Genomic DNA, 113,285 nt, shown 5'->3' with positions numbered 1-113,285 from the left:
CCTCGCGGGTCCGGAAGTGGTGCTGGGCCGCGCCCCGGGAGACGCCGGCGCGTTCGGCGACGACCGAGACCGTGGAGCCCGCCCAGCCGTGTTCGGCGAGGCAGGCCACGGCGGCCTCCAGGAGCCGCTGCCGGGTGGCCCGGCTGCGGTCCTGCTTGGGGAGGCGGTCAACTGCGGTCACAGCACCCATGCGGGATCCCGTCGCTCAAGGAAGGCCGTCATCCCCTCGCGGGCCTGCGGGGAGGAGAACAGCCGGGCCGAGAGCGCGGTGAGGTCGGCCGCGTCCCGGTCGAATGCCTCCAGCACCCTAGTGGTGAGCAGCCTCTTCGTCTCCGCCAGGGCCTCGGGCGCGGACCTGCGCAGCCCGTCGAGGACGGGTGCGAGTACGGCGTCCACGTCGTCGCCCGCGGCCGTCAGCAGGCCGATACGGGCGGCCTCGGCGGCGTCGAGGCGCTCGCCGGTGAGGTAGTAGCGGGCGAGCGCGCGCGGGTCCGTGCGCGGCAGCAGGGGCAGCGAGATGACCGCGGGGGCCACGCCGATGCGTACCTCCGTGAACGCGAAGGTGGCCGCCGTCGACGCGGCCGCGATGTCGCAGGCGGCCAGCAGGCCCAGACCGCCCGCCCGCACATGGCCGGTGACCCGTGCGACGACGGGCCGGGGCAGCTCCACGATCTGCCGCAGCAGGCCGACCAGCGCGTCCGGCGCGGGCGGGTCGCGCAGGTCGGCGCCCGCGCAGAAGGTGTTGCCGGTGTGGGTGAGGACGACCGCACGGACCTCGTCGTCCTTGGCGCAGTCCGTGAGCGCGTCCGCGAGGTCGCCGACGAGCGCCGCCGACAGGGCGTTGCGGCTCTGCGGCGAGTCGAGGCTGAGTGTCTGAACGCCACGCGCGCGCGTGCGGCCGATCAACGTCATGTGCGCTCCCTGAGCTGCCGTCGGAGGATCTTCCCGGAGGCGGCCCGCGGCACCCCGTCGATGAAGGCGACCTGGCGGATCCGCTTGTAGGGGGCGACGCGTTCGGCGACGTACATCATCACCTCTCCTTCGGAGAGGTCGTCGGCTGCCGGCTGGCGGACGACGTACGCGCGCGGGACCTCGTTGCCGTTGTCGTCGTAGACGCCGATGACGGCGGCGTCGGCGATGCCGGGGTGGGTGAGCAGCAGGGCTTCGAGTTCGGCGGGGGCCACCTGGAAGCCCTTGTACTTGATGAGCTCCTTGACGCGGTCGACGACGAACAGCCAGCCGTCGGCGTCGACATGGCCGACGTCGCCGGTGTGCAGCCAGCCGTCGGTGTCGATCATCGAGGCGGTGGCGTCGGGGCGGCCGAGGTAGCCCTTCATGACCTGCGGTCCGCGGATGAGGATTTCGCCCGCCTCGCCGATGCCGAGGTCCTTGTCGGGGTCGTCGAGGGAGACGATCCGCATCTCGGTGCCGGCGACGAGCCTGCCGACCGTGCCGGGCGGCGCCTGGCGCATGGCCTCCAGGGGGACGACGTGGGTGCCCGGGGACAGTTCCGTCATGCCGTAGGCCTGGCCGACCGGCGGCAGGCCCAGCCGCCGGGAGCAGGCCTCGGCGAGCGCCGCGTCCAGCGGGGCGGCGGCGCTGATGATGTGCCGCAGGGACGACAGGTCGTACTGGGCGACCAGCGGGTGCTTGGCGAGGGCGAGGACGATCGGCGGGGCCACGAACAGGTCGGTGATGCGGTGGTTCTGGATGGCCGCGAGGAAGGTCTCCAGGTCGAAGCGGGGCAGGACGACGACCGTGGCGCCCTGGCGCAGAGGCCCGTTCATCAGGGCCGTCAGGCCGTAGATGTGGAAGAAGGGCAGTACGGCGAGGATGCGGTCGCCGGGTTTGGCGGGCATCGACGGTTCGAGCTGGGCGAGGTTGGTGGCTATCTGCCGGTGGGTGAGCATCACGCCCTTGGGGGTGCCGGTGGTGCCGGACGAGTACGGCAGGGCGGCGACGTCCTCCGCGGGGTCGATGTCGACCACCGGCTCCGGGGCCGCCGAGGCCAGCATGTCGATCAGGGAGCGGTGGCCGGGCGCGCTGTCGCAGACGAAGATCTCCTGGACGCCGCCCGCGAGTTCGGCGGCCCGGCGGGCGACCTGAAGCAGCGGTGAGACGGTGACGATCCAGCGGGCCGCGCAGTCGCCGAGCTGTTTGGCGAACTCCTCGGGCGTGGCGAGCGGGTGCACCGTGGTGACGGAGGCGCCCGCGCGCGTGGCGGCGTAGAAGGCGGTGGGGAAGGCGACGGTGTTGGGGCTGTGCAGGGCGAGTACGTCGCCCTTGCGCACGCCGGCCTCGGCGAGTGCGGCGGCGATCCGGCGGTGGAACCGGTCCACCTGCTCGTACGTGAGGGTGGTGCCGTCGGTGCCGTCGATCAGGGCGGGTGCGTCACCGAACTCGGCGGCGCGGCCCAGCACGGCCTCGTGGATGGGCAGGTCGACGGGCGGGACGTCTGCGTACTCGCTGCGGAACATCGGTTCCTCCTCGCACAGCGCTGTGCCGGACGGACGCGGTCAGTACGACTTGGGCAGGCCCAAGGTCTGGTGGGAGACGTAGTTCAGAATCATCTCCCGGCTCACCGGAGCAATACGAGCCACGCGCGCGGCAGTTATCAACCGGGCGAGCCCGAATTCGCGCGTGAGGCCGTTTCCGCCGAGGGTGTGCACGGCCTGGTCGACGGCCCGCACGCAGGCCTCTCCGGCGGCGTACTTGGCCATGTTGGCGGCCTCTCCGGCCCCGACGTCGTCGCCGGCGTCGTACAGATGGGCCGCCTTCTGCATCATCAGGCGGGCCAGTTCGAGGTCGATGTGGGCCTGGGCGAGGGGGTGTGCGATGGCCTGGTGGGCGCCGATGGGGGCCTTCCAGACGGTGCGTTCACGAGCGTACGTAATCGCTTGCGCGAGGGCGTACCGTCCCATGCCGATCGCGAACGCGGCGGTCATGATGCGCTCGGGGTTGAGTCCGGCGAAGAGCTGGAGGAGGCCCGCGTCCTCGTCGCCGACGAGTGCATCGGCGGGCAGCCGTACGTCGTCCAGGACCAGCTCGAACTGCTTCTCCGCCGCCTGGAGTTCCATGTCGATCTGCCGGCGTGTGAAGCCTTCGGCGTCGCGCGGGACGATGAACAGGCAGGGCTTGAGGGTGCCGGTGCGGGCGTCCTCGGTGCGGCCGACGATGAGCGTGGCGTCGGCGATGTCCACGCCGGAGATGAAGACCTTGCGGCCGGTGAGCAGCCAGTCGGTTCCGTCCCGGCGGGCGGTGGTGGTGATGCGGTGGCTGTTGGAGCCGGCGTCGGGTTCGGTGATGCCGAAGGCCATGGTGCGGGTGCCGTGCGCCAGCGCGGGGAGCCATTCGCTCTTCTGGGCGTCGGTTCCGAAGCGGGCGATCACTGTGCCGCAGATGGCGGGTGACACGACCATCATGAGGAGGGGGCAGCCCGCGGCGCCCAGTTCTTCGAGGACGATGGAGAGTTCGGCGATGCCGCCGCCTCCGCCTCCGTACTCCTCGGGGAGGTTGACGCCGAGGTAGCCGAGTTTGGCGGCCTCCGCCCAGAGGTCCTCGCGGACGTAGTCGGGGCCGTGGCGTTTGCCGAGGGCGGCTACTGCGGCTCGTAGGGCCTTGTGCTCATCGGTTTCCAAGGTGGCGGTCACTGGTCCTGGTCCTCCTCCACGACGGCGAGCAGAGCTCCGACGGCGACCTGAAGGCCGACGACGGCGTGCAGAGTGCTGAGCGTTCCTGTGACCGGTGCGGTGATCTTGTGTTCCATCTTCATCGCCTCCAGCCACAGGAGGGGCTGTCCGGCCTGTACGGGCGTCCCTGCGGTCAGTCCCTCGGCGACGCGGACGACCGTGCCCGGCATGGGGGCGAGCAGGGAGCCCGGGGCGTGCTGGGTGGTCGGGTCGGGGAAGCGGGGCAGGCTCGTCAGGGTGGTGTTGTTGACGTGGACCTGGTCGCCGTAGCGCGCGACCTCGAACCTGCGCTGTACGCCGTCCACTTCGAGTACGACGAGGTCCGCGCCGGCGTGCACGACGCGCACGCCGTCGGCCTCCAGGCCTGCGCGCCCGTGGCGGTAGCGGACCTCGTGCTCCTCGTCCGCCGTCGCGTAGCGCTTCACCTGCGGCTGCGAGGGAACATTGCGCCAGCCGCCGAAGCGGGAACGGGACGGGCCCTGGGCTTCGGCGAGGGCCGCGGCCAGGGGGGCGTGCGGATCGGGGGCGGGCTCGGTCAGGTCGGCGAGGTGGCGGTCGTAGAAGGCCGTGTCCATGCGGGCCGTGGTGAACTCCTGGTGCCGCAGGGAGCGGACGAGGAGATCGCGGTTGGTGAGCGGGCCGTGGAGCGTGGCCCGTTCCAGGGCGCCGGCGAGCTTGCGGACCGCCTCCGCGCGCGTGGGGGCGTGGGCGACGGCCTTGGCGAGCATGGGGTCGTAGTGGACGCCGATGTCGTCTCCGTCGCCGTAGCCGGTGTCCAGGCGGACGGTGTCGGGGACGCTCAGGCGGTGCAGGGTGCCCGTGCGGGGCGACCAGTCGTGCGCCGGGTCCTCGGCGTAGAGGCGGGCTTCTATCGCGTGGCCGCGCGCGTGTGGGGGGTCGGTTTCGAGGGGGTGGCCTTCGGCGACGCGGATCTGGAGGGCGACCAGGTCGATGCCGAAGATCTCCTCCGTGACGGGGTGTTCGACCTGGAGGCGGGTGTTCATCTCCAGGAAGTGCGCCCTGTCGTCGGCGACGAGGAACTCGACGGTGCCCGCGCCGACGTAGTCCACGGCGCGCGCGGCGCGTACGGCCAGCGCGTGCAACTCGTCCGCGAGCCCCTCGGAGAGGCCGGGCGCCGGCGCCTCCTCGATCACCTTCTGGTGGCGGCGCTGGAGGGAGCAGTCGCGCGTGCCGAGCGCCCACACCGTGCCGTGCGCGTCGGCGAGCACCTGCACCTCGATGTGACGGCCGCGCTCGATGTACGGCTCGACGAACACCTCTCCGTCCCCGAAGGCGCTCGCGGCCTCGGCGCGCGCGCCCTCCTGGGCGGCGCTGAGCTCCTCCAGGCGGCGCACGATCCGCATCCCGCGCCCCCCGCCGCCCGCGGACGCCTTCACGAGCACCGGCAGGTCGCTCTGCGCGACCTCACGCAGGGGCGCGAGCCCCATCAGCTCCTTCGCGCGCGTCTTGGACGCCATCGCCTCGATCGCCTCCGGGGGCGGCCCGATCCAGACGAGGCCCGCGTCGAGGACGGCGCGCGCGAAGTCGGCGTTCTCGGAGAGGAAGCCGTAGCCGGGGTGCACGGCGTCCGCGCCGGCGGCGACGGCCGCCTTCACGATCAGGTCGCCGCGCAGATACGTCTCGGCCGGCGTCGCTCGCGGCAGCCGTACCGCCGTGTCGGCCACGCGCGCGTGGAGGGCGTTCTCGTCGGCGTCCGAGTGCACGGCGACGGTCCGGATTCCCAACTCGCGGCAGGTGCGGAAGACCCGGCAGGCGATCTCGCCCCGGTTGGCGACGAGGACTGAAGTGATCACAGAAGGTCCCTCACATCCGGAAGACGCCGAAGCCGCCGCGCGCGCCCTCGTAGGGCGCCGTGTGGACGGCGGACAGGCACAGGCCGAGCACGGTGCGGGTGTCGCGCGGGTCGATGACGCCGTCGTCGTAGAGCCGCCCGGACAGGAACATCGGCAGCGACTCCGACTCGATCTGCTGCTCCACCATGGCGCGCAGCGCGGCGTCCGCCTCCTCGTCGTACGGCTGTCCCTTCGCGGCGGCCGACTGGCGGGCGACGATCGACAGCACGCCGGCGAGCTGCTGCGGGCCCATGACGGCGGACTTGGCGCTGGGCCAGGCGAAGAGGAAGCGGGGGTCGTAGGCGCGCCCGCACATGCCGTAGTGCCCGGCGCCGTACGAGGCGCCCATCAGGACGGACAGATGGGGCACCCGGCTGTTGCTGACCGCGTTGATCATCATTGCGCCGTGCTTGATGATCCCGCCCTGCTCGTACTCCTTGCCGACCATGTAGCCGGTGGTGTTGTGCAGGAACAGCAGGGGGATGTCGCGCTGGTTGGCGAGCTGGATGAACTGGGCGGCCTTCTGTGACTCCTCGCTGAACAGCACCCCCTGGGCGTTCGCCAGGATGCCGACCGGATAGCCGTGCAGGCTTGCCCAGCCGGTCGTCAGGCTCGTCCCGTACAGCGGCTTGAACTCGTCGAAGTCGGAGGCGTCGACGATCCGGGCGATGACCTCGCGCGGGTCGAAGGGCACCTTCAGATCGCCGGAGACGATCCCCAGGAGCTCCTCCGCGTCGTACTTGGGCGGCTCGGCGGGCCCCGGGTCCTCGTACGCCTTGCGGTGGTTGAGGCGGGCGACCACCCGCCGGGCCTGCCGCAGGGCGTCCGGTTCGTCGACGGCGAAGTAGTCGGCGAGGCCCGACACGCGCGCGTGCATCTCCGCGCCGCCCAGGGACTCGTCGTCGCTCTCCTCGCCGGTGGCCATCTTCACCAGGGGCGGCCCGCCGAGGAACACCTTGGCGCGCTCCTTGACCATGATCACGTGGTCGGACATGCCGGGGATGTACGCGCCCCCGGCGGTGGAGTTCCCGAAGACGACGGCAACAGTGGGGATTCCGGCCGCCGACAGCCGGGTGAGGTCCCGGAAGATGGCGCCCCCGGGGATGAAGATCTCCTTCTGGGACGGCAGATCTGCGCCGCCCGACTCCACCAGGCTGATGCAGGGCAGCCGGTTGGCGAGGGCGATGTCGTTGGCCCGCAGCGCCTTCTTCAGCGACCAGGGATTGCTGGCGCCGCCGCGCACGGTCGGGTCGTTGGCGGTGATCATGCATTCCACGCCCTCGACGACCCCGATGCCGGTGACGAGGGAGGCGCCCACGGTGTAGTCGCTGCCCCAGGCCGCCAGCGGGGACAGCTCCAGGAACGGCGTGTCCGGGTCGAGAAGCAGCTCGATGCGCTCGCGCGCGAGCAGCTTGCCGCGCCCGCGGTGCCGTTCGACGTACTTCTCGCCGCCGCCCGCGAGGGCCTTGGCGTGCTCGGCGTCGAGGTCGGCGAGCCTGGCGAGCATGGCCTCGCGGTTCGCCCGGTGGTCGGGGCTCGTCACGTCCAGCGCGGACGTCAGGACGGTCACAGCAGGGCCTCCGGTATGTCCAGGTGGCGGGAGCGCAGCCATTCGCCGAGGGCCTTGGCCTGCGGGTCGAAACGGTGCTGGGCGGCGACGCCGGCGCCGAGGATGCCCTCGACGACGAAGTTGAGGGCGCGCAGTCCGGGCAGGACGTGCCGGGTGACGGGCAGCGGGCGGCTCTCGGGGAGCAGCTCACGGAAGCGGTCGACGGTCAGCTCGTGGGCGAGCCACCGCCAGGCGTCGTCCGTGCGCACCCACACGCCTACGTTGGCGTTCCCGCCCTTGTCGCCGCTGCGGGCGCCGACGACCAGACCCAGGGGCGCGTGCGTGCGGGGCCCGGAGGGCAGCGGCTCGGGGAGCGTCGGCTCGGGTGCGTCGTCGAGTACGCGGGTGTCCTGGGGCGGCGCCACAGGGATCCGTCGGCCGTCGTGGAGGACGGCCACATGGTCGACGGCACCATGGGGCACGTACACATCCTCGAAGACCCCATAAGGCGCGCCCTTTCCAGGTGGCGCCAACACATGAAATCCGGGGTAGCTCGCGAGGGCCAGCTCGATCGCGGCCCCGCTGAGCGCCCGCCCGACGGCCGCTTGGTCGGGGTCCCGGACGACGAGCCGGAGCAGGGCGCTCGCGGTCTCCTCGGTGGGGGCGTCCGGCCGGTCGGTGCGTACGAGATCCCAACGGACCTCGGCGGGCGGTGTCTTGGCGAGCGCGTCGGTCATCTGGGCGCGCACCAGCTCGGCCTTGGCCTCGATGTCGAGGCCGGTGAGGACGAAGGTGACCTCGTTGCGGAAGCCGCCGAGCCGGTTGACGCCGACCTTGAGGGTCGGGGGCGGGGCCTCGCCGCGCACGCCCTCGACACGGACGCGGTCGGGCCCGTCCTCGGTGAGCCGGACCGTGTCCAGGCGGGCGGTGACGTCGGGTCCGGCGTACCGGGCGCCGCCGGTCTCGTAGAGCAGTTGGGCCGTGACGGTGCCGACGTCGACGAAGCCCCCCGTACCGGGGTGCTTGGTGATGACGGCGGTGCCGTCCGCGTGGAGTTCGGCGAGCGGGAAGCCGGGGCGGCGGGCGTCGCCGTCGCGGAAGAACGCGTAGTTGCCGCCGGTGGCCTGCGCCCCGCACTCCAGGACGTGCCCGGCCACGACGGCCCCCGCGAGCCGGTCGTGGTCCGTCGGCCGCCACCCGAAGTGCGCGGCGGCGGGCCCGGTGACCAGGGCCGCGTCCGTGACCCGCCCGGTGACGACGACATCCGCGCCCGCGCGCAGACAGGCGGCGATGCCGAAGCCGCCGAGGTAGGCGTGCGCGGCCAGGGCGCCGGGGTGCCGGCCGGTGAGATCGTCGCCCTCGACATGGGCGACGCGCACGGGGATGCCGAGCCGCTCGGCCAACTGCCGTACGGCGTCGGCGAGTCCGGCGGGATTGAGACCGCCTGCGTTGGCGACGATGCGGACGCCGCGCTCGTGGGCGAGGCCGAGGCATTCTTCGAGCTGGCTCAGGAAGGTGCGGGCGTATCCGGCGGCGGGGTCCTTCAGCCGGTCGCGGCCCAGGATCAGCATGGTCAGTTCGGCGAGGTAGTCGCCGGTGAGGACGTCGAGTTCACCGCCGGTCAGCATCTCGCGCATGGCGTCGAAGCGGTCGCCGTAGAAGCCGGAGGCGTTGCCGATACGGAGGATCGTCACCGGGTACCGCCCTTGGGCTCGCGCCCGGCGCCGGGCGGTCCGGCGAAGGCCTGGGCGATGTCGAGCCAGCGGTCGGCGTCGGGGCCGGTGGCCTGGAGGGCGAGGTCGGCACGGTTCGCGCGCTGGGTGACGAGGAGACAGAAGTCGAGGGCGGGTCCGGTCACGCGCTGGGCGGCGCTGTCGGGGCCGTACACCCACAAGTCGCCGTTCGGGCCGACGAGTTCGACGCGGAACTCCTCCGCGGGCGGGGTCAGTCCCCGTACCCCGTACGCGTAGTCGCGGGCCCGTACCCCGATGCGCGCCACATGCCGGAGCCGGTCGGTGGGTGGCCGCATCACACCCATCGCGTCCGCGACGTCCTGGCCGTGGGCCCAGGTCTCCATAAGACGGGCGCTGGCCATGGAGGCGGCCGACATGGGTGGGCCGTACCAGGGAAAGCGGGCGCCTGTGGGTGCGGCACACAGGGCATCGGCCAGAGCCTTACGTCCGGCCCGCCACCCCGCGAGGATCTCGGCGGGCGGCTTCCCGGCCCCCTCCTCCGCCCCCTCGTCGACGAAGCAGTCCGGTGCGGCGAGCGCCTTCTCGACCTCCCGCGCAAAGCCGTCGGCGTCAGTGACGGCGAGCAGGGCGGCGTGGTCGGTCCAGGCGAGGTGCGCGATCTGGTGCGCGACGGTCCAGCCGGGCGCGGGCGTCGGAAGCGACCAGCGCTCCGCTTCCAACTCGGCGACGAGACAGTCGAGTTCGTCGCTCTCCGCGCGCAGGTCGTCGATGACGGGCGTCGGGTCGGCCATGGGGAGGAGCATGGCAGTGGCCCCAGAATCAATCAAGCACGCTTGCATGATTTCTTTTTCCACAACCCCGATACCTGTTTGCGCACGTGACGCTACTCTCGGTGACGGGAGGTGGTTTGGCGTGCACAGTCGTGAACTGGACCCCAGCGCATCACCGTTGGACTACTACGGGTACGAGCTGCGCCGGGCGCGGGAGGCGGCGGGGCTGACGCAGGTGCAGCTCGGCTCGATCGTCTTCTGCACGGCGTCACTGGTGGGGCAGATCGAGACGGGGGCGAGAGTTCCACAGCGGGAGTTCTCCGAACGGGTGGATGCGGCGCTGGGGACGGGCGGGACGTTTTCGCGGTTGGTGGGGCTGGTTTTGCGGAGCCAGTTACCGGGGTGGTTTCAGCCTTATGCGGAGATGGAGGCGAAGGCCTCGTACATCTCGACGTACCAGGCACAGTTGGTGCACGGCCTCCTGCAGACGGAGGGGTACGCCCGCGCGGTGTTCGGCACGAGGGACGAGGGTGATCTCGACGGCAAGGTAGCCGCACGGCTGGACCGCCAACGCAGCCTGATGCGGGACCAACCACCTGTGACCTGGGTGGTGTTGAGCGAGGCAGTACTGCGCCAGGAGGTCGGCGGGCCGAAAGTCATGCGCGAGCAGCTGGCACGCCTGCTGCAACTACAGAAGCGCCGCTGGCTGGAGATCCAAGTACTGCCGTTCGAGGCCGGAGCACATACGGGGCTGATGGGCTCGTTCACGCTTCTCCGCTTCAACAAGGACCCAGACATCGTCTACACCGAGGACTTCATCCAGGGGCACATGACGGCCAATCCTGAAGCGGTCAAGGAGGGTTCGGTTCGATACGATCATCTGCAAGCGGCCGCGCTATCCGTGGACGACTCGGCGGCCCTCATCGCCCGCGTGATGGAGGAACGGTATGGGAACGAACCTGGACCTGACGCACGCGACTTGGCGTAAGTCGTCGTACAGCGGCGACACCGGCGGCGAGTGCATCGAATGCGCGCCTCTCGGCACTGCTGCCTGGCTTAAGTCGTCGTACAGCGGGAGCAGCGGCGGCGAATGCATCGAGTGCGCACCCCTCGGCACTGCCACCTGGCGCAAGTCTCCTTACAGCGGCGACACCGGCGGCGCCTGCGTCGAAATCGCCACCCTCACCCCCCACATAGCCATCCGCGACTCCAAAGCCCCCACCTTCGGCGCCCTCTCAGTCACCCCGGAAGCCTTCGCCGCCTTCGTCTCCGCCGCTGCCGGCGACGCCTTCCCTCCGGCATAGCGTTCATCTCACCCCATTGCAACGAACGAGCCGAGCCTCGTTGCATTGAACCCAGGACCATTGCAACAATTTCCTAGCCTTTACCTGCACTAACGCCAATCGCGCGCAACAACTTCATTGCCAGACTCCTGAACGCAACGTAGCTTTTCCCGCATCGGAAACAGCAACGAGTCCAGGAGAAACGCCATGCAGAAGTTCCACACCCCCGCCCCGATCTCCGCCGTCATCGACATCCCCGCCGGCCGCATCGAGGTCATCGCCGTCGAGCAGGCCGACACCACCGTCGAGGTCCGGCCCGCGGACGCCTCCAAGAGCCGGGACGTGAAGGCGGCGGAAGGCAGCCAGGTCTCGTACGCCGACGGCGTGCTGCGGGTCAACGGCCCGGCGGTGAAGCACCAGGCCCTCGGCCCCTCGGGAGCCGTCGCGGTGACCGTCCACCTGCCCGCCGACTCCGCGGTCAAGGTGATGGCGGCCAGCGCCGAGTTCCGTGGCGCCGGGCGGCTCGGTGACGTCGTCGTCGAGGGTGCGCACGGTGCGGTCCGGATCGACGAGGCCGCGAGCGCCCGCCTCACCGTCCTCGCCGGAGATGTCGCGGTCGGCCGGCTCGGCGGCCCCGCGGAGATCAGCACGCAGAAGGGCGACATCCGGATCGCCGAGGCCGTGCGCGGCACCGTCACGCTGCACACGCAGGCCGGTGAGATCACGGTCGGCGCCGCCCGCGGGGTCTCCGCCACCCTCGACGCCGGCACCTCCTACGGCCGGGTCCACAACGCGCTCAAGAACGCCGAAGGCGCCGCCGCGGGCCTGAACATCCACGCGACCACCGCCTACGGCGACATCACCGCCCGCAGCCTCTGACCCCCGGGAAGGAGCAACATGCCGGTCAGGAGGAGGGCGACTCCACGACCTTCGCCCTCCCCCGCCCGACCTGCGTCCGCACCGCCCCCATGCTCGCCGCGATGACGAGGGCGATCGCAAGGGCCTCCACGACGGACAGCGCCTGGTCGAGGATCAGGAAGCCGGCCGCCGCCGCGAGGGCCGGCTCCGTGCTCATCAGGATGGCGAAGGTGGAGGCGGGCAAGCGGCGCAGGGCCAGGAGCTCCAGGGTGTAGGGGAGCACCGAGGACAGGATCGCGACCGCCGCGCCCAGTCCGATGGTCACCGGGTCGAGGAGCTTCGTGCCCGACTCGGCGATGCCCAGCGGCAGGAACAGCACCGCGCCGACCGCCATGGCGAGGGCGAGGCCGTCGGCCTGCGGGAAGCGTCGGCCCGTACGGGCGCTGAAGATGATGTACGCCGCCCACATGGCGCCGGCGGCCAGGGCGAACGTCGCGCCCAGCGGGTCCAGGCTGCTGAAGCTTCCGCCGCCGAGGAGGAAGACGCCCGCGAGGGCGAGGGCGGCCCAGACGAAGTTGATGGCACGGCGGGAGGCCAGCACGGAGAGGGCGAGGGGGCCGAGCACCTCCAGGGTGACGGCGGGGCCGAGGGGGATGCGGGCCGCGGCCTGGTAGAAGAGGCCGTTCATCGCGGCCATGGTGATACCGAAGACGACGACCGTGCCCCAGTCGGTACGGGAGTGGCCGCGCAGCCGGGGCCGGCAGACCAGCAGCAGGACCACGGCCGCGACGATCAGGCGCAGCGACACCACACCGAGCGCGCCCGCCCGCGGCATCAGGCTCACCGCGAGGGCGCCGCCGAACTGCACGGAGACACCACCGGCGAAGACCAGTCCGACCGGCCCGAGGGAACCCCAGCGACCGCCGCCCGGCAGGGAACCGGCGCGGGTGGCGGTCGTAGGGGCGGATGCGGGTGCGGCGATGGCGTCGGGGAGGCTCACGGGGCGGTCCAAGGGCTAGGGTTCGTTCATCATGTTCGTTCACCATGATGCACTGTCGAGTCCAGGGTAGTGGACCGAGTCAGGCGTGTGAACCCAGTTTGCGCCTGTCCCGCATGCCGAGACATCCGGATCCCGCCCCTCTCCTCCCCTCCCCTCACCGCCGCGCCATGTACAGATCCAGCGCCTTGTGCAGCAGCCGGTTCAGCGGGAAGTCCCACTCCCCCAGGTACTCCACGGCCTCGCCGCCCGCGCCCGCCTTGAAGCGGAGCAGGCCCAGCAGGTGGTTGGACTCCTCCAGCGTGTCGGTGATGCCGCGGAAGTCGTAGACGGCGGCGCCGAGCTCGTGGGCGTCGCACATCATGCGCCACTGCATCGCGTTGTTCGGCTGAGCCTCGCGCTTGCGGCTGGTGGAGGCGCCGTAGGAGTACCAGACGTGCTCGCCGACGGTCAGCATGGTGGCCGCGGCGAGGACGTCGCCGTCCTGGTGGGCGAGGTAGAGCCGCATGCGGTCGGGGTCCTCGGCGTTGAGGGCGCTCCACATGCGCTGGAAGTAGGGCAGCGGGCGCGGGATGAAGCGGTCGCGCTCGGCGGTCTCGGCGTACAGCTCGTAGAACGCGGGCAGCTCCTCGTACCCGCCGCGCACCACCTTCACCCCGGCCTTCTCGGCCTTCTTGATGTTGCGCCGCCACTGCTGGTTGAGCCCGCGGTGGATGTCGTCCAGCGACCGCCCGGCGAACGGCACCTGGAAGACGTAACGCGGCTGCCCCGCCGCGAAGCCGTCCTCGCCGTCGGGTTCCGTCTGCTGCCAGCCCGCGCGCCGCAGCCGGTCGGCCACGTCGAAGGCGCGCGGTTCGTACGACGTCGCCTCCGCGTCCCGCAGCCGCCGGGCCGCCGGGTCGGCGATCGCCGCCTTCACCGCGTCCGCGCTCCACCGCCGTACGACGACCGGCGGGCCCATCTTCACCGAGAACGCGCCCTGTCCCTTCAGATACGCCAGCATCGGATCGAGCCAGCGCTCGCACAGATCCGGTGCGTCCCAGTCGATCAGCGGGCCCTCGGGCAGGTACGCGAGGTACTTCTTCAGCTTCGGCAGCGGCCGGAACAGCACAAGACCCGCCCCGACGAGCCGCCCCTCCTCGTCGAACCACCCAATGCTCTCCGCCCGCCAGTCCGGCTTCACATCACCCCAGGACGGGATCTGCATATGGCTGGCCGAGGACCGGCTCGCGACGAACGCCAGGTGCGCTTCGCGGGTGAGGGGCTGGAGACGGAGGGGCATGGGGGGCTCCTGGAGAGAGATCGTTCTCGTACAGGAGTCTCTACGTCGTCCTCAGTCCTCCGGTTCCCCGCCGTCCCGCGGCCCGAACGTGCCCAGCCCCTCCGCCTACCCCTCCCCCAGCGCCTCCGCCAGCACCTCCGCGAGATGCCGCCCCCGCACCCCCGCCAGCTGTTCCAGCTGTGTCCGGCAGGAGAAACCGTCCGCCAGGATCACCGCCTCCTCCCCGGCCTCCCGCACCGAGGGCAGCAGCCGTTCCTCCGCGCAGCGCTTCGACACCTCGAAGTGGCCCTTCTCGAAGCCGAAGTTGCCCGCGAGGCCGCAGCAGCCGCCGGTCAGTTCGCCGGAGAGGCCGGCTGCCGCGCGCAGCGCGCGGTCGGCCGTGTCGCCGAGTACCGCGTGCTGGTGGCAGTGGGTCTGGCCGACCGCCGGACGGTCCACGCGGGGCGGTGTCCAGTCGGGGGCCAGGCGTTCCAGCGCCTCCGCGAACGTCAGGACCCGGGCCGCCAGGCGCCCCGCGCGCGGGTCGTCATGGAGCAGTTCCGGCAGGTCCGCGCGGAGGGCGGCCGCGCAGCTCGGTTCCAGGACGACCACGGGGGCGCCCGCGTCCAGCACCGGTTCCATCAGGTCCAGCGTGCGGCGCAGCACCGCGCGGGCACGGTCGAGCTGGCCCGTGGAGATGTACGTCAGCCCGCAGCACACCCGGCCCCGGCCGGCCCCCGGCAGCAGCGCGGTCGCCGCCCTCGTCCTGCCGTCCCCCACCGGACGCCCCCGCATCCGCAGCGTCGGCGGCAGCGCCACCCGCAGCCCCGCCGCCTCCAGGACCCGTACGGCCGCCCGGCCCACCGCGGGCGAGAGGTGCTCGGTGAAGGTGTCCGGCCACAGCACCACCAGTTCACCCGTGCCGTCGCTGCCCCTGCCCCTGCCCCGCCACCACCGGCTGAACGTCTCCGCCGCCACCCGCGGAATCCCCCGCTCGGCCGCGACCCCGCCGAGCCGCTTGCCCAGGGACGCCAACACCGGGACGGAGGCGAGGGAGTTGACCAGGCCCGCCATCCTCAGCCGTGCCACCCACCGCAGCCACTCCGGCAGCCGGCCCATCGTCCAGTGCGCGGCCGGCCTGCGTCGCCCCTCGTAGTGGTGGTGCAGGAACTCCGCCTTGTACGTGGCCATGTCGACGCCGACCGGGCAGTCGGACCGGCAGCCCTTGCAGGACAGGCACAGGTCGAGGGCGTCGCGTACCTCCGTCGACCGCCAGCCGTCGGTGACCAGTTCGCCCGCGAGCATCTCGTGCAGCAGCCGGGCACGCCCGCGCGTGGAGTGCTCCTCCTCGCCGGTCGCACGGAAGGAGGGGCACATGACGGCGGGCCCGGACGCCGTCGCCGTACGGCATTTGGCGACGCCCACGCACCTGCGGACCGCCGCCGAGAAGTCGCCGCCGTCGGCCGGGTAGCCGAAGGCGACGTCGACGGGGCGGCGCGGGAGTGAGGCGAAGCGGAGATTCGAATCGAGAGGGGCGGGGCGCACCAGCATCCCCGGGTTCAGCAGGTCGTCCGGGTCCCAGACCGCCTTCGCCCGCTCGAAGACGGACACCATCTCGGCGCCGTACATCCTCGGCAGCAGTTCGGCCCGCGCCTGCCCGTCGCCGTGTTCCCCGGACAGCGAGCCGCCGTGCGCCACGACCAGGTCGGCGACCTCCTCCGAGAAGCGCCGGAAACGGGCGATGCCCTTCGGCGTCATCAGGTCGAAGTCGATGCGGACGTGGATGCAGCCGTCCCCGAAGTGCCCGTAGGGCGTGCCGTGCAGGCCGTGGGAGGCGAGCAGGGCGCGGAAGTCGCGCAGATAGGCGCCGAGCCGTGCGGGCGGTACCGCGCAGTCCTCCCAGCCGGGCCAGGCCTCGCTGCCGTCCGGCGTCCTGGTCGCCGTACCGCTGGCGTCCTCGCGGATGCGCCACAGCGCGCGCTGCCCGGCCGCGTCCGTGACCACCAGGGAGTCGACGACGTCGGCGGCCCGCACGATCGCCTCCGCACGCACGCGTGCCTCCCCCGCCGTCTCCCCGCCGGTCTCCACGAACAGCCAGGCCGCGCCCCGCGGCAGCGCGACCGCCGAGGGCACCAGGTCCGCCGCCATGCCCTCCACCGTCAAAGGGCCGTGCGGCAACAGCCCGGCCGCTGCCTCGGCGGCCGCGCCTTCGTCCGCGTACCCCAGCACCGCGAGCGCACGCGCGCGTGGCGCCTCCACCAGCCGTACGACCGCCTCCGTCAACACGCCGAGCGTGCCTTCACTCCCGCAGAATGAACGGGCGACGTCGGCGCCCTTCTCCGGCAGCAGCGCGTCCAGGGCGTAGCCGGAGATACGGCGGGGCAGCTCGGGGAATCCGGTGCGGAGCCGGGCCAGTTCCCCCTCCACCAGCTCCCGCAGCCCGTCCGGCGCCCCGGCCCACCCCTGCCCGAGCCGCAGCCGCTGCCCGCGCGCGGTGACGACGTCCAGCTCGCGCACACTGTCCGCGGTCGTCCCCCAGGCCACCGAGTGGGAGCCGCAGGAGTTGTTGCCGACCATCCCGCCGAAAGTGCAGCGGCTGTGGGTGGCGGGGTCGGGCCCGAAGCGCAGGCCGTACGGCGCGGCGGCCTCCTGGAGCCGGTCGAGAACGAGGCCCGGCTGCACGACGGCCGTACGGGTCCCGGGGTCGACGGCGAGCAGCCGGTTCATGTGCCGGGTGAAGTCCAGGACGACACCGGTCCCCGTGGCCTGCCCGGCGATCGAGGTCCCGCCCCCGCGCGCCACCACGGGCACACCGCGCGCCCGGCACACCTCCAGTACGGCCGCCACGTCATCGGCATCCCGGGGGGCGACGACACCCAGCGGGACACGCCGGTAGTTGGACGCGTCCATGGTGGTCAGGGCCCGGGACGTGACATCGAAACCGACCTCGCCCCGCACCGCTTTGCGCAGCTCGCCCGAGAGATCTGTCATAAACGCCAGCAAACCAGCCCCGGCCGGCAAACTCAGCCCGACCGGCGCCTGAGGACGAGGCCTTCGGGCCGAAGCGGGGGTCTGGGGGCCGGCAGCCCCCAGGCCCACCAGCCAGAACGAAACGTCTCAGCCGACGGACTACGTTTCGCCCACGTTTCCCCCACCGGCTAACCTCACCCCGTGGCTGAGATCCAGATTCCCGCTGACATCAAGCCCGCCGACGGACGTTTCGGCGCGGGCCCCTCCAAGGTGCGGACGGAAGCGCTGGACGCGCTGGCCGCGACCGGTACCTCCCTCCTCGGCACCTCCCACCGCCAGGCCCCGGTGAAGAACCTGGTCGGCCAGGTGCGCGAGGGCATCTCCGAGCTGTTCTCCCTGCCCGAGGGGTACGAGGTCGTCCTCGGCAACGGCGGCTCCACCGCGTTCTGGGACGTCGCGACGCACGGCCTGATCGAGAACAAGTCGCAGCACCTGAACTTCGGCGAGTTCAGCTCGAAGTTCGCCAAGGCCGCCAAGCTCGCCCCCTGGCTGGCCGAGCCGACCGTCATCGCCTCCGACCCGGGCACCCACCCGGAGCCGCAGGCCGAGGCGGGCGTCGACGTCTACGCGTTCACGCACAACGAGACCTCCACCGGTGTCGCGGCCCCGATCAAGCGCGTGCCCGGTGCCGACGAGGGCTCCCTCGTCCTGGTCGACGCCACCTCCGGCGCGGGCGGCCTGCCGGTCGACATCGCCGAGACGGACGTCTACTACTTCGCCCCGCAGAAGTCCTTCGCCTCCGACGGCGGCCTGTGGATCGGCGTCTTCTCCCCGGCCGCGATCGAGCGCGCCGAGCGCGTGCACGCCTCCGGCCGCCACGTCCCGGAGTTCTTCTCGCTGCCCACGGCGATCGACAACTCCCGCAAGAACCAGACGTACAACACCCCGGCCCTCGCCACCCTCTTCCTGCTCAACCAGCAGCTGGAGTGGATCAACGGCCAGGGCGGCCTCGCCTGGTCCACGGCCCGTACGAAGGACTCCTCGACCCGCCTGTACGGCTGGGCGGAGGAGAGCAAGTACGCGACGCCGTTCGTCACCGACCCGGCCAAGCGCTCGCAGGTCATCGGCACGATCGACTTCTCCGACGAGATCGACGCGGCGGCCGTCGCCAAGGTCCTGCGCGCCAACGGCATCGTCGACACCGAGCCCTACCGCAAGCTCGGCCGCAACCAGCTCCGTATCGCGATGTTCCCGGCGATCGACCCGGCGGACGTCGAGGCGCTGACGCACTGCATCGACTACGTGATCGAGAAGCTGTAACAGCCGCTCGGCTTGTGAAAGGCGCCCGGCCACGATGGCCGGGCGCCCTTTGTCATGCCGGCGTACAAGTCACCTCGGGCACACCCCCGCCCCCGGGAGCACCGCCGAAGCCGAAGCTCGCCGAACCACCGGGCGCGACCGAGCCGTTGTGCCCCGCGTTCACCGCCGTGACGCTCGCCCCGCTCTGGGTGTACGACGCGTTCCAGATGTTCGTGACCTGCTGCGACCCGCTCCAGGTCCACGCCACCTTCCACCCCGTGAGCGGCAGGGTCCCGGTGTTGGTCACCTTCACCTCGGCGTTGAAGCCACTGCCCCAGTCGCTGCTGACGGTGTAGGTGGCGGCGCAGGTCGCCGTATCGCCGCCTCCGCCTCCGCCACCGCCGCCTCCGCCGGGGAAGCCCGGGGCCTTGATGCTCGCGAGATACCCGTCCTTCACCGTGTCCACGGTCGTCCAGTCGTCCTTCAGGATCCCGCCGGTGTCACCGGAGTTGGGGTTCCACGACCAGAAGGTCCAGTGGAAGCTGTCGGCGCCGTACGCCGACGTCGAGCGCAGGTACGTCACCAGCGCGGACAGCCACTTCTGGTCCACCGTCGACTGGAGGGTCGTACCGAACTCGCCGAGCCACACCGGGGCGATGTTCTGCTTGAAGATGTAGCCCCAGTAACGGTCCCAGATTTCCGGCATGTTGGCGGGGAAGGACGGGTCGCTGAACCAGGACTGCTGGGCCACGCTGGTCGCGTAGTCGTGGGCCGAGTACACCAGCCGGTTGGGCACGTCGAGCTGGACCGGGTACTGCGCCACGCCCATCAGGTTGCCGCCCCACCAGCCGCTGACGCCGTTGAACGACTGGACGCCCTCGACCATGATCAGCAGGTCGGGGTTGACGGACAGGACGGCGTTCCCGGCGCGCTGGGCGGCCAGGCGCCAGTCGCGCGATGTGTCGCCGCAGCCCCAACAGGCGGGGTCGTGGGGTTCGTTGTGCAGGTCGATGCCCACGACGGTCGGGTTTCCGGCGTAACGCGTCGCCAGGGACTTGAGGTTGGCGATCCAGGTCGACTCGGGGACCGCGCTGGTGTACCAGAGCGCCGACTGTCCGCCCGAGTCGGGCCGGTGCCGGTCCAGGACGATCTTCAGGCCGCTCTGTCCGGCGTAGGCCACGATCTTGTCGAGGACCTGCAAGGACGTGAGCCCTTGCAGGTCGGCGTTCTTGCCGTCGGCGTAGTTGATGCTGTCGGGCATCGTGCCGGACTTGAGGATGTCGTCGCTGAACGGCATGCGGATGGTGTTGTAGCCCAGCGATTTCATCTGGTCGATCATGGACTTGTAGTCGCGGGCCCACAGGCCGTGGACGACGTGGTTGCCGGTCTCGAAGCCGAACCAGTTGATCCCGGCGATGCGGACCGGCTGCCCGGCCGCGTCCAGGATCTGCCGGCCGCTGGTGTGCCAGTACCCGGCGCCGGGCTCGGCGGCCTCGGCCGTCTGCGCACCGGCCCCCAGCGGTAACAGAACCGCCGCGGCCACCGCGCACAGCGCTCTTCGCAAGCTGCGGAACATCTCGCTGCCTCTTCCTCTCGGGGATGTCGGGAGGCGCGGGCCCGGAACCAGTGGGAGCGCTCCCACATCCCCGCGTCTCCCATGGGAAGTCAGGCCGCATGGGCACGTCAAGACTGTGGACGTCACCTGCCGAACCGCGCGGCCCGGCGGGGTGCCTCAGCCCTTCCTGAAGAGGCGCCGGACGCCGAACACCGCCGCGCATGCCAGGGCCACGACCAGCGCACCCCGCGTGAGGGTGCCCTCGTCGGAGTCGCCTCCCCCGCCGGACGCCGAACCGCCCTCTCCCGTCGGCGACTTGGAGCTGCCGCTTGCCCCGCCGCCCTCCGGCGCGTCCTCCGGTTCCACCGAGCTCTCGGAGCCCTCGGCGCCGTACATGAGCTGCGAGCCGTCGGCGGTGTAGGTGACGGACTCGCCCTGGCCCAGGAACGGCACGCTCAGCCGGCCGGTCTTCTTGATGTCGCCGTCGTTCCAGTCGTAGGCGAAGGCGCCGAAGTAGCTGCGGATGACGAGCTTTTCGCCGTTGGGGGAGAGGGTGGCGTCGGTGGCCTGGAGGTTCTCGACCGGGGCGATCGGCTTGAAGACGTTCGTCCCGGAGGTGGAGAGCTCGGCGGGGCCCTCGTAGAGGTGGCCGCCCTCCTCCTTCTTGTCGACGATGTAGACGCGCCCGGTCCTGGGGTGCACGACGAGCGACTCGGCGTCACGCGACCCGTCCGAGTACTTCACGACGTACTGCGTCGCGCGGATGGTCCGATCGCTGAGATTCTTGGGCTCGGCGAACTTGTAGATCCACACGTGGTCCCAGGTCACGCCCTCGTTGTCGCCGATGTCACCGACGTAGATCTGGTTGTCGGGCCCGATGAAAACGGCCTCGACGTCCCGCTGCGTGCCCACGCCGGACAGGGTGATCGTGGCGACGGTCTCGCCGGTGCTGCTGTCGACGGCGTAGAGGTAGGTGCCCTTGCTGTTCTCCTGGTCGTTGTGGGTCCAGTAGATGCCCGGGTGCTGCCGGGAGGCGGCCAGGCCGCTGGACTCGGTGATGCGCGGGTCCTTGATGGTGAAGCCGTCGTCGGCGTGGGCGGCGGGCGCGGCGAACGCGCCCATGACAAGGGCGGCGGCGAGGACGGCGAAGGGTCGGCGCATGCCGTCAAGCCTGCCATCCCGCCCGTCTTTTGGCGGGGCGTGTCCGGCCTCACACCCCACCCGCCCCGCTGATCGTCCATCATGAGCGGATGCTCAGGTTCATGCCCGTCGGTGACTCCCAGACGATCGGAAGCGCGGGCGAACACACCTGGCGCTACCGGCTGTGGCAGCACCTGCGCGATACGTACGGCCGCCCGTTCGCCCTGGTCGGCCCCCGCGAGGAGCTGTACGACAAGGCGACGGACACGCCGACGTCGTACGAGTACGCCGACCCCGACTTCCCCCGGTCCCACCTCGCCGGCTGGGGCGAGGGCTGGCTCCACATGGCGCCCCTGATCGGCGACGCGGTCCGCACCCACCGCGCGAACGTCCTCCTGGTCGCCCTGGGCCTGATCGACCTGGGCTTCTACACGAACGCCGAGCAGACGGCGGAGAACGTCCGCCGGTTCGTGGCGAACGCCCGGGAGGCGAACCCGCGCATCCGCATGGCGGTCCTGCCGGTGATCCCCAACATCCGGGCCGTGGACGAGCCGGACTTCGGCGAGCAGGTGTCCCTCTTCAACGAGCTGCTCGCGAAGGCCGTGGCCGACCTGGACGAACCCCGCTCCCCGCTCCTGCTGGCGTCGCCGCCGAACTCGTACGACATCCACCTCGACACGTATGACGGGACGCATCCGAACGCAAGCGGGGAGCGGAAGATCGCGGGGGCGTTCGCGGAGGCGATGCGGCAAGGGTGGGGAATCGGACAGGCGTACGCGGCCTGAACAGGTTGACCGAATCCGGGTGTCTCCTGGTCACCGTGCGTATCGTTGTACTGCGCGGCTGCGTCTGTCCGTGGGGCAGCCGGGGAGGAGCGCCACGATGACCGTCCTGGAAGACAGGATCGAGATGGCCGACGCCAACACCGAGCGCTTGGACGAGTGGTTCGAGCGGCTTGAGCGCATGCCCGTCCCCGAAGGATTCCGGGTCGAGATCGTCGGGGGCAACGTCCATATGACGCCCCAGCGAAACACGCATTGGCAGATCATCCGCCGGATCCTCTGGGCCCTTGAAGACAGGTTCGGGAGGGAGGTCATGGCGTTCACGGACGTTCGGATCGACTTCCCGGGCGACGAGAACGGCTTCTGCCCGGACGTCGCCATGCTCAAGGACTCGGCACAGGAGGACGAGCAGGGCCACTGGCGGTACCAGGACGTCGAGTTCATCGCCGAGGTCATCTCCAAAGGCACGGACGCCAACGACTACGGCCCCAAGAAGACCGCCTACGCCGTAGCCGAGGTCCCCGTCTACCTCATCGCCGACCCCTACCAGGGCAGGTGCCACGTCTACACGCAGCCCAAGGACGGCGAGTACATCGCCGAGTTCTCCATCAACTTCGGGGGGGGACATCGACATGACCTCCACCCACCTCGGACTGACCCTCAAGACGGACGGCTTCCCCCGCGACTGACAGAATCCGATCGCATGGCGATCATTCATCACACCACCCTCAAGCCCACCAAGCTCGAACTGCTCACCGACTGGCTGCCCACCCGCCCCTGGTATGTCGGCGCGGGCACCCCGGAGTTGACCAAGGCCGGCGGGTTCCGGCTGGACGATCCGGCGGGTGAGGTCGGGATCGAGTTCATGGTGGCGACCGATGGGGACGGGGTCGCCTATCTCGTCCCGCTCACCTACCGCGGCGCCCCGCTGGACGGCGCCGAGCACGCCCTCGTCGGGACCATGGAGCACGGGGTGCTGGGGCAGCGCTGGGCCTACGACGGCACCCACGACCCGGTGCTGGTCGCCGAACTGCTCGCCCTGATCGAGGGCCGCGCCCAGGCGCAGGCGCAGAGCGTGGACAACACTCCGGATCATGAAATCGCCCGCTCGTACACCGGCACCGGTGGTGGTCTGCGGGCCGGCGGGCCGGCCGTGGACGACTCGACGGGTACCGCGCTGCCCATGGCGGACGGTACGACCCTGCGCATCGAGCGGCGGCCCCACGGGTCGGACCTTCCGCCCTCGGGTGCGCTCGGCCATGTCTCCGGGCACTGGACGGCGGCGGACGGCAGCCCCGCCCGGGCCGTGCTCGCCGTCCTGCGTCCCGGCACCGACTGACGGTGTGACATTCTGCGGTTGACCGGACGGGGGGCGCGGAGACCATGAGCGGGAAGCAGCGGAAACAGCGTCGGGAGAACCGCTGCTGCGGTTGTCTCGAAGGCTGCCTCGACACCCACCTGTGGTGGTCTACGGTCACCGCGCCCTGCCGTGAAATCGCCGCGATGACAGCGCTGTTGACGTTGGTCACGGCACCCTCGCTGCGCCGCCCCGCGCCCGACCCGGCCGCGCCCGTCCCCCGGGGCCGCGCCGCCCGCGTCCTGTACTCCGCCGTCGCCCACTACCGCCGCGAGATCAGCCCCACCACCCCGGCCCGCTGCCCGTACACGCCGACCTGCTCGACGTACGCCGTCCAGGCACTGCACCGGTACGGCGCCCTGCGCGGCACGCTGCTCACGGTCGGCCGTCTGCTGCGCTGCACCCCGGCGCAGGCCCGGCGGCGCGGCGGCCGGTATCCCCTTGCCTAGAGTTCACTCCACGCCGTTGGCTGGTGAACCATGAAGTACACGCAGCTCGGACGCACGGGACTCAAGGTCAGCCGGCTCGTCCTCGGCACCATGAACTTCGGTCCGCAGACAGACGAAGCCGCCAGCCACGCGATCATGGACGCGGCGCTGGACGCGGGCATAAACTTCTTCGACACGGCCAACGTGTACGGCTGGGGCGAGAACAAGGGCCGCACCGAGGAGATCATCGGCAGCTGGTTCGCCCTGGGCGGCGCCCGCCGCGACAAGGTCGTCCTCGCCACCAAGGTGTACGGCAACATGGGCGCCGACGGCGAGGCCTGGCCGAACCACGACAAGCTGTCGGCGGTCAACATCCGCCGGGCCGTCGACGCCTCGCTCAAGCGGCTCGGGACCGACTACATCGACGTCTACCAGTTCCACCACATCGACCGGAACACCCCGTTCGAGGAGATCTGGCAGGCCATCGACGTCCTCGTCCAGCAGGGCAAGATCCTCTACGCCGGTTCCAGCAACTTCCCCGGCTACAAGATCGCCCAGGCCAACGAGACCGCCGCCCGCCGCGGCTCCTTCGGCCTGGTCAGCGAGCAGTGCCTGTACAACCTGTACGAGCGGCGCGCCGAGATGGAGGTCATCCCGGCCGCGCAGGACTACGGGCTCGGGGTCATCCCCTGGTCGCCGCTGCACGGCGGACTGCTCGGCGGCGTCATCAAGAAGGAGGCCGAGGGCGGCCGACGCGCCTCCGGCCGGGCGGCCGACACCCTCGCGGACCCGGCGGCCCGCGCCCGGCTCCAGTCCTACGAGGACCTGCTGGAGAAGCACGGCCTGGAGCCCGGAGAGGCCGCCCTGGCCTGGCTGCTCACCCGCCCCGGCGTGACGGGCCCGATCGTCGGCCCGCGGACGCAGGAACAGCTCGACTCGGCACTGCGGGCGGTCGAACTGGAGCTGAGCGAGGAGCTGCTGGCGGGCCTGGACGAGGTATTCCCGGGACCTGGGCCTTCTCCGGAGGCGTTCGCCTGGTAGTCAGGGGAGGGCGGCGCCTCCGTCGGAGGCGCCGCCCTCACTTACCGAGAGCCGCGGCGAGGGCCACGACGACGAACATCAGCACAAGCACACCGGCCATGATCCGGTTCCGGGTTTTCGGGTCCACGTGAGCGAGCCTAACCGCCCGCCCCGAGCGGCCAACGGGCGACCGCCTCGTACCGCGGCTGCTCCCCCGGCACCCCGGACCGGGGCAGATGGCTGCGCACCAGCGCCAGTTCGGCCACCGTCCAGGTCCGCCCGGTGAAGGCGCCCAGTGACGCAACGCACTCCCGCACGTCCACCGCCTCCCGGCTCCGGGCCAGCGTCAGATGGGCCTTGTACCGCCGGTGCTCCCCCATCGGCACGCCGGCCTTCCGCCCGGCCGCCTCCGCCCGGTCGGCCAGCAGCCGCATGGTCGGCACGTCCCCGTCCGCCCCCACCCACAGTGCCCGGCCGTGCCCGAACTGCCCGCCCCCGTGCAGGGCCAGCTCGAAGGGCTCGGTGTGCCGCGCGGCCCGCTCCAGCCGGAGCGACAGATCCGGTACGACGTCGTCGTCGACCTCGCCGTAGAACGCGAGCGTGAAGTGCCATCCGGGGCGGCCGGTCCAGCGGAGCGCGTCCGCACCCGGCAGCTTCCTCAACTCGCCGACCTCGACGGCCAGTTCGCGGGAAACGTCCTCCGGCAGGAGCAGCGCGGCGAAGAGTCTCATGGATCCACCCTGCCACCATGGGGACATGGAGATCATCATCAGAGAAGGCGGGCCGGACGACGTCCCCGCGATACTCGGCATGCTCGACAGCAGTGTGGAGTGGCTGGTCTCACAGGGACGCGCCGGGCAGTGGGGGGCGAAGCCGTTGTCGGAGAGCCCGAAGGTGGCGGAGTCGGTCGCGCTGTACATGGCCCAGGGCGTCGCGTTCATCGCCGAGGCCGACGGCGTGCCGGCCGGCACGCTCACCCTCACCGACGCGCCCGGCGCCTATCTGTCCCACCTCACGCCGCCCGGCGAGCCGGAGCGGTACATCCACTGGCTCGCCTCCGACCGCCGGTTCAAGGGACGGGGCATCGGCAGCGCCCTGCTCGCGCATGCCGCCGAGATGACCCGGCGGGCGGGCGTCGGACTGCTGCGGGTGGACTGCTACGCGGGCGGCGACCGCGGGCTCGTGGCGTACTACGAGGCGAACGGCTTCGCCCCGACGGAGACGTACACCGCCGGGGCGAACAACGACTGGCCGGGCCAGGTACTGGCCATGCGCGTAGGGCCGTAGCGCCTCACGCCACCGTCGCGAGCTGCTCCTCGCGCTGCTTCCTCGGCACGAAGTCGACCACGGGGTGACCGTGGTTCCAGCCCACCGACAGCCGCAGGTTGCCGACGCGGGCCAGGACCAGGCCGATGACGACCGCCGCGGCCGCGGCGATGGCGCCGCCCGCGGCCAGGCCCGCGCGGACGCCGTAAGCATCGGTGATCCAGCCCGCGATGGGTGCGCCCAGGGGGGCGCCGCCCATGAAGACCATCATGTAGAGGGACATCACCCGGCCGCGCATGGCCGGGTCGGTGCCGAGCTGGACACTGCTGTTGGCGGTGACGTTGACCGTCATGCCGAACATGCCTATCGGGATCATGAGCAGGGCGAACAGCCACAGCGAGGGGGCCAGCGCCGCCACGATCTCCAGGGTGCCGAAGGCCACCGCGCCCGCGACCAGCACCCGCTGCCGGGCGGTGCCGCGGCGGGCGGCGAGCAGGGCGCCGGACAGGGAGCCCACCGCCATCAGGGTGTTGAAGAGGCTGTAGGAGCCTGCGCCCGCGTGGAAGACGTCGTCGGCGAAGGCCGACAGATACACGGGGAAGTTGAAGCCGAAGGTGCTGACGAACCCGACGAGGACGATGGTCCAGATCAGGTCCGGGCGCCCGGCGACATAGTGCAGGCCCTCCCGCAGCTGGCCCTTGCCGCGCGGGGCGCGCTCGACGGCGTGCAGGTCGCGGGCGCGCATCAGCAGCAGTCCGGCGATGGGTGCGACGAAGGACAGGCCGTTGGCGAGGAAGGCCCAGCCCGTTCCCACGCCGGTGATCATCAGGCCCGCCACCGCCGGGCCCACCAGCCGCGCGGACTGGAAGTTCGCCGAGTTCAGGCTGACGGCGTTCTGGAGCTGGTCGGGGCCGACCATCTCGGAGACGAAGGTCTGCCGGGCCGGGTTGTCGACGACCGTGGCAAGGCCCACGGCGAAGGCGGCGAGGTAGACGTGCCAGACCTCGACGTGTCCGGAGAGGGTGAGGAAGGCCAGCGCGAGGCCGGTGAGGGCCATCGACGTCTGGGTGACCAGCAGCGTGGGCCGCTTGGGCAGCCGGTCGACGAGGACACCGCCGTAGAGACCGAAGAGCAGCATCGGCAGGAACTGGAGTGCCGTCGTGACACCGACGGCGGTCGCGGAGCCGGTGAGGCTGAGGACCAGCCAGTCCTGGGCGATGCGCTGCATCCAGGTACCGGTGTTGGAGACGACCTGTCCGGCGAAGAACAGGCGGTAGTTGCGGACGCTCAGCGAGCTGAACATCGAGGACTTACGGGTGGAATCGGGGGTGGTCGGTGCGGGGGCGGAAGCTGCTCCGGATCCCGTACTCAAAAGGTTTCGCCTCCTCGGGCGCTGCTTACAGGTGTGCGAGCTTCTCCAGCACGGGGGCGGCTTCGCGCAGTTTCGCCCACTCGTCCTCGTCGAGGCCGTCGACCAGGGTGGCCAGGAAGGCGTTGCGCTTGGCGCGGCTCTCGGCGAGCATCGCCTCGGCCTGCTCGGTCTTCGTGACGACCTTCTGGCGCCGGTCCTCGGGGTGCGGCTCCAGCCGGACCAGTCCCTTGGCCTCCAGCAGGGCGACGATGCGGGTCATCGACGGCGGCTGGACATGTTCCTTGCGGGCGAGTTCGCCCGGGGTGGCCCGGCCGCACAGGGAGAGGGTGCCGAGCACCGACATCTCGGTGGGGCTCAGCGATTCGTCGACCCGCTGGTGCTTGAGCCGACGGGACAACCGCATGACAGCGGAGCGCAGGGAGTTCACGGCGGCAGCGTCGTCGCCATGGGTAAGGTCCGGCATGTTCTTTAGGTTAACTCATTACCCTGACTAAAGACCACTCGTGACACGCCCGAATGCCCGTGACTCCGGCCACTGAACCCTGGCATCACCCATATGAGTGAGCCGATTCCGGAAAGTGACACGCACTCCGGCCACCGGAGGTGACCCTCATATGCATGGGGACCAGCGTGCTCAGCCTGCGGATAGACGGAGAGCTGCTCGAACGGCTCCGGCACCATGCGGCCAAAAGAGGAATGAGCGTCCAGGACTATGTGGTCCGGACGCTCATTCGGGACGACTTCGACGAGCGGTTCCAGACCGCGGTCGAAGAGACGGAGAAGTTCTACGGCCTTACGTGAGTCCGAGGGCCGGCATCAGGTAGTAGAAGGCGAAGACACCCGCGACGACGTACATCGCGACCGGGACCTCACGACCGCGCCCGGCCGCCAGACGCAGGACGGCGAAGGTGATGAAGCCCATGCCGATGCCGTTGGTGATCGAGTAGGTGAACGGCATCATCACCATCGTCACGAAGGCCGGGATCGCGATCGTGTAGTCGGCCCAGTCGATCTCCTTGACGGAGTTCGCCAGGATCAGGAAGCCGACCGCGAGCAGCGCCGGGGTGGCCGCCTGGGACGGGACCATGGTGGCGACGGGGGTCAGGAACAGCGCGGCGGTGAACAGACCGCCGGTGACGACGTTGGCGAAGCCGGTGCGGGCGCCCTCACCGACGCCGGCCGTGGACTCCACGAACGCGGTGGTGGCCGAGGAGGAGCTGGCGCCGCCCGCGGCGACCGCGAGACCGTCCACGAAGAGGACCTTGTTGATGCCGGGCATCTGGCCCTGCGCGTCGGTCAGCTTGGCCTCGTCGCTGACGCCCATGATCGTGCCCATCGCGTCGAAGAAGCACGACAGCAGAACCGTGAAGACGAACAGCACGCCGGTCAGGACGCCGACCTTCTCGAAGCCGCCGAACAGGCTGAACTCGCCGATCAGGCCGAAGTCGGGGGTGGCGACGGGGTTGCCGGGCCACGTGGGGGTCGTCAGACCCCAGGAGGGAATGTCCGCGACCGCGTTGATGATCAGCGCGAGGACCGTCATCGCGACGATCGAGATCAGGATCGCGCCGGAGACCTTGCGGACGATCAGGGCCAGCGTGAGCAGCGCGCCCAGGATGAAGACGAGGACCGGCCAGCCGTTGAGGTGACCGTCGCTGCCGAGCTGGAGCGGGACGGTGGTCTGCGCGGCGTCCGGGATGCGGGAGACGAAACCGGAGTCGACCAGACCGATCAGCATGATGAACAGGCCGATACCGATCGAGATCGCCTTGCGCAGGCCGAAAGGCACCGCGTTCATCACGCGCTCACGCAGACCGGTGGCGACCAGCAGCATGACCACGAAGCCGGCGAGCACGACCATGCCCATGGCGTCCGCCCAGGCCATCCGCGGCGCGAGCTGGAGCGCGACGACGGAGTTCACACCGAGACCGGCGGCCAGCGCGATCGGCACATTGCCGATGACACCCATGAGCAGGGTGGTGAACGCGGCCGTCACCGCCGTCGCCGTGACCAGCTGACCGTTGTCGAGCTGGTGGCCGTACATGTCCTTCGCGCTGCCCAGGATGATCGGGTTCAGCACGATGATGTAGGCCATCGCGAAGAAGGTGGCAAAGCCACCCCGGACCTCACGCGCGAGCGTGCTGCCCCGCTCCGAGATCTTGAAATAGCGGTCGAGCGCACCGTAAGCGGGGGCGCCGCCGGGCTGCTCGGGGGCGGGGACCTTGGCGGGGGCCGAGGTGGACATTGGCGTTTCCTACGAACAGAAGTGGTCAAAGACAAACGGTTTCAGTATGAACATATGAGGGCCTGATCGCTATCTCCGCGCGTAGACCTCAGCACTTCCCAACCGTTTCCGACCGCCTCGTAAGCTGTCCCCCATGGCGAAGTGGACACCGACACACGAGGCGCCGGAGCCCCTGGAGGGCCCCGTGGTCGCCACCATCACCGGCGGCACGATCCTCTGGTTCGTCCTCTTCCTCGTCCAGCTCCCGTTCTACGGCTGGTTCGACGACCACGGGCACACCTGGTGGCTGTGGACCTGCCTGGCCGGTGCCGGGCTCGGCCTGATCGGCATCTGGTACGTCCGCAAGCGCGACGCCGCCCTCAAGCGCGCGGCCTCCGTGCAGTAGCCGGAGCGCGTACAACCACGGCACCACTTCGCCCCGTTCCCCGTCCTCCCCAGGTCGGATCTTCTGCGCACTCGGCGGGTGAACGCGTAAATCCGCACGTACCGTCGAATGCATGACGCACATCGACGCGGGCACCGAAGTCGATCACGGCCATCCCCTGCCCGCCCCGGTGGGCACGGGCGGGCTCAGTTCCGCCGAGGTGGCCGAGCGGGTCGCACGGGGAGAGGTCAACGACGTACCCGTACGCAGCAGCCGCTCCACCGCCGACATCGTCCGCGCCAACGTCTTCACCCGGTTCAACGCGATCATCGGCGTCCTCTGGCTGATCATGCTGGCCGTCGCGCCGATCCAGGACAGCCTCTTCGGCTTCGTGATCCTCGCCAACACCGGCATCGGCATCATCCAGGAATGGCGGGCGAAGAAGACCCTGGACTCCCTAGCCGTCATCGGGGAGGCCCGGCCCACCGTACGGCGGGACGGGACCGCCGCCGAGGTCAGCACCTCCGAGATCGTGCTCGACGACCTCATCGAGATCGGGCCGGGCGACAAGGCCGTCGTCGACGGCGTCTGCATCGAGGCCGACGGCCTGGAGATCGACGAGTCGCTGCTCACCGGCGAGGCCGACCCCGTCGTCAAACGGCCCGGCGACCAGGTCCTGTCCGGCAGCTTCGTCGTCGCGGGCGGCGGCGCCTTCCAGGCCACCAAGGTCGGCCGCGAGGCCTACGCCGCCCAGCTCGCCGAGGAGGCCTCCCGCTTCACCCTGGTCCACTCCGAGCTGCGCACCGGCATCTCCACGATCCTCAAGTACGTGACGTGGATGATGGTCCCGGCCGCGACCGGCCTGATCATCACCCAGCTCATCGTCAAGGAGAACGCCCTCAACGACTCGATCGCCCGGACCGTCGGCGGCATCGTCCCCATGGTCCCGGAGGGGCTGGTGCTGCTCACCTCCGTCGCCTTCGCGATCGGCGTCATCCGTCTTGGCCGCAAGCAGTGCCTCGTCCAGGAACTCCCGGCCATCGAGGGCCTCGCCCGCGTCGACACCGTCTGCCTCGACAAGACCGGCACCCTCACCGAGGGCGGCATGGACGTCACCGAGCTACGGCCGCTCGGCGGCACCGAGGAGGAGTACGTCAAGCAGGTCCTCGGCGCCCTCGGCGAGTCCGACCCCCGCCCCAACGCCTCCCTCCAGGCCGTCATCGACGCCTACCCCGACGCCGAGGACTGGCGCTGCACCGAGTCCCTGCCCTTTTCCTCCGCCCGCAAGTACAGCGGCGCCTCCTTCAGCGAGGGCAACGGCGAGTCCAGCACCTGGCTGCTCGGGGCGCCCGACGTCCTGCTGTCCCCCGACGACCCCGCCCTCGCCGAGACCGAGTCCCTCAACGAGCAGGGCCTGCGCGTGCTGCTCCTCGCCCGCACCGGGCGCGACCTGGACGACCCCCGCGTGGCCGACGACGCCAAGCCGGCCGCGCTGGTCGTGCTGGAGCAGCGGCTGCGGCCCGACGCCGCCGACACCCTGCGCTACTTCGCCGAGCAGAACGTCCGCGCCAAGGTCATCTCCGGCGACAACGCGGTCTCCGTGGGCGCGGTGGCCGCCAAGCTCGGCCTTGAGGGCAGCACGGTCGACGCCCGGCTGCTGCCCCGCGACAAGGACGGCATGGCCGAGGCCCTCGACGCGGGCACGGTGTTCGGGCGGGTCACCCCGCAGCAGAAGCGGGACATGGTGGGCGCGCTCCAGTCGCACGGGCACACGGTCGCGATGACCGGCGACGGCGTGAACGACGTACTCGCCCTGAAGGACGCCGACATCGGGGTCTCGATGGGATCCGGCTCGGAGGCGACACGAGCGGTCGCGCAGATCGTGCTGCTCAACAACAGCTTCGCGACGCTGCCCTCGGTGGTCGCCGAGGGGCGGCGGGTCATCGGGAACATCACCCGGGTCGCCACGCTCTTCCTGGTGAAGACCGTGTACTCGGTGCTGCTGGCGGTGATGGTGGTGTGCTGGCAGGTGGAGTACCCGTTCCTGCCCCGGCATCTGACCCTGCTGTCCACCCTCACCATCGGCGTGCCGGCCTTCTTCCTCGCCCTCGCACCCAACAAGGAGCGGGCCAAACCCCACTTCGTGCGGCGGGTGATGCGGTACTCGATCCCGGGCGGAGTGGTGGCCGCGGTGGCGACCTTCGCGACGTATCTGATCGCCCGGAGCCACTACTCGGGCGAGGGCGCGCTGGACGCGGAGACCAGTGTCGCCACACTGACACTGTTCCTGATCTCGATGTGGGTGCTGGCGATCATCGCCCGCCCCTACACCTGGTGGCGGGTCCTGCTGGTGGCCTCGATGGGCGCGGGCTTCCTGCTGGTGCTGGTCGTGCCGTGGCTGCAGGAGTTCTTCGCGCTGAGGCTGGTCGGCATGACGATGCCGTGGATCGCCGTCGGCATCTCGGCGGTGGCGGCGGTCGCCCTGGAGTTCACATGGAAATGGGTCGACCGCCGGTTCCCTGCGTGAGCTGAGCCGGAGGGGCGCGTGGTCGGCTGCGGGCCGGGTGGGGGCCGGCCGCGCAGTTCCCCGCGCCCCTTTGGGGCGCTCTACTACTGGACGTCCACCAGGTCACCCTTGGCCGACACCGCGGCCGTGCTCGTGATGCCCGCGTACGTGAAGCGGTAGTAGCCGTCCTCGGAGGCCGTGACCGTCGTCTTCAGGGCGCCGCCCTCGGCCGTCTGGATGCCCTTGACGTTGGTGTACGCCGTGGTGCCCGCCTTGCGGAACTGGAGGACGACCTTCTGGCCGCTGGGCAGGCCCACGTACTTCTCGGTCTCCCAGTTGGCGCGCGTCAGCTTGCCGGTGACGGTGAGGGTCGCGCCCTTCTTCACCGGCTCCGGCGAGGCGTTCACGGTCAGCTTGGCGGCGCGCTTGAGCACCGTGCTGCCGAGGTCGCCCTTGTCGGCGTAACCGACCTTGGTGATGTCGTAGTTCTCGCTCTCCGGGTCCTGGCCGTTCTGCGCGAGGGCCAGGGCGCCGCCCTTCCAGGTGCCGGCGTCGGAGTTCACCAGCTCGCCCTCGCCCGGGTAGACGTCGATCTTGCCCGTGCAGGTGGCGGTGGTGGCCGAGGTCGAGGTGCAGGTGGCCGGGTTGGTGCCGAACAGCATGTTGTCCGGGGCGTCGTAGGCGCCCTTGTAGAGGTACGGGCCGGTCAGGAAGTCCTCGGCCTTGATGTCGACGTCCGCGCCGTGGGTCATCGTGTACGTGACCGTACTGGCGACGTGGGCGGTCGTGCCGACCTTGATCGCCTTGGCGACCTTGAAGTCGGAGAAGGTGACGTCCAGGTCGTACGGGGCGTCGGCACGGGTACCCAGGGCAGCGCGGGCCTTCGCGACATCGGCGCGGTAGGCGGAGCCGGAGTCGTCGGCCTGCGCGGCCGGCACGGCGAAGGCGGACAGGGCCAGGGCGCCGGAGACGGCGGCCACGGTGGCGCGTATACGCATGCGTTCCCCAAATGGTCGTGAAGGGAGCCTGGATGCTCCACATGATCAGAGGGGCGCGGGGAGGCTCGGGTTGCCTGCCGGAGGGGGCCAATACGCCGACGCCCGGCCCCGGATGGCTGCCGGGACCGGACGTCGGAGAGGTATCGCTACTGCTTACCGCACGTCTTACTGCACGTCGACGAAGTCACCCGTGGCGTTGACGGCCGCGGTGCTGGTGATGCCGGCGTACTTGAAGCGCCAGTAACCGTCGTAGTTCGCCGTGGTGGTCGTCTTCAGCGCGCCGCCCGTGGCGGTCTTGATGCCCTTGACGTTGGTGTAGGTGGTGGTGCCGCTCTTCTTGAACTGCAGCGTCACCGCCTGGCCGCTGGGCATGCCGTTGTACTGGAGGGTCTCCCAGTTGGCGCGGGACAGCTTGCCGGAGACGGTGAGGGTCCCGCCCTTCTTCACCGGCTCCGGGGAGGCGTTGACCGTCAGCTTCGACAGACGCTGGACCTTGTGGGTCTTGTAGTAGTCGTTCCAGTAGATCTCGCCGTCGTTGGCGAGGACACCCGCCGTCACGTGCCAGCTACCGGCCAGCGTGTTGCTGTACAGGTCGTCGTAGGTGCTCGCGGTGATCGTGAGCTTGCAGGTCGACGTGGTGGCGCTGGTGGCGGTGCAGGTGGCCGCCTCCTCGTTCGGGGCGAAGTAGCCGTCGACGTCGGTCTCGACGTCGGTGCCGTGCCACAGGTCGATGTAGGCGTCCGCGACGCCGGACTCGTGGGTCGCGGTCAGGGACACATCGAAGGTCTTGACGGTGGTGGTGCCGAAGACGAGGTTCTTGCCCGCGTTCACCGTCACGTTGGAGACGGTGGGCACGGCGGCGGTGCTGAACGCCGACTTGTTGGCGGAGGCGCCGAAGCGCTCGGCAACGCTCGGGCGGTCCAGCTCCGCGGCGTCGCGCGAGTCGGCCTGCGCGAACGGGACGGCGAGAGCGGACAGGGCCAGGGCGCCGGAGACGGCGGCCACGGTGGCACGAATGCGCATGTTTTCCCCACGTGGAGAGGGGCCCCGACCTGTGGTCGTTCCCTACGGCTCGTCGTCGGCCGGGGCCCAAGTGATCGTGGAGCCTGTTGGCTCGCATGATGTGACATGCGACTGATGGGAATGGTTGTACGACGTACGAAAAATTTGTGGAGGAAATTTCGAGGCCGCGTGAAGGTTCTCAGTCGAACCAGCGGTCCCGTGCCAACTCCCCTGTCCGTGACGGATCCTCCAGCAGCGCCGCCACCTCGAACCGCCGCGGCCACTGACCCGCCGCCCAGGCGAGACCGGCCGCGACCCCTTCCAGGGTGGCGGCATGCAGCACACCGTCGTCGGTGAGCCGCCAGTCGATCTCCACGCCGTCCACGAAGAGTTCCTCGTGCTCGACGTACGACGTCGGCGTCCGCGGCCCCAGCAGCACCCGCACCGGATCAGGTACGTCGTGCTCGGCGCCCTCGGAGTCGACCTCACCCGTGACGGACTCGCTCAGCCGCCGCACCTGGAACAGCTCGGCGAGTTCGGCGGCCCGCGCCGGCCGCACCGGCAGCAGGGGCACACCCCCGGTGAAGGGCAGCAGGTCGGGCGAGTCGACGACCACGGCGTCGGCCGCGTCCACGACCTCCACCCGCCCGTCGACGACGGCCCGCAGCTCGTCCGGCAGGGTCACCTGATCGGGGTCCAGCTCGGCCAGGGCGCCGTACAGGGCGTGCAGTTGGGCGCCGGTCACCGCCCGCTCGGGGTCGGCGAGCCGGTCCAGCAGTTCGGCGGCGCCGCCCGGCTCGTCGAGCAGGGCCGCCACCGACGTGCGTACGCCGAGCGCCCGCAGCACCTGCTCGTCGTCGAACCCGGTCGCGTCGGCCTCGTCGTACAGGCCCCGCAGGAGCGGGTCCCCGCCGGAGGCCAGCAGACCGGCGGGCCGCCGGCCGTCGAGGACCGGGTGGCCGCGCAACCACCAGGCGGTGTACGGCCGTACGACCTCGTGAGTGCCGTCGGGCAGCAGGATGCGCACCTGCTGGGTGAGGGCGTCCCGCAGGGGCGGCTGGGCGAGCAGCGCGAGGGCCTGCGGCCACTTGTCGTCGTCGACGAGGTCCAGGTCGCGTACGGCGACCAGTTCCGTGGCGACCGGGGGTACCGGGGTGTCCGGGAAGCGGTCGAGGATGTCCTCGCACCACACGTCCACCGCGTCCAGCAGCCCGGCGTCGTCGGGTTCGGCGAAGTCGCCCTCGCGGGGCTCCAGTTCGTCGGGGTCGAGCACGACGTCGGTGGCCCGCACGAGCGCGAAGCCGGCCAGCACCCCGCAGGCGGCGAGCGGCTGCTCGCCCCACTTCTCCGCCAACTCGGCGTCGACGGCGACCAGTTCCCCTTCCCGCATGACGGCGGCGAACGGGCTTCCGGGCAGGACGAGTTCACCGGCGGGCGCCAGCTCCCCCTCCTCGTCGGGCAGGGCGAGGGCGCCGAGCCAGGGCTCGTCCCCCGGCTCCAGGTCCGCGTCCCGGACGAGGGCCAGCACGGTGTCGGCCAGCTCCTCGGCGTCGGGCGCGTCGGCCTCCCAGTCCAGGCCGCCCTCGTCGTCGAGGGAGGCGGCGACGGCGGCCCGCACCTGGGGTGTGGTGAGCACGGCGCGCGGGGTGCCGGGCAGCGCGCCCAGCTTCTCCAGCAGCGGGTGCGCGGCGTCCGGGTGGGCGACCTTCAGGCCGAGCCGGGCGAGCACCTCCGGGTCGACCCCGGCGGCGTCGGGGGAGGGCAGCAGCACCTGCCGGGGGCCGATGGTCGTGCGCCCGTCGCCGAGCGGTACAGGCAGTCCGGAGAGCCGGTCGGGGTCGACTCCGGCGAGGCTGTCGTACAGCCTGCGCCACCAGCCCGGCTCCTTCTCCAGGCCGGCGAGCCGGTCGACGGCGTCGGTGAGCGGGACGCGGGCGACGCCCAACGTCCGCAGTTCCACGCGTCGTTCGAGCCCGGCCGGCAGGAGGGTGGGCAGCACTTCGGCGAGCACCCGTACGGTCTCGGCGCCCGCGCCCTCCACGACCTCGGCGTCGCGCGGCCGCAGGGACTCGGGAAGCTCTTCGTCGGCGTCGGCTTCGTGGGCCGGCGGGAGGAACTCGGTGCGCGGCAGGCGTTCGAGGATCGCCGCACGCAGGGCGCCGTCCAGCTCGCCCTTCCCCAGCGGGCCGGGGACGAGGTCGATGATGCCCGCGGTCACCGGCCGCCAGCCGGCGAGGAGTTCGGCGTAGGAGTCCGCCGCCCGCTGGACGAGGAAGTCGGTCAGCGGGCCCGGGGCGGCGTGCCGCCGGGTGGGGTCCAGCGGGAAGGAGCCGATGAGCAGGGCGGGCACGCCCAGGGGCTCGTCGCTGGGGGTGGGGGCGTGCACGACGGGGCTGGTGCGGGTCCGGACGGGGCTGCCGGAGTCGTCGACCGGTACGGCCCAGGTGACGGACCAGTGGGGCCGCAGCCGCTCCTCCACGGGCCGGTCGGCCAGCAGCTCGGGCGTGAGCGGCCCGTGCGCGACGGCGGTCCGCCAGTAGGTGATGCCGTCCCGGGAGTCCTCCACGACGGTGAAGGCGCCGTCGGTGCGGCGGCTGACGGTCCGCACGGTGTCGGTCTCGACGACGACCTCCGCCAGCCCGGGCAGGGCGAGCAGCAGGGCGTCGTCGACGGCGTTGAGGAGCCGTTCGGCGAGGTCGGTGGCGGCGGTGTCGCGCAGCGGCAGGATGACGGCCGTGTCGTACGGGTCGGGGGCGGTGCCCTCGGCGGCGAACGGAAGCCGCAGCAGCGGCACATGCCCGTCCCGGCGCCGGATCTCGTCACCGAGCCCCGGGCTGTGCCGGGCGGTGTCGGAGGCGAGCTCGCGGGCCTCGGCGAGGGACCACCGGACGCCGCCGTGCCGCCCGACGACCGCGGGCTCGTCGGTGACGGAGAGGACGGCGGCGAAGCCGACGCCGAACCGCCCGATGGAGGGCGTGTCCCGCTTCGCCGACGCCCTCAGCGTGGCGAGGGACTCGACACCGGCCGCGTCCAGCGGGGCACCGGTGTTGGCGGCGACGAGGACGCCGTCCCGGAGCGTGAGCCGGAGCCGTCCGGGCACGCCGGCGCGGGCGGCGGCGTCGGCGGCGTTCTGCGCGAGCTCCACGACGAGCCGGTCCCGGTAGCCCCCGAGAACGAGGTCTTCCTCGGCGTTGGCGTCCTCCCGGAAGCGGGCGGGGCTGGTGGCCCAGGCGTCGATCACACCGCGGCGCAGACGGGCCGTCCCGAACGGATCAGCCCCCTCGGCTGCGGGCCGCACGAACTTGCTCACGTTCATTCTCCTCGTCGACGTGATGACGAAGGTACCCCCTGGTGACGAACATGAGCGCGCGAGTACGCGGCCGTCCTCAGCCGGCCGCCGGCGTGTAGGCGCTGATGACGTACTGGGCCTCGTCGTCGATGGCGTTCTCGTCCCAGTCCAGGGTGATCCGCGAGGGACGCCCGTCGGCCGCGTACTCGGCCTCCGCGGTGTCCGCCCGCTCGTTCCGCGCCTTCTCCAGCCGGTCCAGCAGCTGACCGATGGTGGGCACCCGGCTCGTCCGCCCCGGCAGCTGCGCCACCACCCGCCGGCTGTCGCCGTCGAGCCCGACCGCCTCGGCCACCTCGCCGTCCCGGACGGTCACCCGGAAGCGCCCCGGCAGGACCTGTTCCGTCGACGTGAGGGTGTAGGCGTAGGAGGCGGGCTCGGTCCACGCCGTCGCGGACGGCTCCGGATCGGCCTCTCCGCCCCCGCCACAGGCGACGGCCCCCACGATCAGCACGACGGCGGCCCCAGCGGCACGAACCCTGCGGTGTACGGCGGTCATGGCGTCCCCTCCCGACGAAACAGCTACCGCTACGACGTCGGGGGCTGCGGGAAGGTTCAGGGGCCGCTACGAGTGCCCCAGGTCCGCCGCGTCCTCGTCGGAGACCTCCGGCACCGAGCCCGAGTCCGCCGCCGGACGCAGCGGGAACGGGTCGACCTTCGTCTCGTCGATCACCGGCGCCGCCGGCTGCGGGGGCTTCGGCATGACCGCGGCCTCGGAGTGGCCGCCGCAGCCGTAGGTCAGGGAGACCACCCGGCCGTCGGCCGGTGCGAACTCGTTGGCGCAGACACCGAAGGCCTGGCCCAGGGAGCCGCCCAGGGGCATCAGGAAGCCACAGCTGACGCAGGAGGCGGGGGCGGCCTGCGCCATGGGGGTCTTCGCGCCGAAGGACTCCTCCCAGCGGTCTGCGGCGACATGGAGGCCGTAGCGGGACAGGACGCGGGCGCGGCGCATGCCCAGTTCCTCGGCGACGGCCGCGATCGAGCCCCGGGTGGGGGCCTCCGGGAGGTGCGCGGGGGTGCCCGCGGTGACCTCGGCGTCCTCGGCCTCCACCAGCTCGGCCATCTCGTGGGAGACGGCGGAGTTCGGCGCGGGCTCGTCCTCGCCGCTGTAGCCGGGCTCCAGGCGCAGGTCCTCGGCGTCGGTGGGGAGCAGGTCGCCCGGGCCCATGTCGCCGGGGCGCAGCCGCTCGCTCCAGGGCACCCACTCGGGGGCGAGGAGCGCGTCGGGGCCGGGGAGGAGGACCACCTCGTCCAGGGTCACGATCTTCGCGCGTGAGGCCCGGGCCACGGTGACGGCCCAGCGCCAGCCGCGGTACCCGAGTTCCTTGCACTCGAAGAAGTGCGTGACAACGCGGTCGCCCTCGGACACCAGCTCCACATGCTCACCGACCACTCCGGGAGCGGCGGCCTCCTCGGCTGCGGTGCGGGCGAGGTCGATCGCCTCGGCGCACAGGCGGTCGGGGGTGCGGCTTCGCGTTGTCGCTGCGCTCACAGGTATCGCTTCTCTCCTACGCCGTCTCTCGGGTGCGGCCGCCTGAAGGCTCAGGGGGCGGGCGGACGGAGCGGACCGGGGGACCGCGTCGACGTCCGCGCCCCCTCGCGCTCGGGCGCACCTGACACATCCATTCTGCGGGATGGCCGAGATACGCACGCTACCTGCTTGCGTGCGCTTGGCCTACACCGACGGTCGCAAACCACTGACAAAGGCACAGCCATACGTGCGGGAACCGCACTACGTACGGCCATCTCGGGGCACTATGACGTCGTGGCATCCGGGAGGACGCCCCAGGGAGCCACCGGTATCGGCGGGGACAGGGGCAGTGAGGGTGGCGGTACGGGCCGGGTTCGCGGTGCCGTCCGCTCCGTCGGGCGTGCCCTGCACTTCCCGGTCACGGGCACCGCCCGCGGCATCCGCAAGGCCACCCATGCGCACGGGGCGGGCGAGTCGGGCCTGGGCAAGCTGATCGAGCTGCATGGCGTGAACGGTGCGGGTGACGTCATGATCACCGTCGCGCTGGCCTCCACCGTGTTCTTCTCGGTGCCCACCGACGAGGCCCGTGGCCGGGTCGCGCTCTACCTCGGCATCACCATGGCGCCCTTCACGATCCTCGCGCCCGTGATCGGCCCCCTCCTCGACCGGGTCCCGCACGGCCGCCGCGCCGCGATGGCGAGCGCCATGCTGGCCCGGGCCTTCCTCGCGCTGATCCTGGCCGGGGCCGTGAGCACCGGCAGCATCGAGCTGTACCCGGCCGCGCTCGGCGTCCTCGTCGCCTCCAAGGCGTACGGCGTCGTCCGCAGCGCCGTCGTGCCCCGGCTGCTGCCACCCCGGTTCTCGCTGGTGAAGGCCAATTCGCGGGTGACCCTGGGCGGGCTGCTCGCCACCGGTGTGGCCGCCCCCATCGGCGCCGGGCTCCAGGCGCTGGGCCCGCGCTATCCGCTCTACGGCGCTTTCGTGATCTTCGTCGTGGGGACGTTCCTGTCGTTCACGCTGCCGCCGAAGGTCGACTCGGCCAAGGGCGAGGACACCGCGCTGCTGGCGGCGGACGAGGAGCATCTGCACGGGCCGCACCTGAAGCCGGTCAAGCGTCCGGGCCTCAGGACGGTCGGCCCCGCCGTCACTCACGCCCTCGGCGCGAACGCCTCCCTGCGCTGTCTGTCCGGCTTCCTGATCTTCTTCCTGGCGTTCCTGCTGCGCGAGCACCCGATGTCCGGGCAGAGCGCGGCGGTGTCGCTGGGCATAGTGGCCGTCTCGGCGGGCGTGGGCAACGCGTGCGGTACGGCGGTCGGGGCGTGGCTGCGCTCACGGGCACCGGAGATCATCATCGTGACCGTGGTGGCGGGCGTGCTGGGCGCGGCGATCACGGCCGCGATCTTCTTCAGCGCGGCGCTGGTGGCGTGTCTGGCGGCGGTCGCCGGGTTCGCGCAGGCGCTGGCCAAGCTGTCGCTGGACGCGCTGATCCAGCGGGACGTGCCGGAGCTGGTGCGCACCTCCGCCTTCGCCCGCTCCGAGACGATCCTCCAGGTGTCCTGGGTGTTCGGCGGCGCGGTCGGCATCGTCCTGCCCCTGAACGGCGCCCTGGGCCTCTCGGTGGCCGCCACGATCGTCGCCGTCGGCTGGCTGACCACGGTCCGCGGCCTGATCGTCTCGGCCCGGCACGGGGGGACGCCACGCAAGCGCGTGGCGTAAGCCACGGCACGCCGGACCCCACGTAGAGAGAGCACTGGACCTGCCCGATAGCCTTCGGCCATGACCACGCTGCAATCCGCTGTGCGACGCCGCCGCGCCGTCGCCGCCGCCGGCGCCGTATCCGCCGGACTGCTCGTCCTGTCTGCCTGCGACAAGCCGACGCCGCTGTCCACGATCACCGTCGGCACGTCCTCGGTCAGCGAGGAGGCCACGTGCGGCGGCGAGGACGACGTCCTCAAGGCCGCGGACCTGGCGAAGTGCCTGGAGGACACCGACATCAAGTCGATCAGCGTCGACCCGGACGAGACCGTGCGCTTCGGTGTCGACCCGGAGGTCGCCGACAAGCGCTGGACGATCCTGATGAACGGTCAGCCGCTCACGGACGACACCAAGAAGACGTACCGCACGATCCCGGGCAGCGTGTTCTTCAACGCCCAGTACGGCGCGCAGGGCGACTCCACCCTCGTCTCCATCAAGGCGGGCGACGGCAAGAAGGACAGCCAGGCGGTCACCGGCCTGTGGTCCTTCAAGCTGAAGAAGGACGACTGACCACGTCCTCCCTACGCATCCTCGTGGCCACCGCCGTCCCGGCCGAACGGGACGCGGTGGCACAGGCGTTCACGGGTGAGGTCCTCGCCGTCGGCGTGGGTCCCGCCCGCGCCGCCGCCGGCACCGCCACGGCGCTCGCGAGAGCCCCGTACGACCTGGTGATCTCCGCCGGAATCGCCGGCGGTTTCCAGCCGCACGCCCCCGTCGGCTCGCTCGTCGTCGCCGACGAGATCACCGCCGCCGACCTGGGCGCCGAGACGCCCGACGGGTTCCTGCCGGTCACCGAGCTCGGCTTCGGAACCGTCACCCACCGTCCGCCCGAAGCACTCGTACGGGAGATCGCGGCCGCCACCGGCGCCCGCTCCGGCGCGGTGCTCACCGTCTCCACCGTGACCGGCAGCGCCGCCCGCGCCGACGCGCTCCGCGAGCGCCACCCGACCGCCCTCGCCGAGGCCATGGAGGGCTTCGGGGTGGCCGAGGCCGCCGCCGTGCACGGGGTGCCCGTGCTGGAGATCCGGGCCGTCTCCAACCCCGTCGGCCCGCGCGACCGCGCCGCCTGGCGTATCGGCGACGCCCTGAAGGCGCTGACCGAGGGCTTCGGGAAGCTCGCACCCGTCCTGGAGAGTTGGAAACCGGTATGAGGCTGCAGATCGCGTACTCCCCCTGCCCGAACGACACCTTCGTCTTCGACGCCCTCGCCCACGGCCGCGTCCCCGGCGCGCCCGAACTGGACGTGACCTTCGCGGACATCGACATCACCAACGGCATGGCCGAACGCGGCGAGTTCGACGTGCTGAAGGTGTCGTACGCCGTGCTGCCGTACGTACTCGACGAGTACGCGCTGCTGCCCTGCGGGGGCGCGCTGGGGCGGGGCTGCGGGCCGCTGGTGCTGACCCGTGAGGCAGGGGTGGATCTGACCGGCCGTACGGTCGCGGTGCCGAGCGAGAAGTCGACGGCGTATCTGCTGTTCCGGCTGTGGGCGGCGGACACACTGCCCGGTGGGGTCGGCGACGTCGTGGTCATGCCGTTCCACGAGATCATGCCCGCCGTGCGGGACGGGAAGGTCGACGCCGGGCTCGTCATCCACGAAGCCCGCTTCACGTACCAGAACTACGGCCTGCACAAGCTCGCCGACATGGGCGAGCACTGGGAGGACACCACCGGGCTGCCGATCCCGCTCGGCGCGATCATCGCGAAGCGGTCGCTGGGGGCCGAGACCCTGACCGGGCTGGCCGACTCGATCCGTACGTCCGTGCGCGCCGCCTGGGACGACCCCGAGGCCTCCCGCCCGTACGTCATGGAGCACGCCCAGGAGATGGACCCGGCCGTCGCCGACCAGCACATCGGGCTGTACGTCAACGAGTTCACGGCGGACCTGGGCGAGGACGGCTACGCGGCCGTCCGCGGACTGCTCACCCGCGCGGCGGCCGAGGGACTGCTCCCGCCCCTCGGACCGGATGCGCTGGACTTCCCGTAGAAGCGGCTATACGTCGAGCTGGTCGGCGACCGCGCGCAGCAGTCCGGCGATCTTCTTGCCGGAGGCCTTGTCGGGGTAACGGCCCTTCTCCAGCATCGGGGTGATGTTCTCCAGAAGCGTCGTCAGGTCCTGGACGATGGAGGCCAGCTCGTCCGGCTTCTTGCGCTGCGCGGCCGCGACCGAGGGGGTCGGGTCGAGAATCGTGACGGAAAGGGCCTGGTCACCGCGTTGACCGGCGACGACTCCGAACTCCACCCGCTGGCCCGGCTTGAGGGTCTCGACTCCGGCGGGGAGGACCGAGGAATGGACGAAGACGTCACCGCCGTCGTCGCGGGAGAGAAAGCCGAAGCCCTTCTCACTGTTGAACCACTTGACCTTGCCGGTAGGCACGTCTGTCCTCGTCCTCGTACTCGTCGGAAAACTGCTTCTGAAAACGGCTCTTGATAGCACTCCGGCGGGTCGACCTCGACCCGCCGGTACCAAGACTATTGGTCTTCGGGCGGGTGACAAGACGTCCCCCGGTTGTTCCTTCGCGCAGGGAACTACCCTGGTCCGGTGCGTGACAAAACCCAAACGAATTCCGCCTCGCCCGGTGACCGACTGATCCGCGCCGGTGCGATCGTCTTCTTCATCGGTACGGTGGCCACACTCGTCACCGTGGCCCCTCTGCTGCTCGGAACGACGCCTTTTCCGACGTACATGTTCGGGCTGAGCATGCTCATGGGCGTCGGATTCCTGATCGCCGGTGCGGGGGTGCTCCAGTCGATCGCGGCGGGCCGGCGTCAGGCGCGGGCCGCCGGGCGGTAGTCGGCGAGCCAGGCCGGGAAGTGCGTCAGGTCGGGCAGGACCACGTCCGCGCCCGCCGCGCTCAGCTCCTCGGCCGCGCAGGGACCGGTCGTGACGGCCACCGACAGGGCCTCGGCGGTGCGGGCTCCGCGTACGTCACCGACGTGGTCGCCGACGTAGACGCCCGCGCCGTGCTCGCGCAGCGCCTGGGCCTTCTGCTCGGCCCACAGGTCGCCGATGACCGCGTCGGGCTCGATGCCGAGGTGCTCCAGGTGCAGCTTGGCGTTCGGCTCGTACTTGGCGGTGACGACGATGGCCCGCCCGCCGGCCGCCCGCACGGCCGCGATCGCCTCGGCGGCGCCGGCCATCGCGGGCGTCGCGGCGATGGCGTACGTCGGGTACATCGAGCGGTAGAGGTCGGCGATCTCCGCCACCTGCTCCGCCGGGAACCAGTGCGCCAGCTCCTGCGCCAGCGGCGGCCCGAGCCGGGAGACCGCCAGATCGGCGTCGACGTACGTCCCGGTCCGCTCGGTGAGCGCGGTGAAGCAGGCGTGGATGCCGGGGCGCGAGTCGATGAGGGTCATGTCGAGGTCGAAGCCGACGGTCAGCGGGGCTATGGACGCGGAGTGGGTCGTGATGGCCATATGGGCCATTGTGCCCAGGCGGTCCGCTACCTCTGGCGCTGGGATCTCCACACCAGGTAGAGCGCCGAGGCCACGGCCGCGCCCCGCACCACCCACGGCCAGGTCTCGCCGATCGCGTCGTTCATCCCGTCCTCGGGGATCGGCGTGCCCCAGCGGCCGTCGGTGCGGCCCCACAGCCACACGATGCCCGCCGTGACGGCGAGGCCGGGCACGACCAGGACGGCGCCCTTCTTCTCGGCGTCGGTCAGCCGCCGTGAGCCGTAGGCGATGAGCCAGCCGAGGATCAGGACGAGCAGGTTGCCGAGGACGGCGCCGACCAGGAGGAGGGCGGCGGCCAGCAGCAGGAGCGGGTTGCTCCAGTTCTTCGGGCCGGAGGCGGGCAGGGGGAACAGGCGGCGGCGCTTGGCGGGCTCGGGCTCCGCCTCGACGACGGCCGGAGCCTCCGGCTCCTTCTTCGGCTCCTCCTTCGGGGGCGGCGGCCTGAGCAGCTCCGGGATCTCCACGCCGCCGACGAACCCCGGCACGTCGTCCCCCACCCCGAACGGGCTGCTGTCCACCCGCCACCAGTCCGGCTGCATCGCACTGTCGCCCACCTCGTGCGCGCTCGCGAGATGCGGCGGCGCCGGGACCTCGGCGGGCGACGCGGTGTCCTCGGCCGGCCGCGGCCTCGGCACCATCCGCCGCAGCCCCTTGCGCTCCGCCTGCGCGGGAGGCTGTACGGGCACGGAGGCGGCCGGCATCTCGGGCATTCCCCCGGTCCGCCCGGCCGCCGTGACGACCTCGTCGGGGCTGCCGAGCCGTTCGATGATCCGGCGGACGGCGGCGGGACTGTCGACGGGGACCTTGGCGCGACGCCGGTCGATCTCGTTGCGCAGCTCGGACACCAGCCGCATACGGGTGGCCGACGGCAACTGCCGCTGCTGGGCCACGTCACCGACGCGGCTCAGATACTCGTAGACGACCTGGTCGCTCTCGATACCCACGAAGTCCCTCCGGGGGTTGGCGCGTTGAAACCCCGCCGGACGACGGTATCGCGTCGAGGCGGGTGTCCTCGTAGGCGCCGGGCTGCGTCATCCAGCCCGTCCGGCGTTTGAGGACGAGGCCGTTCAGGCCGAAGCGGGGGTCTGGGGGCGCAGCCCCCAGGGACGCGCACCCCCGCTCAGCCGCACCGCACAACGGCCGACCCGTCGGAGACAACCCGCTAACGTGGGCAGGATGAGCGACCCGGCAGCCCCGCCCCGTTCCCTCGCGGAAGCGCTCCGCGTGCGGGACGACGCCTCCCTGGCCGTGCTCCTGCGCAGCCGTCCCGACCTCATCACCCCCGTCCCCACGGACCTGACCCAGCTGGCGACGCGCGCCGGCACGCGTGCGTCGGTGGTGCGTGCGCTGGAGCGGCTGGACCGGTTCGCCGTGCAGACGGCGGAGGCGCTGGCCGTGGCGTCGGATCCGGCGACGTACCAGGAGCTGCTCGGGCTGATGGCGGGCGACGGGGGCGATCCGGCCGTCGCCCGAGCCCTGCCGCACGCCCTGGCCACCCTGCGCGGGCAGGCCCTGGTGTGGGGCGCCGACGACCGTCTCCGCCTCGTCCGCACCGCGCGCGAGCTGCTCGCGCCCTCGCCGCAGCACCCGTCCCCGACCGGGCTCGGGCCGACGGTGAGCGAGGCGACGGCGGGCATGTCGCCGGGGCGGGTCCAGGAGATCGTCGCCGCGGCCGGGCTGGCCTCGACGCACGACGCCGTGTCCGCCGTGGCCTCGCTCACCGGTCTCTTCACCGACCGGCGGCGCATGGCGAAGCTGCTCGCGGGCGCCCCCGCCGAGTCCCTGGAGGCGCTGTCCCGGCTGGTCTGGGGACCGCCGTTCGGCCAGGTCACCGCCGATCCGGCGCCCCGGCTGCGCTGGCTGCTGGACCGCGGTCTGCTGCTGCCGACGACGCCCGGCACGGTCGTACTGCCGCGTGAGGCGGCCCTGCATCTGCGGGGCGGCCGTGCGCACCGGGCGGCCGAGCCGCTGCCGCCCGCCGTGGAGGTCACGGCCACCCACCGTCCACAGGCTGTGGACGCGGCGGGGGCCGGGCAGGCGTTCACCGCGCTGGCGACCGTCGAGGAGCTGCTGAAGGACTGGGACGAGGGCGGCCCGGCGGTACTGCGGGCCGGCGGGCTCAGCGTCCGCGACCTCAAGCGCACCGCCGTGGCCCTGGACGCCGCCGAGCCGGTCGCCGCGTTCTGGGTCGAGCTCGCCTACGTGGCCGGACTGATCGCCTCCGACGGCGAGGCCGACGAGCGGTACGCGGCGACCCCGGCCTACGACGAGTGGCTGGAGCAGGCTCCGGACCGCCGCTGGGCACAGCTGGCGGAGGCGTGGCTGACGGCGACGCGGACGTCGGGGCTGGTCGGCGGCCGGGACGCCAAGGACCGTACGCTCTCGGCGCTCGGCCCCGGTCTCGACCGCTCCGCCGCGCCCGAGGTGCGGCACCGGGTGCTGACCCTGCTGGCCGGACTGCCGCTGGGCGCGGCACCGGCCGCCGAGTCCGTGCTGGCCCGTCTGCACTGGGAGCGCCCGCAGCGCCGCGAGGAGGACCTGCGGTCCCGGCTCGCCCGGTGGACGCTGAGCGAGGCCGAGCTGCTGGGCGTCACCGGCCGGGGCGCGCTGTCGGCGCACGGGCGGGCCCTGCTCGGGGCGCCCGCCGTGCGGACCGCGGACGAGGAGCCGCAGGGCCCCGGCGACAAGCTGCCCGTCCACCACGTGCCGCAGCCGCTGGAGCCCCTGTCGCCCCCCGAGCAGGCCGCCGCCTCCGCGGCGGCCGCCCGCCTGCTCGCCCCGCTGCTGCCCGAACCCCTCGACCACGTCCTGCTCCAGGCGGACCTCACGGCCGTCGCCCCCGGCCCGCTCAAGCGCCCGCTGGCCGAGGTGCTGGGCGTGCTCGCGGACGTGGAGTCCAAGGGCGGCGCGACGGTGTACCGCTTCACGCCCGGTTCGGTACGGCGCGCCCTGGACGCCGGCCAGTCCGCGTCCGACCTGCACGCCTTCCTCGCCGCGCACTCCCGTACGCCGGTCCCGCAGCCGCTGTCGTATCTGATCGACGACGTGGCCCGCAGACACGGCCATCTGCGGGTCGGCGCGGCCTCCGCCTACGTCCGCTGCGACGACGACGCCCTGCTCAACGAGATCCTCGCCGACAAGCGCGCCGCCGGTCTGCGGCTGCGCCGCCTGGCCCCGACCGTGCTGGCCGCCCAGGCCGACCCGGCGACCCTGCTGGACGGGCTGCGCGCGATGGGCTTCGCACCGGCCGCCGAGTCCGCCGAGGGCGACGTCCTGATCACCCGCGCCCTCGCCCACCGCACCCCGCCGCGCACGGCCCCCGAACCGGTCCCCGACGGCCCGCCGGTCCCGGACGCCACGCTCCTGACGGCCGCCATCCGCGCCATCCGCGCGGGCGACGCCGCCTCCACCACGCCCCGCAAGGAAACCCCCTCCCGCACCGACGGCGCCCTCCCCCGCACCAGCGCCGCCGAGACCCTCGCCACCATGCAGGCCGCCGTCCTGACCGGGGAGGCGGTGTGGATCGGCTACGTCAACGCCGAGGGCGCCGCCAGCCAGCGCGTCATCGCCCCCGTCCGGGTCGAGGGCGGCTTCGTCACGGCGTACGACCACACGGCGGACGAGGTACGGACGTACCCGCTGCACCGGGTCACGGGGGTCGCGGAGCTGGCGGACGACTGAGCTTGATCGCCCGCTGTTGAGGCACACTGGACGTTTGGCCGTGCGGAAGGGATGCGTACGTGAACGGACCGCTGATCGTCCAGTCGGACAAGACCCTGCTCCTGGAAGTCGACCACGAGCAGGCCGACGAGTGCCGTCGTGCCATCGCGCCGTTCGCGGAGCTGGAGCGGGCGCCCGAGCACATCCACACCTACCGGGTGACACCGCTCGGGCTGTGGAACGCGCGTGCCGCCGGGCACGACGCCGAGCAGGTGGTGGACGCGCTCGTGCAGTACAGCCGGTATCCGGTGCCGCACGCGCTGCTGGTCGACGTGGCCGAGACGATGGACCGGTACGGCAGGCTGACCCTGTCGAAGCACCCCGCGCACGGGCTGGTGCTCACCAGCACCGACCGGCCGGTGCTGGAGGAGGTACTGCGGTCCAAGCGGATCGCCCCGCTGGTCGGCGCCCGGATCGACCCGGACACCGTCGTCGTCCACCCCTCCGAGCGCGGACAGATCAAGCAGACCCTGCTGAAGCTGGGCTGGCCCGCCGAGGACCTCGCGGGATACGTCGACGGCGAGGCGCACCCGATCGAGCTGGCCGAGGACGGCTGGGCGCTCAGGCCGTACCAGAAGCAGGCCGTGGAGAACTTCTGGCACGGCGGGTCGGGCGTCGTCGTGCTGCCCTGCGGCGCCGGCAAGACGCTCGTCGGCGCCGGGTCCATGGCCCAGGCCAAGTCGACCACGCTCATCCTGGTCACCAACACCGTCTCCGCGCGGCAGTGGAAGCACGAGCTGGTGAAGCGGACCTCGCTGACCGAGGACGAGATCGGCGAGTACAGCGGGACGAAGAAGGAGATCCGGCCCGTCACCATCGCCACCTACCAGGTGCTGACGACCCGGCGGAAGGGTGTCTACCCGCACCTGGAGCTGTTCGACTCCCGGGACTGGGGGCTGATCATCTACGACGAGGTGCATCTGCTGCCCGCGCCGGTCTTCAAGTTCACGGCGGACCTCCAGGCCCGCCGGCGCCTCGGGCTCACGGCCACCCTGGTCCGTGAGGACGGCCGCGAGTCGGACGTGTTCTCGCTCATCGGGCCCAAGCGGTTCGACGCGCCGTGGAAGGAGATCGAGGCGCAGGGCTACATCGCGCCCGCCGACTGCGTCGAGGTCCGGGTGAACCTGACGGACTCCGAGCGCCTCGCGTACGCCACCGCCGAGACCGAGGAGAAGTACCGCTTCTGCGCGACGACCGCGACGAAGCGGAAGGTGACGGAGGCGATCGTCCAGCGGTTCGCGGGCCAGCAGATCCTCGTCATCGGGCAGTACATCGACCAGCTCGACGAACTCGGCGAGCATCTGAACGCCCCGGTCATCAAGGGCGAGACCTCCAACGCCCAGCGCGAGAAGCTCTTCGACGCCTTCCGGGAGGGCGAGATCAGCGTGCTGGTCGTGTCGAAGGTCGCGAACTTCTCCATCGACCTGCCGGAGGCGACGGTCGCCGTCCAGGTCTCCGGCACCTTCGGCTCCCGCCAGGAGGAGGCCCAGCGGCTGGGACGGGTGCTGCGCCCGAAGGCGGACGGCCACCAGGCGCACTTCTACTCGGTGGTGGCCCGGGACACGATCGACCAGGACTTCGCGGCCCACCGGCAGAGGTTCCTCGCGGAACAGGGGTACGCGTACCGGATCATGGACGCGGACGAGCTGCTGGCGGGGGGCTGAGCAGACGCCAGGGGCGTCACTTGCGGCGGACGCCCGCTTCCTCGCCGTACTCGCCGAGGATCATGACGTCGAAGGCGGCGCCGGCGAACACGCGGATCGCGCGTACGGCGTCGCCCAGGCGGTGGTGGTGGCTGCCGAGGACCGGGCTGGCGCCGGAGGCCGGGGGGCCGGGGGCTGGGGTGATGGTTGCTGCGCTCATGTCTCCATGGTGGATTCCCGGACATAAAGGGGGCATCGGTCTGGGGGGCGAACCCGGTCCGCCGGCGCGTAGTACCAGGGAGGGAGGCGTGCCGTCGGGGAGGAGGGGGTGGGCTCCGGGCGTCCCCTAGGGGACGCGGGGGCGCTGGGGGGATTAATTCGTTGGCCTGCGCCCGGCCCGCTCACCTAGAATCTCCGCTCTTGCCCGCCTCCTCTCGGAGTGCCGCCGCCCGGACGGAAACCGGTCGGCTTCTCGCAGCGCCACCCGATCTGCAGGCCCACCGGAGGCACCCCCTTGTCCACGCCCATGCCCGCCGACGACCCCCTGTCCCGCGAGCGCTCCCACCTCGCCTCCTCCCGTGCCGCCCTGCGGGCGATGCGCGAGGACGTCGAGGCCCTCGACATCGCCGACGTCACCGCGAACTGGGTCAACGCCGAGGTCCTCGCCCACCAGATCGACGAGCGGATCAAGGCGCTCGCCGACCTCAGCGACACACCGCTGTTCTTCGGGCGCCTCGACTATCTGCACGCCCCGGGCGCGGACCGTTCGGAGGGGGCCGAGGGCGAGCGGTTCTACATCGGGCGGCGGCATGTGCACGACGCGGTCGGCGACCCGATGGTGATCGACTGGCGTGCGCCGGTGTCGCAGCCGTTCTACCGGGCGTCGAAGAAGGACCCGCTGGACGTCGGGCTGCGGCGCCGCTTCGGCTACACAGGCGGGGACCTGACCGCGTACGAGGACGAGCATCTGTCGGACCCGGCGGAGGCGGCCCGGACCAGCAAGCTGCTCCAGCAGGAGATCGAGCGGCCGCGTGTCGGTCCGATGCGGGACATCGTCGCCACGATCCAGCCGGAGCAGGACGAGATCGTGCGGTCCGGGCTGGGCGGGACCGTGTGTGTGCAGGGCGGGCCGGGGACCGGGAAGACGGCGGTCGGCCTGCACCGGGTCGCGTATCTCCTCTACGCCCACCGTGAGCGGCTGGCCCGGACCGGGACGCTGGTCATCGGGCCGAACCGGTCCTTCCTGCACTACATCGAGCAAGTCCTGCCCGCGCTGGGCGAGTTGTCCGTGCGACAGGCGACCGTCGACGACCTCGTCGGGCAGGTGGAGGTACGGGGCGCGGACGACGCGGCGGCGGCGATCGTCAAGGGTGACGCACGGATGGCGGAGGTGCTGCGCAGGGCGCTGTACTCGCACGTGACGATGCCCACGGAGGCCGTCATGGTCGTGCGCGGGTCGCGGCGGTGGCGGGTGCCGGCGTACGAACTCGAAGACATCGTGCGGGAGTTGCTGGAGCGGGACATCCGGTACGGGGCGGCGCGGGAGGCGCTGCCGCAGCGGATCGCGCATGCCGTGCTGGTGCAGATGGAACGGTCCGGGGAGGCGCCGGACGACCGGGTGCAGGACGCGGTGGCGCGCAGTACGGCGGTGAAGGCGGCGGTGAAGGCGGTCTGGCCGGTGGTCGAACCGGCGAAGCTGGTGCTGCGGTTGCTCACGGACGCGGACTTCCTCGCGGAGCACTCGGAGGGGGTTCTCTCCGAGGACGAACGGAAGACGATCCTGTGGGCGAGGCCGGTGCGGTCGGTGAAGTCGGCCAAGTGGTCCGCTGCGGACGCGGTGTTGATCGACGAGGCGTCGGATCTGGTGCAGCGGACGCATTCGCTCGGGCATGTGGTGCTGGACGAGGCGCAGGATCTGTCGCCGATGCAGTACCGGGCGGTGGGGCGGCGTTGTACGACGGGGTCGGCGACGGTGCTGGGGGATCTGGCGCAGGGGACCACGCCGTGGGCCACGCGGAGTTGGGCGGAGGCGTTGTCGCATCTGGGGAAGACGGAGGGGGTGGTGGAGGAGCTGACGGCCGGTTTCCGTGTCCCGACGGATGTCATCACGTACGCGTCGCGGCTGCTGCCGCACATCGCGCCGGGGCTGACGCCGGTGGCCTCGGTGCGGGAGAACCCGGGGTTCTTCGAGGTGCGGGGGGTTGGGGGTGCGGATGAAGTGGTCGCGGCGTGTGAGGAGTTGCTGCGCAACGAGGGGTCCACGGGGTTGATCGCTTCGGACGCGCGGGTCGCTGTGCTGGCGGAGGCGTTGCGGGAGGCGGGGATCGGTTACCTCGCGCCGGGTGAGGAGACGACTGCCTCGACGCGGCTGACGTTGGTGCCGGCGTCGTTGGCCAAGGGTCTGGAGTACGACTACGTCGTCCTCGACGAGCCCCAGGCCGTGGTGGACGGCGAGCCGGACGAACGGACGGGGCTGCGACGCCTGTACGTGACGCTGACACGAGCGGTGTCGGGGTTGATCGTGACGCACGCGACAGCACTGCCCTCGCAGTTGACGTCGCCCTGAGGCGGGGGGGCTGTTTTCGCCCCCGCCGCCCCTACCCATTCCCGTCCCCAGGGGCTGCCGCCCCTTCAACCCCGCCAGGGGGCTCCGCCCCCTGAACCCCCGCGGGGCTTCGCCCCTGCACCCCACCAGGGGCTCCGCCCCTGGACCCCATCGGCCTGAACGGCCTCGTCCTCAAACGCCGGACGGGCTGGAAGATGCGCACCGGCGCCCAGACGTGACCGCCCGGGGCAGCGCCCACCCGGGCAGGCGGTGCCCATGGAGCCGCCCAACTGCGGGCATGAGTGCCGCCTGGGGCGGCCCCGCTGCCAAAGAGAGGCGGCACCCCGATAGCGCCGGGCTGCGCGACCTACCCCGACGCCAGCCGGAGCGCCGGGCTGCGCGACCCACCCCCGGCCAGCACAGACCCCGGTCACGGACGAACCCCGGCCAGCCGGAGCCCCCCGCGCCTCACACCCCGTCCAGCACCCTCCGCCACTCCCCCACCGCTTCCGCGGACACGGGGCCCGTCCAGCCGGCCGGTCGGGCCGCGCCGCCGATGTGGAAGGCGTCGATTCCGGCGGAGAGGAGGTACGGGAGGTGGGGAAGTTGCAGGCCTCCGCCTACCAGGATCCGCTGCTCGTAGCCCGGTTCCCCGCCCCGCGCCGTCTCCGCCAGGAGGATCGGGAGGCCCTCGTCGACGCCTGTCACGGCACCGGCCGTGAGGTAGGTGTCGAGACCGGGCAGGCCGTCCAGGGCCTTGCGGAGCGCGTCGCGGTCAGCGGAGTGGTCGATCGCGCGGTGGAAGGTCCAGGGGCAGCCGTCCAGGACGCCCACGACTCGTTCCACCGCGCCCAGGTCCACGGACCCGTCCGGGTCCAGGAACCCGAGGACGAACTCCGAGGCCCCGGCCGCCCGCATCTCCTCAGCGACACCCACCAGCCGCCCGACGTCCCCCGCAGCGAACCCGTCCGACAGCCGCAGCATCACGCGGAGCGGGATGTCGACGGCGGCACGGATCCCGGCCACGGTCGCGGCCGGCGGGGTGAGCCCGTCGGCCGCCATGTCGGTGACCAGTTCGAGGCGGTCCGCGCCTCCGGCCCGGGCGGCGACCGCGTCCTCGACGTCGAGCGCGATCACCTCCAGGAGTGCACGCTTGCTCATGGGGCCCCATTCGTCTGCGGCGGTTTAGAGGTCTAGACCGTTTACAGGTCTAGTCCAATCCAAGACTACGCCCCGGTCACGGAGAATGGACGTATGGCCGATCTAGATGCCCTGCGCGCCCGCTTCGCCCGTGCCCTGGAAGGAGCCCGGGGCCTCGGAACCCCCGGCCCCGACCCCGTGCCGTACGCCGAGAACCTCCTCGCCCGCTGGCAGGAGCCGCAGCGCCGGTACCACACGCTCGCGCACCTGACCTCCGTCCTCGATCACATCGACGTACTGGAGAAGCACGCCAACGACCCGGACGTCGTACGGCTGGCCGCCTGGTTCCACGACGCCGTCTATCTCCCCGACCGCTCCGAGAACGAGGAACGCTCGGCCCACCTGGCCGAACGCGCTCTCCCCGAAGCCGGCGTCCCCGAGACGAAGGCCGGCGAGGTGGCCCGTCTCGTCCGGCTCACCGTCACCCACGACCCCGCCGACGACGACCACGACGGCCAGGTCCTGTGTGACGCCGACCTGGCGATCCTCGCGGCGCCGCCCTCGGCGTACGCCGCCTACACCGCAGCCGTCCGCGAGGAGTACCACTTCGTGCCGAGCGACGCCTTCCGCGAGGGACGTGCCGCGATCCTGCGCCAACTCCTCGCCCTGCCCAGGCTGTTCCGCACGCCGCACGGAGCGGGGCACTGGGAGGCGACGGCCCGCTACAACCTCACCTCGGAACTGGAAATGCTGTCGCTCCCCCCGACCCCCTCCGCATAGCCTGCGGCTATGCGAAACGTGGGCGGGGAACGTGTACAGGAGGCCGTGGCGAGCTCGGTGCAGCTGCTGCGGACCGTGGTCGACCGGGACTGGCAGGGGGCCAAGGCGGGCCGCCTGGAGTGGAGTCACCACGACACGGCCTTCCACATCGCCTCATGCCTCATCGCCTACGCCGGCCAGCTCGCCGGGCGGGCACAGAGCGCCTACGTCCCCTTCGAGATCACCCTCGACGACGGCACCGGCAACGACGGCCTGCTGGACGTCCTGGAGACCGCCGGCGCCCTGCTCACCGCCACCGTCCGCACCGCACCCCGTGAGGCGCGCGCCTTCCACCCGTACCCGTACCGCAGCGCGAACCGCGAGGGCTTCGCCGCGATGGGCGTCGCCGAGGTGCTGCTGCACACGCACGACATCGCCGAGGGCCTGGGGCTGAGCTACGCACCGGCCCCGGAACTCCCCGAGTACGTCCTCACCCGGCTCTTCCCGCACGTCCAGCCGGGCCCCGACCACTGGAGCACCCTGCTGTGGGCCACCGGCCGCGGCAACCTGCCCGACCGGGCCCCGGTCACCGAGTGGCGCTGGCAGAACAACCTCGTCCTGACCGCCGACCGCCTCACCCTCCAGGGCATCACGCCCGCGGCCGCCGCCGATCTGAACGCGGGCGGCGACGGCGGCTTCGAGTGGGTCGAGGGCGGACCGTACGAGGGCACCCGGGACGCCTCCGGGATGCTGCTGAAGGCCTACGAGGCGGGCGTCCACCGCGCGGAGTTCGGGGTCTTCGCCCTCGTACGCCGCGAGGACGGCAAGGCCGTCGGCGGCCTCGGCTTCCACGGCGCCCCGGACGAGGACGGCCGCGTCGAGATCGGCTACGACCTCGCGGAGTCGGCCCGCGGCAACGGCTATGCGACCGAGGCCCTGAACGTCCTCGCGGAGTATGCGCTCGCGCGGGACGACGTACGCACCCTGCTCGCGACGATCGATCACGACAACCTGCCGTCGCAGGCCGTCGTCACGCGGGCGGGCTTCGTGCGGGCGACGGTGGAGGAGGAGCAGGCGATGGGCGAGAGCCGCGAGGCGGACGGCCCGCTCCACGTGTACGTGCGTACGGCTTAGGGCCTGTCCGGCGGATCGGCCCTAAGCCTGCCGCCCCTTCCGCCTGCGCAGCCCCGCGCCGTACAGCAGCCGCACGACCTCGCGGCTGCTCACCTCCACCGCGCCCGCGGCCACCACATCCGCGTACCGGTGGGACGGAATGTCGTAGTGGTCCCGTTCGAAGGCCCGCCTGGGCACGCCCAGGCGCTCGGCGAAGGTGTGCAGTTCGGTGTAGGAGACGTCGCTGATGAGGTGGGACCACATCCGGCCGTGGCCCGGCCAGGCGGGCGGGTCTATGTACACCGTCACGAGGGCGTCGTCCCGCCGGCCGCCGAGCCCAGGGAGCCGACCGCCGCGACCTTCACGCCCGCCTTGTGGCACACCCATTGCGGGTCGGGGCCCAGCTCCGGCTCGACGTCCAGGGAGTGCGGGTCGCCGGAGCCGCAGACCGGGCACAGCGGCCAGCGGCCGTACCGCTCCAGCAGGGCGTCCTGCACGTCCTGCGCGACCAGACCGGCCACGAAGGCCGCGCCGTCCGGCCACTGCTCCACCCACCAGCGGCGCTCCACGACGGAGTCCTCGACCAGCGACACCACATCCGCCTCGGCCACCTCCCCGGCGATCAGATCGGCGAGCACAAGAGCGCGTGCCGCGTGCAACGCCTGTTCCAGAGGGCTGAGCGGGTGGCCGGAGGGATCCATGCCCCCATTGTGCGCACTCTTGACCACAACACCGAAGCGAAAATATCTTTCACACGTGACCCAGCATGTGAAGGAAACTTTCGGGAGCCCGGGTCCGCCCGGCGGCCCGCCCCCCGCGCCCGCCGCCCTCGCGGCCAAGGTGCGCACGCTGGCGCCGTCGATGACCCGTTCCATGCAGCGGGTCGCCGAGGCCGTCGCCGGCGACCCGGCCGGCTGCGCGGCCCTCACCGTCACCGGCCTCGCCGAACTCACCGGCACCAGCGAGGCCACCGTCGTCCGCACCGCCCGCCTCCTCGGCTACCCCGGCTACCGGGACCTGCGCCTCGCCCTCGCCGGCCTCGCCGCCCAGCAGCAGTCCGGGCGGGCGCCCGCCATCACCACCGACATCGCGGTCGACGACCCCATCGCCGACGTCGTGGCGAAGCTCGCCTACGACGAGCAGCAGACCCTCGCCGACACCGCGGCCGGCCTGGACACCGTGCAGCTCGGCGCGGCGGTCACGGCGGCCGCCTCCGCCCGGCGCATCGACGTGTACGGCGTGGGCGCCTCGGGGCTGGTCGCGCAGGACCTCACCCAGAAACTCCTGCGCATAGGGCTGATAGCCCACGCGCACAGCGACCCCCACCTCGCCGTGACGAACGCGGTGCAACTCCGCGCAGGCGACGTGGCGATCGCGATCACGCACTCCGGGTCGACCGGCGACGTCATCGAACCCCTGCGGGTCGCCTTCGAGCACGGGGCCACGACGGTGGCGATCACTGGGCGGCCGGACGGGCCGGTCACCCAGTACGCCGACCACATACTGACCACGTCCACCGCACGCGAGAGCGAGCTGCGCCCGGCGGCCATGTCGTCCCGGACCAGTCAACTCCTCGTCGTGGACTGCCTGTTCGTGGGAGTGGCCCAGCGGACGTACGAGACGGCCGCGCCCGCGCTCTCGGCGTCGTACGAGGCACTGGCGCACCGGCACCGGCGGTAGACAGCACCAGTAGACATTGCGAAAAGAGCCGCTCCTCCATGACCTCCACATCCCGTGATCTGCGCGCCGAGCTGGAGTCCCTGACCACCGAGGCCTTCCGCCCCGAGCTCGCCGACATCGACCGGCTGCCCACCCTCGACATCGCCCGCCTGATGAACGGCGAGGACACCTCCGTACCCGCCGCCGTGGCCGCACGGCTGCCCGAGATCGCCGCCGCGATCGACGCCGTCGCCGAGCGCATGGCGCGCGGCGGCCGCCTCCTCTACGCGGGCGCGGGCACCGCCGGACGGCTCGGCGTGCTGGACGCCTCCGAGTGCCCGCCGACCTTCAACACCGAGCCGACACAGGTCGTGGGGCTCATCGCGGGCGGCCCGGAGGCCATGGTCACCTCCGTCGAGGGCGCGGAGGACTCCAAGGAGCTGGCCCGCGCCGACCTCGACGCGCTCGCCCTCACCCCCGCGGACACGGTGGTCGGCGTCTCCGCCTCCGGCCGCACCCCGTACGCCATCGGGGCGGTCGAACACGCCCGCGCGCTCGGCGCGTTGACGATCGGCCTGGCCTGCAACGCCGACAGCGCGCTCGCGGCCGCCGCCGACCACGGCATCGAGATCGTCGTGGGCCCGGAGCTGCTGACCGGCTCCACCCGCCTCAAGTCCGGCACGGCGCAGAAGCTCGTCCTCAACATGCTCTCGACGATCACGATGATCCGCCTGGGCAAGACCTACGGGAACCTGATGGTCGACGTGCGCGCCTCGAACGAGAAGCTGCGCGCCCGGTCCCGCCGTATCGTCGCGCTCGCCACGGGCGCGGACGACGAGGAGATCGAGCGCGCCCTGGCGGCCACGGGCGGCGAGGTGAAGAACGCGATCCTGGTCGTCCTGGCCGGCGTGGACGGCCCGACGGCCGCCCGCCTTCTGGAGGAGTCCGGCGGCCACCTGCGTGCCGCGCTGGCGGCGGCGGTCGGCTGACCCCAGTCTTCGGTGGGTGAAGACCTCGTACGACACGGCCGCCGCGCTCCTGCCCCTGGTCGGCGGCCCCACGAACGTCACCTCCGTCGCCCACTGCATGACCCGCCTGCGACTGGGCCTGGCCGACGCCTCCCTGGTGGACGGGGAGGGGGTACGGGCGGTCCCCGGCGTCCTGGGCGTGGTCGAGGACGACGACACGTACCAGATCGTGCTGGGCCCGGGGACGGTGGCGACGGTGACCCGGGACTTCGAGTCACTGCTGCTGAAACGGGCACAGCAGCAGCGCAACGCGACCCCGGTGAAGCTGGCCCTGCGCCGGGTCGCGAACATCTTCGTCCCGCTGATCCCCGCCCTGATCGGCTGCGGGGTACTGGCGGGCCTCAACGGCCTGCTCCTGAACCTGGGTTGGCTGCCGGGCCTCACCCCCGCCCTGTCCGTGATCGCCACCGCCTTCATGTCGCTGATCGCGGTGTTCGTCGGACACAACACGGCGAAGGAGTTCGGCGGCACACCGGTCCTGGGCGGCGCGGTGGCGGCGATCGTCGTCTACCCGGGAGTCGCAAAGGTGACGGCGTTCGGCGTGACCCTCGCCCCCGGCCAGGGCGGAGTCCTCGGCGCCCTGGCGGCGGCGCTGCTGGGAACGTACGTGGAGAAGTGGTGCCGAGGCCGAATCCCCGGGGCACTGGACGTCCTGGTCACCCCGACCCTCACGGTCCTCGTCGCCGGCCTGGCCACGCTCTACGGCCTGATGTACGCGGCCGGCGCGGTCTCCTCGGCCATCGGCACGGCGGCGAACTGGCTGCTGACGACGACGGGCGCCTTCGCGGGCCTGGTCCTCGGCGGCCTGTTCCTCCCCCTGGTGATGCTGGGCCTCCACCAGGCCCTGATCCCCATCCACGCCACCCTCATCGAACAGCAGGGCTACACCGTCCTCCTCCCCCTGCTGGCGATGGCGGGCGCGGGCCAGGTGGGCGCGGCGGCAGCGGTGTACGTCCGCCTGCGCCACGACACGTCCATCCGTACGACCATCAAGTCGGCGCTCCCGGCGGGGCTGTTGGGCGTGGGCGAGCCCCTGATCTACGGGGTGTCGTTGCCGCTGGGCCGCCCCTTCCTGACGGCCTGTGTGGGCGGCGCCGCCGGGGGCGCCTTCGTCGGCCTGTTCGCGATGCTCGGCGACCAGGTGGGCGCGACGGCGATCGGACCGTCGGGATGGGCCCTGTTCCCGCTCCTGTCGGGCAACAGGGGCCTGGCCCCGACGGCGGCGATCTACGCGGGCGGCCTGCTCACCGCGTACGCGGTGGGCTTCCTGACGACGTATGCGGTGGGCCTCACCGGGAGTGCCTCCAGGGGTGACGGCTCACGGGGCCGGTCCACTTGATCAGCGGGGCAGCCTTCGCCGCCCAACTTCTGCCGTGATGGCAGTTTGTGCCACTTGTCAGTGGCGTCTGCGAAGGTGTGAGTACGGAGATCGAGCGGGGGGCTGGCGATGACGGACGAGACCCACGGCTGGGCGGGCATGGACTACCGCGGCTGGGAGGACCACGAGGACGTACGGCGGCGCCTGGACGCGGGGGCCGATCCGGAGCGGTGGGGACGTGGAGGGTCGCGGCCGCTGCACCGGGCGGCGGTCTTCGGGTCGCCGGAGGTCGTGGCCGAACTGGCGCGGCGCGTGGCGGACGTGGACGCGCTGGAGAACGGCACGACGGCGCTGTGGGACGCGGTCGTCGCGGGCCGTACGGAGAACGCCCGAGCGCTGGCCGCCGCGGGGGCCGACCCCTGGTGGACCGGGTTCGGCGGCTGGACGCCGGGGCGGCTGAGTCTCGCCGGGCCGGAGCCGGACCTGTTCCCGCTGCCCGAGGGGGTGCCTGACCTGTCGGAGGCCGAGCGCGCGGTGGTCGACCAGGGTCGGCGGCTGAAGGCGGCCCTCGGTGACTTCTGGTACGAGGGCCTGGGCCTGGCCTGCGTGGCCGGGATCGACGCCGAGGAGGCGATACGGCGGCTGGGGGCGACGCCGGCGGACGTCGAGCTGGTGGACGAACTGGTGGAGGACCCGTTCGGCTACGACCTGGACGAGACGCTCCAGATCGTCGGCGTGACGACCGTGCCGGGCGGATGCGTCCTCACCCAGCCGTGGGGCTACGCCCCGTCCATGCCGGGCATCCACGCCCTCCTGTCCGAGGGCACCGTCTCCTACGGCCTGTACGCCAACCCCAAGAGCGGCAACCAGGGCAGCATCCATCGGGACGGCGTCGTCAAGGGCTGGGACCTCCACCCGGGCGGCGGTCCGTACCCGGAGGACAGCCCGGAGGAGGTCCTGTTCTCGTACGTCTACCAGTACAGCGCCGTCGCCTACTCGATCGCCTACGCCGGCCTGCGCCCGACGGACGCCCGAGCCGTCGTGGGCCCGCCCGACGCGTGGGTGGAGCTGCCGGCACGGGACTACTGGACGCCGTGACGGGCGGCGCCGGATCAGCTCACCACTCTCGCGAAGATCGCGGCGAGGTCGGCGAGGAACTGGAGCCAGGGGCGGGTTCGTTCGGCCCGCCGTCCGAAGCGTCGGCGCCAGCCGGTGGGGCGGGCGACCGCTTTCCGGCGCCGTAGTGCCCTGTCGTGCACGCGCTGTAATGCGGCGATGCGCCGCGTTCCGATGCGTTTGCGTCGCGTCATGTCAGGACGTTAGCCACGCCGATTCGCGGGGCGCAGGGCAGCGGACCGCCAAAGCCGGTGGGCGGTTGTTGGAGGTAACGCGCAAGTTCTCCTCCCGCCCGCCGCCCTGCGCACCCCTCGAGGTGCGCTACGACTTCGCCGCCGCCTGTGCCGTAGCGGACGCCCCCTCTGTCACCTTCTCGCCGGCGGCGGCCCGCTGCCGTGGGATGAACGACGCCACCGCGAAGGCGAGGAGAGCCGCTCCGGCGCCCACCGCCAGGACCACCTTGAAGCCGTTCTCGGACGGGAGGGCGTAGCCGCCGAAGTCCGTCGTCATCTGGGCGAGGATCACGCCCGCGATGGCGCTCGCCGACGAGGTGCCGATGGAGCGCATCAGCGTGTTGAGACTGTTGGCCGCGGCCGTCTCGCTGGCCGGCACCGCGCCCATGATCAGCGCGGGCATCGAGCCGTAGGTGAAGCCGATGCCGGCGCCGATGACGCAGGACACCAGGACGAAGTGCCAGACCTCGGACATGAGGAGGATGTTCAGGCCGTACCCGGCGGCCACGATCAGCGCGCCGATCATCAGGGTGACCTTGGGGCCCTTGGCCTTGGAGACGGCGGCGGAGACCGGCGCGGTGGCCATCATGACCAGACCGGAGGGCGCCATGACCAGACCGGCGACCAGCATCGACCGGCCGAGGCCGTAGCCGGTCTGCTCGGGCAGCTGGAGGAGCTGCGGCAGGACGAGGGACATCGCGAACATCGCGAAACCGACGGCGATGGAGGCGAGGTTGGTGACGAGCACCTGACGGCGGGCGGTGGTGCGCAGGTCGACCAGCGGCTGCTCGACGCGCAGCTCCCACCGGCCCCAGGCGAGCAGAACGAGGACGGCCGCGGCGAAGAGCCCCAGCGTGGTTCCGCTCGTCCAACCCCAGTCGGCGCCCTTGGAGATGCCGAGCAGCAGACAGACGAGCCCGGCCGCCATGCCCAGACCGCCGACGAGGTCGAAGCGGCCGCCGGTGCGCACCTTGGACTCCGGCACGAAGACGGCGACAAGAACGGTGGCGACGGCGCCGAGGGCGGCCGAGGTCCAGAACAGCATGTGCCAGTCGAAGTTGTCGGCGATCAGCGCGGCGGCCGGCAGGCCGAGGGCGCCGCCGATGCCGAGGGAGGCGCTCATCAGGGCGGTCGCGGAGGCGAGCCGCTCGGCGGGCAGTTCGTCCCGCATGATGCTGATGCCGAGCGGGATGACGCCGGAGGCGAGGCCCTGGAGCACACGCCCCAGGATCATCGGCACGAGCGACTCGCTGAGCGCACAGACCAGTGACCCTGCCACCAGCAGCGCCGCGCTGACCAGCAGCATCCGCCGCTTGCCGAACATGTCGCCGAGCCGGCCGACGACCGGTGTGGCCACCGCGGCGGCCAGCAGCGTGGCGGTGACCGCCCAGGCGGTGTCGGAGGCCGGCGCGTCCAGCAGTTGCGGCAGCTCCGGGACGATCGGAATGACCAGCGTCTGCATCAGCGAGACGACGATCCCGGCGAAGGCCAGCACCGCCACCACGGCGTTCGTCCGCGGTGGCGCGGTGCCCCCCGCCGGGGCGGGCTGGGCAAGGGCGTCGGACATGGGGGAGCCTCCGTCGACACAGAGAAGAGCTTGACTCAGGCAACCTTAAGTCAGTTGATTGACTTACTCAAGAATCGCTGGTGAGCCCGCCTTCGACGGGGGCCGGGTGCTAGAGGGAGGTCACACCACGCAGCTTGTCCGGATTGAGCTGGAAACGCACGTGCCGGACCAGGCCGTCCACCACCCCGAGCGACACCGTGCCGATCCGCATGCCGCCCACGGTGATGAGCAGGCCCGGCTCGGCGTTGATCGTGGCGGGCTCCAGGGCCACGCCGGCCGACCCGGGCTTGGCCAGCACGCCGAGCAGCCAGCGCGCGACATGGTCGGTGCCGTACAGCGGCCGACGGGCCGCCGTGACCTTGCCGCCGCCGTCGGACCAGGCGACGACGTCCGGGGCGAGCAGCTCCATCACGGCGTTCAGATCGCCTCCGGCGCAGGCCGCCCTGAACCGCTCGGTGACCTCGTGATGCCGTGTGCTGTCGGCGTCGTAGCGGGGGCGCCGGGCGTCCACGTGCTGCCGGGCCCGGCGGGCGATCTGCCGTACGGTCGGCTCGGGCCGCCCGAGGATCTCCGCGATCTCGGCGTGCGAGAAGGCGAACGCCTCGCGGAGCACGAACACCGCCCGCTCCACCGGCGCCAGCGTCTCCAGCACCACCAGCAGCGCGGTCGAGACGGTGTCGGCCAGCTCGGCGTCCTCGGCGACGTCCGCCGAGGTCAGCAGCGGCTCGGGCAGCCAGGGTCCGATATAGCTCTCGCGGGTGGCGCGGGCGGAGGTGAGCCGGTTGAGGGCGAGGTTGGTGACCGTGCGCACCAGGTAGGCGCGGGCGTTGCGGACACTGCCGCGGTCCGCGCCCTGCCAGGCCAGCCAGGCGTCCTGGAGCACGTCCTCGGTGTCGGCGACGCTGCCCAGCATCCGGTACGCGGTGCCGAACAGCAGCCGCCGGTGTGTGGTGAACGGGTCCTGATCCAGGGCCTGTTCGCTCTCCGGTCCGATCACGCGCCCATGCTCCCAACGCCCGCACCGGGCGACAAGACATCTCCCGCGGTCACCGAGCCGACGCCGCCGCCGGCTTCCGGGTCGCGCGCCCGCCCCTGGAGAGCGTCACGCCGACGTTCATGCGCTTGCTCCACCGGAACGCCTTCAGCGGGCTGCCGCTGACGAACTCCTTGTACCGGATCGCCCACTTGCCCTTGAGGAACCAGCGGCGCGGGCTGTCGTCCGCGTAGGTGAACTGGATGACCGCGTCGCGCCGGCCGATGCTGACGGGCTGGTGGAAGTACCCGAACCGGAACGGCTTCAGCTGCTTCCCGCGCAGCCGGCGCGCGACGGCGTCGGCGACGTACTGAGCGGTGGGCAGGCCGCTCTGGCAGGTGCCGTGGACCGCGCCCCACGCCTGGCGGACGGCGGCGGCGTCGCCGATCGCATAGATCTCGGGGTGCGACACCGACCGCAGCCCGGCGTCCACGACGACCAGGCCCCGCGCGTCGGTCGCGATCCCGGACTCGGCGGCCAGCCGCGGCACGCGGACGCCGGTGGTCCACAGGGTGAGGCCGGAGGGCAGCAGCTCGCCGCCGGCCAGCTCGACCGCGTCGGTCAGCACCTTGGTGACGGTGGCGCCCGTGCGGACGGTCACGCCGAGCCGGGCGAGAGCGCGGTGCAGGTACGCGCGCGCCGCCTCGCCCATCATCGCGCCGGGCACGTCCCGGCTGACGAGGGTGACGGCGAGACCGGGGTGGCTCTCGGCGATCTCGGCCGCGGCCTCGATACCGGTCAGGCCGCCGCCGCACACGGTCACCGCACCGCCGGCGGCGGCCAGTTCGGGCAGCCGGGTGGCGAACTCGTGCGCGAGGCGCGGGTCGTTGAGGGTGACGGCGTACTCGTCGGCGCCGGGCACGATGCTCGTGTCGGTGGCGCTGCCGAGGGCGTAGACGAGGGTGTCGTACGACAGGACCCGTCCGGCGTCGAGGGTGACGGTCCGGGCCTCCGGCTCGATCGCGGTGGCCCACCCCTGCGCGAACTCGATGCCGGTGCCGGCCAGCAGCTCGGGGATGCGGTGGTCGGCCAGCTCCTGCCCGGCCGCGACCTGGTGCATCCGCAGCCGCTCGGTGAACCGCGCCGAGGGGTTGACCAGCGTGATCCTGGCGCCCGTCCGGCGGGTCCGGTGGGCCAGCCGGACGGCGGCCAGCATGCCGGTGTAGCCGGCGCCCAGTACGACGATGCGGTGGTCGGTGCTCATCCTGATCACTCCGAGTGCTCGTCACGATTGCGGGAACGCCCATGGGACAGACGAGCCCGCACAACCGTGACAGCACCCGGAGTGACCTGCGTCACACCACCTGCGGCAGGGTCAGCTCAGCGAGCGCAGCGACGCCACGTCGTAGTCGGCCAGGTCGTCGAAGCGGCCGGCCAGCACCTTCTCGGCCCACTGCGGGTCCTGGAGCAGGGCGCGGCCGACGGCGACGAGGTCGAACTCGTCGCGCTCCAGCCGGTCCAGGAGGTTGTCGATGTTCTGGACGGGAGCGCCCTCGCCCTGGAAGGCCCTGATGAACTCGCCGTCGAGGCCGACCGAGCCGACGGTGATCGCGGGCTTGCCGGTCAGCTTCTTCGTCCAGCCGGCGAGGTTCAGGTCGGAGCCCTCGAACTCGGGCAGCCAGTAGCGGCGGGTGGAGGCGTGGAAGGCGTCGACACCGGCCGCGGTGAGCGGGGTGAGCAGGGCCTCCAGCGCCTCGGGGCTCTCGGCGAGACGGGCGTCGAACTGGTAGGACTTCCACTGCGAGAAGCGGAAGATCACCGGGAAGGACGGGGAGACCGCCGCCCGGACCGCGGCCGCGATCTCCGCCGCGAACTTCGTACGGGCCACCAGGTCGCCGCCGTAGGCGTCGGTGCGGCGGTTGGTGCGGGACCACAGGAACTGGTCGATGAGGTAGCCGTGGGCGCCGTGCAGTTCGACGCCGTCGAAGCCGATGCGCTCGGCTGCGGCCGCGGCCTCGGCGAACGCGGCGATGACATCGTCCAGGTCGGCCTGGGTCATCTCCTTGCCGGCGCCCTCGGTGCCGTCCAGGCGGATGCCGGAGGGGCCGACCGCGGGGGCGTCCGCGAACGGCGGCTGACCGGCTTGGCGCACCATGCCGATGTGCCACAGCTGCGGCACGATCTTCCCGCCCGCGGCATGCACCGCCTCGGCGACCTTCGCCCAGCCCGCCAGCTGCTCCGCGCCGTGGAAGCGCGGCACGCGGTCGCTCTCACCGGCCGACTCGTGGCCGACGTAGGTGCCCTCGGTGACGATCAGCCCGACACCCGCGGCCGCACGGCGTGCGTAGTACGAGGCCACGTCCGCCCCCGGAACGCCGCCCGGGGAGAACTGGCGCGTCATGGGCGCCATCGCAATGCGGTTCCGGACGGTCAGGCCGTTGATGGTGGCCGGGCGGGAGAGGATGTCGGCGGCGCGGGAGGCGGCGTCGGACGCGGTGACGGTCACGTAAGAGCTCCTTAAAGGGGGTACCGGCAGGTATGTGCATGCGCATGGACCCTGCGTACGGGAGAACCGCCCCGCCCGACCCGCCATTTCCGTCCGCACTGTGACCCCGGACACGCCCGAGGGCGGCACCCCCTGTCGGAACAGGAAGTGCCGCCCTCGGTAAGGACGTTGACCGACCGGAGTCGATCAGAAGTCCATGTCACCGCCCGGCATGCCGCCCGGAGCGGCCGCGGCGGCCTTCTCCGGCTTGTCGGCGATGACGGCCTCGGTGGTGAGGAACAGCGCGGCGATCGACGCGGCGTTCTGCAGCGCGGAGCGCGTCACCTTCGCCGGGTCGATGATGCCCTCGGCGACCAGGTCGACGTACTCGCCGGTCGCGGCGTTCAGGCCGTGACCCGGGGTGAGGTTGCGGACCTTCTCCACCACGACGCCGCCCTCAAGGCCGGCGTTGACGGCGATCTGCTTCAGCGGGGCCTCAAGGGCGAGCTTGACGGCGGCAGCGCCGGTCGCCTCGTCACCCTCCAGCTCCAGCTTCTCGAAGACACCGGAGGCCTGCAGCAGGGCCACGCCACCACCGGCGACGATGCCCTCCTCGACGGCCGCCTTGGCGTTGCGCACGGCGTCCTCGATGCGGTGCTTGCGCTCCTTGAGCTCGACCTCGGTCGCGGCACCGGCCTTGATGACGGCGACGCCACCGGCGAGCTTGGCCAGGCGCTCCTGGAGCTTCTCGCGGTCGTAGTCCGAGTCGCTGTTCTCGATCTCGGCGCGGATCTGGTTCACGCGACCCGCGACCTGCTCGCTGGCGCCGGCACCGTCGACGATGGTCGTCTCGTCCTTGGTGATGACGACCTTGCGGGCCTTGCCCAGCAGGTCGAGCGTGGCGTTCTCCAGCTTGAGGCCGACCTCCTCGGAGATGACCTCGCCGCCCGTGAGGATGGCGATGTCGCCGAGCATGGCCTTGCGGCGGTCACCGAAGCCCGGGGCCTTGACGGCGACGGACTTGAAGGTGCCGCGGATCTTGTTGACGACCAGGGTCGACAGGGCCTCGCCCTCGACGTCCTCGGCGATGATCAGCAGCGGCTTGCCCGACTGCATGACCTTCTCCAGGAGCGGGAGCAGGTCCTTGACGGAACCGATCTTGGAGTTGGCGATCAGGATGTACGGGTCGTCGAGCGACGCCTCCATCCGCTCCATGTCGGTGGCGAAGTACGCCGAGATGTAGCCCTTGTCGAAGCGCATACCCTCGGTGAGCTCCAGCTCCAGACCGAAGGTCTGGGACTCCTCGACGGTGATGACGCCTTCCTTGCCGACCTTGTCCATGGCCTCGGCGATGAGCTCGCCGATCTGGGTGTCGGCGGCGGAGATGGAGGCCGTGGAGGCGATCTGCTCCTTGGTCTCGACGTCCTTCGCCTGCTCCAGCAGGGCGGCGGAGACGGCCTCGACGGCCTTCTCGATACCGCGCTTGAGGGCCATCGGGTTGGCGCCGGCGGCTACATTGCGCAGGCCTTCCTTGACCAGGGCCTGGGCGAGAACGGTCGCGGTGGTCGTACCGTCACCGGCGACGTCGTCCGTCTTCTTGGCGACTTCCTTGACCAGCTCGGCGCCGATCTTCTCGTACGGGTCCTCCAGCTCGATCTCCTTGGCGATGGACACACCATCGTTGGTGATCGTGGGGGCGCCCCACTTCTTCTCAAGGACGACGTTGCGGCCCTTGGGGCCGAGGGTGACCTTGACGGCGTCGGCGAGCTGGTTCATACCGCGCTCAAGGCCGCGCCGCGCCTCCTCGTCGAACGCGATGATCTTGGCCATGTGAAGTGGTCCCTCCAGGACTGGCGGTGAGTACCTCTATGGACCGCGCCCGCGCCCGCGACGGACGGCTCGCATGCCTTGTGGATCCTTGCCCCACCCGGCCCGCGGGCCTCACCGACCCGGTCCTTCGTTGTCACTCTCACCTTCAGAGTGCTAACGCCAATGATTAGCACTCGACCCAAGAGAGTGCAAGGCGCGCTCGCGAAGCGGGCGCTCGTTGAGGGGTGGTGGTCGGGTGACGGGCGGGTGCAAGCGGCTCTCGGGGATCGAACGGAGACAGAGCGGGACATGCCGAAGGGCTCGTACCCGCGGGGTGGGTACCCCGAGGCACGAGCCCTTCAACAGAAGACGTCGCTTGCGGTTCGTTGGTCGCGCGTTCAGGCAGTGACGCGAACCATGTCGGCCTGCGGGCCTTTCTGGCCCTGCGAGATCTCGAACTCGACCCGCTGGCCCTCTTCCAGGGTGCGGTAGCCGTCCATCTGGATCGCGCTGTAGTGGACGAAAACATCCGCACCACCGTCGACCGCGATGAAGCCGTACCCCTTCTCCGCGTTGAACCACTTGACGGTGCCCTGAGCCATGCCTAACTCCCCTATTACTGGCCCTTGCACAGATCCACACTTCGCGGATCCGGGTCAGACCTCACCCCCCACGGTTTGGGGGCGTGCGCCGGAACGCGTCGACCGCGGCTGAATGTATCTGTCCAACTGCCGTCTGCAACAGGTCAATCGGACGAGAATTCTGGACGCGCGCGGTCCGGAATGTAGTGAGAATTCGCCCGAATTCAGGGCAAGTCGGGCCCCATAAATAGCACAGAAGGCGCAAAAGACACGCACACTTTGGCTACTTCTCATCGCATGCGAAGCCGGTGCTCATATGCGTCCGGCATGCGGGGAGCCGCTGTTTCCCCAACTCTATCGCGCTCAACCATGCAGAATTGCCCCCTCCGTTTCTCTTACGGAGAGGGCAATTCGATGAACTCTTGGTGACGGCGATTACCGACGGTAAGGATCAGCCGCCGGCGACGGCCGGAATGATCGACACGCCGGCACCGTCCGGCGTCGCCGTCTCCAGGCCCTGCTCGAAGCGGACGTCGTCGTCGTTGACGTACACGTTGACGAACCGACGCAGCTTGCCCTGGTCGTCGAGCACCCGGGCGGCGATCCCGGTGTGGTTCTTCTCCAGGTCGGCGATGACCTCGGCGAGGGTGCCGCCCTCGGCGGTCACTTCGGCCTGGCCGCCGGTGTAGGTGCGCAGGATGGTGGGGATGCGAACGGAAACGCTCACGGTGGAAACCTCCGGAAGGGAAACAAACCTAGGGGCGCGGGGAACTGCGCGACCAGCCCCCACCGGCCCGCAGACGACAACAGCTACACGAGCCCGGCCTCACGGAACGACTCAAGGTTGGGACGAATCGTCGCCGTCAGACCAGTCCCGGCCACCGCATCCAACGTCTTGAGACCGTCACCCGTGTTCAGCACGACCGTCGTCAACGTCGGATCCAGCAGCCCGTTCTCGATCAGCTTCCGCGTCACACCCACGGTGACACCACCGGCGGTCTCCGCGAAGATCCCCTCGGTCCTGGCAAGGACCTTGATCGCCTCGACGATCTGCTCGTCCGTCACGTCCTCCACCGCGCCACCGGTCCGCCGGGCGATGTCCAGGACGTACGGCCCGTCCGCCGGGTTGCCGATGGCCAGCGACTTGGCGATGGTGTTCGGCTTCTGCGGGCGGACGACGTCGTGGCCCGCCTTGTACGCCACCGACACCGGCGAGCAGCCCTCCGCCTGCGCACCGAAGATCTTGTACGGCTTGTCCTCGACGAGCCCGAGCTTGATCAGCTCCTGCAGACCCTTGTCGATCTTCGTGAGCTGGGAGCCGGAGGCGATCGGCACGACGAGCTGGTCGGGCAGCTGCCAGCCGAGCTGCTCGCAGATCTCGTACGCGAGGGTCTTGGAGCCCTCCGCGTAGTACGGCCGCAGGTTGACGTTGACGAAGCCCCAGCCCTCGCCGGCCGGGTCGCCGATCAGCTCGGAGCAGAAACGGTTCACGTCGTCGTAGTTGCCCTCGATGCCGACGAGCTCACCGCCGTAGACCGCGGCCATGACGACCTTGCCCTGCTCCAGGTCGTGCGGGATGAACACGCAGGAGCGGAAGCCGGCGCGGGCGGCGGCGGCGCCGACGGCGCCGGCCAGGTTGCCGGTGGAGGAGCAGGAGAGCGTGGTGAAGCCGAAGGCGCGCGCGGCCTCCAGGGCCTGGGCGACGACGCGGTCCTTGAAGGAGTGCGTCGGGTTACCGGAGTCGTCCTTCACATACAAACCGCCGGTCACGCCGAGCTCACGGGCCAGATTGTCGGCCTTGACGAGCTTGGTCCAGCCCGGGTTGATGTTGGGCTTGTCGGCCACGTCCGCGGGGACGGGCAGCAGCGGCGCATAACGCCAGATGTTCGCGGGACCCGCTTCGATGCGCTTGCGGAGCTCTTCGGTGTCGTAGGCCGAGAAGTCGTAGGCGATCTCCAGCGGGCCGAAACACTCCTCGCATGCAAAGAGCGGTCCGAGGGGTACCCGGTGACCGCACTCGCGGCAGCTCAGGGCCGCGGCGGGACCGAGGTCGACAGTGGAGTTTCCGGTGCTTGCAACAGTCTGCACAGCCATGTGAGGCGAGGCCCTTTCTCCTCATCTTCCTCACGACGCATCTCGTCGTGAGACGGATTTGGCACCTTCCCTAGCCGGGAGCCTCGCGTGAACGAGACCGACTGGAGGGTTGCCGGGGCTTCATCGGGCCGTATCCCTCTGCCCCTCTGGATGAGCGGTATGTAGTTGTAAGCGCTAACGACCCCTGACATGCGATGGTCATCAGCGTTGCTCAAGACTGTAACCGAAGGCCAGGACAGTGAAGAGAGCCGTCCGAACCGCGAGACACGTGAGGAGCCGCAGACTGTGCTGGAAGAAGTCGAGCGCTGGCTGAGCACCCGGTCCTGGTCCGCGACCGATCGCCCGCTCCACAAGATCCTGGCCGCCAAACGCAGCACGGGCCAGTCGGTCTCCGTCGTGCTGCCCGCGCTCAACGAGGAGGAGACGGTCGGCGAGATCGTCGCCGTGATCCGTCACGACCTCATGCAGCAGGTCCCGCTCGTCGACGAGATCGTCGTCGTCGACTCCGGGTCGACCGACCGTACCTCCGAGGTCGCCGCGGCGGCCGGGGCGACGGTGGTGCACCGGGACGAGATCCTGCCCCGCATACCGGCCGTGCCGGGCAAGGGCGAGGTGCTCTGGCGCTCGCTGCTGGTCACCCGGGGCGACATCGTCTGCTTCATCGACGCCGACCTGAAGGAGTTCAAGTCGGAGTTCGTCTCGGGGATCGTGGGCCCGCTGCTCACCGAACCCGGGGTGGACCTGGTCAAGGCGATGTACGACCGTCCGCTCGGCCAGGCCGCCGGGCAGGGCGGCCGGGTCACCGAGCTGATGGCCCGCCCGCTGCTGAACATGCACTGGCCGCAGCTGGCCGGGTTCGTGCAGCCGCTGGGCGGCGAGTACGCGGCCCGTCGCACGCTGCTGGAACAGCTGCCGTTCCCGGTGGGCTACGGCGTGGAGCTGGGCATGCTGATCGACGCCCTGCACCTGGTGGGCCTGGACGCGCTGGCCCAGGTCGACGTCGGGGTCCGCAAGCACCGGCACCAGGACGGGCAGGCGCTCGGCCGGATGTCCGCCGCGATCTACCGCACGGCACAGCTGCGGCTGGCCCGCGGGCATCTCATCCGCCCCTCGCTCACCCAGTTCGAGCGCGGCGAGGACGGTTTCGAGCCACGTACGTACTCCGTGGACACGGAGGAGCGGCCGCCGATGGTGGAGATCACCGAGTACGCGTCACGCAAGGTGGCGTAGCGCACGTCTCGACGGGCGGCTCGTACGTTTGAGCGTTTACGGTGCGGGCTAGGTTGGAGCACATGGCTTCCACGCACGGTGCTGCCCAGGTGCTGGTCGCGTCGAATCGCGGCCCGGTGTCCTACGAGGTGCAGGAGGACGGATCGCTGCACGCCAAGCGGGGTGGCGGCGGACTGGTGTCGGGCCTGTCGGCCATCGGCCCGGACGCCGGCGCCCTGTGGGTGTGCTCGGCGCTGTCCGACGGTGACCGCGAGGCGGTCCGGCGCGGGGTCGGCGAGGCCGGCGTACGGATGCTGGACATCGACGCCGAGGTGCATGCCGACGCGTACAACGGCATCGCCAACTCGGTGCTGTGGTTCGTCCACCACATGCTCTACCAGACGCCGGTCGAGCCGCTGTTCGACAACGAGTTCTGGCGGCAGTGGGGGAACTACGCCCGCTACAACCGGGCCTTCGCCGAGGCGCTGGCCGAGGAGGCGGGCGACGGGGCGGCGGTCCTGGTCCAGGACTACCACCTGACGCTGGTGCCGGGCATGCTGCGCCGGCTGCGCCCGGACCTGCGGATCGCCCACTTCTCGCACACCCCGTGGGCCCCGGTGGACTACTTCCGCATGCTGCCCGACCGGGTGGCCCGCGAGGTGCTGGAGGGCATGCTCGGCGCCGACCGGCTCGGCTTCCTCACCCACCGCTGGGCGGACGCGTTCACCGCGTGCTGCACGGAGATCGCGGGCGGCCTCGGGGACACCGAGGTCGGGGTGCACGGACTGGGCGCAGACGCGGACTTCCTGCGCAAGCGGTCGCACGAGGCCGACGTCGAGGAACGGATGGCGGCGCTGCGGACGGAGATCGGGGCGGGGCCGGACGGGGAGCCGCGCAAGGCGATCGTGCGGGTGGACCGCACCGAGCTGTCCAAGAACATCGTGCGGGGCCTGCTGGCGTACCGGGAGCTGCTGACGGCGTTCCCGTGGTGGCAGGAACGCGTGGTGCACGTGGCCTTCGCGTACCCGTCCCGCCAGGACCTGGCGGTGTACCGGGACTACACGGCCGAGGTGCGGCGGCTGGCGGACTCGATCAACGAGGAGTTCGGTACGGCGGACTGGACGCCGGTCGTGCTCCATGTCAAGGACGACTTCGCGCGCTCCCTGGCCGCGTACCGGATCGCCGACGTGGCGCTGGTGAACCCCATCCGGGACGGCATGAACCTGGTCGCGAAGGAGGTGCCGGTCGTGTCCGACGAGGGCTGCGTGCTGGTGCTGTCGCGGGAGGCCGGGGCGTTCGAGGAGCTGGGCGAGGACGCGGTCGTGGTCAACCCGTACGACATCGGGGGGACGGCGAACGCGCTCCACGAGGCGCTGGGGATGCCGGCGGGCGAGCGGGCGGAACGGACGAAGCGGCTGGCGGCGTCCGCGACCGCGCTGCCGCCGGCGGCGTGGTTCCTGGAGCAGCTGCGCGCACTGACCGGCTGAGATCTGCATGCGTGCCTCCGGCTCCCGTGGATATGGTCCCCGTATGGGCAGCCATACGGACTCCACGGACGCACTGCCGACCCCTTCCACCCCCGCCGGACGAGCCGGTCTGGACGCGCTGCTGGCGCGGCCCGACCGCGCGGTGATCGCGCTCGACTTCGACGGGACGCTCGCGCCGATCGTGGCGGACCCCGAACAGGCCCGCGCCCACCCCGAGGCGGTGCCCGCGCTGGCCGCCCTCGCGCCGAAGGTGGCCGCCGTCGCCGTGGTCACCGGACGCCCGGCCGGCGTCGCCGTCCGCTACGGCGGTTTCGCCGGCGTTCGCGGCCTGGAGCACCTCGTCGTGCTCGGCCACTACGGCGCCGAACGCTGGGACGCCGTCTCCGCCACCGTCAGCGCGCCCGCCCCCGACCCCGGCGTCGCGGCCGTCCGCGCCGAGCTGCCCGGTGTCCTCGACGGGGTCGGGGCCTGGCACGGCACCTGGATCGAGGAGAAGGGCCGCGCGGTCGCCGTCCACACCCGCCGCGCCGACGACCCCCAGGCCGCCTTCGAAGCCCTGCGCGAGCCCCTCGCCGAACTGGCCGCCCGCCACGGCCTGATCGTCGAGCCCGGCCGTATGGTCCTGGAACTGCGCCCGCCCGGCATGGACAAGGGCGTCGCCCTCCTCGACTACGTCCGCGAGATCGACGCGGCCTCGGTCCTCTACGCCGGTGACGACCTGGGCGATCTCCCCGCCTACGCGGCCGTGGACAAGCTCCGCACCGACGGCACTCCGGGTCTGCTGGTGTGCAGCGCCAGCGAGGAGGTTCCGGAGCTGGAGGAGCGGGCGGACATGGTGGTGCAGGGACCGGCGGGAGTGGTGAGGCTGCTGAGGAGCCTGGCGGCGCGCCTGTAGCCCGCGCTCACCGCTCCGAGCGCCGGGACTCGCGCACCCTGCGCAGCCGGTTCACCGTCACCGGGTCGTGGGCCAGGGCCCGCTCGTCGTCGAGGAGGGCGTTGAGGAGCTGGTAGTAGCGCACGGGGGCCAGCCCCAGCTCCTCGCGTATCGCCCGCTCCTTCGCTCCCGGCCCCGGGAAGCCACGGCGTTCCAGGGCGAGGATCGACTGCTCCCTGCGACCCAGCGGCTCCTGTTCCATACCCCGCACCGTAGCCGCCGCCACTGACAGCGGGGCTACTCCGCGCTCTCCTCCGCGACCGCCGTCACCTGGAGCTGCTGGAGCACGGTCGACGGGTTGCCGCCGGGCGCGACCGCCTTGCCGATCCTGTCCTTGACCGCCGCGCTGACCGCCGCCCAGGAGGTCCGGCCCACCGGGTACAGCTCGGAGGCGGGCAGCGCCTCCAGGAACGGCCGCAGCTCCTCGTCCTGCTCCGCCGTGCTCATGACGTCGGAGACGGAGTTCGTCACGGGCAGCAGGTCGTACTCCCGCGAGAACGCGAGCACGTTCTTCTCGTCGTAGACGAAGTCGAGGAAGTCGCCGGCCTGCTCGGCGTGGCCGTTCTGCTTGAAGGCCATCATCCAGTCGGCGACGCCCATGGAGATCCGGCTCGGCCCGTCGGCGCCGGGCATCGGCACCATGCCGAACTTCACGCCCTTCGCGGTGGCCGCCTTCATCAGCGAGGGATGCCCGTTGAGCATGCCGACGTCGCCGTCCGTGAACGCCTCGAAGGCGTCGGCGCGGTTGAGGGAGGCGGGCGCGACCGGTCCGGTGAGGTCCTTGTCGACCAGCTCGTCCTTGAGCCAGGTGAAGGTGGCGACGTTCTCCGAGGAGTCGACGTCGTAGGTGCCCACGTCGGTGTCGGTGTAGCCGCCGCCCCCGCTGAGCAGCCACTGCATGGTCTCGGCCTGCGCCTCCTCGGGGCCGAGCGGGAGGGCGTAGGGGTACTTCACGCCCTCCGCCTTCAGTGCCTCGGCGGCGGCGGCCAGCTCCTGCCAGGTCTCGGGCGGCTGGATGCCGGCCTCGTCGAAGAGGGTCTTGTTGTAGAAGAGCAGGCGGGTGGAGGAGGCGAACGGCATGCCGTACTGGGTCCCGTTCACCGCTCCCGCGGAGGCCAGCTGCGGCACGAAGTCGGCCTGGGTGGTGATGGAGAGCAGCTCGCTGGCCGTGTAGAGCTTGCCGGCCCTGGCGTAGTCGGCGTACGCGCCGATCTGCGCCAGGTCGGGCGCCTTGCCGGCGTCGACCATCTCCTTGACCTTGCGGTCGACCTCGGTCCAGGAGTACACGCTGACCTCGACGTGGACGTCGGGGTGGGCGTCCTCGTACTCCTTGACCAGGGAGTCCCAGTACTTCCGGGAGCTGTTGGACGCGCTGTCGCCGTAGTCGGCCGCGACCAGCCTCAGCGTCACCTCGTCCGAGTCCCCGGTGAGGCCGCAGCCGCCCAGAACCGCCATCATGCCCAGTGCGGACACAACCGCGATCATCCCTTTACTACGCCGCTGCACTGCTGTTCCAGCCCCAACCCACTGCGAAAACTTTCGAAACGTCGCCATAAGGTCTACACCACGTGAGTGGACTAGACCTCTTGAGGGTCGGCGGGCCACACTGTCCCCCGTGAGACATGTCATCGCCCTCGACGTGGGCGGCACCGGGATGAAGGCCGCCCTGGTCGGGGCGGACACTGTGCCGTCCGGGGGGACACCCCCCGGGCCCCCCGTGCTGCTGCACCAGGCCCGCCGGGCGACCGGCCGCGAGCGCGGCCCCGAGGCGGTCGTACGCGCCATCCTCGACTTCACCGCCGAGCTGCACGCCTACGGCGCCGAGAAGCTGGGCGAACCCGCGACCGCCGCCGGCGTCGCCGTCCCCGGCATCGTCGACGAAGCCCGCGGCATCGCCTCCTACGCGGCCAACCTGGGCTGGCGCGACGTCCCCCTGCGCGAGCTGATCGGCGCCGAGCTGGGCATCCCCGTCGCCCTCGGCCACGACGTACGCACCGGCGGCCTCGCCGAGGGCCGCGTCGGCGCCGGCCGGGGCACCGACCGCTTCCTGTTCGTGGCGCTGGGCACCGGCATCGCGGGCGCGATCGGCCTGGACGGCCGGGTGGAGGCGGGGGCGCACGGCTTCGCGGGCGAGATCGGCCACATCGTCGTACGCCCCGGCGGCACCCCCTGCCCCTGCGGCCAGCACGGCTGCCTGGAGCGCTTCGCCTCCGCCGCGGCCGTCAGCGAGGCCTGGGCCGCCGCCTGCGGCGACCCGGAAGCGGACGCCGCGGACTGCGCCAAGGCCGTCGCATCCGGCGACCCGAACGCCGTACAGGTCTGGCAGCGGGCGGTGGACGCCCTCGCCGACGGCCTGGTCACCGCGCTCACCCTGCTGGACCCCCGCACCCTGATCATCGGTGGCGGCCTCGCCGAGGCGGGGGAAACCTTGTTCACACCACTGCGGGACGCGGTACGGCAGCGAGTCACGTTCCAGAAGCTGCCGACGATCGTTCCGGCGGCTCTCGGGGACACGGCCGGTTGCCTGGGTGCGGGCCTACTGGCCTGGGACCTGCTGACCTCTACAACTCGGATCCAGGAGGAATCGGCCTGATGGCAACTCCCCAAGGGGCGCGGGGAACTGCGCGACAAGCCCCCACCGGCCCGCAGACAATCCTCAAGGGAGCCCACGTCGTACTCCCGACAGGAGTTGTCGACTCAGGCCAGGTGGTCGTCGAGGGCACCCGCATCACCGGCAGCGCTCAGGAGAACGCCCAGGTCATCGACGTAACCGGCCACTACCTGGTCCCAGGATTCGTCGACATCCACAACCACGGCGGCGGCGGAGCCTCCTTCACCTCCGGCACCGTCGACGAGGTACTCACCGGCATCCGCACCCACCGCCTGCACGGCACCACCACCCTCGTCGCCTCCACCGTCACCGGCGACATGGACTTCCTCGCCCAGCGCGCCGGCCTCCTCTCCGAGCTCGCCGAGCAGGGCGATATCGCCGGCATCCACTTCGAGGGCCCGTTCATCTCCCCGTGCCGCAAGGGCGCGCACTCCGAGGAGCTGCTGCGCGACCCCGACCCGGCCGAGGTCCGCAAGCTGATCGACGCGGCGCGCGGCCACGCGAAGATGGTCACGCTCGCCACCGAGCTGCCCGGCGGCATCGACTCCGTGCGCCTGCTTTCCGAGCACGGCGTGATCGCGGCCGTCGGCCACACGGACGCCACCTACGAGCAGACGGTCGAGGCGATCGACGCGGGCGCCACGGTCGCCACCCACCTCTTCAACGCGATGCCCGCCCTCGGCCACCGCGCCCCGGGCCCGATCGCGGCGCTGCTGGAGGACGAGCGGGTCACCGTCGAGCTGATCAACGACGGTACGCATCTGCACCCGGCCGCCCTGGAGCTGGCGTTCCATCACGCGGGCGCGGACCGCGTCGCGTTCATCACGGACGCGATGGACGCGGCGGGCTTCGGCGACGGCCGCTACATGCTCGGCCCGCTGGAGGTGGAGGTGGCCGACGGTGTCGCCCGTCTCGTCGAGGGCGGCTCGATCGCCGGGTCCACCCTGACCCTCGACCGCGCCTTCAAGCGCGCCGTGACGATCGACGGGCTGTCCGTCGAGGACGCGGTGGCCGCCCTGTCCGCCAACCCGGCCCGGCTGCTCGGCATGGACGACCGCATCGGCTCCCTGGAGCCCGGCAAGGACGCCGACCTGGTGCTGCTGGACTCCGCGTTCGACATCAGGGGCGTGATGCGCCGGGGCGAATGGGTGGTCGGTCCCCAACTGGGCTGATCCGTCCCGCGGTAGTGGTACGGCGGTCAGCCCGAGGACTGGGCCGACCGCCGTCTCTTTGGCATGATCAGGCCCCGGAAGAGACGGCACGCACACTCGCGGGGGAGGTCGGCCCGGGTGATCCTCACGGTCACGCTGAATACCGCTCTCGACATCACCTACCGGGTACCGGCCCTGCGGCCGCACGCCTCGCACCGCGTCACGGAGGTGACCGAACGCCCCGGCGGCAAGGGCCTGAACGTGGCCCGGGTACTGGCGGCGCTCGGCCACGAGGTGACGGTGACGGGCTTCGCGGGCGGCGCCACCGGACGGATCGTCCAGGACGCGCTGACCGCCGCGCCGCACGTGGTGGACGCCCTCCTCCCGATCGCCGGAGCGACCCGCCGCACGATCGCCGTCGTCGACGAGCGGACCGGCGACACGACCCAGCTCAACGAGCCCGGCCCGGTCGTGACAACCGCCGAGTGGTCCGCCTTCCAGGAGGCCTACGAGGATCTCCTCGCGTCGGCCTCGGCGGTCGCCCTGTGCGGCAGCCTGCCGCCGGGGGTGCCGGTGGGCGCGTACGCGCTCCTGGTCCGCGCGGCGAGGTCGGCCGGTGTCCCCGTCCTGCTCGACACGAGCGGCGAGCCCCTGCGCCGGGCGGTCGCGGCACGCCCGGACGTCATCAAGCCCAACGCCGACGAACTGGCCGAACTCACCGGCTCCCACGAACCGTTCCGCGCCACCCAGGACGCCCGGCGCCGCGGCGCCCACGCCGTGGTCGCCTCCCTGGGCGCCGAGGGCCTCCTCGCCCACACCCCCGACGGCCACTGGCGCGCCACCCCGCCGAAGCGAGTGCACGGCAACCCGACGGGCGCGGGCGACGCCGCGGTGGCGGGGCTGATGTCGGGCCTGGTGGAGCGCCTGCCGTGGCCGGCCCGCCTGGCCCGGGCCACGGCCCTGTCGGCGGCGAGCGTACTGGCGTCGGCAGCGGGCGAGTTCGACCGGAGTACGTACGGGGAGCTGCTGGACCGGGTGACGGTCACGGGCGGGGCGAACGCGGCCTGAAACCCGTCCCCCACGTCGCCTTATATGATCACCGGCGACCAAGGATCCCCTGACCAGGGGTCCGAACAGGGGTCCCCTGACCAGGGATCCACTTCACATTGGGGGAAGTCATGCAGAAAGCAAGGAAGTTCGCGCGCCTCGGGGCACTCGGTGTGGCCTCGGTGGGGCTCGCGCTCTCCGTGAGCCCGCCGGCCTCCGCCGCCGAGCAGGCCGGCGTGTGGATGAAGGGCAACCACCCCTTCACCATTCGCGCCAGCGCCAGCACGTCCGCCAGCAAGATCGCGACCGTCACCAGCACCAGCACCCGGGTTCCCTGCACCACGACTCCGTGCACGCGGAACAACAACGGCGGGGCGTACACCTGCTGGAGCGGCGGCCCGTCGGACAACGACTGGGTCAAGGTGAGCTGGGGCGGCAGGACGGGCTGGGTGGCCATCATGTGCGTCGAGGGCGGACGCATCTGAGCAGCCCTGGACAACCAGGACGGCGGCCGTCGGTGGTCAACATCGCCGACGGCCGTCGGGCTTGTCGTGCGCCTGCTACTCGACCCAGCCCTCGACGAGCCATGCCTGGTCGATGAGGGCGTCGCACTGGTTGCCCTGCTCGCAGGAGACCTTGAAGGTGTTGGTTCCCTTGTTGAGCTCGACGTAGTTGTAGGTCTTCGTCCAGCCCTTCTCGTAGTCGCCCTCGCCGGCGTTCGCCCAGTTCTTCAGGCCGACCGGCGTGGTGGCCACGGTGCCGTTGACCGTGAGGGTGGCGGTGCCGTCCTTGCCCGGGACGCTGTAGCCGACGAACAGGGTGTACTTGCCGGACTCGGGGATGCCGTTGGCGGTCCAGGTGAGCGAGGCGCCGACCTTGTTGAAGCCGGCGACGTAGACACCGCCGGAACCCTTGGCTCCCTTGACGTCGGAGGAGGTGGCAGCACCTCCTTCGAGGCGCATCGCCTTCGCGTCGATCTCCGGCAGCTTCCCCTCCTCCTCGGCGCCGCTGCTGCCCGTCGGCGACGGATCCGCGCTCTCGGACTGCGTCGGCGTAGAGCCCGCCTGGTTGTCCTTGTCGCCGTCGTCCGAGTTGTCGCCGCCCGTCATGGCCACCGCGATGCCGATGACGACCGCGGCGACGACCGCGATCGCGCCGATCAGCAGGCCCTTGGTGTTGGGACCGCGGCCACGGCCGGAACCGGACCCTCCGCTGTAGGCCTGCTGGGGGGCCGTCGGGCCGCCGCCGCTGCCGGGGAAGGTCTCGGGGGCCGCGTAGTGCGCGTTCGGCTGGCCGTACGCACCCTGCTGCTGGGGGACCTGGCCGTAGGGAGCCGTCGGTGACTGCTGGCCGCCGTACGTGCGCTCGCCGACCGCGCGGACCCGGTTGACGGAGTTCGGGTAGCCGTAGCCACCGGACGGCGGCTGGGCGCCGTTGGCCTGCCCGTCGGCGTAGAGGTAGCCGAACGGGTCGTCGTCCTCGGGCGTGCTGGCGCCGTTGTTGCCGGACGTCATCCCTCAGGTCTCCTCACCAGGTGCGGGGTGGATGCGGTACGTGTGACGAAGGGGGAGCCTACCCGTTCCGGCTGCCCCAAACGGGTGACTCAGCCCGCATCAACCTGCTGACCTGGGGTTCATCCCGCGCGTCTGTGTTGTTTGGGACGAGATCGTTTCTCTACGTACATCCGCTCGTCGGCGGACTTCAACACCTCGTCCGCCGTCATGCCGCAGTGCGCCCACCCGATACCGAAGCTGGCGCCCACCCGCATGGCCCGGCCGTCGACCCGGATCGGCTGGATGATCTCGTTGCGCAGGCGTACGGCGAGGTCCTGGGCGTCGGCCCGGCCGAGCCCGTCGGCGAGGACGACGAACTCGTCGCCGCCGAGCCGGGCCACGGTGTCGCCGTCGCGGACGCCCCGGGTCAGGCGGCGGGCCACCTCGATGAGGACCGCGTCACCGGCGTTGTGCCCGAACCGGTCGTTGATCGACTTGAAGCCGTCGAGGTCGCAGAAGAGCACCGCGAGCCCCTTGGTGCCGTCGTCGCGCTCGCTCTCGGGGGCGACGGTGTGCACATGGTGGTCGTAGGCGTCAATGGCCTCCGCGCCGGGGCGGAAGTCGAAGCCGTGGCCGTTGATGTCGTAGACGGGGTGGCCGTAGGCGGCGTCGAGGGAGTCGGCGGCGTCGGACGGGCCGAGTCGCTGGCACAGGCGGGCGGAGAGCCGGGCGCGCAGTTCGGCGGAGTTCGGCAGGCCGGTCAGGGAGTCGTGGGAGGCGCGGTGGGCGAGCTGGAGCTCGCGGCGCTTGCGCTCCTCTATGTCCTCGACGTGGGTAAGGAGGAAGCGGGGGCCGTCGGCGGCGTCGGCGACGACGGAGTTGCGCAGGCTGACCCAGACGTATGTACCGTCGCGGCGGCCGAGGCGCAGCTCCGCGCGTCCGCCCTCCGCCGAGGTGCGCAGCAGCGTGCCTATGTCCTCGGGGTGGACGAGGTCGGAGAAGGCGTAGCGGCGCATCGCGGAGGCGGGGCGGCCGAGGAGCCGGCAGAGCGCGTCGTTGGTCCTGAGGATCCGGCCGTGCTGGTCGCCGCCCATCTCGGCGATGGCCATGCCGGAGGGGGCGTACTCGAAGGCCTGGCGGAAGCTCTCCTCGCTCGCCCGCAGGGCCTGCTGCTCGCGCTCCAGCCTGACCAGTGCCCGCTGCATATTCGCACGTAGACGCGCGTTGCTGATCGCGATGGCGGCCTGGAACGCGTACATCTGGAGCGCCTCGCGCCCCCACGCTCCCGGCAGCCGGCCGTTACGCGGCCGGTCCACGGACAGGACGCCGATCAGCTCGCCGGAGCCGCCCTGCACGCCGGGCGTGTACATGGGCGCGAAGAGGCGGTCGGCGGGGTGCCACTCGTCCTCGAAGCGGGGGGCGGGCCCGTCGGTGTACCACTGCGGGACGTCGTCGTCGTCGAGGACCCAGCCCTCGGTGTGCGGGATGAACACCAGGTCGCCCCAGTGCTCGCCCATGGTCAGCCGGCGGTCCCAGGACTCGCGGGAGCCGACACGGCCGGTGATGAGCGCCTCGGCGGCGGGGTTGCCGGAGAAGGCGGCGACGACCAGATCGCCGTCGGGGCGGACGAGGTTGACGCACGCGAGCTCGTAGCCGAGGCCGTTGACCACGCCGTCGGCGACGGTCTGCAGCGTGTCCGCCAGGCTCCGGGCGGTGTTCATGTCCGCCATGACCTGATGCAGCTGACGCAGGGTCGCAAGACGGACGTACGGCTCCGACTCGGTCTCCATGCTCGCCCTCCCCCCGAGACCTCGCAGTGAATCAAGGGTTGTCTTCGGCGTCGTCCCCGCCACTGAATCACAGCGCGCTGCCCACTCGGTACACAGGGTCAACAATTAATAGCCCTTGTGACTCAAGTCACAGCGAAACATGAACAATTGAGCGGAGTTTCTGCGCTTTTCCTGTGCGTTTGCTGAACGCAAACTTTGTACGGAGCGCGACGGTGCCCTCCGGGAGCCGAGCCGGTGTCCGTCCGTGGTCCTAGGTCCGGTCTCGGCCCGGGGCCCGATGCGGCCGCCTCGCCGCGCACATTAGCGTTCCGGGCGTGCCGAACATTCCCCCCGCCGCCCCGTTCCCGATCACTGCCCCGCCCCTCGACGGGCATGCTGAGGGGGTGAGCAACGACGAGTTCCGCGCCGCCATGTCCCGGCTGGCCGCGGGCGTGGTCCTGGTGACCGCCTTCGAGCCCCCGCTCGCCGCCGACGGTCCCAAGGGCGAGGACGTCGGGATGACGGCGACGGCGTTCCTGTCGGTCTCCCTCGACCCGCCTCTGGTGCTCGTCAGCCTGCGCACCGGCTCCCGTATGGACGACCTGCTCGACGAGCAGCCCCTGTGGGCGGTCTCCGTCCTGTCCGAGAGCCAGCGGCACATCGCCGGCCGGTTCTCCATGAAGGGCCGGATCAGCGACCGGCTCCTCTTCGACGACATCCCCTACGTCCGCGGCTCGGCGACCGGCGCCGCGCTGGTGGGCGGGGCGCTGGCGACGCTGGAGTGCCGCACGGAGCGGACGGTGGTCGCCGGTGACCACACGCTGGTGATCGGGCGGGTGCTGACCGCGTCCCTGCCCAGCGCCGACGGGGGGCCGCTGATGTATTTCCGGGGGCGGTACCGGCAGTTGGGGTGACCCGGAATTCAGGTGACTCCGGGTGATCACCGGCTTAGGGTGCGCCCATGACCGAGACCACCCCCCGCCTCGAAGCAGTCACCGCGAAGAACATCGACGCCGCCCTCGGCATACGCGTCCGGCCCGAGCAGGAATTCGCGGTCGCACCGGTCGTGAAGTCCCTCGCCGAGGCCTATGTGCATCCCGAGGCCTGGCCGCGGCTGATCGTCGACGACGGGCGGGCGGTCGGGTTCGTCATGGCCTTCTTCGACATCGACTGGCGCGAGGACGGCACGCTCATCCGCTCCGGCCTGTGGCGGCTGAACATCGCCGACGGCGAGCAGGGCCGCGGCTACGGCCGGTTCGCCGTCGAGTCCGTCGCCGCCGAGATCCGCCGCCGCGGCGGCAAGGAGCTCTACGTCACCTGGCACCCCGGCGAGCACGGCCCGGAGAACTTCTACCTCGGCCTCGGCTTCCGCCCCAACGGGGAGACCGTCGAGGGCGAGACGGTGGGCGTGCTCGACCTCGTCCAGGGCGCCTGATCCGCCGGACGAGCGCTAGAGCAGCCTCACGTCCGCCGCGGCCGCCCGCTCGGCATCCCGCACGATGTCGATCACGGCGATCCGGCCCCGTACGAACGTGAAGGCCACCGTCCGCTCCACCCGGCCGTCGACCAGCATCACGACGCCCGCTCGGCCGTCGACCAGAGCGGGACGCGAGAAGCGGGCCAGGTGGGCGAAGCTCGCCGCGCCCTTGGCCACCGCCAGGGCTCCCGTCGTCACACCGGCCTCCGTGCGGGCCACCACGTCCGGGTCGAGCACCTGCACCAGCGCCTCGAAGTCGCCCTCGCGCGCGGCGGCCAGGAAGGCGTCGACGACCTCCCGCTGCCGGGCCAGGTCGGCGTCCGGCGCCTGGGCGCCCTGGACCCGGCGCCGGGCCCGGCTGGCGAGCTGGCGGGCCGCGTCCGGGGTGCGCCCGACGATCTCCGCGAGCTCGTCGTAGGGCACCGCGAACAGGTCGTGGAGCACGAACGCCAGCCGCTCGGCGGGGTTCAGGGTCTCCAGGACGACGAGCAGCGCGGCGCCCACCGAGTCGGCGAGCAGCGCGTCCCGCTCGGGGTCGGCGGCCTCGTCCGGCACCACGGGGGCGACGGCGTCCAGCGGCTGCTCGGCGCGTGAGCCGCGGGAACGCAGCATGTCCAGGCAGACCCGGCCGACGACGGTGGTCAGCCAGCCGCCGAGGTTGTCTATCCGGGTGCCTTCATTGCGGTTCAGCCGGATCCAGGCCTCCTGCACCGCGTCCTCGGCCTCGGCGGACGAACCGAGCATGCGGTAGGCGACGGCCCGCAGATGGGTGCGGTGCGTCTCGAAGCGCCGGGCCAGGAACTCGTTCTCGGTCGTCATGCGTCCGTCACACCTCTCGTCGTGACCGTTCGCGGTCACTGACATGACGGACGGCATGCCGCGGATGTGACACGGGGGCCGTGCGACTATCCCCAGTCGCGCCCCGAGCGCCCCCGCTTGGTCTGCGAGCGCTGCTTCTTCTCCTGGAGGCGCCGCTCGTTGATCCCGCGCGGGATCCGGGTCGGGCGGCGCGGCCTGGGCGGGGGTGCGGTGGCCTCGGCGAGCAGCGCCGCGAGGCGTACGGCGGCGGTCTCGCGGTTGCGCCACTGGGACCGGTGCTCGGAGGCGCGTACGGTGACGACGCCGTCGACCAGCCGCCCGGCCAGCCGCTCCAGCGCCCGCCGCTTCCACACCTCGGGCAGCGCCTCGGTGCGGGCGAGGTCGAAGCGCAGCTCCACCTGCGAGTCGCTGGTGTTGACGTGCTGCCCGCCGGGTCCGGAGGACCGGGAGAAACGCCACATGAGCTCGGCCTCGGGAAGCGAGACGGAGCCGCGGATGACGTGAGGACCGGACATGCCCACCATGGTCCCCTGCCTGTCCGGTCCACGTCACGCGAATATCCCTTGGTAAAGAAAGTAAAGGCACCTGGAACCTTCGGTGCCTGTCCCCGCGTTCATAGGGGTAGCTGTAGCTTCATCCCGTACTGCCGTACGCAACGAGGGAAGGGACTCCCAACAATGGCTGTAAGCCTGTCCAAGGGTGGCAACGTCTCGCTCACCAAGGAGGCTCCGGGCCTGACCGCCGTCACCGTGGGCCTCGGCTGGGACGTCCGCACCACCACCGGCACGGACTTCGACCTCGACGCGTCCGCGATCGCGGTCAACACGCAGGGCAAGGTCTACTCCGACGCCCACTTCGTCTTCTTCAACAACAAGCAGACCCCGGACAGCACGATCGTCCACACCGGTGACAACCGCACCGGCGAGGGCGCGGGCGACGACGAGGCGATCAACGTCAACCTCGCCGGGCTCCCGGCCGACATCGACAAGATCGTGTTCCCGGTCTCGATCTACGACGCCGAGAACCGCTCGCAGAACTTCGGCCAGGTGCGCAACGCCTACATCCGCATCCTGAACCAGGCCGGCGGCGCCGAGATCGCCCGCTACGACCTGTCCGAGGACGCCGCCACCGAGACCGCCATGGTCTTCGGCGAGCTGTACCGCAACGGCGCGGAGTGGAAGTTCCGCGCGGTCGGCCAGGGCTACGCCTCGGGCCTCGTGGGCATCGCCCAGGACTTCGGCGTAAACGTCTGACGGACGCCGCGCACTACGGGGACCCCCGGCTTCGGCCGGGGGTTTTCGCGTTCGCGGGAGGTTCCGTGGATCAAGGAGGTAGCGTCCGGCGCATGCGCCTGGACCCCCTCCCCCTCACCCCCGACCACGACATCCCGGCCCCCCTGCTCACCGAACTCACCGCTCTCTATGCCGCGAACCGCGAGTTCCATGCCCTCAGTGGTGACTTTCCGGACCCGGACGGCATCCGGCCGGAGCAGGTGGCGACCGCGCTGGCCGACGAGTTGGTGAATCCGGACGTGGAGGTGCTGCTCGCCCGTAGTCAGGGGCGGCTGGTGGGGGTCGTGATCACGCTGGCCCGGCATCCCGATCCGGCCGACCCGGATCCGTGGATCGGGCTGCTGATGGTGGACGCGAGCCTGCACGGGCAGGGGCACGGGCGGCGGATCGCGCAGAGTGTCGAGGACCGTTTCCGCGCCGCGGGCCGCACGGCCGTACGTCTCGCGGTCCTCGCCAACAACCCCAAGGCGCTCGCGTTCTGGACCGCGCTCGGCTACGAGGTGATCGACCATCGCGAGGACCGCGGGCTGGGCCGCCCCTGCGCGGTCCTGCGCAAGCTTCTGCGCATCCCGCGCCGGGCCGCCCGGGTCGCCGTGGTCGACCCCGAGGGCGCGGTCTTCCTCTTCAGCTACGACAACTCCGAGGTCGGCCTCCACTGGGCCCTGCCCGGCGGGGGCCTGGAGGCGGACGAGACCCCGCGCGAGGGCGCCCTGCGTGAACTGGGCGAGGAGACGGGCTGGACGGACCTGAAAGCGGGCCCGCTGCTGTGCACGTGGGAGCACGACTTCACACTCCCCCACTCTCGGCTTCGCTCGAGCGGGGGGACCCCCATCGGTATCCCCGTCCACCAGCACGAGCACATCTACGTCACGCACGGCCCGCGCCGCGATCCGTCCGGCCCCCAACTGGCCGCCGCGCACGCCGAGGACGGCATCCTCGCCTGGCGCTGGTGGACGCGCGAGGAGCTGGCCGCCGCCAAGGAGTCGATCTGGCCGCCCGATCTGGCCGAGCTTCTGACGCGGTGGGAAGCCGCCCCTGACGGATCGTCCGCATAACGGACTCTCAGAAGCGTCTTTCGGATACGAAGACGTAAAGTCTTGATCGCACCCTGTCAAACAGGGTGGTTCAAATGTCACCCTCTCCTGGCTCGCCGCAACTCTGTGCCCCACCTGAGCCCCAACCATGAGGCCAGCGACTAAGGAGACCGAGTGAGACAGCACAGCCGCAAGACCGCCCTCCGCGCCGGCGCCCTGATCGGGTCTGCCGCGATGGTCGTGCTCGCGCTGCAGAACGGCCCCGCCACCGCAGCGCCCGAACCGGGCAGCACCGGTTCGCTCCCCCTCAGCGCCTCCGCCCGCGCCACCGCCATCAAGTCGGCCCAGGCCCAGGCGGCTTCGACCGCCCGCGAGCTCGGGCTCGGCGCGCAGGAGAAGCTCGTCGTCCGGGATGTCCTGAAAGACGCCGACGGCACGGTTCACACCCGCTACGAGCGGACCTACGCGGGCCTGCCCGTCCTCGGCGGCGACCTGGTCACGCACGTGACGAAGGGCGGCGCCCTCAAGGGCGTCAGCAAGGCGACCAAGTCCCGGATAGCCGTGGCGTCCACCGACGCCGCGATATCCGCCGCCACGGCGAAGAAGTCCGCGCTCAAGGCGGCGGACGAGGGCACCGCCGCGACCCCCCGCAAGGTCGTCTGGGCCGCCAACGGCAAGCCCGTCCTCGCCTACGAGACGGTCGTCGAGGGCCTCCAGCACGACGGCACCCCGAGCGAGCTGCACGTCGTCACCGACGCCGCCACCGGCAAGCAGCTGTACTCCTTCGAGGCCATCGAGACCGGCTCGGGCACCAGCCAGTACAGCGGCACCGTCCCGCTCGGCACCACCGCCGCCTCCGGCGGGTTCGACATGACCGACTCCGGGCGCGGCGGCCACAAGACGTACGACCTGAACGGCGCCACCAACGGCACCGGCACCCTCTTCCACGACGCCGACGACGTCTGGGGCGACGACACCCCGACGAACCGTCAGACCGCCGCCGTGGACGCCCACTACGGCGCCGCCGTGACCTGGGACTTCTACAAGAACGAGCTGGGCCGCAACGGCATCCGCGGCGACGGAGTGGCCGCCTACTCGCGGGTCCACTACGGCAACGCCTACGTCAACGCCTTCTGGTCCGACCAGTGCTTCTGCATGACGTACGGCGACGGCGCGGGCAACCTCAAGCCGCTCACCTCGCTCGACGTCGCCGGCCACGAGATGACCCACGGTCTGACCTCGGCCACCGCCGGCCTGCGCTACAGCCGTGAGTCCGGCGGCCTGAACGAGGCCACCAGCGACATCCTCGGCACCTCGGTGGAGTTCTTCGCGAACAACTCCTCCGACGCCGGTGACTACCTGATCGGCGAGAAGATCGACATCCGTGGCAACGGCACCCCGCTGCGCTACATGGACAAGCCCAGCAAGGACGGCAACTCCGTCGACTACTGGTCCCGCACGGTGGCCCGGCTCGACGTGCACTACTCGTCGGGCCCCGCCAACCACTTCTTCTACCTGCTGTCCGAGGGCAGCGGCGCGAAGACCATCAACGGGGTCGCCTACGACTCCCCGACCTACGACGGCTCCACGGTCACCGGCATCGGCCGCACCAAGGCCTACCTGATCTGGTACCGGGCCCTGACGACGTACATGACCTCGTCGACCAACTACGCGGGCGCCCGCACGGCGACCCTCCAGGCGGCGGCCGACCTGTACGGCTCGGGCGGCGCGGAGTACAACGCGGTGGCGGCGGCCTGGAAGGCGGTCAACGTCAACTAGGTACGTACATCGCTCCGGCCGGGGTACCGATCCCGGCCGGCCCGGCCCGGCGCCGCAACTTCGGTATACGGAACCCGAGTTGGCTGCGGCCCTCCGGGCCGGGCGGTGCGGCACCCTGTCTGGGTGCAACCGAATGTCGCGATCGTCAAGCTGGTCGGCAGCGTGACGAGGAGCCGCCCCGTGAGGACGGTGGTCTGTCGGCGGATCATCAACTCCCGCCGGGCGGCCCCTCGCCTTGTTCAGGACTCCGCTGCCGCGTGGGCCACCGCGAGCGTGGCGATCTGGGTCCGGGACGCGTAGCCGAGCTTGCCCATGATGTGCTCCAGGTGCGAGTCCACGGTCCGCTTGGAGATGGTGAGCCGCTCGGCGATCTGCCGGTTGGACAGCCCCTCGGCCACCAGCAGCGCGATTTCCTGCTCCCGTCCGGTCAGCGCGGACCAGCCGCCGTTGCCGCGCCCGGCACCGGGCCCGTTCCTGGCGAGGTCGGCGTGGTCGACGGCCTCCTGCAGCGGCAGCGCGGCGCCCGTGTCGTACAGCTCCTCGTAGAAGCGGTCGCCGAGGGCACCGCGGGCCAGGTCCGCCGCGGTGCGGTGGGCCTGGTGCATGGCGGGGATGCCCAGACGCGGGTCGTGGAATCTCTCCCACAGCCGGTCGGCCGTGCCCAGCAGTGAGGCGGCGCGCTCGTAGCGCTCCTCGGCGGCGGCGATCCAGCCGAGGGTGTCGAACGAGAAGGCGATGCCCTGGACGTGGCGGATCTCCAGGCAGAGCCGGATCGCCGTCCGCAGGGCGTCGGCGGAGTCCTCGTAGCGGCCGAGGCCCCACAGGGCGCAGCCGCGGATCCAGGTGAACCAGCCGGTGACCCAGCGCTCCCCCAGCGGTTCCAGGAGGGGCCAGGTCTCCTCGCAGGTGGCGAGCGTCTTGTCGTACTCGCCCGCGCAGACACACGATCCGCACATCGTCGCCAGCATCCACGCCTCGCTCGCCCGGTCCTCCAGGGCCGCGAACCGTTCCCGGGCGTCCTTGAGCTGTTCGAAGGCCCAGTCGAGTTGGCCGGCCAGGGTGTGCGCAAGTCCGCGGTTGAAGACGATGTACGCCGCCTCCGCACGGGCCGCTCCCTCAGGGGCGGCGGCCTCCGCCTGGTCGGTCAGCTCCAGGCCGCGCGCATGCGCGCCCGACATGAGACTGAGGTGACCGGCGACCCTGAGGGCCTGCGGACGGGCCGGGTGCGGGCCGGGGCAGGCGGTGAGCAGCCGTTCCAGCCAGTACAGGCCCTCGACCGTGCGGCCGGTGCCCAGCCACAACCCCCACAGCGCGGAGGCCAGTTCCAGCCCGGCGGCGGCCTCCTGCGAAGAGGCGCAGCAGAACTCCAGTGCCGAGCGCAGGCTGGCCCGCTCCTGCCAGGTGCGCCGCATCCAGGAGGCCTGCTCGGCGGTGAGCCACTTCCGGTCGAACTCGCGGGCCAGCGTGAGGCAGTGGTCGCGGTGGCGTGTGCGGTACTCGGTCTCGGCGCCGCACTCGGCGAGCCGCTCCCTGCCGTACTCGCGGATGGTGTCGAGCATGCGGTAGCGGGCGCCGCTGCCGTCGCCCTCGTCGTCGAGGCGGAGCACGACCGCCTTGTCCACCAGGCCGATCAGGCACTCCAGGATCTCCTCGGGCGCCAGCCGCGGCCCGGAGCAGACCTCCTCGGCGGCGGTCAGCTCGAACTCACCGGCGAAGACCGACAGCCGAATCCACAGCAACTGCTCCTGTGCGGTGCACAGTTCATGGCTCCAGTCGATGGCGGTACGCAGGGTCTGGTGCCGGGGCAGCGCGATGCGACTGCCGCCGGACAGCAGCCGGAAACGGTGGTCGAGACGGTCCAGGAGCTGCTCCAGGGACAGCGCCCGCAGCCGTACGGCGGCCAGTTCGATGGCGAGCGGGATGCCGTCGAGCCGGTGGCACAACCGGGCGACCAGCGCCCGGTTGGCGTCGGTGAGCCCGAAGCCGCGCACCACGGCGGCCGCCCGCTCGGCGAACAGACACATGGCATCGCTGGGGGCCGCGCCCGGCAGCATGTCCTCGTCCGGGTCGATCACCGGCAGCGGCATCACCTGCAGCACGCGCTCGCCTGGCGCGTCGAGCGGCTGGCGGCTGGTGGCGAGGACCCGGACGTTCGGGCAGTAGCGCAGCAGCGACTGGACGAACAGGGCGCAGGCGTCGACGAGATGCTCGCAGGTGTCCAGGACCAGCAACAGCCGCTTGCGCCCGACATAGGCGATGAGCGCGTCGAGCAGCGCGCGGGCGGCCCGCTCGGACTGCTCCGGCAACTCCACCGCCGAGGCGACGGCGTTGGCCAGCAGCGCCGGGTCGCGCAGTTCGGACAACTCGACGAAGTAGACCCCGTCGGGGCAGTGTTCGCGCATTCGCCGGGCCGTGCGCAGTGCGAGCCGGGTCTTACCCACGCCACCGGCGCCCATCAGCGTGACCAGCCGCTCGTGTCCCAGCACGGCGTGTATCTCTGCGAGTTCGGCCTCCCGGCCGATGAAGCGGGTGAGCTCGACAGGCAGTACGCCCTGATCCGTGTCGGGTCCGGAGCCGTCCATGACGTCCCCTCTCGTCCTCGGCCCGGCGCACGCGACGGGCTCGGTCACTCCGAGTGGAACCTTAGGTATACGGATGTCATACGGAGGGCGAGGTACGGAGAAGACAGGGACAGGCCTGACCCCGGTCACCTGTGGACGCTTTCGGGCGCTTGTCGACCATGCGGGTTCGCCTAACGATCGCCGGGCCTGCCTTCGCCGTACAGCCAGTCCGCCCAGATGCGGCCGAAGTCCACGTCCGGCGCCTGCCGCTCCACGTACGCCGTGAAGTCGTCGGTGCCGGCGACCCCGTGGCGGTGGGCGGCCGTCCAGCCCTGGACCAGGTCGTAGAAGGCGTCGTCGCCGACCGCCCGGCGGATCTGGTGGACGACCATCGCGCCGCGGTCGTACACGGGCCGGTCGGAGATGTGCGCGGCGCCGGTCGGCTCGGCGGGCGGGAACGCCCAGAGGTCGGCGTCCTGGCTGTCGTAGAGCGCCTCGAAGGTCTCCTGGGCGCTGTCGCCGCCCTGGTCCTCCTCCCACAGCCACTCGGCGTAGGTGGCGAAGCCCTCGTTGAGCCACATGTCCTGCCAGGAGCGCGGGGTGACGGAGTTGCCGAACCACTGGTGGGCGATCTCGTGGACGAGCAGCGCGGTCTCGGGGGCGCCGGGGAAGACCGGGCGGTTCTGGGTCTCCAGGGCATAGCCGGAGTCGTCCGGGCGCTCGACGACCGCGCCGGTGGAGGAGAACGGGTAGGGCCCGAAGTTGTACGCCGCCCACTCCATGACCTGCGGCAGCCGCGCGAGCACCTTGGCGCTCGCCTTCGCCTCGGCCGGGTCGACGGCCGTGTACGCCGGTACGTCCGCGGCCGTCGAGCGGCTGATGTCGTAGTCGCCGACGGCGACGGTGGCGACGTAGCTCGCCATGGGCTCGGCGGTGTGCCAGGTGAAGGCGGTACGGCCGCCTCCGGTCCGCTCGCCGGTCAGCTCGCCGTTGGAGACGGCCCGCAGGCCCTTCGGCACGGTGACGGTGATGTCGTACGAGGCCTTGTCGGAGGGGTGGTGGTTGCCGGGGAACCAGGTCATCGATCCCGACGGCTCGCCGAGGGCGAGGGCGCCGTCGGCGGTGGGGATCCAGCCCTCCTGCGAGCCGTCCGGGTCGGTGAGGGTGGCGGGGGTGCCGGAGTAGCGGACGGTGACGCGGAAGGTGTCCTTGGCGGTGAGGCCGTGGCGCGGGCGGACGGTGAGCTCCTGGCCGGTGCGGCGCCAGCGAGCGCTGTCGTCCCCCACCTTGATGCCTTCGACGTCCAGTCCCTTGAAGTCCAGGTTGAAGGCGGAGAGGTCCTGGGTGGCGCGGGCGTTGATCGTCGCCGTGCCGGTGAGGTGGCGGGTGCCGGGGTCGTAGGCGAGGTCGAGGGCGTAGCGGGTGACGTTGTAGCCGCCGTTTCCGGCCTTGGGGAAGTACGGGTCGCCCAGGCCGGAGCTGCCGGGGGTGCCGTGGCCGCTACCGCCGCAGGCGCTGAGCGCGAGCAGGGAGGGGACCAGGCACAGCCGCACGAACCGGGACACGGTCGCGATCCTATGGGGGCGTGACACCATCACCTACGTGCTCGACATCGGCTATGCCCTCTCCAACCGCTTCCCGGACCCGCCGCAGACGGACTACCGCCGCGCGGACGTCCACGCCCTGCGCCACGACCTGTTCTGCGGCGATGTCTATCTCGCGGACACCAAGGCGGACCGGGAGCTGTCCACAGCCTGGGGATGGGTGCCGGTGCTCGACTTCGCGTGGGCGCTGTGCGACATCGTGGAACGCCTGGACCGCGACCCGGCCGGCTCCCGCGCCTCCCGCCCCCAGCACGCGGAACTGGACTTCACCGAGTCCACCGACCGCATGCTCTTCGAGCGCCGCTTCGGCTGGGTGGACATCGAGGCCGACTGGATGCCGGCGGAGGAGCCCCCGCTGACCTTCTCCCACTCCGACCTGCGCCGCGAGGCCCGCGACTTCCTGCACGACCTGATCGCCGACCTGTGCGACCTGCACGAGGACCTGGCCGAGAACCCGGCGATCTGGACGCTCCAGGCCCGCTTCCCGCGGGTGGGGTGAGGCGTGCGCGGCAGCGCCGTCACCCCTCCACTCTGATCCCCAGCTCCCCCGCCAGCACCGGCGCCAGATCCAGCAGTTGGGCGGTGCTGATCACCGCTCCGGCCAGCCGGTCCACGCCCCGCGCGAGGTCCAGCTCCACCGCGCCCCGCAGGTCGACGTCCGTGAGCGTGACGCCGGCGAGGTCCGCGCGCTTCAGGGTGCAGTCCGTGAACTCGACGCGCTCCAGCGTCGCCCCGCCGAAGTCCGGCTCGACGAGGACACAGCCCTCGAAGACGACGTCCCTGAGGCGGGCCCCGCGCAGGTTCAGGTAGTCGATCTTGCCGCCGCGGATCACCACCCGCTCCAGGACGGCGCCGTGCAACTGCGCCCCGCCCAGCCGGGCGTCGATCAGCTCCGCGTCCCGGAGCGTCGCCTCGGACAGGTCGGTGCCCACACCCCGTATGCCGGTGAGGACCGAGTCCAGGACGCGCGCGTGCCGCAGCCGTGTCCCGTCCAGCGCGCACCCCGTCAGCGCGCAGTCCATGAAGCGGGCGCCCCCGCCGTCCTGACCGGCGAGATCCCGCTCACGGAACTCCAGCCCGTCGTAGTCCCCGTCCGGCTCCAGCTCGCCCCCGTACACCTCCAGCGGCGGCAGCCGCACCTCCGGCCGCCGCGCCCCCTTCACCTCGCCCGCCGCTCTCCTCGCCATGTCCCCCATGCTGCACCCCACCACTGACAACGCCCTTCACACCACTCCTGACCTGCGAAATCCCGGCCGATGTCACATTCCGGGGCCCTCGGTGCGTCGTATGGGCGTAACGGCACGCCGACTTGAGGGAGATCCCAGCCATGCACCGCATCACCGTCGTCGGCGGCGGCTTCGCCGGACTCACCGCCGCCATCACCGCCGCCGAGGCGGGCGCCAAGGTCACCGTGTACGAGGCCCACCACACGCTGGGCGGGCGGGCGCGGACCGCCGAGGGGCCGTACCGGACGAACGAGGGTCCGCACGCCCTCTACAGCGGCGGCCCGCACTGGACCTGGCTCAAGCAGCGCGACCTGATCGGGCAGCTCGCCCCCTTGCCACCTCTGGAGGCGGCCCGGCTGCGGCTGCGGCACAAGGGAGCGCTGCGCCGCACCCCGCCCTTCGCCATGCTCAAGCTGCTGCGCCGCGGTCTGCCCCAGGCGCCCGTCGACGTCGACTTCCTGACGTGGGCGAGCGACATCGCGGGCGAGGAGGGCGCGCGGGCCGCCGCCCACTACTCCGCCGTGGCGCTGTTCCACCACGACCCCGGATCGCTGTCCGCCGCGTTCGTGCAGGAGCGCCTGCGCCGCGCCACCAAGCTGCCGCCCGAGGCGCACTACCCGCGCGGCGGCTGGGCCACCGTGATCGACCGGATGGCGAGCCGCGCCTGGAACCTGGGCGTGCGGATGGAGACCCTGTCCCGGGTGAACACCGTGCCGACCGACACGCCCGTCATCGTCGCCACCTCCCTCGACGCCGCCCGCCGCCTTCTCGGGGACGAGAGCCTGACCTGGCCGAGCGGGCGTACGGCCCTCGTCGACCTCGCCGTACGCACCCGGCGCGGGGACGCCTTCGCCGTGTCCGACCTGGACGCCCCCGGGTGGATCGAGCGGTTCACCGCGCAGGACCGGACCCTCGCGCCGGCCGGCGAGCAGTTGATCCAGGGTCAGATCCCGCTCGCCCCGGGCGAGTCGAAGGCGGCCGGTGTCGCCCGCGCCGAGCAGCTCCTGGACCTGGGCTTCGAGGGCTGGCGCGAGCGTGTGACCTGGCGGCGGGAGGCGGTTGCCAACGGCCGTACGGGCGCCGTCGATCTGCCCGGCAGCAGCTGGCGGGACCGGCCGGCCATCGACCGCGGCGACGGCGTCTATCTCGCGGGCGACCAGGTCGCCGCCCCCGGTGTGCTCTCGGAGGTGTCCTTCAACAGCGCACTCACCGCGGTGTCGTTGGCGCTCGGCCGGAAGCCCGCCCTTGACCTCAAGCATGCTTGAGGTTGAAGAGTGGACCTCGTACCGACGCCAACGATGGGGGACCCCTCATGCACGCCGTCCGACTCCACGCCTTCGGGCCCGCCGAGAACCTCGTCCACGAGCAGGTGGAGGACCCCCGGCCCGGCCCCGGCCAGGTCCGTATCGCCGTCGCTGCGGCCGGTGTCCACCTCCTCGACACCGCGCTACGCGAGGGCATGCAGGGCCCGGGGCCGGCGCCCACCGTCCTGCCCACCGTTCCCGGACGCGAGGTCGCGGGTGTGATCGAGTCCCTCGGCGAAGGCGTCGCCGACCTGTGGCTCGGCAAGAAGGTCGTCGCCCACCTCGGTTTCGCGCCCGGCGGCTACGCCGAACTCGCCGTCACCAACGTCGAACGCGTCCACGAGATCCCCGGCAACCTCGACTTCGCCGAGGCCGTCGCCATGATCGGCACGGGGCGTACGACGATGGGAATCGTGCAGTTCGCCGAGCTCGGCCCGGACTCCGTGGCCGTGATCCCGGCCGCCGCCGGCGGCATCGGCACGCTGCTCGTCCAGTACGCCAAGAACGCCGGCGCCACCGTCGTCGGGCTGGCCGGCGGCCCCGAGAAGACCGCCCGCGTCCAGGCGAACGGCGCCGACCTCGCCGTCGACTACAAGGACCCCGACTGGCCCGGGAAGGTCCGCGCCTACCTGGGCGGACGGGCCGCCACCGTGGTCTTCGACGGCGTCGGCGGCAGCGTCGCCCGGGAGGCCGTCGCGCTGCTCGGGCCCGGCGGCAGGCACCTCGTCTTCGGCTGGTCCGGCGAGGGCATTCAGGGCGGCGAGCCCTACCTCGTCGAGGGCGTCTCCGAGCAGGTCCTCGGCCCCGTGATGCTGAAAAAGGCCGGCGGCCCCGACCCCGTACGCACCCTGGAACTCCGGGCCCTCGCCGAGGCCGCCGCCGGCCGGCTCACCCCGGCCGTGCAGCGCTTCCCGCTCGCCGAGGCCGCCGCCGCGCACCGGGCGCTGGAGAGCCGTGGAACGACCGGAAAGGTGGTGCTGGAGCCGTGACGTCTCCGGATGCGACAGGTCCCGATCCATGGTCTGCTGACCGGGTGAGTATCACCCGAACAGGTGAAACGACCGCTTCCTCGGACCCCGATCCCCGCCGCTGGTGGGGGCTGGTGGTCATCGCTCTCGCCCAGCTGATGGTCGTCCTCGACGCGACCATCGTGAACATCGCGCTGCCGTCCGCCCAGGAGGACCTGGGCATGACGGACGGCAACCGGCAGTGGGTCATCACGGCCTACACGCTCGCCTTCGGCGGGCTCCTCCTGCTCGGCGGCCGGATCGCCGACCTCGCGGGACGCAAGCGCACCTTCGTCATCGGGCTCGTCGGCTTCGCCGCCGCCTCCGCACTCGGCGGCGCCGCCACCGGCTCCGGGATGCTCTTCGCCGCCCGCGCCCTCCAGGGCGTCTTCGCCGCGGTCCTGGCACCCTCCGCGCTGTCCCTGCTCACCACGACCTTCACCGACCCCAAGGAACGCGCCAAGGCCTTCGGCATCTACGGCGCCCTGGCCGGCAGCGGATCCGCGATCGGCTTCATCGTCGGCGGGCTGCTCACCGAGTACCTGGACTGGCGCTGGTGTCTGTACGTCAACGTGCCCATCGCGATCGCCGCCGTCGCCGGCGCGCTCGTCCTGCTGCACGACCGGCCCGGCACCCCGGGCGCCCGCCTCGACGTGCCCGGCGCGCTGCTGGGCTGCGGCGGTCTCGTCGCGATCGTCTACGGCTTCAGCGAGGCCGAGCCCCGGGGCTGGTCGGACGCGGTGGTGCTGGGGCTGCTCGCGGGCGGCGTCGTACTCCTGGCGGCCTTTGTGTGGTGGCAGTCGCGTGCCCCCATGCCCCTCCTCCCCCTCCACATCATCAAGGACCGCAACCGTGCGGGCTGCTTCCTGACGATGGGGCTGGCCGTGATCGGCATGTTCGGGCTGTTCCTGTTCATGACGTACTACCTCCAGGTGATCCTGGAGTACTCGCCGGTGATGACGGGCCTGGCGTTCCTCCCCCTGACCGCCGCGATCATCATCGGCTCCACGCAGATCTCGGCCCGGCTGATGCACCACGTGGCGCCGCGGCTGCTGATGGTGCCGGGCATGCTGCTGGCCTCGGCCGGCATGCTGCTGCTGACCCGGATGACGGTGCACTCGTCCTACGCCACCGAGATCCTGCCCGCGCTGATCCTGATGGGCCTCGGCATGGGCCTGACCTTCATGCCGGTCTTCGCCACGGCCACGGCGGGGGTGGCGCCGCAGGACTCCGGCGTCACGTCGGCGACGGTGAACACCTCGCAGCAGGTGGGTGGTTCGATCGGTACGGCGCTGCTGAACACGATCGCGACGACCAGCAGCACGGCGTACATCACGGCCCACCTGACCGACCCCGCCCAACAGGCCCTGGTCACCAAGGAAGGCATCGTCCACGGCTACACGGTCGCCATCTGGTGGGCCGCCGCCATCATGCTCCTGGGCGCCGTGGTGGCAGGCCTGATGGTCACAGCCAAGGCCCCAAAACACCAGACACCGACGGACGCACCTGTCCCGGAACGGGTGTCCTGATGAGCCGCTGATCCTGCGGGCATTCGTGCCGCCTAGGGCGGCCCCGCTGCCAAAGAGAGGCGGCACCCCGTAAGCGCCGGGCTGCGCGACCCACCCCCCGCACACCGGCCAGCCGGTCAGTGCCGCCCAGCCACGCGATCCGCAACCCGCGCCAACCTCGACGACTCCGCGGACCGAGCCGCCGACTCCCGCCGGTCGGCAGCCCGGTACACGGCGTACATGCCCTGCACGCCCAGCCACCGCAACGGCTCCGGCTCCCACTTCCGCACCTTGTGCCCCACCCACGGCAGATCCGTCAGCTCGGTACGCCCGCCCTGCCCGGAGTCCAGCTGCACCAGATCCCGCAGAGTCCGCGCCGCCAGGTTCGCCGTAGCAACCCCCGACCCGACATAACCCCCCGCCCAGCCCAGCCCCGTCGCCCGGTCCAGCGTCGCCGTCGCGCACCAGTCCCGCGGCACGCCGAGCACACCGGACCAGGCGTGCGAGACCCCCACCCCGGCCAGCGAGGGAAAGAACCCCAGCAGAATCTCCCGCAGCGCCGCGACCGTCGCGTCCTGCGTCCGCCCGTCGTTGTCGGTCCTCGACCCGAAGCGGTACGGAACTCCCCGCCCGCCCAGAGCAATCCGCCCGTCCGCGGTCCGCTGCGCGTACATGTACGCGTGGGCCATGTCCCCGAGCGTCTCAAGCCCGTCCCACCCCACCGACTCCCACTGCGCATCCGTCAGCGGCTCCGTCGCGATCATCGACGAGTTCATCGGCAGCCAGGTCCGCCGCTCGCCCCGGAGCGCCGCCGTGAACCCCTCCGTGCAGCGCAGGACATAAGGAGCGCGGACCACGCCGTACGGCGTCACCGCGTGCTTCGGCCGGATCTCCGTCACCGGCGTCTGCTCGTGGATCACCACCCCCAGCGCCTCGACGGCCGCCGCCAGGCCCTTCACCAGCTTCACCGGATGCACCCGCGCCCCGTGCGGAGTCCACGACGAGCCGACCGCGTCCGCGACCCGGATCCGCTCGGCGGTCTCCCGGGCGTCGTACAGCTCCCGGTCCTTCTCCCCGAACGCCAGCTCCGCCTCGTGGAAGGCCTTCAGCCGCGCCAACTGGGCAGGCGTACGCGCCACTTCGAGCACCCCGCCCCGGTGGACGTCCGCCTCAATGCCCTCCTCCGCCGCGACGGCGACGACCTCGTCCACGGTGTCATTCATGGCCCGCTGCAAGCGCACGGCCGCATCCCGCCCGTGCAGCTTCGCGTAGCGGTCGCGCCCCGCGATGCCGTTGTACAGCCAGCCGCCGTTGCGCCCGGACGCGCCGTAGCCGCAGAACTTCTGCTCCAGCACGGTGATCCGGAGGAAGGGCGCCGCCTTCTTCAGGTAGTACGCGGTCCACAGTCCCGTGTATCCGCCGCCGACGACCACGACGTCGGCCGTGGCGTCCCCGGAGAGGGGTTCCCGCACCGCGGGGAGGCCGTCGTCCGCGTACCAGAAGGAGATGCCGCCGTTGACGACATCGCTGCCCGAGCTGCTCATGGCCGGGACGTTAACCCGTCCGCACGGCCACTGTCTCCTTCGGATTCCGCGGTTTTATTCGCATGCGGCACGGCGAGCGCGCCGTTATCGTCCGATTCGTGATCGACGTTCCGGAAGCGCTTGCCACGACACAGGCGGAGTTCAACGGAGCGGCGGGCCGCGCCTTCGTCGCCGGTCTGCCGGAGCTGACGGCGGAGTTCGTCCGCCGCTGGGACCTGGTGATCGACGGACGTCCGATGCACGGCGTCGCCGCCCTCGTCGTCCCCGTCGTCCGCGCGGACGGCACCCCGGCCGTCCTCAAGCTCCAGCTCCTCGACGAGGAGACCCGGGACGAGCCGGTCGCCCTGCGCCTGTGGAACGGCGACGGCGCGGTACGGCTCCTCGACCACGACCCGGCCACCGGCACGATGCTCCTGGAACGCCTCGACTCCCGGCGCATGCTCGCGCACCTGCCCGACACCCACGAGGCCGTCCTGGTCATCGCCCGGCTGCTGGCCCATCTCACCACCACCCCCGCCCCCGCGGGCCTGCGCCGCCTCGGCGACATCGCACAGGCCATGCTGGAACAGACGCCCTCGGCGCTGGACCGCATCCCGGACCCGGAGGCCCGCCGGATCGTCGCCGACTGCGCGGCCGCCGTACGGGAGGTCGTCGACGAGCCCGGCGACCGACTCCTGCACTGGGACCTGCACAACGAGAACGTCCTCGCCTCCGACCGCGCCCCCTGGCTCGCCATCGACCCCAAGCCACTGGCCGGAGACCCCGGCTTCGAGCTGTGGCCGGCCCTCTACAACCACTACGACGCCGACGACGTCCGCTGGCGCTTCGACGCCATGACGGACGTCCTCGCCCTGGACCGCGACCGGGCCCTCGCCTGGACCCTGGGCCGTCTCCTCCAGAACTGCCTGTGGGATGTGGAGGACGGCCGCCCCCTGGACCCCGCCCAGCTGGAAACGGCCCGCCGTCTGCGCGGCCGACGGGGTTAACCTCGCCGCATGATCCGCACCGCGACCCCCGCCGACATCCCCGTCATCCACACGCTGATCCGCGAACTCGCCGAGTACGAGAAAGCCCCGGACGAGGCGAAGGCCACCCCGGAGCAGCTCCGAGAAGCCCTCTTCGGCAACGGCCCGGCCGCCTACGCCCACATCGCCGTCGACGACACCACCGGCGAACCGGTCGGCTTCGCCCTGTGGTTCCTGAACTTCTCCACCTGGCGCGGCGTCCACGGCATCTACCTCGAAGACCTCTACGTCCGCCCCGACGCCCGCGGCGCCGGCCACGGCAAGGCCCTGCTCACCGAGCTGGCGCGGATCTGCGTCGAGCGGGGTTACCAGCGCCTGGAGTGGTCCGTCCTGAACTGGAACGCCCCGTCCATCGCCTTCTACGAGTCCCTGGGCGCCCGCCCGCAGGACGAGTGGACGGTGTACCGGCTGACGGACGAGGCGCTCCTCAAGCTGGGCGGCTGACCAGCCCCCGCGCCGTCTCCAACGGGTCCGCGTCCGCGCCGAGTTCGGCGTGCACGGCCATCACCAGCTCCGGCCGGGCCAGCACGACCTCGGCCGCCGGGTCCCCACCCGCCCGCGCGGCGAGCCCGAGCCCCACCCACGTCTCGGGGTCGCCGCCACCGCGCAGAATCCGCTCCCGGAACGCGCACAGCGCACCGGCGGTGTCCCCCGAGACCAGCGCGACGTCCTCGGCCCGCGCCCCGCTCACCGTGGCGCCGGGATCCTCGCGCAGGGCGTCGAACCCGGCCGGGTCGGCGAGCAGCCACCGCAGCAGCACCGCCCGGGTGTCGAACCCGCGCGCCGGACTGCCCGGAGCGAGCACAGGCTCGTATCTCTCCGCGCGCTCCCGGACCGCCCGCGGATCGGGCCGCAAGTGGTACGCCCGCCAGGTCGCCCGATGGTCCGCCACCGCCAACTCGGCGGCGGCCAGGGCCGGTTGCGGTACCGGCTCGGCCAGCCACGGCTCCAGCCGCGCCGTCAGCTCGGCCACCAGTCGGCGGCCCAGGTCGGTGAGGCCGTCGGAGCGGGCGATCGCATGCAGGGCGTGGGCCGTCTGGGTCCGCCACAGGGCGAACTCGAACCGCCCGAGCGGATGCGGGCGCCGGCGCCAGAACCCGGTGACGCCGTAGAAGGCGTAGACACCTTGCAGCAGTCCGCCCACGGGGCGCGGGTCGTCGCGCCAAGGGGCGTAGTGGAGACGGCGGCCGGCGCCCTGGTCGTCGTAGAGGGTGAACAGGTGCATGAAGGCGCTGAGTTTGTTGTGCTGGAACTCGTGCACCAGGGTGGCGGCGAGCTGCTCGGCGTCGTCGGGGAGCGAGGCGAGGGCGGCTCCGAAGGCGTCGCCGGAGGAGGCGCTGTGCGGGCGGAAGCGCTCGGCGCGCGGACGTGGCACCAGGGTGACCAGTCCGCCGGCGAGGGCGCGGGCGTCCTCGGCGTCGAGCTCGCGCAGGATCTCCCAGGCCTCGGCGAACAGGTCCTGCCAGGGGGCGGCGGCGACGGGCTCGGCGGGGACGGGCCCGCGCAGCGTGCGGTAGGGGTCGGTGTCGTCCAGGAGCAGCGCGCAGTCGTCGGCACTCAGCCGCGTCAGGCCGTGCCAGTCGGGCCCGTCGAGCGGTCGCCCGGCGACCAGGACCCGGCCCGCGGCGGCGGACACCTCGGCCGTGTCCCACCCGGGCGGGCCGGCCACCCGCATCGCCCCGAGCCCGGGCAGCACCGCCCATCCGTGCCGGACGGGGACGGCGGTACGGAAGTCCGCCCCGGCGCGGATCGCCGCGCTCGCCGCGAGGGCGTGGAGGTGGCCGAGCTCCACCCACAGGGGCACCTCATCGTCGGCGGTGCCGCGCAGCCGGCGCAGGGTGTGCGCGGCCCACACGCCGACCGCCGGATAGGCCAGCAGCTCCTCGACGACGTCCTCGGCCGCCGTCCGGGCCCGCGTCAGCAGCCGCCAGGCCTCGGCGGGCGGCGGCAGGGGCCCGGCGGGCGCGTCGGCGGAGGCGTCCAGCAGGGCCCGTACGACGAGCAGCCGCCAGCTGCGCTCGCTCGCCCGCAGCGCGGACACGGTCGCGAACCCGCCCGAGCCGCCCAGCAGTTCACCGAACGACTCGGGCGCGAGAACGTGGGGGCCGGGCGTCACCGTTCGTCGCGCTGCGGGTTGTAGCCGCCGAGGCTGCTCGCCGGGTCGTCGATACGGCCGAGCAGGCGCCGCAGGGAGCCCTCGGCGGACGGCAGGCTCATGGACGGCCAGGCGTCCAGCGGCACACCGCTGAGGTCGATCAGCTCGGACTCGACTCCGGACTTCTCCATCACGCCGTCCATTTCATTCTTTTAGGTGGTTTCAGATTGTTTAAGGTGGTTTTTGAGCGCCTCAGCGACCCTAGTGCATCACAGGAGACACACAGGTTCGCACCACCGAATCTGCCCGGATCGAGTGACAAAAGGACGGTGCGGGTAAGGACCGGTTGTGATTGAACTCGCGGAAATGATCGAGGAGTTGCGCCGGGAACTGACCACCGCGCGGACGGCGGCTGCGGGTGAGGACCTCTACTTCGAGGTGGGCCCGGTGGAGCTGGAGGCGGCCGTGGCGGTGGAGCGTTCCGCGACCGCCGGCGGAAAGATCCGCTTCTGGGTGGTGGAAGCGGGCGCGGACGGCCGGCTCGCGGACAGCGTCACCCACCGCGTGAAGCTCACCCTCGACCCGCGCACGCGCAGCGGCGGCGGCCGGGCTCCGTGGGTGAGCGGCGACGAGGCGGAGCGGGAGCGCTGAGCAGGTGACGGACGGTCTGGATCCGAAGCGGGTGGCGCAGGTGCTGGTCCGCCCGCCGGGGGGCGCCACCGGGCGGCGCGGCTCCGGATACCGGGTGGGCGACCGCTGGGTCCTCACCGCCGCGCACGTGGTCCGCGACGCCGGTCCCCACAGCACCCGCGTACGGTTCGAGGCCGACCGGGCCGACGAATGGCTCGCGCCCGCCCGTGTGGCGCTGGCCCTGGACAAGGCCGACGTGGCGCTGCTGGAGATCACCGGCGAGGTGCCGGAAGGCGTCCACGCGGCCTCGGTCGAGCCGCCCGCCTACGGCGCCGTACCGGACTCGGACGTGGTCCTGCCGTTCACGACCGTGGGCTACCCCCGCTTCAAGCTGCGCCGGGACCCCGCGGCGGACGTCCACTACCGCGACTCCTGCCACGCGAGCGGAATGATCTCGGTGCTGTCCAACCGCCGCGAGGGCACCCTCGAACTCGCCGTCGGACCCCCCGAGTCGGACCCCGATCCACACCGCTCGCCCTGGGAGGGCATGTCCGGCGCGGCGGTCTGGCACAACGGCACCGTGATCGGCCTGGTCAACGCGCACCACCGGGGCGACGGCCTGGGCCGGCTCTCCGCGGTCCGCGTGGACCGCTGGTACGAGCTGCTGACCGGCGCCGAACTGACCGCGCTGCACCGGCTGGCCGGCCTCCCCCCGACCGCGACCGCCCTCACCCGCCTCACGGCCCCCCACCCCGCACCCGCACACCACACCACCCTGGCCGACCTGCCCGACAACCTCCCCCTGCGCGAACTCGACGGCCTGGTCACCGCGTTGACCTCCCTGCCCACGGTGAGCGACCGCACCGCCCTGGCCCTCGTGCTCGACAGCATCGACCCGGCGATCGCCGCGAACAGCCCCCGCTCCCCCGCCCTGCGCCCGGACGTGTTCGGAATCCTGAGAACCTGCCTGCGTTATCGCGGGACCTTGGACCAACTCCTGGAAGCGATACGGTTGATGGAGGGCGACTCCGCCGGGGTGGCCCGCATGGACCAGGAGGCGGTGGAGTTGACCCGGCGCCACCGCGGAGCCGACGGCAGACGCCGACCGGACGCGTGACCTGATATCGCAGCGCTGTACGAACACGGGGTTTCATCCCGCGTGCGGCGGGCCATTATCAGGGGGATGTGAGCAGCCGCATCGCATATACAGCCGGGGGGAAGGGGTTTGGCCGTCATGGAGCCGTCTGTGGCCGCCGTCGAGTCCAACCTAGTCGATCTCGCGGGGGTTTCTCTTGAATCGCTGCGCTCCATGGACAGTCAGGTTCTCGCCGCGTCGCTGGAGGAGCTGCGGCCGGGAATCGACCACCAGCTGGCCAGCGTCAGTGGAATCGACGGCGGCGCCGAGCGTTTCGACTGACGCCGAGGGGGCCGCCTGTGAGTGCTGAGCCGTCCCTGCCGCACCATCGGCTGCCGCCCGAAGTCCTGGCCGAGCTGATACGCGGCGAGGGCGGATCTGTCACGCTCGACCACCTGCTCGGTGCCGAACGCAGCCGCCGTCTGCTCCTGCTGCGGATGCTCGACGACACCACCGACCTCGGCGCCGCCTGGGACCTCCTCATCGCCGCCCAGCGACAACGCCCCTTAGTCGTCGACGACTTGCTCATGTATCCGCAGACGGGGATGTGGCTGGCCACGACGCTGCGCCGACTGCACGCGAAGGAGTCGCAGGACGAGCCGCCGCTGTGGGTGGTTCTCGGCCACTTCGCCGCCCTCGCCGCCGCGGCGGCTCTCCGCGCGGAACTCGACTTCACCATCGAGGTGCCGGTACGGCACGGCCGGGTGCCGTTGCCCACCCTCGGCTGTGCGGTGCTGCCGGTGACCGAACCATGGGCGACCGCGACCGTGCGCGGCCGGTCCGGACGTGCCGTGGTCGCGGCACCCGGGTGCGAGGTCGTCCTACCGGCCGATCCCGGTACGGCCGGACCGGGGTGGCACCCCCTGCGCCGGCTCGTGGTCGGTCCGGCGGAACGGCGGCTGGAAACGGCCCTGGACGACGTCGACCCGTACCGGACCTATCCGTGGCCGACCGAGCCGCGTCCCCTGTCCGAGGAGACCGCGGCACACTGGCGGAGGACGCTGGAGCGGGCCTGGACGGTGCTGCTGCGGGAGCTGCCCGAGACGGCCGAGGCCATGCAGCCGGGCATGCTCTCGCTGACGCCGACCACGGCAAGGGAAAGGTTTCGGCCACGCAGCGTGTCCGCGGGGGACGCCTTCGGCGGCATCGAGGCTTCCGAGCCGGACGACGCCGCCCAGCTGGCCGCCACCCTCGTCCACGAGTTCCAGCACACCAAACTGGGCGGCCTGCTGCACCTCGCGCCCCTGGTGACGCCCGCCCCCGAGGGGACGAAGGAGCTCTGGTACGCGCCCTGGCGTGACGATCCCCGGCCGCTGGAGGGCCTGCTCCAGGGCATTTACGCCTTCGCGGGGATCACCCGCTTCTGGAACGCCCACCGCAGGGCGCCGTCCGCGCACAGCGCCCTGGCTCACTTCGAGTTCGCCCTGTGGCGGGCCCAGACGGCGACGGCCATCGAGCAGGTCCACCGCCATCCCCGCTGCACCCCGCTCGGCAGGGCCCTGCTGGTCACGCTGCGCGACCAGTGCGCGCAGTGGCTGGCGGAGCCGGTCCCCGAGGAGCCGCTGGCCCTGGCCCGGCTCTGCGCCGACGACCACGCCGCCCGCTGGCGGGCCCACCACCGGCAACCCCCCGCCGCGGCCGTCCAGGAGGCCGCACACGCGTGGCAGCGAGGATCGAGCGGGCCGCCCGCCAACCTGGCGGCCGAGCCCGAGGTCGCAACCGACCCCTCCGCCCACTGGCTGGAAAGCCTGGCGATCCTCGTCCGCTACCGGCTCACCGACACGGCCGGCGACTGGCGCTCACCCGACGGACCGGACAAGGCCGCCGCCGAGGTCACCGGAGCACTGGCCGCCGACGCCCTACTGGCCGCGGGTGAGGCCACCGCGGCCCGCCACGCCTACGTGGCCCGCCTGACCACAGACCCCGAAGCAACAGCCGGAACATGGGCAGGCCTCGGCCGAGCCCTCGCCATGGAGGGCACCGACCCGACCGCGGCCCACCTGCTGTGCCACCACCCCGAACGAGCACGAGCCGTACACCAGACCCTGCTCCGGACCACGAACCGCCCACCGGACCCGATGAACCTCGCCACCTGGCTCGGCACGCCGCAGGCCTGACCTGGGCAGGCGACGGCCGAGCCCTCGCCCTGCAGGACACCGAAACGGCCGCGGCCCACCCGATGTGCCCCGAACCCGGTGAGCCTCGCCACCTGGCTCGGCACGCCGCAGGCCTGACCTCAGATCCCAAAGCAACAGCCAGGCCCCGGCCGAGCCCTCACCGTGGAGGGCACCGACCCAACCGCGACCCACCTGCTGGCGGAGCGGGTCACATCGGCATGGGGTCGATGTCGCAGTCGGTGCGCTGGCGGGCCCTGGCCTGGCCGGTTGCCGGGTGGGGGGCGGCCTCGGCGGAGTTGAGGCGAGGCGCGTCGAGGACGCGTTCCATGCGGGCCAGGGTGTCCGCGCGGAGTTCCTCGCCCGCCTCCGTCTCGTCGAGGGCGACCAGGTCCAGGGAGAGATTCGCCGCGCCCACCAGCGTGGTCGGGTGGTCCTCGCCGAGCCGCGACCGGCAGAACGCGAGCGTCCTCTCCCCGAGTTCGCGGGCCTGGGCCACCTCGCCCAGCGCGCTGAGATCGCTGGCCAGGTTGATGGCGCAGGCCAGCACGATCGGGTGGCTCTCCCCGAGACGTCCGGTGAGCGACTCCAGCGCCGCCTCGTCCAGCTCCCTTGCCTCCTGCACCCGCCCGAGCAGCCGCAGGGTCACCGCCAGGTCGACGTCGGCCGCCGCGATGTGCGGGTGGTGGGCCGGGAAGACGTTGCGGAACCGCTCGCGGGCCGTGGCGCCGTGCTCGCGGGCCTCCTCCAGGGCGCCGTTGTGACGCAGCGCCACGGACAGGGCGAGCGCGGCCAGCAGGGAGTCCGGGTGGGTGTTGCCGTAGCGGCGGGTGAGCTGTTCGGAGGCCTCGCGGGCCTGCTCCAGCGCGGCGGCGTGGTCGCCTTCCTTCCGGCAGGCCTCGCTCAGCTGGCGGATCCGCTCCAGCGTCGCGGGGTTGCTGGATCCGAAGATCGTCCGGTATCCGTCCACGACGGCCTGCTGCAAGGACCGCGCGCCCACGTAGTCGCCGGTCTCGCGCACGTCGACGGCGACGCTCGCCTCGGTCACCAGCGCCTGCTGGTGATCGCGGCCGAACAGCCGCGTCTTCATCGCGTGCGTACGCCGGTCCAGCTCCAGCGCACGCTGGAACTCGCCGACCACGCGCAGGCTCACGCCGAGGTTGTGGGCGGTGACCAGCGTGGTGGGGTCGTCCTCGCCGAAGGCCCGCCGGGCCCGGTCGTAGGCCATCTCGTCCAGTTCGGCACCGGCGGCGAAATCACCCTGGGCGCGCCGCACCGCGGCTTCGAGGTTCAGCGCCACCAGCGCGTCCTCGCGGTTGTCCTCCCGGTCCGTGGGCGCCGTGCGGGTGTAGACGTCCCTGAGCCGGGCCACGACGTGGGCGGCGTCGTCGTAGCGGCCCACCTTCAGGTACACGAACCCCAGCCACCAGCCGATCAGGAGGGTCTGCTGGTCCTCCTCGCCGAACCGCCGCTGCCAGGTCTCCCAGGCCTGCCCGGAGAACTCCAGCGCGACCCGGTGGTCGCCCCAGTACCAGAGGTACTTCGCGACGTTCATCACCAGCTCGCGCACCCACGGCTGGTCCGACTCGATCGCGCCGGACGCGATCACATGGCCGTACAACTCCGCGTACCGCGGCCAGTTGGCGGACTGGCTCGGCCCCTTGGGGTCGGCGGCGGCCAGAAGTGTGTGAGCCCCATTGCGCATGCGGTTCTGTTCCTCGGGGGTCATGCGGTGGATCAGCACGGCCTGGACCAGGCGGTGCATCTCGATCGAGTTGGTCCGGTGGTCGATGCGGGCGAGGGAGTAGCGGTTGATCTCCCGTATGGCGCGGGCGAGGCGCATGGGGTCGTTGAGGGCCCGGTCGAGTTCGGGGTCGATCGTGGAGCCGCCGAGGCCGGAGAAGATCGAGCGCGAGATGGGGTCCGGGGCGAAGTACGAGCACAGCTGCAGCAGGCGCAGCGCGGTGAGGCTGCGGGTCTCCAGGTGGTCCAGGGAGACGTTCCACGCGGCGGCGACCGGCAGTTGGTAGTCCGGCGGCGGGGAGACCTCAAGGAGTTCGGCGCGCTTGTGCTCGAACAGGCGCAGGTACTCCGAGACCGGCATGCCCGTCTCCGCCCGCCAGGCCGCCGCCTGTTCCAGCGCGAGCGGCAGGTCGCCGAGGGCGTCGGCGAGGCGGTCCGCCTCGGCGTCGTCGAGTTCCTCCGAACCCGAGCGGCGCAGCAGCTCCTTGCTCTCCTCGCGGGTGAAGACGTCGACCTCCAGGGAGGGGCCGACCACGCTCCACCGCCGGTTGCGGGAGGTGACGAGAATCGTGCCGCTGCCGCCGGTCGGGAAGTAGTCGCGCACCCGTTCGGGACTGTCGGCGTTGTCGAAGATCAGCAGCCAGCGGGAGTACGGCCGCCCCTCGCGCAGCGCCTCACGCACCGCGGGCCCGGCGATATTGGCCTCGGCGCTGGTGCCGAGCCCCAGCCGCTGGGCGAGCTCCACCAGGGCCTGGCCGATCTGCCCCGGACGCTCGGCGGGAATCCACCACACCACGTCGTACTCGGACTGGTGGCGGTAGGCGTACTCGATCGCCAGCTGGGTCTTGCCGACGCCGCCCATGCCGTGGATCGCCTCGGGCAGCACAGTGGTGGTGCCCTCGCGCAGCCGTTCGCTCAGTCGTTCAAGAAGGTCCACGCGGCCGGTGAAGTTCGGGTTGCGCGGCGGGATGTTCCCCCAGATGCGCGGCGTCGAACGCCCGCTGTCCACCGCGGGCTGCGTTTGCGTGGCGGTCATGGCCGTGGCTCCTTCTGAAGATGTCCCGGCCTCGGCCGGTGCGTGCACGGGAGGCCGGGCGGCGGCCAGGCCCAGGCCCTTGCGCAGGCTCACGCTGTTCTGCCGGTCGTAGTCGCGCAGCGCCTGGGCCAGCCGCTGTGCCCTGGGCAGGAACTTGCCGGAAAGGGCCCTGAGTGCTGCCAGTTCCACGCGCAAGAACGCCACGTTGCGACGGGTCACGGACGGCACGTCGGCCGTCTCGAACAGCTCCTCGGCGTCGGGCAGCACCGGATCTCTGCCCTCGGCCAGGGTGGCCAGCAACTCCCGTACGTCGTGCAGGACTCGGGCGGTGTCCCTGCGGCGGGACAGCGCCAATAACTCCTGGCGAATGTTCGGGCCGAAAACGAAGGCGACTTCGGCGGCACGCTCGGCGTCCGCGCCGGCGGACCGCACCAGGCCGCTCATCAGCAGCTCCGCGAGATGGGCCGGCCCGGCGCCCGGCACCGAGGCGGTCACCGCGCTCATCACCGGCAGCGTGAGCGGGGCCGCCGCAAGCCGGGTGGCCAGCGCGAACGCGGTCGGCGAGGCGGCGGCCCGGAACTCCGAGACCCGCTCCCAGGCCGGTACGGCACTGGCCGGGTCGGGCACGTCCTCCACCCACGGCACGGCCCGCGCCGCATCGGGCCGCCGCTTCCAGTCACGGGCCCTGAGCCCGGACATCTCCACCCAGCCGGCCGTCCGCCCCGCCACCAGGTCGACCCAGCCGGACAGGGACCGCTCGGTCAGCTCGAGTACGGGCACCGGCACCACGCCGGCCCGCGCGTCGGGGTCGTCGACGGGTTCGAGGGGGGAGGTGCGCAGTTCCCAGCGCAGGGAGTCGTTGGGCGCCCAGGCTCCGGCGCTGCTCAGCCGCATGCGGTTGACGTCCAGGCCGGTGCGGGACCACAGCTCCTGGGGCAGCAGATGCAGCACCGACAGCGGCTCGCTGCGGCCGAGTTCGCGCAGCAGCGGCAGCACCGCGTCGGACCGCCAGCCCGCGGCCAGCCCGTCGGTCAGCACCAGCACCACCCGGTGCGCGGACCCGGTGGCCGGCAGCCGGTCCAGCCGGATCCGGGCCGGCTCGGTGTCGTCCGAACTGAGCAGCCGTACGGTGGTGATCTCGCCCAGCCGTTCCTGGCGGGCCAGTTCGCCGGCCAGCTCGTGGACCGTGTCGTCCCAGACCCGCATGGTCACGTGGTCGTCGACGACGAGCAGGACCGAGGGAGGGTCCGCGGACGGCGACCGCTCCAGGTCGCTCAGAGCATGCGGAACGGCGTCGAGTGAGGCTTCGTCATACGCCGGCCCAGCCGCTGATTGTGGGACATCGTCACACTGCATAAGCGCTCTCAGAGCGTCCGGTAGGGCCCGAGGACGGAGGGAGTGCCGAAGGGGATTTCCAGAGGGCGCGGGCATGCGTGACATCCACGTGCCAAGCCTGGCAGTGGTCTGCATGGTGTGCAAGACGGCAGGCCACAGGGGGATGAAGCACAAACTGGACAGTCGATCGACGGATGGAACGCGCCCCCCTGCGGTGTCGCGTACGCCTGGCCTGTGGGCCTTTCTCGCGTCCAGCGTGGCACCGCGCAGTGCCCTGTGCAAGGCCGTCTGCCACTCTCCTGCGACCGTCGCCCGGAGGCCGTCGCAAGGCCGTATCCAGCTGGGCGCACCGCTCTGCCCGGTCATCGGCCTACACCGGCCCTGTGGGGCCGGGCTTGCGCTCCGGGTCGTCGAGCAGGATGGCCAGATGCCGCCCCACATGGCGGTCCCAGCGCTCGGGGCCGAGGGCCAGCGCCTCCTGACGCCACTTCCCGACGCGCTCCGCCAGGCTGCCGAGCCCGCGGTCCTGGAGGATCTCGCCGATGGCGTCCTGGAAGCCCGGGTCGGCGCAGTCCGTGCGGTGCCAGATCATCGCGGGCACCCCGGCCCGCAGCCCGGCGAGCACCTCGCGGCGGCCGGTGCCCGTGTCGTCGCCGGGCGGCTCGCTGAGCACCAGGCACACCGCGTGCCGATCTTCCTTCAGCTCCCGTTCCAAATGAAAGAAGTACGCCCCGTCCTGCGCCGGGCGGCTCCAGTGCGGATGGCTGTCCGCCGGGCGCTCCTTCAGCTGCCGCCACTTGTGGTGCCACGGCCGGTGCCAGGCGGCGCGCTGCAGGCGCTCCAGCGATCTCACGACCACCGGGTAGTCGAGGGCCAGCGGGGTCGGATCGGGGTGGTCGGACTCCTTGGACCACCACTCGACCGGCTCGTTGAGCAGCTCCCAGGGCAGCACGAACTCCAGGATCACGGGCTGGCGCAGATCGGCCCAGCGCGACTCGCACTCCTCGATCAGCCGCTCCACCGCGCCCGGCAGCTCCTCCCGGCACAGATGGACGGTCTCGCCGCGCACGGGGTGCCAGCCCTCGGAATCGGACTGGCGCCAGTGCGAGAGGTAGTAGCGGTCGGCCTCGATCCGGTCCGGCTCGAACTGGATCATCAGATAGGCGGGGACCAGCGAGGGCGGGGACTGCGGGAGCTCCGAGTGCTGCCACTGCGCCAGCAGGCTCTCCAGCCCCAGCGCTTGCGCCTGACGGCGGTTGAAGCGCCGCAGCATCTCGGCGAACTCCGCCCGGCCCTCCTCCATCAGCCGGTCGGCGGACAGGGCGAGGAAGGCCATGCTGAACGGCAGCTCGTCGGCCGGGGAGTTCTCACCGGCCAGCCGCAGGAAGACCTGCCAGCCGCTCTGGCACCAGGCGGGCAGCTCCTGCACCCGGGACCGGCTCGCGCGCCGCGCCATGGGGGCCAGCTCCGTCGGCTGAAGGGACTGCAGGACGGGCCGCAGATCGCCGAGGTCGGCGCTGTTGAAGAAGTCGACGGCCTCCCACTCGTCCACGAGCGGCCATAAGGACGCGACCGCCGCCGACTGCTGTTCCACGTACTGGAGCGACCGCACCAGGCACGCGGGCCCGTTGCTGACCACCGTGCACGCCTTGACCACGTACAGCAGCCATGGCCGCAGCTGGTTGCCGATGAACGGCTCCACGGGCGAGCCCAGCTCGTCGACGAGCATCCCCCGCCATAATTCGCGGCTGCTGCTCTCGTTCACCGTGGCCGCACTCTGCAGGGCGTCCACGATGGAGACGACCAGCTCATTACGGACCCGTTCCGGACTGCGCCCTGTCACCCCGTACCTCCCGGCGCGGTTCCCCTCGTTGTGCCGACCAGGGTACGGCCGTGGAGGCAGGGCGTGGCAGGGGAGTGACAGGACAGTGACCTGCCCGAGAGAGAAAAGAAGAGCCCCCTGTCGGATTCGAACCGACGACCTTCGCTTTACAAGAGCGGCGCTCTGACCAGCTGAGCTAAGGAGGCGCGCACGTACGTGCCCGTGCAGTGTACCCACGTGCCGGCGTGCCCCTGTCGAAAATTTCCGCGAAGTTCACAGGGCGCCGGGTACTGACAGACCAGGTGAACGCCAGGTACCGTCCAAAGCCGGTCCACTCACATGGACTACACCACCACCTTCCTACAACGGATCGTCCGGCACGTTCCTGCCGGTAGAAGGGGGCCCATTCACCATGGCCACTGTCTCGTTCGACAAGGCGACCCGGATCTACCCGGGCACCGAGAAGCCCGCCGTGGACGCGCTCGACATCCACATCGAGGACGGAGAGTTCCTCGTTCTGGTCGGCCCGTCCGGCTGCGGCAAGTCCACCTCGCTCCGCATGCTGGCGGGGCTTGAGGACGTCAACGCCGGCGCCATCCGCATCGGTGACCGCGACGTCACGCACCTGCCGCCGAAGGACCGGGACATCGCCATGGTGTTCCAGAACTACGCGCTGTACCCGCACATGACGGTCGCCGACAACATGGGCTTCGCGCTCAAGATCGCCGGTGTGCCGAAGGCGGAGATCCGCCAGAAGGTCGAGGACGCGGCGAAGATCCTGGACCTCACCGAGTACCTGGGCCGCAAGCCGAAGGCGCTCTCCGGTGGTCAGCGCCAGCGTGTCGCCATGGGTCGCGCCATCGTGCGTGAGCCGCAGGTGTTCCTCATGGACGAGCCGCTGTCGAACCTCGACGCCAAGCTCCGTGTCTCGACGCGTACGCAGATCGCCTCGCTCCAGCGCCGTCTCGGCATCACCACCGTCTACGTCACCCACGACCAGGTCGAGGCCATGACGATGGGCGACCGTGTGGCCGTGCTCAAGGACGGTCTGCTCCAGCAGGTCGACTCGCCGCGCAACATGTACGACCGCCCGGCCAACCTCTTCGTCGCCGGCTTCATCGGCTCCCCCGCCATGAACCTGGTCGAGGTGCCGATCACCGACGGCGGTGTGAAGTTCGGCAACTCGGTCGTCCCGGTCGACCGTGAGGCGCTCTCCGCCACCACCGACAAGACCGTCACCGTCGGTGTGCGTCCCGAGCACTTCGAGGTGGCCGGCGCCGACTCGGAGCTGGGCCTCGCGGTCACGGTGAACGTGGTCGAGGAGCTGGGCGCCGACGCGTACGTCTACGGCACCGCGAAGGTCGGCGACGACTCCAAGGACCTCGTCGTCCGCGTCAGCGGCCGTGACGTCCCGGAGAAGGGCAG

General features: G+C 71.6%; 101 protein-coding genes, 1 tRNA gene, 1 pseudogene and 1 riboswitch (2 of these 104 cut by a window edge). Of the genes and pseudogenes, 50 read left to right on the top strand and 53 right to left on the bottom strand.

The annotated features are described in order from the left end of the window. The 8 genes in view from AB0Q90_RS17710 to AB0Q90_RS17675 are tightly spaced (at most 39 nt apart) and all read right to left on the bottom strand, a layout consistent with a single transcriptional unit that may run on beyond the window. On the bottom strand, positions 1 to 190 hold the beginning of the coding sequence (locus AB0Q90_RS17710; protein WP_363161216.1) for a TetR/AcrR family transcriptional regulator. 422 nt of this gene lie to the left of the window's left edge; 190 of the gene's 612 nt are visible here — the first part of the coding sequence; the start codon lies at positions 188 to 190; the stop codon falls past the left edge of the window. Beyond that, positions 178 to 912 carry an enoyl-CoA hydratase family protein gene (locus AB0Q90_RS17705; protein WP_363161217.1) on the bottom strand — a complete coding sequence of 245 codons (735 nt, stop codon included), beginning with the start codon at positions 910 to 912 and terminating at the stop codon, positions 178 to 180. Before AB0Q90_RS17705 ends, AB0Q90_RS17710 begins: the two co-directional genes overlap by 13 nt. Next, complete coding sequence (locus AB0Q90_RS17700) at positions 909 to 2,477, bottom strand: 4-coumarate--CoA ligase family protein (protein WP_363161218.1); 1,569 nt, start codon at positions 2,475 to 2,477, stop codon at positions 909 to 911. Before AB0Q90_RS17700 ends, AB0Q90_RS17705 begins: the two co-directional genes overlap by 4 nt. Before the next feature lie 39 nt (positions 2,478 to 2,516). Next, on the bottom strand, positions 2,517 to 3,650 hold the full coding sequence (locus AB0Q90_RS17695; protein ID WP_363161220.1) for an acyl-CoA dehydrogenase family protein: 1,134 nt from the start codon (positions 3,648 to 3,650) through the stop codon (positions 2,517 to 2,519). Beyond that, positions 3,647 to 5,503: a biotin carboxylase N-terminal domain-containing protein gene (locus AB0Q90_RS17690; RefSeq protein WP_363161221.1), complete on the bottom strand. Its 1,857-nt coding sequence runs from the start codon at positions 5,501 to 5,503 to the stop codon at positions 3,647 to 3,649. Before AB0Q90_RS17690 ends, AB0Q90_RS17695 begins: the two co-directional genes overlap by 4 nt. Before the next feature lie 10 nt (positions 5,504 to 5,513). After that, complete coding sequence (locus AB0Q90_RS17685; RefSeq protein ID WP_363161222.1) at positions 5,514 to 7,112, bottom strand: carboxyl transferase domain-containing protein; 1,599 nt, start codon at positions 7,110 to 7,112, stop codon at positions 5,514 to 5,516. Next, entirely contained in the window at positions 7,109 to 8,785 is a 1,677-nt protein-coding gene (locus AB0Q90_RS17680) for an acyclic terpene utilization AtuA family protein (RefSeq protein WP_363161223.1), read from the bottom strand. Before AB0Q90_RS17680 ends, AB0Q90_RS17685 begins: the two co-directional genes overlap by 4 nt. Then, positions 8,782 to 9,576, bottom strand: coding sequence for a TIGR03084 family metal-binding protein (locus AB0Q90_RS17675; RefSeq protein WP_363161224.1), 795 nt, complete (start codon positions 9,574 to 9,576; stop codon positions 8,782 to 8,784). Before AB0Q90_RS17675 ends, AB0Q90_RS17680 begins: the two co-directional genes overlap by 4 nt. A gap of 121 nt (positions 9,577 to 9,697) precedes the next feature. On the opposite strand from AB0Q90_RS17675, the gene AB0Q90_RS17670 reads away from it, so the two are divergent. The 3 genes from AB0Q90_RS17670 (at position 9,698) to AB0Q90_RS17660 (ending at position 11,717) form a co-directional block, all read left to right on the top strand. After that, the gene (locus tag AB0Q90_RS17670) at positions 9,698 to 10,543 is read left to right on the top strand and encodes a helix-turn-helix transcriptional regulator (protein WP_363161225.1); all 846 of its coding nucleotides are present in this window, start codon (positions 9,698 to 9,700) and stop codon (positions 10,541 to 10,543) included. Continuing rightward, a complete protein-coding gene (locus AB0Q90_RS17665; RefSeq protein ID WP_363161226.1) occupies positions 10,503 to 10,859 on the top strand; it encodes a DUF397 domain-containing protein in 357 nt (118 codons plus the stop codon). Before AB0Q90_RS17670 ends, AB0Q90_RS17665 begins: the two co-directional genes overlap by 41 nt. 186 nt (positions 10,860 to 11,045) lie before the next feature. Then, positions 11,046 to 11,717: a DUF4097 family beta strand repeat-containing protein gene (locus AB0Q90_RS17660; RefSeq protein WP_363161227.1), complete on the top strand. Its 672-nt coding sequence runs from the start codon at positions 11,046 to 11,048 to the stop codon at positions 11,715 to 11,717. 25 nt (positions 11,718 to 11,742) lie between these two features. Here AB0Q90_RS17660 and AB0Q90_RS17655 read toward each other — a convergent pair whose 3' ends face one another. The 3 genes from AB0Q90_RS17655 to AB0Q90_RS17645 all read right to left on the bottom strand — a co-directional run bounded on the left by AB0Q90_RS17655 (position 11,743) and on the right by AB0Q90_RS17645 (position 16,945). Continuing rightward, positions 11,743 to 12,696 (bottom strand): EamA family transporter, encoded by a 954-nt coding sequence (locus AB0Q90_RS17655; protein ID WP_363161228.1) that lies wholly within the window; start codon positions 12,694 to 12,696, stop codon positions 11,743 to 11,745. Positions 12,697 to 12,850: 154 nt separating this feature from the next. Continuing rightward, positions 12,851 to 13,975, bottom strand: a complete 1,125-nt coding sequence (locus tag AB0Q90_RS17650; protein ID WP_363161229.1) for a peptidoglycan bridge formation glycyltransferase FemA/FemB family protein — start codon at positions 13,973 to 13,975, stop codon at positions 12,851 to 12,853. Positions 13,976 to 14,080: 105 nt separating this feature from the next. After that, entirely contained in the window at positions 14,081 to 16,945 is a 2,865-nt protein-coding gene (locus AB0Q90_RS17645; RefSeq protein WP_363161230.1) for an FAD-binding and (Fe-S)-binding domain-containing protein, read from the bottom strand. 180 nt (positions 16,946 to 17,125) lie between these two features. On the opposite strand from AB0Q90_RS17645, the gene serC reads away from it, so the two are divergent. Beyond that, complete coding sequence (gene serC / locus AB0Q90_RS17640) at positions 17,126 to 18,244, top strand: phosphoserine transaminase (RefSeq protein WP_363161231.1); 1,119 nt, start codon at positions 17,126 to 17,128, stop codon at positions 18,242 to 18,244. A 52-nt stretch (positions 18,245 to 18,296) separates the two neighbouring features. Here the strand turns inward: serC and AB0Q90_RS17635 are convergent, their stop codons facing one another. Together AB0Q90_RS17635 and AB0Q90_RS17630 are read right to left on the bottom strand one after the other, a co-directional pair. Continuing rightward, the gene (locus AB0Q90_RS17635) at positions 18,297 to 19,799 is read right to left on the bottom strand and encodes a cellulase family glycosylhydrolase (RefSeq protein ID WP_363161232.1); all 1,503 of its coding nucleotides are present in this window, start codon (positions 19,797 to 19,799) and stop codon (positions 18,297 to 18,299) included. Positions 19,800 to 19,955: 156 nt separating this feature from the next. Next, positions 19,956 to 20,939, bottom strand: a complete 984-nt coding sequence (locus AB0Q90_RS17630; protein ID WP_363161233.1) for a WD40 repeat domain-containing protein — start codon at positions 20,937 to 20,939, stop codon at positions 19,956 to 19,958. 89 nt (positions 20,940 to 21,028) lie between these two features. Between AB0Q90_RS17630 and AB0Q90_RS17625 the strand changes: the two genes are divergently transcribed. From AB0Q90_RS17625 to AB0Q90_RS17605, 5 genes and pseudogenes are all read left to right on the top strand, one after another. Continuing rightward, complete coding sequence (locus tag AB0Q90_RS17625) at positions 21,029 to 21,703, top strand: SGNH/GDSL hydrolase family protein (RefSeq protein WP_363161234.1); 675 nt, start codon at positions 21,029 to 21,031, stop codon at positions 21,701 to 21,703. A 97-nt stretch (positions 21,704 to 21,800) separates the two neighbouring features. After that, positions 21,801 to 22,389, top strand: a pseudogene (locus tag AB0Q90_RS17620) (Uma2 family endonuclease). 14 nt (positions 22,390 to 22,403) lie between these two features. Then, on the top strand, positions 22,404 to 23,039 hold the full coding sequence (locus tag AB0Q90_RS17615; protein WP_363161235.1) for a 1,4-alpha-glucan branching protein: 636 nt from the start codon (positions 22,404 to 22,406) through the stop codon (positions 23,037 to 23,039). 164 nt (positions 23,040 to 23,203) lie between these two features. Next, positions 23,204 to 23,506 (top strand): membrane protein insertion efficiency factor YidD, encoded by a 303-nt coding sequence (yidD, locus tag AB0Q90_RS17610; protein ID WP_363161236.1) that lies wholly within the window; start codon positions 23,204 to 23,206, stop codon positions 23,504 to 23,506. A gap of 30 nt (positions 23,507 to 23,536) precedes the next feature. Next, positions 23,537 to 24,526 carry an aldo/keto reductase gene (locus tag AB0Q90_RS17605; RefSeq protein WP_363161237.1) on the top strand — a complete coding sequence of 330 codons (990 nt, stop codon included), beginning with the start codon at positions 23,537 to 23,539 and terminating at the stop codon, positions 24,524 to 24,526. Positions 24,527 to 24,663: 137 nt separating this feature from the next. Here AB0Q90_RS17605 and thpR read toward each other — a convergent pair whose 3' ends face one another. Then, positions 24,664 to 25,236 carry an RNA 2',3'-cyclic phosphodiesterase gene (thpR, locus tag AB0Q90_RS17600; RefSeq protein ID WP_363161238.1) on the bottom strand — a complete coding sequence of 191 codons (573 nt, stop codon included), beginning with the start codon at positions 25,234 to 25,236 and terminating at the stop codon, positions 24,664 to 24,666. Between the two features lie 25 nt (positions 25,237 to 25,261). Between thpR and AB0Q90_RS17595 the strand changes: the two genes are divergently transcribed. Then, entirely contained in the window at positions 25,262 to 25,792 is a 531-nt protein-coding gene (locus AB0Q90_RS17595; RefSeq protein ID WP_363161239.1) for a GNAT family N-acetyltransferase, read from the top strand. Between the two features lie 4 nt (positions 25,793 to 25,796). On the opposite strand, the gene AB0Q90_RS17590 is transcribed toward AB0Q90_RS17595, so the two are convergent. Both AB0Q90_RS17590 and AB0Q90_RS17585 read right to left on the bottom strand, forming a co-directional pair. After that, a complete protein-coding gene (locus tag AB0Q90_RS17590) occupies positions 25,797 to 27,143 on the bottom strand; it encodes an MFS transporter (RefSeq protein ID WP_363161240.1) in 1,347 nt (448 codons plus the stop codon). 25 nt (positions 27,144 to 27,168) lie between these two features. After that, the gene (locus AB0Q90_RS17585) at positions 27,169 to 27,606 is read right to left on the bottom strand and encodes a MarR family transcriptional regulator (protein WP_363161241.1); all 438 of its coding nucleotides are present in this window, start codon (positions 27,604 to 27,606) and stop codon (positions 27,169 to 27,171) included. Between the two features lie 155 nt (positions 27,607 to 27,761). Between AB0Q90_RS17585 and AB0Q90_RS17580 the strand changes: the two genes are divergently transcribed. Beyond that, on the top strand, positions 27,762 to 27,944 hold the full coding sequence (locus tag AB0Q90_RS17580) for a ribbon-helix-helix protein, CopG family (RefSeq protein ID WP_363161242.1): 183 nt from the start codon (positions 27,762 to 27,764) through the stop codon (positions 27,942 to 27,944). Here the strand turns inward: AB0Q90_RS17580 and AB0Q90_RS17575 are convergent. Beyond that, positions 27,937 to 29,388 (bottom strand): NCS2 family permease, encoded by a 1,452-nt coding sequence (locus AB0Q90_RS17575; protein WP_363161243.1) that lies wholly within the window; start codon positions 29,386 to 29,388, stop codon positions 27,937 to 27,939. The two genes, AB0Q90_RS17580 and AB0Q90_RS17575, sit on opposite strands and share 8 nt — an antisense overlap. A 133-nt stretch (positions 29,389 to 29,521) precedes the next feature. Here AB0Q90_RS17575 and AB0Q90_RS17570 point away from each other — a divergent pair, with 133 nt between their 5' ends. Both AB0Q90_RS17570 and AB0Q90_RS17565 read left to right on the top strand, forming a co-directional pair. Next, entirely contained in the window at positions 29,522 to 29,773 is a 252-nt protein-coding gene (locus tag AB0Q90_RS17570; protein WP_363161244.1) for a DUF2530 domain-containing protein, read from the top strand. A 112-nt stretch (positions 29,774 to 29,885) separates the two neighbouring features. Further along, the gene (locus tag AB0Q90_RS17565; protein ID WP_363161245.1) at positions 29,886 to 32,279 is read left to right on the top strand and encodes a cation-translocating P-type ATPase; all 2,394 of its coding nucleotides are present in this window, start codon (positions 29,886 to 29,888) and stop codon (positions 32,277 to 32,279) included. An 83-nt stretch (positions 32,280 to 32,362) separates the two neighbouring features. Here the strand turns inward: AB0Q90_RS17565 and AB0Q90_RS17560 are convergent, their stop codons facing one another. The 5 genes from AB0Q90_RS17560 to AB0Q90_RS17540 all read right to left on the bottom strand — a co-directional run bounded on the left by AB0Q90_RS17560 (position 32,363) and on the right by AB0Q90_RS17540 (position 39,096). After that, positions 32,363 to 33,256: a hypothetical protein gene (locus AB0Q90_RS17560; RefSeq protein ID WP_363161246.1), complete on the bottom strand. Its 894-nt coding sequence runs from the start codon at positions 33,254 to 33,256 to the stop codon at positions 32,363 to 32,365. Between the two features lie 165 nt (positions 33,257 to 33,421). Further along, positions 33,422 to 34,279, bottom strand: a complete 858-nt coding sequence (locus tag AB0Q90_RS17555; RefSeq protein WP_363161247.1) for a DUF5707 domain-containing protein — start codon at positions 34,277 to 34,279, stop codon at positions 33,422 to 33,424. A gap of 178 nt (positions 34,280 to 34,457) precedes the next feature. Continuing rightward, positions 34,458 to 37,568, bottom strand: coding sequence for a molecular chaperone Hsp90 (locus AB0Q90_RS17550; RefSeq protein WP_363161248.1), 3,111 nt, complete (start codon positions 37,566 to 37,568; stop codon positions 34,458 to 34,460). Positions 37,569 to 37,644: 76 nt separating this feature from the next. Next, positions 37,645 to 38,103, bottom strand: coding sequence for a DUF6174 domain-containing protein (locus tag AB0Q90_RS17545; protein ID WP_363161249.1), 459 nt, complete (start codon positions 38,101 to 38,103; stop codon positions 37,645 to 37,647). Between the two features lie 66 nt (positions 38,104 to 38,169). Beyond that, positions 38,170 to 39,096, bottom strand: a complete 927-nt coding sequence (locus AB0Q90_RS17540; RefSeq protein WP_363161250.1) for a DUF3027 domain-containing protein — start codon at positions 39,094 to 39,096, stop codon at positions 38,170 to 38,172. A gap of 273 nt (positions 39,097 to 39,369) precedes the next feature. On the opposite strand from AB0Q90_RS17540, the gene AB0Q90_RS17535 reads away from it, so the two are divergent. From AB0Q90_RS17535 to AB0Q90_RS17520, 4 genes are read left to right on the top strand one after another with little or no spacing between them, the layout of a single operon-like run. Then, positions 39,370 to 40,791 (top strand): MFS transporter, encoded by a 1,422-nt coding sequence (locus AB0Q90_RS17535; protein ID WP_363161251.1) that lies wholly within the window; start codon positions 39,370 to 39,372, stop codon positions 40,789 to 40,791. A gap of 60 nt (positions 40,792 to 40,851) precedes the next feature. Beyond that, positions 40,852 to 41,340, top strand: a complete 489-nt coding sequence (locus AB0Q90_RS17530; RefSeq protein ID WP_363161252.1) for a DUF2771 domain-containing protein — start codon at positions 40,852 to 40,854, stop codon at positions 41,338 to 41,340. Beyond that, on the top strand, positions 41,310 to 41,981 hold the full coding sequence (locus AB0Q90_RS17525; RefSeq protein WP_363161253.1) for a futalosine hydrolase: 672 nt from the start codon (positions 41,310 to 41,312) through the stop codon (positions 41,979 to 41,981). Before AB0Q90_RS17530 ends, AB0Q90_RS17525 begins: the two co-directional genes overlap by 31 nt. Further along, entirely contained in the window at positions 41,978 to 42,817 is an 840-nt protein-coding gene (locus tag AB0Q90_RS17520) for a 1,4-dihydroxy-6-naphthoate synthase (RefSeq protein ID WP_363161254.1), read from the top strand. Before AB0Q90_RS17525 ends, AB0Q90_RS17520 begins: the two co-directional genes overlap by 4 nt. 6 nt (positions 42,818 to 42,823) lie before the next feature. Here AB0Q90_RS17520 and AB0Q90_RS17515 read toward each other — a convergent pair whose 3' ends face one another. Beyond that, a complete protein-coding gene (locus AB0Q90_RS17515) occupies positions 42,824 to 43,207 on the bottom strand; it encodes a cold-shock protein (RefSeq protein WP_186284442.1) in 384 nt (127 codons plus the stop codon). A 165-nt stretch (positions 43,208 to 43,372) separates the two neighbouring features. On the opposite strand from AB0Q90_RS17515, the gene AB0Q90_RS17510 reads away from it, so the two are divergent. Next, positions 43,373 to 43,624 carry a hypothetical protein gene (locus AB0Q90_RS17510; protein WP_363161255.1) on the top strand — a complete coding sequence of 84 codons (252 nt, stop codon included), beginning with the start codon at positions 43,373 to 43,375 and terminating at the stop codon, positions 43,622 to 43,624. Here AB0Q90_RS17510 and AB0Q90_RS17505 read toward each other — a convergent pair. Both AB0Q90_RS17505 and AB0Q90_RS17500 read right to left on the bottom strand, forming a co-directional pair. After that, complete coding sequence (locus tag AB0Q90_RS17505; RefSeq protein ID WP_363161256.1) at positions 43,600 to 44,256, bottom strand: haloacid dehalogenase-like hydrolase; 657 nt, start codon at positions 44,254 to 44,256, stop codon at positions 43,600 to 43,602. The two genes, AB0Q90_RS17510 and AB0Q90_RS17505, sit on opposite strands and share 25 nt — an antisense overlap. Positions 44,257 to 44,273: 17 nt before the next feature. After that, complete coding sequence (locus tag AB0Q90_RS17500) at positions 44,274 to 45,230, bottom strand: hypothetical protein (RefSeq protein ID WP_363161257.1); 957 nt, start codon at positions 45,228 to 45,230, stop codon at positions 44,274 to 44,276. Between the two features lie 232 nt (positions 45,231 to 45,462). Here AB0Q90_RS17500 and AB0Q90_RS17495 point away from each other — a divergent pair, with 232 nt between their 5' ends. Together AB0Q90_RS17495 and AB0Q90_RS17490 are read left to right on the top strand one after the other, a co-directional pair. Further along, a complete protein-coding gene (locus AB0Q90_RS17495) occupies positions 45,463 to 47,967 on the top strand; it encodes a helicase-associated domain-containing protein (protein ID WP_363161258.1) in 2,505 nt (834 codons plus the stop codon). Between the two features lie 59 nt (positions 47,968 to 48,026). Beyond that, entirely contained in the window at positions 48,027 to 49,670 is a 1,644-nt protein-coding gene (locus AB0Q90_RS17490) for a DNA repair helicase XPB (protein WP_363161259.1), read from the top strand. 16 nt (positions 49,671 to 49,686) lie between these two features. Here the strand turns inward: AB0Q90_RS17490 and AB0Q90_RS17485 are convergent, their stop codons facing one another. Next, on the bottom strand, positions 49,687 to 49,869 hold the full coding sequence (locus AB0Q90_RS17485; protein ID WP_363161260.1) for a hypothetical protein: 183 nt from the start codon (positions 49,867 to 49,869) through the stop codon (positions 49,687 to 49,689). Positions 49,870 to 50,163: 294 nt separating this feature from the next. Here AB0Q90_RS17485 and AB0Q90_RS17480 point away from each other — a divergent pair, with 294 nt between their 5' ends. Further along, positions 50,164 to 52,215, top strand: a complete 2,052-nt coding sequence (locus tag AB0Q90_RS17480; RefSeq protein WP_363161261.1) for a UvrD-helicase domain-containing protein — start codon at positions 50,164 to 50,166, stop codon at positions 52,213 to 52,215. A gap of 447 nt (positions 52,216 to 52,662) precedes the next feature. On the opposite strand, the gene AB0Q90_RS17475 is transcribed toward AB0Q90_RS17480, so the two are convergent. Further along, positions 52,663 to 53,355 carry a copper homeostasis protein CutC gene (locus AB0Q90_RS17475; RefSeq protein ID WP_363161262.1) on the bottom strand — a complete coding sequence of 231 codons (693 nt, stop codon included), beginning with the start codon at positions 53,353 to 53,355 and terminating at the stop codon, positions 52,663 to 52,665. 93 nt (positions 53,356 to 53,448) lie between these two features. Between AB0Q90_RS17475 and AB0Q90_RS17470 the strand changes: the two genes are divergently transcribed. Next, positions 53,449 to 54,114: a hypothetical protein gene (locus tag AB0Q90_RS17470; protein ID WP_363161263.1), complete on the top strand. Its 666-nt coding sequence runs from the start codon at positions 53,449 to 53,451 to the stop codon at positions 54,112 to 54,114. Positions 54,115 to 54,123: 9 nt separating this feature from the next. After that, positions 54,124 to 55,227 (top strand): GNAT family N-acetyltransferase, encoded by a 1,104-nt coding sequence (locus tag AB0Q90_RS17465; RefSeq protein WP_363161264.1) that lies wholly within the window; start codon positions 54,124 to 54,126, stop codon positions 55,225 to 55,227. A 21-nt stretch (positions 55,228 to 55,248) separates the two neighbouring features. Here the strand turns inward: AB0Q90_RS17465 and AB0Q90_RS17460 are convergent, their stop codons facing one another. Further along, a complete protein-coding gene (locus AB0Q90_RS17460; protein ID WP_363161265.1) occupies positions 55,249 to 55,515 on the bottom strand; it encodes a DUF4031 domain-containing protein in 267 nt (88 codons plus the stop codon). After that, positions 55,512 to 55,907, bottom strand: a complete 396-nt coding sequence (locus tag AB0Q90_RS17455; RefSeq protein WP_363161266.1) for a hypothetical protein — start codon at positions 55,905 to 55,907, stop codon at positions 55,512 to 55,514. Before AB0Q90_RS17455 ends, AB0Q90_RS17460 begins: the two co-directional genes overlap by 4 nt. A gap of 55 nt (positions 55,908 to 55,962) precedes the next feature. Between AB0Q90_RS17455 and AB0Q90_RS17450 the strand changes: the two genes are divergently transcribed. The 4 genes from AB0Q90_RS17450 to AB0Q90_RS17435 all read left to right on the top strand — a co-directional run bounded on the left by AB0Q90_RS17450 (position 55,963) and on the right by AB0Q90_RS17435 (position 60,309). Next, entirely contained in the window at positions 55,963 to 56,886 is a 924-nt protein-coding gene (locus tag AB0Q90_RS17450) for a MurR/RpiR family transcriptional regulator (protein WP_363161267.1), read from the top strand. Between the two features lie 38 nt (positions 56,887 to 56,924). After that, positions 56,925 to 57,854 carry an N-acetylmuramic acid 6-phosphate etherase gene (murQ, locus tag AB0Q90_RS17445; protein WP_363161268.1) on the top strand — a complete coding sequence of 310 codons (930 nt, stop codon included), beginning with the start codon at positions 56,925 to 56,927 and terminating at the stop codon, positions 57,852 to 57,854. 16 nt (positions 57,855 to 57,870) lie between these two features. Next, positions 57,871 to 59,232 (top strand): PTS transporter subunit EIIC, encoded by a 1,362-nt coding sequence (locus AB0Q90_RS17440; protein ID WP_363161270.1) that lies wholly within the window; start codon positions 57,871 to 57,873, stop codon positions 59,230 to 59,232. A 108-nt stretch (positions 59,233 to 59,340) separates the two neighbouring features. Further along, positions 59,341 to 60,309 (top strand): ankyrin repeat domain-containing protein, encoded by a 969-nt coding sequence (locus AB0Q90_RS17435; protein WP_363161271.1) that lies wholly within the window; start codon positions 59,341 to 59,343, stop codon positions 60,307 to 60,309. Between the two features lie 14 nt (positions 60,310 to 60,323). Here the strand turns inward: AB0Q90_RS17435 and AB0Q90_RS17430 are convergent, their stop codons facing one another. The 9 genes from AB0Q90_RS17430 to thrC all read right to left on the bottom strand — a co-directional run bounded on the left by AB0Q90_RS17430 (position 60,324) and on the right by thrC (position 70,069). Beyond that, on the bottom strand, positions 60,324 to 60,521 hold the full coding sequence (locus tag AB0Q90_RS17430) for a hypothetical protein (RefSeq protein ID WP_363161272.1): 198 nt from the start codon (positions 60,519 to 60,521) through the stop codon (positions 60,324 to 60,326). Between the two features lie 127 nt (positions 60,522 to 60,648). Next, a complete protein-coding gene (locus tag AB0Q90_RS17425) occupies positions 60,649 to 62,127 on the bottom strand; it encodes an MFS transporter (RefSeq protein WP_363161273.1) in 1,479 nt (492 codons plus the stop codon). A 109-nt stretch (positions 62,128 to 62,236) separates the two neighbouring features. Then, a complete protein-coding gene (locus AB0Q90_RS17420) occupies positions 62,237 to 63,124 on the bottom strand; it encodes an RNA polymerase sigma-70 factor (protein WP_363161274.1) in 888 nt (295 codons plus the stop codon). 49 nt (positions 63,125 to 63,173) lie between these two features. Further along, the gene (locus AB0Q90_RS17415) at positions 63,174 to 64,364 is read right to left on the bottom strand and encodes an FAD-dependent oxidoreductase (protein ID WP_363161275.1); all 1,191 of its coding nucleotides are present in this window, start codon (positions 64,362 to 64,364) and stop codon (positions 63,174 to 63,176) included. A gap of 111 nt (positions 64,365 to 64,475) precedes the next feature. Beyond that, positions 64,476 to 65,606 (bottom strand): NADH:flavin oxidoreductase, encoded by a 1,131-nt coding sequence (locus tag AB0Q90_RS17410; protein ID WP_363161276.1) that lies wholly within the window; start codon positions 65,604 to 65,606, stop codon positions 64,476 to 64,478. Positions 65,607 to 65,792: 186 nt separating this feature from the next. Beyond that, complete coding sequence (gene groL, locus AB0Q90_RS17405) at positions 65,793 to 67,415, bottom strand: chaperonin GroEL (RefSeq protein ID WP_363161277.1); 1,623 nt, start codon at positions 67,413 to 67,415, stop codon at positions 65,793 to 65,795. Between the two features lie 377 nt (positions 67,416 to 67,792). Then, positions 67,793 to 67,996 carry a cold-shock protein gene (locus AB0Q90_RS17400; protein WP_004986573.1) on the bottom strand — a complete coding sequence of 68 codons (204 nt, stop codon included), beginning with the start codon at positions 67,994 to 67,996 and terminating at the stop codon, positions 67,793 to 67,795. Positions 67,997 to 68,426: 430 nt separating this feature from the next. After that, a complete protein-coding gene (locus AB0Q90_RS17395) occupies positions 68,427 to 68,702 on the bottom strand; it encodes a MoaD/ThiS family protein (protein WP_123761566.1) in 276 nt (91 codons plus the stop codon). 83 nt (positions 68,703 to 68,785) lie between these two features. Then, positions 68,786 to 70,069, bottom strand: a complete 1,284-nt coding sequence (gene thrC, locus AB0Q90_RS17390; RefSeq protein WP_363161278.1) for a threonine synthase — start codon at positions 70,067 to 70,069, stop codon at positions 68,786 to 68,788. A gap of 18 nt (positions 70,070 to 70,087) precedes the next feature. Further along, positions 70,088 to 70,226: riboswitch (SAM riboswitch) on the bottom strand. Between the two features lie 128 nt (positions 70,227 to 70,354). On the opposite strand from thrC, the gene AB0Q90_RS17385 reads away from it, so the two are divergent. From AB0Q90_RS17385 to otsB, 3 genes are all read left to right on the top strand, one after another. Beyond that, positions 70,355 to 71,299, top strand: coding sequence for a glucosyl-3-phosphoglycerate synthase (locus AB0Q90_RS17385; RefSeq protein WP_363161279.1), 945 nt, complete (start codon positions 70,355 to 70,357; stop codon positions 71,297 to 71,299). A 62-nt stretch (positions 71,300 to 71,361) separates the two neighbouring features. Further along, complete coding sequence (locus AB0Q90_RS17380; RefSeq protein WP_363161280.1) at positions 71,362 to 72,765, top strand: trehalose-6-phosphate synthase; 1,404 nt, start codon at positions 71,362 to 71,364, stop codon at positions 72,763 to 72,765. Positions 72,766 to 72,808: 43 nt separating this feature from the next. After that, the gene (gene otsB, locus AB0Q90_RS17375; protein WP_363161281.1) at positions 72,809 to 73,660 is read left to right on the top strand and encodes a trehalose-phosphatase; all 852 of its coding nucleotides are present in this window, start codon (positions 72,809 to 72,811) and stop codon (positions 73,658 to 73,660) included. 7 nt (positions 73,661 to 73,667) lie between these two features. On the opposite strand, the gene AB0Q90_RS17370 is transcribed toward otsB, so the two are convergent. Together AB0Q90_RS17370 and AB0Q90_RS17365 are read right to left on the bottom strand one after the other, a co-directional pair. Continuing rightward, positions 73,668 to 73,901: a DUF3263 domain-containing protein gene (locus tag AB0Q90_RS17370; protein ID WP_363161282.1), complete on the bottom strand. Its 234-nt coding sequence runs from the start codon at positions 73,899 to 73,901 to the stop codon at positions 73,668 to 73,670. Between the two features lie 35 nt (positions 73,902 to 73,936). Then, positions 73,937 to 75,157, bottom strand: coding sequence for an extracellular solute-binding protein (locus AB0Q90_RS17365; RefSeq protein ID WP_363161427.1), 1,221 nt, complete (start codon positions 75,155 to 75,157; stop codon positions 73,937 to 73,939). 157 nt (positions 75,158 to 75,314) lie between these two features. On the opposite strand from AB0Q90_RS17365, the gene AB0Q90_RS17360 reads away from it, so the two are divergent. The 4 genes from AB0Q90_RS17360 to AB0Q90_RS17345 all read left to right on the top strand — a co-directional run bounded on the left by AB0Q90_RS17360 (position 75,315) and on the right by AB0Q90_RS17345 (position 78,993). Further along, on the top strand, positions 75,315 to 76,292 hold the full coding sequence (locus tag AB0Q90_RS17360) for an ROK family protein (protein WP_363161283.1): 978 nt from the start codon (positions 75,315 to 75,317) through the stop codon (positions 76,290 to 76,292). Further along, entirely contained in the window at positions 76,292 to 77,482 is a 1,191-nt protein-coding gene (gene nagA, locus AB0Q90_RS17355) for an N-acetylglucosamine-6-phosphate deacetylase (protein WP_363161284.1), read from the top strand. Before AB0Q90_RS17360 ends, nagA begins: the two co-directional genes overlap by 1 nt. A gap of 117 nt (positions 77,483 to 77,599) precedes the next feature. Beyond that, on the top strand, positions 77,600 to 78,529 hold the full coding sequence (locus tag AB0Q90_RS17350; protein WP_363161285.1) for a 1-phosphofructokinase family hexose kinase: 930 nt from the start codon (positions 77,600 to 77,602) through the stop codon (positions 78,527 to 78,529). Between the two features lie 110 nt (positions 78,530 to 78,639). Beyond that, positions 78,640 to 78,993, top strand: coding sequence for a hypothetical protein (locus AB0Q90_RS17345; protein ID WP_363161286.1), 354 nt, complete (start codon positions 78,640 to 78,642; stop codon positions 78,991 to 78,993). Between the two features lie 75 nt (positions 78,994 to 79,068). Here the strand turns inward: AB0Q90_RS17345 and AB0Q90_RS17340 are convergent, their stop codons facing one another. Beyond that, on the bottom strand, positions 79,069 to 80,022 hold the full coding sequence (locus tag AB0Q90_RS17340) for a carbohydrate-binding protein (protein ID WP_363161287.1): 954 nt from the start codon (positions 80,020 to 80,022) through the stop codon (positions 79,069 to 79,071). Between the two features lie 119 nt (positions 80,023 to 80,141). Then, positions 80,142 to 81,791, bottom strand: a complete 1,650-nt coding sequence (cdgB, locus tag AB0Q90_RS17335; RefSeq protein ID WP_363161288.1) for a diguanylate cyclase CdgB — start codon at positions 81,789 to 81,791, stop codon at positions 80,142 to 80,144. Between the two features lie 314 nt (positions 81,792 to 82,105). On the opposite strand from cdgB, the gene AB0Q90_RS17330 reads away from it, so the two are divergent. After that, complete coding sequence (locus tag AB0Q90_RS17330; RefSeq protein ID WP_363161289.1) at positions 82,106 to 82,684, top strand: flavin reductase family protein; 579 nt, start codon at positions 82,106 to 82,108, stop codon at positions 82,682 to 82,684. A gap of 47 nt (positions 82,685 to 82,731) precedes the next feature. Beyond that, complete coding sequence (locus tag AB0Q90_RS17325) at positions 82,732 to 83,205, top strand: GNAT family N-acetyltransferase (RefSeq protein WP_363161290.1); 474 nt, start codon at positions 82,732 to 82,734, stop codon at positions 83,203 to 83,205. Positions 83,206 to 83,220: 15 nt separating this feature from the next. Here AB0Q90_RS17325 and AB0Q90_RS17320 read toward each other — a convergent pair whose 3' ends face one another. Both AB0Q90_RS17320 and arfB read right to left on the bottom strand, forming a co-directional pair. Continuing rightward, positions 83,221 to 84,066: a sigma-70 family RNA polymerase sigma factor gene (locus tag AB0Q90_RS17320; protein WP_363161291.1), complete on the bottom strand. Its 846-nt coding sequence runs from the start codon at positions 84,064 to 84,066 to the stop codon at positions 83,221 to 83,223. Between the two features lie 86 nt (positions 84,067 to 84,152). Then, positions 84,153 to 84,590 (bottom strand): alternative ribosome rescue aminoacyl-tRNA hydrolase ArfB, encoded by a 438-nt coding sequence (arfB, locus tag AB0Q90_RS17315; protein ID WP_363161292.1) that lies wholly within the window; start codon positions 84,588 to 84,590, stop codon positions 84,153 to 84,155. A 153-nt stretch (positions 84,591 to 84,743) separates the two neighbouring features. Here arfB and AB0Q90_RS17310 point away from each other — a divergent pair, with 153 nt between their 5' ends. From AB0Q90_RS17310 to AB0Q90_RS17300, 3 genes are all read left to right on the top strand, one after another. Then, positions 84,744 to 85,319: a TerD family protein gene (locus tag AB0Q90_RS17310; protein ID WP_363161293.1), complete on the top strand. Its 576-nt coding sequence runs from the start codon at positions 84,744 to 84,746 to the stop codon at positions 85,317 to 85,319. 92 nt (positions 85,320 to 85,411) lie between these two features. Further along, a complete protein-coding gene (locus AB0Q90_RS17305; protein ID WP_363161294.1) occupies positions 85,412 to 86,413 on the top strand; it encodes a bifunctional GNAT family N-acetyltransferase/NUDIX hydrolase in 1,002 nt (333 codons plus the stop codon). A gap of 153 nt (positions 86,414 to 86,566) precedes the next feature. Continuing rightward, entirely contained in the window at positions 86,567 to 88,171 is a 1,605-nt protein-coding gene (locus AB0Q90_RS17300; RefSeq protein WP_363161295.1) for a M4 family metallopeptidase, read from the top strand. A gap of 239 nt (positions 88,172 to 88,410) precedes the next feature. Here AB0Q90_RS17300 and AB0Q90_RS17295 read toward each other — a convergent pair whose 3' ends face one another. Together AB0Q90_RS17295 and AB0Q90_RS17290 are read right to left on the bottom strand one after the other, a co-directional pair. Continuing rightward, positions 88,411 to 90,753, bottom strand: a complete 2,343-nt coding sequence (locus tag AB0Q90_RS17295) for a LuxR C-terminal-related transcriptional regulator (RefSeq protein WP_363161296.1) — start codon at positions 90,751 to 90,753, stop codon at positions 88,411 to 88,413. 170 nt (positions 90,754 to 90,923) lie between these two features. Next, positions 90,924 to 92,297, bottom strand: coding sequence for a M1 family metallopeptidase (locus AB0Q90_RS17290; protein WP_363161297.1), 1,374 nt, complete (start codon positions 92,295 to 92,297; stop codon positions 90,924 to 90,926). A gap of 37 nt (positions 92,298 to 92,334) precedes the next feature. On the opposite strand from AB0Q90_RS17290, the gene AB0Q90_RS17285 reads away from it, so the two are divergent. Further along, complete coding sequence (locus AB0Q90_RS17285) at positions 92,335 to 92,835, top strand: hypothetical protein (RefSeq protein ID WP_363161298.1); 501 nt, start codon at positions 92,335 to 92,337, stop codon at positions 92,833 to 92,835. A 19-nt stretch (positions 92,836 to 92,854) separates the two neighbouring features. On the opposite strand, the gene AB0Q90_RS17280 is transcribed toward AB0Q90_RS17285, so the two are convergent. Continuing rightward, positions 92,855 to 93,523, bottom strand: a complete 669-nt coding sequence (locus AB0Q90_RS17280) for a pentapeptide repeat-containing protein (protein WP_363161299.1) — start codon at positions 93,521 to 93,523, stop codon at positions 92,855 to 92,857. Between the two features lie 140 nt (positions 93,524 to 93,663). On the opposite strand from AB0Q90_RS17280, the gene AB0Q90_RS17275 reads away from it, so the two are divergent. The 3 genes from AB0Q90_RS17275 to AB0Q90_RS17265 are packed head-to-tail and all read left to right on the top strand — an operon-like array spanning position 93,664 to position 97,402. Continuing rightward, a complete protein-coding gene (locus AB0Q90_RS17275) occupies positions 93,664 to 94,827 on the top strand; it encodes an NAD(P)-binding protein (protein WP_363161300.1) in 1,164 nt (387 codons plus the stop codon). A 47-nt stretch (positions 94,828 to 94,874) separates the two neighbouring features. Next, positions 94,875 to 95,855, top strand: coding sequence for a zinc-binding dehydrogenase (locus AB0Q90_RS17270; protein WP_363161301.1), 981 nt, complete (start codon positions 94,875 to 94,877; stop codon positions 95,853 to 95,855). Positions 95,856 to 95,899: 44 nt separating this feature from the next. Further along, positions 95,900 to 97,402, top strand: a complete 1,503-nt coding sequence (locus tag AB0Q90_RS17265; protein ID WP_363161302.1) for an MFS transporter — start codon at positions 95,900 to 95,902, stop codon at positions 97,400 to 97,402. Positions 97,403 to 97,518: 116 nt separating this feature from the next. Here the strand turns inward: AB0Q90_RS17265 and AB0Q90_RS17260 are convergent, their stop codons facing one another. Further along, a complete protein-coding gene (locus tag AB0Q90_RS17260; protein ID WP_363161303.1) occupies positions 97,519 to 98,925 on the bottom strand; it encodes an FAD-dependent oxidoreductase in 1,407 nt (468 codons plus the stop codon). A 98-nt stretch (positions 98,926 to 99,023) separates the two neighbouring features. On the opposite strand from AB0Q90_RS17260, the gene AB0Q90_RS17255 reads away from it, so the two are divergent. Then, positions 99,024 to 99,911 (top strand): aminoglycoside phosphotransferase family protein, encoded by an 888-nt coding sequence (locus AB0Q90_RS17255; protein ID WP_363161304.1) that lies wholly within the window; start codon positions 99,024 to 99,026, stop codon positions 99,909 to 99,911. A gap of 9 nt (positions 99,912 to 99,920) precedes the next feature. Next, the gene (locus AB0Q90_RS17250) at positions 99,921 to 100,394 is read left to right on the top strand and encodes a GNAT family N-acetyltransferase (protein ID WP_363161305.1); all 474 of its coding nucleotides are present in this window, start codon (positions 99,921 to 99,923) and stop codon (positions 100,392 to 100,394) included. On the opposite strand, the gene AB0Q90_RS17245 is transcribed toward AB0Q90_RS17250, so the two are convergent. Next, entirely contained in the window at positions 100,378 to 102,066 is a 1,689-nt protein-coding gene (locus AB0Q90_RS17245) for an HEXXH motif domain-containing protein (RefSeq protein WP_363161306.1), read from the bottom strand. The two genes, AB0Q90_RS17250 and AB0Q90_RS17245, sit on opposite strands and share 17 nt — an antisense overlap. Further along, on the bottom strand, positions 102,063 to 102,236 hold the full coding sequence (locus tag AB0Q90_RS17240; RefSeq protein WP_363161307.1) for a hypothetical protein: 174 nt from the start codon (positions 102,234 to 102,236) through the stop codon (positions 102,063 to 102,065). Before AB0Q90_RS17240 ends, AB0Q90_RS17245 begins: the two co-directional genes overlap by 4 nt. Before the next feature lie 157 nt (positions 102,237 to 102,393). Between AB0Q90_RS17240 and AB0Q90_RS17235 the strand changes: the two genes are divergently transcribed. The 4 genes from AB0Q90_RS17235 to AB0Q90_RS17220 all read left to right on the top strand — a co-directional run bounded on the left by AB0Q90_RS17235 (position 102,394) and on the right by AB0Q90_RS17220 (position 105,927). Continuing rightward, on the top strand, positions 102,394 to 102,696 hold the full coding sequence (locus AB0Q90_RS17235; RefSeq protein ID WP_363161308.1) for a trypco2 family protein: 303 nt from the start codon (positions 102,394 to 102,396) through the stop codon (positions 102,694 to 102,696). Positions 102,697 to 102,700: 4 nt separating this feature from the next. Next, entirely contained in the window at positions 102,701 to 103,792 is a 1,092-nt protein-coding gene (locus tag AB0Q90_RS17230) for a trypsin-like peptidase domain-containing protein (RefSeq protein ID WP_363161309.1), read from the top strand. Positions 103,793 to 103,921: 129 nt separating this feature from the next. Then, positions 103,922 to 104,092, top strand: a complete 171-nt coding sequence (locus AB0Q90_RS17225; RefSeq protein WP_363161310.1) for a hypothetical protein — start codon at positions 103,922 to 103,924, stop codon at positions 104,090 to 104,092. Positions 104,093 to 104,109: 17 nt separating this feature from the next. Continuing rightward, positions 104,110 to 105,927 carry an HEXXH motif domain-containing protein gene (locus tag AB0Q90_RS17220; RefSeq protein WP_363161312.1) on the top strand — a complete coding sequence of 606 codons (1,818 nt, stop codon included), beginning with the start codon at positions 104,110 to 104,112 and terminating at the stop codon, positions 105,925 to 105,927. Positions 105,928 to 106,135: 208 nt separating this feature from the next. On the opposite strand, the gene fxsT is transcribed toward AB0Q90_RS17220, so the two are convergent. The 3 genes from fxsT to AB0Q90_RS17205 form a co-directional block, all read right to left on the bottom strand. Next, positions 106,136 to 110,059 (bottom strand): FxSxx-COOH system tetratricopeptide repeat protein, encoded by a 3,924-nt coding sequence (gene fxsT / locus AB0Q90_RS17215; RefSeq protein WP_365733282.1) that lies wholly within the window; start codon positions 110,057 to 110,059, stop codon positions 106,136 to 106,138. 349 nt (positions 110,060 to 110,408) lie between these two features. Beyond that, positions 110,409 to 111,881 (bottom strand): hypothetical protein, encoded by a 1,473-nt coding sequence (locus AB0Q90_RS17210; RefSeq protein ID WP_363161314.1) that lies wholly within the window; start codon positions 111,879 to 111,881, stop codon positions 110,409 to 110,411. Positions 111,882 to 111,992: 111 nt separating this feature from the next. Beyond that, positions 111,993 to 112,066 (bottom strand) — tRNA-Thr (locus AB0Q90_RS17205). Between the two features lie 206 nt (positions 112,067 to 112,272). On the opposite strand from AB0Q90_RS17205, the gene ugpC reads away from it, so the two are divergent. Beyond that, on the top strand, positions 112,273 to 113,285 hold the 5' portion of the coding sequence (gene ugpC / locus AB0Q90_RS17200) for a sn-glycerol-3-phosphate ABC transporter ATP-binding protein UgpC (RefSeq protein WP_363161315.1). 76 nt of this gene lie beyond the right edge of the window; 1,013 of the gene's 1,089 nt are visible here — the first part of the coding sequence; the start codon lies at positions 112,273 to 112,275; the stop codon falls past the right edge of the window.

This window comes from Streptomyces sp. NPDC079141 (assembly GCF_040686775.1).
GTDB lineage: Bacteria > Actinomycetota > Actinomycetes > Streptomycetales > Streptomycetaceae > Streptomyces.
This window is presented reverse-complemented; position numbering and strand designations above follow the sequence as displayed.

What these genes read in the sequence shown, in the direction of transcription:
- AB0Q90_RS17645 (WP_363161230.1), bottom strand. Translation starts at nt 16,945, where the DNA reads ATGACAGATCTCTCGGGCGAGCTGCGCAAAGCGGTGCGGGGCGAGGTC.
- AB0Q90_RS17570 (WP_363161244.1), top strand. Translation starts at nt 29,522, where the DNA reads ATGGCGAAGTGGACACCGACACACGAGGCGCCGGAGCCCCTGGAGGGC.
- AB0Q90_RS17575 (WP_363161243.1), bottom strand. Translation starts at nt 29,388, where the DNA reads ATGTCCACCTCGGCCCCCGCCAAGGTCCCCGCCCCCGAGCAGCCCGGC.
- AB0Q90_RS17485 (WP_363161260.1), bottom strand. Translation starts at nt 49,869, where the DNA reads ATGAGCGCAGCAACCATCACCCCAGCCCCCGGCCCCCCGGCCTCCGGC.
- AB0Q90_RS17465 (WP_363161264.1), top strand. Translation starts at nt 54,124, where the DNA reads ATGCGAAACGTGGGCGGGGAACGTGTACAGGAGGCCGTGGCGAGCTCG.
- AB0Q90_RS17455 (WP_363161266.1), bottom strand. Translation starts at nt 55,907, where the DNA reads ATGGATCCCTCCGGCCACCCGCTCAGCCCTCTGGAACAGGCGTTGCAC.
- thpR (WP_363161238.1), bottom strand. Translation starts at nt 25,236, where the DNA reads ATGAGACTCTTCGCCGCGCTGCTCCTGCCGGAGGACGTTTCCCGCGAA.
- AB0Q90_RS17700 (WP_363161218.1), bottom strand. Translation starts at nt 2,477, where the DNA reads ATGTTCCGCAGCGAGTACGCAGACGTCCCGCCCGTCGACCTGCCCATC.
- AB0Q90_RS17370 (WP_363161282.1), bottom strand. Translation starts at nt 73,901, where the DNA reads ATGGAACAGGAGCCGCTGGGTCGCAGGGAGCAGTCGATCCTCGCCCTG.
- AB0Q90_RS17425 (WP_363161273.1), bottom strand. Translation starts at nt 62,127, where the DNA reads ATGTCCGACGCCCTTGCCCAGCCCGCCCCGGCGGGGGGCACCGCGCCA.
- AB0Q90_RS17675 (WP_363161224.1), bottom strand. Translation starts at nt 9,576, where the DNA reads ATGGCCGACCCGACGCCCGTCATCGACGACCTGCGCGCGGAGAGCGAC.
- AB0Q90_RS17585 (WP_363161241.1), bottom strand. Translation starts at nt 27,606, where the DNA reads ATGCCGGACCTTACCCATGGCGACGACGCTGCCGCCGTGAACTCCCTG.
- fxsT (WP_365733282.1), bottom strand. Translation starts at nt 110,059, where the DNA reads ATGCAGTGTGACGATGTCCCACAATCAGCGGCTGGGCCGGCGTATGAC.
- AB0Q90_RS17630 (WP_363161233.1), bottom strand. Translation starts at nt 20,939, where the DNA reads ATGCGCCGACCCTTCGCCGTCCTCGCCGCCGCCCTTGTCATGGGCGCG.
- yidD (WP_363161236.1), top strand. Translation starts at nt 23,204, where the DNA reads ATGACAGCGCTGTTGACGTTGGTCACGGCACCCTCGCTGCGCCGCCCC.
- cdgB (WP_363161288.1), bottom strand. Translation starts at nt 81,791, where the DNA reads ATGGAGACCGAGTCGGAGCCGTACGTCCGTCTTGCGACCCTGCGTCAG.
- AB0Q90_RS17530 (WP_363161252.1), top strand. Translation starts at nt 40,852, where the DNA reads ATGACCACGCTGCAATCCGCTGTGCGACGCCGCCGCGCCGTCGCCGCC.
- AB0Q90_RS17560 (WP_363161246.1), bottom strand. Translation starts at nt 33,256, where the DNA reads ATGCGTATACGCGCCACCGTGGCCGCCGTCTCCGGCGCCCTGGCCCTG.
- AB0Q90_RS17270 (WP_363161301.1), top strand. Translation starts at nt 94,875, where the DNA reads ATGCACGCCGTCCGACTCCACGCCTTCGGGCCCGCCGAGAACCTCGTC.
- AB0Q90_RS17615 (WP_363161235.1), top strand. Translation starts at nt 22,404, where the DNA reads ATGGCGATCATTCATCACACCACCCTCAAGCCCACCAAGCTCGAACTG.
- AB0Q90_RS17365 (WP_363161427.1), bottom strand. Translation starts at nt 75,157, where the DNA reads ATGATGGCGGTTCTGGGCGGCTGCGGCCTCACCGGGGACTCGGACGAG.
- thrC (WP_363161278.1), bottom strand. Translation starts at nt 70,069, where the DNA reads ATGGCTGTGCAGACTGTTGCAAGCACCGGAAACTCCACTGTCGACCTC.
- AB0Q90_RS17520 (WP_363161254.1), top strand. Translation starts at nt 41,978, where the DNA reads ATGAGGCTGCAGATCGCGTACTCCCCCTGCCCGAACGACACCTTCGTC.
- AB0Q90_RS17250 (WP_363161305.1), top strand. Translation starts at nt 99,921, where the DNA reads ATGATCCGCACCGCGACCCCCGCCGACATCCCCGTCATCCACACGCTG.
- AB0Q90_RS17380 (WP_363161280.1), top strand. Translation starts at nt 71,362, where the DNA reads ATGGCTTCCACGCACGGTGCTGCCCAGGTGCTGGTCGCGTCGAATCGC.
- AB0Q90_RS17650 (WP_363161229.1), bottom strand. Translation starts at nt 13,975, where the DNA reads ATGCCCCTCCGTCTCCAGCCCCTCACCCGCGAAGCGCACCTGGCGTTC.
- AB0Q90_RS17295 (WP_363161296.1), bottom strand. Translation starts at nt 90,753, where the DNA reads ATGGACGGCTCCGGACCCGACACGGATCAGGGCGTACTGCCTGTCGAG.
- AB0Q90_RS17430 (WP_363161272.1), bottom strand. Translation starts at nt 60,521, where the DNA reads ATGACGCGACGCAAACGCATCGGAACGCGGCGCATCGCCGCATTACAG.
- AB0Q90_RS17495 (WP_363161258.1), top strand. Translation starts at nt 45,463, where the DNA reads ATGAGCGACCCGGCAGCCCCGCCCCGTTCCCTCGCGGAAGCGCTCCGC.
- AB0Q90_RS17435 (WP_363161271.1), top strand. Translation starts at nt 59,341, where the DNA reads ATGACGGACGAGACCCACGGCTGGGCGGGCATGGACTACCGCGGCTGG.
- arfB (WP_363161292.1), bottom strand. Translation starts at nt 84,590, where the DNA reads ATGGTGGGCATGTCCGGTCCTCACGTCATCCGCGGCTCCGTCTCGCTT.
- AB0Q90_RS17240 (WP_363161307.1), bottom strand. Translation starts at nt 102,236, where the DNA reads ATGGAGAAGTCCGGAGTCGAGTCCGAGCTGATCGACCTCAGCGGTGTG.
- AB0Q90_RS17345 (WP_363161286.1), top strand. Translation starts at nt 78,640, where the DNA reads ATGCAGAAAGCAAGGAAGTTCGCGCGCCTCGGGGCACTCGGTGTGGCC.
- AB0Q90_RS17340 (WP_363161287.1), bottom strand. Translation starts at nt 80,022, where the DNA reads ATGACGTCCGGCAACAACGGCGCCAGCACGCCCGAGGACGACGACCCG.
- AB0Q90_RS17310 (WP_363161293.1), top strand. Translation starts at nt 84,744, where the DNA reads ATGGCTGTAAGCCTGTCCAAGGGTGGCAACGTCTCGCTCACCAAGGAG.
- AB0Q90_RS17665 (WP_363161226.1), top strand. Translation starts at nt 10,503, where the DNA reads ATGGGAACGAACCTGGACCTGACGCACGCGACTTGGCGTAAGTCGTCG.
- AB0Q90_RS17660 (WP_363161227.1), top strand. Translation starts at nt 11,046, where the DNA reads ATGCAGAAGTTCCACACCCCCGCCCCGATCTCCGCCGTCATCGACATC.
- murQ (WP_363161268.1), top strand. Translation starts at nt 56,925, where the DNA reads ATGACCTCCACATCCCGTGATCTGCGCGCCGAGCTGGAGTCCCTGACC.
- AB0Q90_RS17320 (WP_363161291.1), bottom strand. Translation starts at nt 84,066, where the DNA reads ATGACGACCGAGAACGAGTTCCTGGCCCGGCGCTTCGAGACGCACCGC.
- AB0Q90_RS17625 (WP_363161234.1), top strand. Translation starts at nt 21,029, where the DNA reads ATGCTCAGGTTCATGCCCGTCGGTGACTCCCAGACGATCGGAAGCGCG.
- AB0Q90_RS17505 (WP_363161256.1), bottom strand. Translation starts at nt 44,256, where the DNA reads ATGGCCCATATGGCCATCACGACCCACTCCGCGTCCATAGCCCCGCTG.
- AB0Q90_RS17565 (WP_363161245.1), top strand. Translation starts at nt 29,886, where the DNA reads ATGACGCACATCGACGCGGGCACCGAAGTCGATCACGGCCATCCCCTG.
- AB0Q90_RS17415 (WP_363161275.1), bottom strand. Translation starts at nt 64,364, where the DNA reads ATGAGCACCGACCACCGCATCGTCGTACTGGGCGCCGGCTACACCGGC.
- otsB (WP_363161281.1), top strand. Translation starts at nt 72,809, where the DNA reads ATGGGCAGCCATACGGACTCCACGGACGCACTGCCGACCCCTTCCACC.
- AB0Q90_RS17555 (WP_363161247.1), bottom strand. Translation starts at nt 34,279, where the DNA reads ATGCGCATTCGTGCCACCGTGGCCGCCGTCTCCGGCGCCCTGGCCCTG.
- AB0Q90_RS17635 (WP_363161232.1), bottom strand. Translation starts at nt 19,799, where the DNA reads ATGTTCCGCAGCTTGCGAAGAGCGCTGTGCGCGGTGGCCGCGGCGGTT.
- AB0Q90_RS17580 (WP_363161242.1), top strand. Translation starts at nt 27,762, where the DNA reads ATGGGGACCAGCGTGCTCAGCCTGCGGATAGACGGAGAGCTGCTCGAA.
- AB0Q90_RS17605 (WP_363161237.1), top strand. Translation starts at nt 23,537, where the DNA reads ATGAAGTACACGCAGCTCGGACGCACGGGACTCAAGGTCAGCCGGCTC.
- AB0Q90_RS17475 (WP_363161262.1), bottom strand. Translation starts at nt 53,355, where the DNA reads ATGAGCAAGCGTGCACTCCTGGAGGTGATCGCGCTCGACGTCGAGGAC.
- groL (WP_363161277.1), bottom strand. Translation starts at nt 67,415, where the DNA reads ATGGCCAAGATCATCGCGTTCGACGAGGAGGCGCGGCGCGGCCTTGAG.
- nagA (WP_363161284.1), top strand. Translation starts at nt 76,292, where the DNA reads ATGGCAACTCCCCAAGGGGCGCGGGGAACTGCGCGACAAGCCCCCACC.
- AB0Q90_RS17705 (WP_363161217.1), bottom strand. Translation starts at nt 912, where the DNA reads ATGACGTTGATCGGCCGCACGCGCGCGCGTGGCGTTCAGACACTCAGC.
- AB0Q90_RS17595 (WP_363161239.1), top strand. Translation starts at nt 25,262, where the DNA reads ATGGAGATCATCATCAGAGAAGGCGGGCCGGACGACGTCCCCGCGATA.
- AB0Q90_RS17260 (WP_363161303.1), bottom strand. Translation starts at nt 98,925, where the DNA reads ATGAGCAGCTCGGGCAGCGATGTCGTCAACGGCGGCATCTCCTTCTGG.
- AB0Q90_RS17325 (WP_363161290.1), top strand. Translation starts at nt 82,732, where the DNA reads ATGACCGAGACCACCCCCCGCCTCGAAGCAGTCACCGCGAAGAACATC.
- AB0Q90_RS17545 (WP_363161249.1), bottom strand. Translation starts at nt 38,103, where the DNA reads ATGACCGCCGTACACCGCAGGGTTCGTGCCGCTGGGGCCGCCGTCGTG.
- AB0Q90_RS17470 (WP_363161263.1), top strand. Translation starts at nt 53,449, where the DNA reads ATGGCCGATCTAGATGCCCTGCGCGCCCGCTTCGCCCGTGCCCTGGAA.
- AB0Q90_RS17275 (WP_363161300.1), top strand. Translation starts at nt 93,664, where the DNA reads ATGCACCGCATCACCGTCGTCGGCGGCGGCTTCGCCGGACTCACCGCC.
- AB0Q90_RS17305 (WP_363161294.1), top strand. Translation starts at nt 85,412, where the DNA reads ATGCGCCTGGACCCCCTCCCCCTCACCCCCGACCACGACATCCCGGCC.
- AB0Q90_RS17280 (WP_363161299.1), bottom strand. Translation starts at nt 93,523, where the DNA reads ATGGCGAGGAGAGCGGCGGGCGAGGTGAAGGGGGCGCGGCGGCCGGAG.
- AB0Q90_RS17400 (WP_004986573.1), bottom strand. Translation starts at nt 67,996, where the DNA reads ATGGCTCAGGGCACCGTCAAGTGGTTCAACGCGGAGAAGGGGTACGGC.